Here is a 112841-nt window from a genome sequence, read left to right as displayed (position 1 = left end):
GCGGCGCGGTCGTCGGCCCGGGTGGTGGCCAGTACCTGGCCCGGACGCGATCCCGCCGACACCGACCTGCACTGGGCGCAGCAGGCCGCCGGTTTCCTCCCGGACCTCGACCACGTCATCTGGGACGCCGATGACTCGCCGCTGGTCTACACCGATCTGCTCGACATCGACGATCTGCTGGACGAACCGACCATCGGCGTGATGGACCGTGCCCGGGTGCTGCATCATCTGCCGGGGCTGGCCGAGCGGGGCAGCCGGCTGCATCTGACCGGTATCGGTGGCGACCATGTGGCGTGGTGTTCCGAGGCCTACTACCACCGGTTGCTGCGGACGCGTCCGCTCTTCGCCCTGCGCCAGCTGCGCGGGTTCCGGGCTCTGTGGGAGTGGCCGCTCGGCGGCACCGTGCGAGCACTGGCCGATTCCCGGCCGTACGGGAAGTGGCTGGCCGACGCCGGTCGCCGGCTGCGCGGCGCCCCGCCGCCGTCCGTCGCCGGCAGTCTCGGCTGGGGCATGGCCCCCCGGCTGTTCGACTGGGTGAGCCCGGAAGCGGAACGGATGGCGGGGGAGGCGCTGCGCGCGGCGGCCGGGCAGGCCACGCCCCTGCACCGGGACCGTGGGCTGCACACCGACCTGGAACAGATCCGTTCCTGCACCCGCATCATCCGGCAGTGGGACCGGATGGCTGCCCGGGCCGGGGTTCCCATGGCCTCGCCCTTCTTCGACGACCGGGTGATCGAGGCCTGTCTCGCGGTCCGCCCCGGTGAGCGCGTGACGCCCTGGCGCTACAAACCCCTGCTGGCCGCCGCCATGCAGGGCGTCGTACCCGAGGTGTGCCTGCGGCGCGGCAACAAGGCCGAGGCCTCGATGGACGCCTCGAACGGGCTACGGGAACACCGCGGCGACCTGATGGCGCTCTGGGAGGACTCCCGGCTGGAACAACTCGGCCTGGTGGACGGCGACGCCCTGCGCCGGCTGGCCCGGCGCCCCTCCGCGCCCGGACTGCGCGACGCGATCCTGTACTCGACCATCGCCTGCGAAGTCTGGCTGCGCAGCCTCGCCCGTACCACCGGGCCCCGCACCACCGACAACGCGGTCTCGCCCGCCTCTTGACGCATGTCCTCACCGGGCTTCGGCAGAAAGGCTCTCACCATGGCACTGCGGTTCGGCGCCGAGGTCTCCACGGCGGAGACCGACTACGGCACAGTACTTCTCGATGAGCGCAGCGGGGACTACTGGGAGCTCAATCCCACCGGCACGCTGGTGGTCAAGACCCTGCTGGGCGGTGGCGAGGAAGGGGACGCCGTCGACGCGCTGGTCGCGCGGTTCGACATCGACCGGGCACAGGCGACTCAGGACGTTGCGGCCCTGGTGCAGGAACTGCGGGCATCCGGACTGGCCGCATGACGACCCCGAGCGCACTGGACCGGCCGGCCGGCGTCCCGTTCACCCGACGGCTCGCCGCCCGTAGCGTCCTGCTCCCCGCCCTCGCCCTGTCCCTCCTGCCGCCGCGCCGGCTACGCGCGGTCCTCTCCCTCGCCCGCCGCGGCGCCACACCCGCCTCCGCCGCACAGGCCGCGGCGGCACGTGACGCGATGTGCGCGGCGAGCCTGCGCTGCGCCGGTCCGCGCGGCTGTCTGCCGCGCTCGCTGGGCGCCGCCCTGCTCTGCCGGCTCCGTGGCACCTGGCCCACGTGGTGCACCGGGGTGCGGGTGGTGCCCCCGTTCACCGCGCACGCCTGGATCGAGGCGGAGGGCCGCCCGGTCGCCGAAGGGCTACCGGACGGCTACTTCACCCGCCTGATGGTCGTCGCCCCGGTGAGCCGGACGGACCCGTGACCGGAACCAGCGGGGAGGTGCCGACCTCGCCGGGCGAGGCGCGGTCCTCGCCCGGCGGCGACCGGTCCACGCGGGCCGCGGTGGTCACCCTGTTCCGGCTCACCGCAGGTCACCGGTCCTCGATCGCCATCGCGACCGCGCTCACCATGGTCGGCTCCGGCCTCGGCCTCGCCCAGCCGCTCGTCGCCAAGCACATCGTGGACCGGAGCGGCCAAGGCCCGCTCGCATGGCCGCTGTTGCTGCTGCTCACCGTGCTCTTCGGGGCCGAGGCCGCGACCGGAGCAGTGGGACGCTTCCTGCTGGAACGCACCGGGGAGGGCGTGGTGCGCGCCCTGCGCCACGGCCTGGTGGCGCGGCTGCTGCGTCTGGAGATGAGGGAGTACGACCGGCACCGCAGCGGTGATCTGATCTCCCGGGTCACCGCCGACACCACCCTGCTGCGGGAAGTGGTGGCCCAGGCGCTGTCGGACCTGGTGTCCGGGGCGCTCGTCGGGGCGGGCGCGCTGGCGCTCATGGTGTGGCTCGACCCGCTGCTGCTGCTTCTGATCGCGGTGACCATCGCCGCCGCGGCGGGGGTCGTAGCCTCGCTGTTGAAGGGCATCCGGGCGGCCTCGGAACGCATGCAGAACTCCGTCGGCGCGATCTGCGCCGACCTGGAGCGTGCCCTCGGCGCCCTGCCGATGGTCCGGGTGCACCGTGCCGAGGACCGCGAGGCGCGGCGCATCGGGGAGCGGGTCGAATCGGCGTACAGCGCGGGCGTGCGGACCGCGAAACTGGCGTCGATGATGAGCCCGGCGGTCGAGCTCGCCGTCCAGGGTTCGTTCCTGCTCGTCCTGGTCATCGGCGGCCTGCGGGTGAACGGCCGGGCCAACTCGCTCGGCGACCTGGTCGCCTTTCTGCTGTACGCGTCCTATCTGGTCCTGCCGCTGTCCTCGGCGTTCCGGGCGGTGGGCCTGATCCAACGGGGCATGGGGGCGTACCAGCGGATCGAGCAGGTGCTGGCCCTGCCCACGGAGCCCAATGAGCCCGAGGGACACGGGCAATCCGCGGAGTCCGCCGAGCCCGCGAAGTCCGCGAAGTCCACGAAGTCCGCGAAGCCCATGATGCGGGAGACGCCGGCCGTTGTGGGCCATCCACCCCGACGGGCGGAGGCATCCGGCAGGAACGAGCGCTCGGGGAGGGGCGGGGCACCGGCACTCGCCCTGCGTGACGTCCACTTCGGCTACGACGCGGAACGCCCGGTGCTGCGCGGCGCCTCCTTCGACGTCCCCCACCGCCGGCAGGTGGCCCTGGTCGGCCGGTCCGGGGCGGGCAAGAGCACCCTCTTCGCGCTGGTGGCCAGATTCTACGAACCGGACGCCGGAACCCTGCTGTTCGGCGGACGGCCGGCCACCGAACTCGGCCGTGCGGAGTGCCGGGCCCGCATCGCCGTCGTCGACCAGAACACGCACGTCGTGCACGGCACTCTGCGGGACAACCTTACCTACGCCGACCCCGGTGCCGACGAGCACCAGGTCCAGCGCGTCATCGAACTCACCCAGCTGGAAGAGGTGGTGGCACGACTGCCCGGAGGCCTGTCCGGCGCACTCGGCGAACGCGGCAACACGCTGTCGGGTGGCGAACGACAACGGGTCGCTCTGGCGCGTGCCCTGCTCGCCCGGCCTTCCCTGCTCCTGCTCGACGAGCCGACCGCGCATCTGGACGCCCTCAACGAGGCCGCTCTGACCCGGGTGATGAAGGACGTCGCCCAGGAGTGCGCGGTGCTGGTGATCGCGCACCGGCTCTCCACGGTCCAGCACGCCGACCGCATCGTCGTGCTCGAAGACGGCCGTACCGTCGCCTCCGGGCACCATGAGGAACTCCTCACCACCAGCCCCGTCTACCGCCGCCTGGCCGCCGGCCAGATGCTGCGCGCGGCCGCCACGACGCCGCCCGCCGTGGCCGTACGCCCTGCCCCGCCCGGTCCGCAGTGATGGGGCCCCACCCCTCGCGCACGTCCGGCGTCATGACGTCAGGGACAGGCGCCTCCGCCGGTGCCGGGAGCCTCGACACGGGGGCTGCCGATCGCCGGCATCTGGCCCGCCGTCCATGTCTGGCAGGGCATCCGGTGAAGAGGGGCAGGTGGCTATGCGGCGGGCCGCGTGGTTCCGCACGATCCGGCAGGGGCCGCATCGAGGACGACCAGCCATCGCCGGTGGACAGTCACACCGGGGCCGACAGGTCCATGAGCGCGAGTTCGTCTTGGATGCGGGAGCCCTCGGGCAGCCGCCGCTGCACCACGGCCAGGGTGTTGAACAGCTGGATGAGCGCGGCGAGGGCGTCCAGGCCCTCGGTGGGGTTGCCCGTCGGGTGGGCGGCGCGCCCTGGAAGCCGACGCGGTACTGCACCTGGGCGGTCAGCGGGGAGGCCGCGGCGCGTAGAGACTTGTCCGCCTTGCTCTACTCGCCTTACCAATGGCCCCACAAGTAGCTCAACGACTTGCTCTACCAGCGGCTGGCATTATTCACGCGTCATGGTTCTGGCTCATATTGCGTGAACCGGCCACGGTGGGTCATGCGACGCCGTTCAAAGACTGTTGTTCACGTGCACGTCGGTGGCGAGAAAATCTCGCGCTGCGGAAATGACCCGGTGGATGTGCTGCTGTTCCGGAGGCTGATCGTTCAACATATCGATTCTTCTCGCCAGATCAACGATGGGTTGCAGCGCGGCGGGGTAGCCGAGTTCGGCCGCAGCTTCCTGGTAGATCAGTTTGGCTCCGTGTAGGGGATCGAGCTGGTGCGCAACGATCTGACCCGCCCACCAACGGGCTGCGGCCCACCGCGCCTTGGTCAGATCTTCCGAGGCCAGCGGCAGCAGACCCAATTCTTCCAGCACAAGGTCGAAGAGCCCGCGGGCCTGGTGGGGGTACTCACCGCGCGCGAGCCCAGCCAGCAGGGGAAGCGAGGGAGCCTCAACGTCGGCCGTCAGGGCGTCCAGGCCCAGCTGGACCAGATAGGCGTCCGAGGGACGCTGCCAGGGCGCCATCAGCAGGTCTGCAGCGGCCATGCGCATCAAGCTGATCGCCACTACTGAGTCCACGCTGTGCCTCGCCACCTCACCATCGTTCCATGAACGACGGCGAGCACGCCGACACCTGCCCGGAGCGCCTGGCACGATGCCAAGCCGGCCGCGGGCGCGGCCTCGAACGGCCCCGCCCACCTGCCCGTTGACCAGTGGGGAAATCTGGGCACCAAGAGGCTCTTCCCGGCGGCTACGGCCGCGCGATCACCCGGGCTGCCGAACAGGGCGGCCTGGAGGCCCGGATCACCGGCCACTCCGGCCGACGCGGGTGGTCACCACCGGCCGCAAGCGCGGCGAGTGCGCCGGGAAACTGCGTGCCCAAGGCGGCTGGTCCCCCAACAGCGCCGGATCAAAAGGAGGGTGGTCGCGTTCGACCCGGAGAAGGCAGTCCGTGTGGCTGCCGCCTACGGCGCGGCTGAAGGAACTGGAGCAGTCGGGGCCCCGGCAGGGGAGCGGCAGGAGCCAGGCATCGGGCTCGGCCGGTCAATCCGGGCCGGCTGCACCAACCCGGACCGTTGAAATGCCAGGGGCGCGAGCCGGGCCTGGCATCGCCACCCGCTACGAGCAGGCCGCCGCCATCTACCTGGCCGGACTTCACCTCGCCGGTATCTTCCGCCCGATGGTCCGGATGAGCACGCGCGCCCGAATCGACGATGCAGTGGCGGAGCGAAATGCGCTCTGCCGGGGCAAAACCGATCCCCCGAAGGCCGGCTCACCTCCGCCTGATCGTTCCGGGAGGAGTTACTGACGGCGAGGCGTCGGTCGGTGGGGGAGTGGGCGGATGACTTGGGGTGGCCGGCTGCACTTCGAGGGGGACCACGAGGTCGGTTCCGGAGGCGATCTGGTAGATGCGGATGGTGTACCTGCCTGCGGCGGCGTCCTCCGGGATGGAGGCGGTGAACTTGATGGAACCGTCGTCTGCTGCGGTAGTGGCGTCGGCGAACAGCGTGGAGCGGTATTGCACGGTCCGGTGCGGTGCGAAGCCGGTGCCGGTCACCGTGACCGTCCGGCCGGGTGTGGCCGGGTCGGGGCTGGCGTGCGCGCTCACAGGGCCGCTCTGCTTCTCTTTCTCGTACCGAAGCTCGGCATGGGCCTGGCGGCCGGACGTGGCGCCCACAGCGGTGACGCGATAGGTGCCACCGGGTTCCGCGAGCCCCCACCCGTCTCCCACGCGGCCGACCGCGACTCCTGAGCTGTTTGCCCGCTCGTGGGCGTAGCTGCCGCTGTGCCCCCAGGGGCCCAGGTAGATATCGACGGTTTCCCCCGGCTGGAAGCCGGAAGCCGTGGCTGTGGTGGGCTGGCCGGCTTTGAGGGTGGAAGGGTTGAGGGTCAGCTGGGGTGTGGTGTGAGGCGTGGTGGCGTCGGCCGGGAGGACCCGCAACCGCGCCGACGCCTTCCGCCCGGAACGTGTCCCCTGTGCCCGGAGGGTGTAGGAGCCCGGCTTGTCCGGCTGGTGGAACCGGGTCGCGATTTCCCCGGACCGTCCCGCGGTGAACGTCCCGATGCTGCCACTCGACGGGCCGGTCCAGGTGAGAGCGACCGGCTCGCCCGGCTCCATCCCGCCTGCCTTCGCTGTGCAGGAGCCGCCCGCCTTCAATGCCGAGGTGGACAAACTGAGCCACGCGGCGGGACTGGGCGGCGACGTCGCCGTCGGGGAGGGGACGTCGACGTGCTGGACCTCGGAGGACTCGGGCAGGCTGAGCTTGTTGAGGGTTGCGGTGAGCTCCGCCGGTGTGGAGACGAACTGGACCTTGGGGGCTTTCGTGGCCTCGGCCAGCTGGGCGAGCGGCTGCTGTTCCTTCCGTGGGACCTTGTAGCCGACAAACCGGAAGTCCAGCTGCACTTCGCTGTCCCTGGCCCGCCGGCCGACTGCCTGCTTGAGCGCGGATTGATCCGCCGTGCAGGCGTCGATGCCGTGCGAGGTCACCACGATGATCCGGTTCCGCTTCCTCCCGCGGAACGGGTAGTAGCCGGAGAAGTCGTCGATCCCGGCGAGGAGCCCGCTCTCCAGGGTGGGCTTCCCGGACGCCGACAGCGCGTGCACGGACGTGTTGATCGTCTGCGCATGCCCCGTGCCCGGACCCACGACCGACGCGGTGTTCCCCTGGTCGCCGCAGCTGCCACCGAAGCGGCGCAAGGACAGGGAGTCTTCGTCGGCGGAGTTCTGCGCGGCCGAGCCGACGGCGTCCGCGGTATCGGGAAAGTCCGTGTCGTTCTTGGCCAGTGAGGTGTCGACGAGGAAGGCGGTCCGGTAGTCCGGGACGGCCCTGAGGACCAGGAAGGCGGCGACTCCGGTCAGCAGCGTGACAACGGCACCCCCGATCAGCAGCACACGAGGCCATCGCCTGTGCCCCGGCGGGGAGCTGCCCCTCATGAGGGCTCGGCCAGCTTTCCGCGAAGGGTGGCGAGGAGCTTGTTCATGCCGTTCACCTCGTCGTTGTAGTGTGCGGCGGCACGCTGGAACACTTTCCTCCGCGGATCCAGCGGCGTGCCGGCCCGCGCGGTGCTGAGCAGCTGGGAGGCTGCGTCAACGACCTGCTTCTGTTTCTCCCGCAGCCGGACCGCCCTGTCGTGCACGTTTCGGGCATCCGCGCTCTTGGTCCGCCCGGTCAGGTCGTCGAACTCCGGGCCGGTGCCGTTGACCGCTTGCCGAGCCCGCCGCAGAGTGCTGTCGGCGGCGTCCAGACGGCCGTCCTCGGTCGCCCGGACGGCCGTGTTGACCTGGGTGACTGTGGCGTTGAGCGTGCTGACGATGCGTTGGGCTCCCTTGAGGACCGGTTCCACGTTGGAGAACCAGTCAAGGGTCCTGGCGAGGTCGGGCGCGTTCTTCACGTACACCGGCGGCGGGGCTTTGGCGGCCGTGGCCATCCGGTCGAGCGTGCGGTGCTGCCCCTCCGGTACCTGGTAACCGATCACCCGGAATTGCAGGGACAGTCCGGCCGCACCGACCCGCTCGCGAACCTCCTTCTCGACGAAGGAGACGTCGTCCTCGCACGCGTCGACACCGTGCCGCGTCACCACGATGATCCGGTTGGCCTGGCGAGCCTTGCGATCGAACGGCTGGGAGAAGTCCTCGACGGCCTGGACGATTCCGCGCAACAGCGTCGGCTTGCCGTCCGCCCGGACCCGGCCCGCTGCCTGGGTGATCCTCTGCTGGTTGCCGACGTCGAAGCCGACCACCTGCGACGTGTTGTCGGAGGCACCGCACTCGCCGCCGAAGGTGCGCAGGGCGAGCGCGTCATGATCGCCCGAGTTCCCGGCCGCCTTACGCAGCGACGTGGAGATCGCCGCGATGCCCTTGGGGTCGGGGCCGTCCGCCGTGTCGATCAGGAACTGGGTGCGGTAATTCGGCGCGAGCTTCGGTGAAAACCAGTCGAAGTAGAGCCAGCCTGCCCCCACACCCAGGACGGAGACGAGCAGCACGACCAACGGAATGCGCACGAGGGGAGGCATCTCGACTCTGGTGTCCCCGGTGGTGATGTCGCCGGAGTTGTTGCCGCCGATGAAGACGGACCGCTTGCCGGACCGCCGCCGCTTGCGGAACAGCGGCCTCATCGTGGCGTTTCGTTCCGGGCGTCGCCCGTTGACAGCGGACCGTCGTTGTCGCCGCCGATCGCGATGGCCCGCTCTCCGGAGGCGGTGGGAGCGGCCCCGGGCATTCCCTGCGGCGGTGGGGTCGAGTCGCCGGGCGGCCTGGGGCCGGACGGAACATGCACGTCGCCGGTGGTGACGGCACCGGTGTTGTTGCCGTGGATGGCCACCGCGCGGGCCCCGGACGCCTGCACGGTGGGCTGCCCGCCCGGGCCCGGGGTGACGCCTGCGCTGCTGGCGTAGCCGTAGCCCCACATGGCCGCCAGCGCGGCCAGCGCCGCTCCTGCCCCGCACGCCACCGTCCACCGCACAGCCGGGTCCTGCGTCACCGGCAGCAGCAGTGCTCCGGAGATCCCCGTGCCCGCCGTGAAAGCAACTGCGGTCACGGTGACCGCCACCAGCCATCTACCGAACCGATCCACCGTCCACCCCCCGATTCCGACCGGCTCATGCCCCTGTCCACGATGGCACCGGCAGGCCCCATGTGTACGGCTTTTGACTCTTCATCAGGAAATTGCCGAACCGTCGGACCGCCGGACGGTGGCTACGCGGCGGTGCCGGAGGAGAAACGGCGGCACCGTCGGGCAGGAAGGGGCGTCGTCGTGACGGCTGAAAGGCCAGCTGTCGACTACTCGTTGATGACCTCAAGCAGGTCGTCCGCCTCTTCCTGGCCGATGTTCTGCTGCTGGAGCAGTTGAGCGACCACGGCCCTCGCGATGGGCTTGCTGTGCGCGCACGTGTCCATGATCGCCGCATCCACCAGCCCCTCGATGCGCAGGGCCACCGCGGTGTCGGCCACCATCTGCCATGCCGCCTGGGACGCGTGCTCCTGCCTCTCCTCGGCCGTGATCTGGGCGCTGGTGGTCGGGTACACGGGCGCGGTATGCCGGGCGACCGCAGCCGCGTGCTTCAGCGCCGCGGGCACCACGTGCAGGATGAGCTCGTGCAGGAGGCCGTCGTACAGGCCGGTGCCGTTGCGGTTGATCTCCAAGGTGATCGTGATCTGGGTGTCCGGCTGAACCCAGTCGACGCGGGTGTTCTGAAGCCGGGTCGCCTCTGTTGTGACGTCGACCAGCACCATGAGCCGAATGTTCCGGTCTGCCAGGACGGTTTGGATGGTGGTGTTGTGGACCGCGACGGCCCGGATGAATTGCTCGGCGCGGCCCTGCAGATGGGCCGGCGCGTGGTCCCTCATGATCAGCACAGCTTCCCCCGTTGGCTGAGCGGGCCACGGTTGGCCCGCGGTATCTACGAAGTTAGGGGGGCAACGAACCGGTTGGGGAGCACTTGGGGTAATTCTGAGCAAGCGCAGAGATGTGGCTGAGGCAGGGGGGCGTACGCCGCCAGGGGGACACCACAAGCAGGACGATGCCCACAAGGTCGATGTGCGTGCTCATCTCGTGCCCCACCGCCCCTCTCGGCTGCGGCCTCGGCGGGCATTACTCGCGGCGGGGGTTCACCACGAGGGCGTTCGTCTCGTAGGTGTGCTCGCTGGAGAGCCTCGGGCAGGGCACGGAGGCTTTCCAGCATGCGATCAGGAGTATGCGGTGTATCAGGGCAGGCAGCGGCCCTCAGTTCCCGCGGCGCACCCGGGCCGCCTTGCGGGCCTCGGCGAGCTTGCGGGCCTCGCTGGCCTTGCGGGACTTGCCGCCGGTGCCACGGGAGGCGTCCTTGCTGGTACCGAGGCCGCGGAAGGGGGTGTTGGTGTTCTTGGGCCGGGGTGCGGCGGGCCCGCCGTCGAGCGGGGTGCCGGAGGGAGCCTTGGCCCCGGTGATCCGGCTCAGCTCCGCCTCCCCCGAGCGCACCTTGGTGATCGTCGGCTCGATGCCGGCCCCGGCCATCAGCTGGCTCATCTCGCGTCGCTGGCCCGGCAGCACCAGGGTGACGACGCTGCCGGACTCACCGGCCCGGGCAGTGCGGCCCGCGCGGTGCACATAGTCCTTGGGGTCGGTGGGCGGGTCGACGTTGACCACAAGATCGAGGTCGTCGACGTGCAGGCCACGGGCCGCGACATTGGTCGCCACCAGAACGGTGATGTGGCCGTTCTTGAACTGTGCAAGGGTCCGTGTGCGCTGCGGCTGGGACTTGCCGCTGTGCAGGGCCGCGGCGTGCACGCCGCTGGCCCGCAGATGCCGGGTGAGCTGGTCGACCGCGTGCTTGGTGTCCAGGAACAGCAGTACGCGGCCGTCGCGGGCGGCGATCTCCGTGGTGACGGCGTACCGGTCCGGGCCGTGGACGACCAGCACATGGTGGTCCATCGTGGTGACCGAGTCCGCGGACGGGTCAACCTCGTGGACGGTCGGGTCGTGGAGGTAGCGGCGGACCAGGTGGTCGACGTCCTGGTCCAGGGTGGCCGAGAACAGCATCCGTTGGCCGTCGGGGTGCACCTGGTCGAGGGCCTCGGTGACTTGCGGCAGGAAGCCCATGTCGCACATCTGATCGGCCTCGTCGAGGACGGTGATCCGTACCCGTCCCAGGTGGCAGGCCCTGCGCTCGATCAGGTCGTGCAGGCGGCCAGGGGTGGCGACGACGACCTCGGCCCCGTCGCGCAGCGCAGTGGCCTGCCGGCCGATCGACATGCCGCCGACGACCGTGGCCATCCGCAGCCGGAGCGCGTCGGCATACGGCGCGAGCGCGTCGGTCACCTGTTGGGCCAGCTCCCGGGTAGGCACCAGGATCAGAGCGAGGGGCTGCTTCGGCTCCGCGCGCCGTCCGGCCGTCCGTGCGAGCAGCGGCAGGCCGAAGGCGAGCGTCTTGCCCGACCCCGTGCGCCCGCGCCCCAGGACGTCGCGTCCCGCGAGGGCGTCGGGGAGCGTGGCTGCCTGGATCGGGAAGGGCTTGCGCACGCCGAGCTCGGTGAGCGTTCGCAGGACCTCGGCGGGCAGTTCCAGGTCGGCGAAGGAGGCGACCGGGGACACCGTCGGGGTGAGGGTCACTGGCCGGGCGATGTCGCCGTGCGAGGTACCGAGGCGGTCCGGGTGGTTCATGAAGAGCCTTCCGCAGGGGGAACGTACCGAGGAAGGCCCGGCAGGAATGAGCAGCCAACGAACAAGGGAACCGGACGGACGAAATCGTCGGCCGTCACGGCCGTCCAAACGTTTGAGGTTAACACAACGTGACAGTTCGGCCCGGCGCTGTGGCGCTGATCGCATCGCCTGTGGAGCTGACGCGATACTGACTGACCGAGGGCCACTTCCGACGCGTCTAGACATATATGTGGGCACGCCGGTCAGCGTGCGGTCGACGGCTTCATGGTCAAGTGGGCTTGGCGATCAGGGCAGTTGGGGCAGCAGCCGACCAAAGGCGTCGACGAGTTCCTGGCTCGCTTCCTGAATGATCTCCGCGCGGACGTCCATGCCGGGAGCTGATCCGGCGCTCAGGACTCCATAGAGCGGAAGTGCCTCGTCAGACGGCCTTGACGACGGTGCCGGCGCGTTCGAGCGCGGTGACCTTGTCGGTGGGTGCTGTGGTGTCGGTGACGAGGGTGTGCAGGACTGTGGAGGGGGCGACGTACGCGTAGGCGGTGTGGCCGAGCTTGCTGGCGTCGGCTGCGACGATGATGCGGCGCGCGGCAGCGATGCCGGCCTTCTTCACGGCCGCGTCATCGAGGTCGTAGGCGGTCAGGCCCTCGGCTGCGCTCAGACCACAGCAGCCCATGACGGCAGTGTCGAAGCGGAGTGCCGCCAGGGAGGCGAGGGTGAGGGGGCCGGTGAGAGCTCCCTCGGCGGCCCGGGGTTGCCCGCCGGGCACCATCAGTGTGGCCGGGCTCGGCCCCTCGCCGAGTGCATGGATGGCCTGCAAGGACAGGGGCATCACGGTGACCGGCCGTCGGCGCAGCAGGTGGGCGATCTCCAGGCAGGTGGTGCCGCTGTCGAGGAGGACGGTCTCGCCGTCCGCGATGAGCGAGGACACCTCGGTCGCGATACGGCGCTTGGCGTCGACGGCCTTGTGAGCACGCAGCGCGAAGGGCGGCTCCTCGCCCCGGAGCAGCAGGGTGCGGGCCCCGCCACGGACTCGCTCAAGGACGCCTTGTGCGGCCAGCGCGTCGAGGTCGCGCCGGATCGTCATCTCGGAGGCGCCGGTCAGTTGGACGAGTTCCTGGACCGTGATCCTGCCCGCCTCTCTGACGGCCTGCGCGATCATCCCGTGTCGGTCTGCGTTGCTCATACCGCGATTGAACACGTCGCGAAACGAACAATCAATGTGTGCGAAGCGACAGTGTTCAACCACTCAAGATGTTCGTTACGGTGCCGGTCATGAATCATTCGCTTCGACCTGCCCGAGTAGCGACCTTTGTCTACTTCATCCTTTGCGGCACCACGATGGGCACCTGGGTGGTGCACATCCCCACCATCGAGGAGCGCGTCGGCATCAGCCACGCCATGCTCGGGGGACTCCTGGTGCTGCTGGGCGTGGGCGCCTTCATCGGCATGCAGGCGGCCGGGCGTCTGACCGACCGGCTCGGAGCGCGCATCGTCGTCCCCGCCACCGGCGTGCTGTGCAGCGCGGCCCTGGCGCTGCCCGGCCTTGCCCGCGATCCGTGGACACTGGCAAGTTCCCTCCTGGTCTTCGGATTCTGCAACGGTTGCCTGGACGTGAGCATGAACGCCCACGCCGTACACGTAGAGAAGGCGTACGGCCGTCCCGTCATGTCGGCCTTCCATGCCACGTTCTCGGTCGGCGGTGTCCTCGCCTCGATCGTCGGAGCGGCCACGGCGAGCGCCGGCCTGAGCCCGGCCGCAGGCATGGCCGCCATGGGAGCCCTGGGCATCGTGGTCGCCCTGGTGTCGGCAGGCTCCCTGCTGCCGGCCGCACCCATCGCTGCCGACACGGACTTGGTGGGGGAGGCCGAGCAAGCGCCCGCCGCCGAGCGCCGCGGAACCAGTCGGCGCATCTGGCTCCTCGCCGCCCTGGCTCTGATGGTCATGCTGTGCGAGGGAGCCGCCAACGACTGGAGCGCGCTGCACCTGAAGGACATCCTGGGTGCGCCCGCCAGCACTGCCGCCTTCGCGTACGGCACCTTCGCGGCGACCATGACCATCGGCCGGCTCCTCGCCGACCGCCTCGTCGCCCGGTGCGGGTCCATGGCCATCCTGCGCTACGGCGCGGCCACGGCCACCGTCGGGATCACGATCGTGGCCCTCTCCCCGTGGATGTGGGCCGCGTTCGCCGGCTGGGCGCTGTTCGGCCTCGGGTTGTCCGGCTGTGTCCCGCAGTTGTTCAGCGCGGCCGGGCACGCCGACCCCTCCGCCGCAGGGGCCAACGTCTCCCGCGTCGCCGGGCTCGGCTACGTCGGCATGCTCGCCGGCCCCGCCGTCATCGGCTGGCTGACCCACCTCGTCGCCCTTAATCACGCCTTCGTACTGCTGACCCTGCTGTGTGCGATCACCGCAGGGGCCGCCGGGCTCCTGCGCACGGGATCCGGCCGCACGCGTGAGATGGCAGCAAGCAGCCACTGAACGCCCCTCGGGATCCGGAGGAACCCACCACCATGTCCACCGACCGGACTCTCGTGCTGTTCGACCCAACGCCCCTTTTGCGGCCCAGGGGGTCAGCCGGTCAGGGCGGCGAGGGTGTCGTCCAAGTCGGTGGCCCTGGGCTGGTTGTGAGGGAGTTTGGCCAGGATCTTGGCCATGCCGCAGGTGTTGGTGAGGGCGGAGAAGACCAGGCCGCCGGCGACGCCAGCGGAGAGCCAGCGGGCTGCACTCCAGCGTTGTCCGGCGATCAGGCCGGCCAGGACGAGGGACCCGGCAGCGAGGCGGACCTGGCGGTCCATTGCCCAGGGGGTGCGGGTGCCGGCGGGCCGGTGGGTGTCGTGACCGAGCTGCGTCCAGGCGGTGGTGCCGCCGGTGAGGGTGGCGGCGGTGATGCCGTGGTCGGCCAGACGTCGGCCGGCTTGGGCGGAACGGGCGCCGGAGGCACACACGATGAGGAGGTCGCCGCGGTCGGCGGCGGTCCTCAGGGCGGGGAGAGCGGTACCGAGGTGGTCAAGGGGGATGTTGTGGGCGCCGGGCAGGTGGCCGGAGGCGTATTCGCCGGGGGTGCGCACGTCGATGACGGTCAGCTCGTGCAGGCGGGCGTTGGCCTGGTCGGCGGTGAGGGTGGTGGGGGATGCCACGGGGGATTTTCCTTAGCTTGGTTGGGGTTACCCCTTCGGTAGGATACCCGCGGGGGTATCTCGAAGGAGTGTGGGTTGTGGAACTGGCGATGGCGGCTGAGGAACTGAAGACGGTGGTCAACCGGCTGCGCCGGGCGCAGGGTCAGATCGCCGGTGTGATCAAGATGATCGAGGAGGGGCGGGACTGCGAGGACGTGGTCACTCAGCTCGCGGCGGCGTCCCGTGCTTTGGACAAGGCGGGTTTCGCGATCATCGCCACCGGTCTGCAGCACTGCCTGACCGATGCGGACATGGCCGCTTCCGGTGACCGGGAGCAGATGCGTACCCGGTTGGAGAAGCTGTTCCTTTCTCTGGCCTGAGCCGTGGTGCCGCGGCACCCGATTCCCCGCCTGGTTTTGTCAGGTGAGGGCGTCGATGAGCATGAAGGCTGCCATGACCAGCAGTACGACGGCGAAGGTGCGTTGCAGCAGGGTGCCGGTGACTTTGGCGGCCAGGCGTTTGCCGTCCCAGGCGCCGAGGATCGCCGTCCCGGTGAAGGGGCCGATGACTGCCCAGTTGACGCCGAGGGTGGTGGCGCCGCGGGTGGCCAGGGCGGCCAGCGAGTTCGCTGAGATGACCAGCAGGCTGGTGCCGACGGCGGCCTGCATCTCGAATGCCAGCACGGTGACCAGGGCCGGGACGGCGAGGAATCCTCCACCGACGCCGAGCAGTCCGGTCAGCGCGCCCAGTCCCGCGCCGGTGCCGGCGGCCTTGGCGGGCCTTGCCTCGCCGGCCGCCGGGCCGGTGGCGGTGCGGCTGGGACGCAGCATCTTGACGGCGGCGAGTGCGGCGATGGCCGCGAACGCGGCGGTCAGTAGCGGCTGGGGCAGGCGTGATGCCGCGGCTCCGGCTGCGGCGGCGGGCAGGAGTCCGGCTGCCGCGAACAGGGCGCCGGCTTTCCAGCGGACGTTGCCGGTGCGGGCGTGGGCGTACAGGGCGGTGAGCGAGGTGGCGGTGACGATGACCAGGCTGGCGGTGGTGGCGGCGGCCGGGGTGAAGCCGAGCAGGTAGATCAGCGCCGGGACGGCCAGAACGCTGCCGCCTCCGCCGAGCGCGCCGAGCGCGAGCCCGACCACCGTCCCTGCGATCAGGGCCAGGATCAGCGCACTCACGCTATGACACCGCGGCTGCCGCCCCGACCGATGACCGGCAGGCCCTCACGCGCCCAGGCGGTCATGCCGCCGGTGACGTCCGTGGCCCGAACGCCGCGGCCGGCCAGCAGCCTGGTGGCCTGCTGGGAACGGTGACCGGAGCGGCAGATTGCCACCACCGGCTTGCCCTGCGCGGCTGCCGGGAGCGACGCCCCGGCCACCAGACGGGAAAGGGGCAGGTGCAGGGCGCCGGGCGCGTGCCCGGCGTTCCACTCCGGTGTTTCGCGGACGTCCACCAGAACGGCGGCGCCCTCGCTGGTCTGCTGATGGGCCTGCCGGGGCGTGAGGCGGCCGGGGCCGCGGCGAAAAGGCGAGAACATCGTTTGATCACTTTCGTGCAGGTAGCGCGGAAGGGCTGTCAGTCGGTGCCGTCGGGGCGGGCGAGGGGCAGTCCCGCCTCGGTGGCGGCATCGAAGCTGTCGTCGACGGCGACCACGTCGCGGCCGGCGGCATCCAGCAGGGAGGCGGCGATCGCCGCGCGCATCCCGCCGGCGCAGTGCACCCACACCGTCCCGGGCGGCACCTTGCCGATGCGGCCGTGCAGTTCGTGGATCGGGATGTGGACCGAGCCGTGGAGGTAGCCGCCGGCACGCTCCGAGTTCCGGCGCACGTCCAGGACGACCACGTCGTCGCGGCGCTTACGGGCATCGGCGAGGTCGGCGAAGCGGGCGCGGGGGAAGGAGGCGAGCTGCTCGCCCTCACGGATCCAGCCGGCCGGGCCGCCGGTGGCGGCGGCGGCCGGGCGGTCGATGCCCACCCGCGCCAGCTCCCGCTGCGCGTCGGTGATCTGCTCCGGATGGTCGGCGAGCAGGGTGACGGGCTTGCCCCACGGGATCAGCCAGGCCAAGTAGGTGGCGAGCTTGCCCTCGCCCTCGAAGTTGAACGAGCCGGCCACATGCCCCTCGGCGAAGGCCATGCGGCTGCGCAGGTCCACCACCCACTCACCCGCGGCCAGCCGGGAGGCGATCTCCTCGGCGTCCGCACGCCTCGGCGGGGTGAGGTCGACCGGTGCGGGGCCCTCGGCGTTGGCCGGGCCCATGTGCGCGTAGTAGGCGGGCACGTCGTCCAGTCCGGCGAGCACCTGGGCGACGAAGGTGTCCACGTCCAGGGTCAGCGCGTCGTTGGTCCTGCGCTCCTTGCCGATCGTGGTCGCGTCCCCCTCGGCCTGGGACGAGGAGCAGAAGCTGCCGAACCCGTGGGTGGGCAGCACCGGCACCTCGTCGTCCAGCTCGTCGGCCAGCCGGTGGGCCGATGCGTGCTGGGCGCGGGCCAGCTGCTCGGTCAGCCGCGGCTCGACCAGATCGGGACGGCCCACGGTGCCGATGAGCAGCGACCCGCCGGTGAACGCAGCCACACCGCGCCCTTGCTCGGTCAGGGCGTAGGAGGTGTGGTGCGGGGTGTGGCCGGGAGTGGCGATCGCGCGGAGCACCAGGCCCTCGTCGACCGTCACGGTGTCGCCGTCGGCAACCGGGGTGCGGGCGAACGACACGTGCGCCTCGGCCGGCACCAGGTACTGGGCGCCGGTGACGCGGGCCAGCTCCAGGCCGCCGGTGACGTAGTCGTTGTGGACATGAGTCTCGGCCACGAAAGCGATGCGCACTCCGCGGCGAGCCGCTGCGGCAATGACCTGGTCGATGTCCCGCGGCGGGTCTATGGCCACCGCGGCGTCGGGTCCGCCGGCCAGGTAACTGCGGTTGCCCAGGCCCTCGAACTCCAGGGTGTCGACGAAGAACACGGCTCACGACTCCTTTCGAACACTGTACCCCGGGGGGTATCTGACACTCACCCTAACAGCTATACCCTGGGGGGTATTCCAGAGATGAAAAGGTGCCCCGCTCAAGGCATCGCCTGACCCCTGCGGGTACCCGCCGGGGTATAGAGAAATCAGTCGTTCCGCGCCGTCCAGGAGGGTCCGCGTCCTACGACCGCACCGTCCGCCTCGACGCCGACTTCGCCACCGCCGTCACCGCCGTACGCGAAGCCCTGGCTGATCAGGGCTGCAACGTCGTCCGCCGTGACGGCGACACCACGCTCGTCCAGGCCCTCGACCCGGGCACCATGGTCACCTTCACCGGCCTGCCCGCCCTGGAGCCGGTCGCCACTGAGGCCATGACCCGGCTGGACGCCGCCTTGGCTCAACGGACAGACACCGCAGTTCTGCCTCATGCGTTTCTCGGACGCCTGATCCGGCGATGTGAGGCGACATGGACGTCGATGAACACGTGCAGTGCCTCTATCGGCGTGGTGTGGCCACTGGTGTCCGAGCTACTGTCTGGTTTCTTCGTCAGGGGTGTCTTCAGTCAGGGCGGCCATGCGAGCCTTGTACTCGGCCGGTGGGATCTGCCCGAGGACGGCCAAGCGTTCCAGTTCGGTGGCTTTGGCATCATGCGCGATCTTGCGGCTCTGTTCGGCTTGCTCTCTGCTGTACTTAACGGCCTTGGCGCGCCGCCTGGAGCGGCTTCGCTGTAACTCCTCGGCGATCATTCGCCCGGTTTCTTCGAAGTAGCTGTCGTGCCGGCCTGACCACATCTGACCCCCTGTTTCCGGTCTGGTCACCCGTTAGATCTTGAAGTTCCAAGTCCTATAGTCGATGGTGCACTTGAGGGCCGTCGTGGCGGCACCGCCGCAGCCCTTGGGGGTCGATCTTGGCGACCTTGGCAGTGAAACTTCCGCTACCGCCCTGGGGGCTGAGGTGTTCGGCTGCCGCTGCGTAGCCGGCGGTACCGCTATCCATGCTGCCGACAGCGACACCAGTTGCCTTGGCGCTCCGGGCACCCGCGGAACTGGCTGCCGGAATTGCCACTATCGATGTGGCGACGGCGGTGGTGACAGCCATTTTGACGGCCTCCACACCGCGGTGGGCGATCCGCGGCACAAGGAGCGGATGCCGCCGAACGTGCCGATCGTGCCTCGCTGCTGGGGGAGTTGGCCCGGCACACCGGCTGATCTGGACTACTTCACCCACGCCCGTGGCAAGCAGGCCCGCTCCCCGCAGCCCAGCGCGATGTGATCGCCTGCCTGATCGGGCTCTCCACGAACCTCGGGCTGCACGTGATGGCAGCGTCCTGCGGCAACTCCTACGAAGTGCTCGCCTGGACCGTGGAGTGGTACATCCGCGAGGAGTGGCTGGAGAGCACGGAGCGGCTGCTGGCCCAGGCAGTTGCCGGTCGGGGTAAGAGGTGTCCGGGCATCACCGTCAGACAGGACGTGCTGAGTGGTGAAATCCGCGAGGTCGTGCTCGAAGCGAGTGGGAACGCCCAGTTGATGGTGGTCGGAGCCGGGAGGCGCGGTGGCTTTTCCAGGATGCTGCTGGGCTCGGTGAGCCAGGCGCTGCTGCACCACGCGCACTGCCCGGTCGCCGGCTTCCGCGGACCGGCGTGAGCAGTGCCGTGTAGGCGGCCGACGAGTGCTCAGGCGAAGACCACACTGGAGGCCACCGGGATGGACAGCGAACCCGCGCGGTGCGGGATGCCGGTCGCGGGGTCCACGTCCAGCCATGTGACGTCGCCTGAGCGCTCGTTGGCGGCGTACAGGCGGGTGCCGGATGGGTGCAGGGCCAGATCGCGCGGCCATCGCCCTCCGCACGGCACCGACGCGACCGGCTCCGCGTGCTCGCCGGCCGCGTCGAGGGCCAGGACGGTGATGGTGTCGGTGCCTCGTACCGCCGCCCATAGGTGGCGGCCGTCGGGTGAGACGACTGGCGCCGAGGGGGAGACGGCCTTGTCGGTGCCGTTCGGGAACAGCGGCGTCGTCCTCACCGGTTCGAGCACGCCGCCGACAGCGTCCCAGCGGCACACGATGACGCTCGGCTTGAGCTCTCCGAGAACGTACGCGTGGCTTCCGGACGGGTGGAAGGCGAGGTGGCGCGGACCGGTGCCGGGCCGCAATGACGTCTCTGCGTTCAGCGTCAGCGTGCCCGCCTGCGGGTCCAAGGAGAAGATGCTCACCTTGTCGGTGCCGAGGTCGACACTGAGCACCCACCGTCCCGAGGGATCGGGCAGCACCTGGTGTGCATGCGGGCCCGACTGGCGGGCACGATCCGGTCCGCTGCCCTCGAAGTGCCGCACGTCGCTCGCGGTCCCCGGGCTGCCGTCGGGGCGGAGGGGCAACACGGTGACGCTGCCGGAGCCGTAGTTGGCGGTCAGCAGGTGTCCGCGAACCACGCTGAGATGGGTGGGTGCCTCCCCTTGCACGGCCATCGGGACGCCGATCTGGCGGGGCTCCGGACCGGTGATGTCGTAGGCGACGACCGCCCCCTGTGCCGTCTCGGAGACGGCGTAGAGGACCGCGCCGGCCTCGGCGTGATCGACAGTCAGGTAGGACGGGTCCGGTACGGCATCGATGACGCCGATCTCGGTCAGCGCTCCCGTTGCCGGTTCCACGGCGGCCACCACGATGCCGCGGCCGCCCGATGACGTGAACGAGCCGATGAAGGCTCGGTCCGTGCGCTTGTCACCCACAGCGTCCTCCACCCTTGCGCGCGTAGCCCGACGCTAACAGGGTCGTCTTCGCCGCGGGGTCGGGCGATGCGGGCGTGCGTGCGGGTTCAGCTAGATGGCCTCGGTGACCTCTGACCCGCGTGACACCCCTGTCCCGGCACCGGCCGGGGGCCATCGTCCGGTCGGGTCGCGAGCGGGCTCGGACCTTGCGACAGTGGCAGGAGTGAACGGCTGATGCCGAATGCCGGAGCCGATTCGGCTGGCTCACCGTTGTCGCGGACAACGGCGAGCCGGAAGGAAGGACAGGCCGATGAAGGCGTTCGTGATGAGGGAAATCGGGCGGGTGGGCTTCATGGAGAAGCCGCTTCCCGAGCCGGGGCCGGGCGACGCCGTTGTCAAGACGACCAGTGCCCTGATCTGCACCTCGGATTCCCACACCGTTCAAGGCGGTATCGGCCCCAGGGAGGACCTGACGCTGGGGCATGAAGCGGTGGGCACTGTCCACGCCGTGGGCAGCGAGGTGAAAGACTTCCGGCCCGGCGACCGGGTACTGGTCGGCGCCATCACCCCCGACTGGGGTGACCTGGCCTCCCAGAACGGATTCCCGTCCCAGTCGGGCGAACCGCTCGGAGGATTCAAGTTCGCCAACCGCAAGGACGGGGTCTTCGCCGACTATTTCCACGTCAACGACGCCGACGCCAATCTGGCCAAGATCCCCGATGACATCAGCGACGACGTGGCGGTCTACTGCGCCGACATGCTGTCCACCGGCTTCATGGGAGCAGAGAAGGGGAACATCCCGATCGGCGGGACCGTGGCCGTCCTCGCCCAGGGACCGGTGGGCCTGATGGCCACGGCGGGGGCCAGGCTCCGCGGTGCCGGCCGGGTCGTCGGGGTCGAATCGGTCGCCAGTCGCCAGAAACTGGCGCGAGAGTACGGCGCCGATGAGATCGTGGACTTCACCAGCGAGGACGTCATCGAGCGGATCCACGAGCTGACCGGGGGCGAAGGGGTCGACACAGCCATCGAGGCCTTGGGCGCGGACATCACCTTCCAGACCGCCGTGAAGATCACCAAGCCGGGCGGCACCATCTCCAACATCGGCTACTTCGGCGAGGGCGAGTTCGTCCGCATCCCCCGCGTCGAATGGGGCGTCGGCATGTCGGACCAGACGATCGCGACCGGGCTCTGCCCCGGCGGCCGGCTTCGCATGGAACGGCTGCTGCGCGTGCTGGAGGCGAAGCGCCTCGACCCCACGCACATGACCACCCACACGTTCCGTTTCGACGACATGGAGCGGGCTTTCGAGGTCTCGGACCAGAAGCTCGAAGACGTCGTGAAGGTGCTGATCACCTTCTAGGTGCGGTCCTTCCGGTTCTGCTCAGCGCGCCGGCCGGTACGTTCGGTGCTGCGGAAGCGAGGAGCCATGCACGACCCCGACCCTCCGTTCCGCCCGGTCCGCAGGCGGGAGGGCTACTTGCCGCTGGAGGACCTTGGCCTGATCGGGGACGGTTCGACGGCTGCGCTGGTCGGCCTGGACGGCTCGATTCCGTGGATGTGCCTTCCCCGGTTCGACTCCGAGCCCCTGTTCTGCGCCCTGCTGGATCACGCCGGAGGCGGGCACTTCACCCTCACGCCGGAGGGCCTGGTGGAGGCTCGGCAGCGCTATGAGCCCGACACCGGCGTGCTGATGACCGAGTTGCGCAGTGCGACCGGTCTGGTACGGATCACCGACGCGCTGACCGTGCGGCCCGGCGCCGACCTCAGCGACGACGCGCCGGCCGGGCGGCGTGAAATCGTCCGGTCGGCCGTCGTCCTGTCCGGGCACGTCCGCCTGCGGGTGGACCTTGAGCCCCGCAGCGGCGGTACGACGCAGGCGCTGTTCAGCGGCCTGGAATTGAGGCCTTCGCGCCGGCCGGACCTGCGCCTGCACCTGCGCTCCAACCGTCCCCTGACCGGCCTGCACAGCATCCACGACCTGAAACAGGGCGAACGCCTCGACCTCGTGCTGTCCTGGGGCCGTTTCCACCGCCACCACCGGTTCCAGCCCGACGCGATGCTGACAGACACCGCCGACGCGTGGCGACGCTGGATGAAGCACTTCGACTACTCCGGTCCCCAGGAGGCACTGGTCCGGCGTGCCGCCATCACCTTGAAGCTGTGCGACGACTGGGCCAACGGCGCCGTCGTCGCGGCGCCCACCTCCTCCCTGCCCGCACCGGTCGGGGGAATCCGCAATTGGGACTACCGCTACGCCTGGATCCGGGACGCCGCCTACGCCGTGTTCGCCATGCGGCGCATCGGCTTCACCGGCGAGGCGGACGCCTTCCTCGGCTGGGTCCTCGACGCCGTCGAGCAGAGCCGCAGCCCCCGGATCATGTACGACCTCGACGGCGGCCGCGTACCTGACGAGATCGAGGACACCGAATTGGAGGGGTACCGCCGCTCCGCCCCGGTGCGGTGGGGTAACGGCGCGGCCGACCAGCGTCAGCACGACATCTACGGCGAGATCCTGGACTGCGCCGACCAGTGGCTGCGCACCGACCAGTGGCTGCGCGAAAGCCGCCAGATGCAGCCCGACCTGTGGGCGGGGCTGGCGGGGCTGGCCGACACCGCGGAGCAGGCGTGGCGCCAGCCGGACCAGGGGATCTGGGAGGTGCGGAGCGACGGCCGGGTGTTCACGTACTCGGCCGGAATGTGCCAGGTGGCCCTGGACCGGGCCGCGGCCATCGGCGAGCGGCTCGGCCTGCCCGGGCCGCTCACAGCCTGGCGTGCATCGGCCGACCGACTGCGCCGCCTGATCCTTGAGAATTCCTGGGACGAGGACACGCAGACGCTGAGCGCACACCTGGACGGCGGCGGCGTGCTGGACGCGAGTCTGCTCGCACTCCCACTGCGCCACGTGGTGCCGGCCGACCACCCGCGGATGGCGGCGACCACCACGGCCGTCGCCGAGCGTCTGTCGGCCGGTGACGGACTGCTCTACCGCTACCGGCACGAGGAGTCCCCCGACGGCCTGCCCGGCGATGAGGGCGCCTTCGTGCTGTGCAGCTTCTGGCTGGCCGACAACCTGACCGCCCAGGGCCGGATCGACGAGGCCGAGAAGGTATACGCCTCGCTGTGTGGCCGTACGAGCCCGCTCGGGCTGCTGCCCGAACAGATCGACCCCACCTCTGGAGAATTCATGGGCAACTTCCCCCAGGCGTTCAGCCATATCGGGCTCATCGCCAGCGGCGTGAACCTCGCCCGAGCGAAGGCAGGTGCTCGGAGATGATCAGTCGGCTCGCCGTCTTCGGCGCGACAGGCGACCTCACCGCTCGCTACCTGCTGCCCGCCCTGGCCGCTCTTCGGGCCGCGGGGCACATCGACGACGGCTTCCAGATGACCGGAGCGAGCAGGGAGGACTGGGACACCGACCACTTCCGCGGGTGGTGCACCGACCAGCTCGACCGCCACGGCGGCTCCTGTCCCGCCGATGCCCAAAAGGGCGTCGCGGCCTCGGCCCGCTACCGGCAGGCCGACGTCACCAACGCCGCGGACGTCGCCGCGGTCGTCGCCGGCGACGAACCGATCGCCGTGTACCTCGCCCTCCCCCCGGCGCTCTTCCCGCACATGGTCACCGCCCTGCACGAAGCGGGCCTGCCGCCGGGCAGCCGGATCGTGCTGGAGAAGCCGTTCGGCGAGGACCTGGCGAGCGCGCGCGAGCTGAACCGGCTGCTCGCCGGTCTCGTGCCCGAACAGGCGGTGTTCCGGGTCGACCACTTCCTCGCCATGACGACCGTCCAGAACGTGCTCGGAAGCCGACTCGCCAACCGGGTGCTGGAGCCCATCTGGAACAGCACCCACATCGCGGAAGTGGAGATCGTCTGGGACGAGACCCTGGCTCTGGAAGGCCGGGCCGGCTACTACGACGGCGTCGGCGCGCTGAAGGACATGGTGCAGAACCACCTGCTGCAGCTGCTGTGCCTGGTGGCCATGGAACCTCCGATCACCCTCGGCGAGCGTGACCTGCGCGACCGGAAGGTCGACGTGCTGCGGTCCGTCCGGCTCTTCACCGACTACGACGTCGTGCACCGCACGCGCCGCGCGCGCTACCTGTCCGGCCGGATCGGCGGCCACCCCCTTCCCGCATATGTCGACGAGGAGGGCGTGGAGCCCGGACGGCGCACGGAGACCTTCGCCGAGGTCGAACTGGAACTGGACAGCTGGCGCTGGTCCGGGACGACGTTCCGGTTGCGCAGCGGCAAGGCGCTCGGCCAGGACCGCAAGGAGGTCGCGGTGCGTTTCCGTTCCGTGCCCCACCTGCCCTTCGGCCATGAGGGAGAGGCCCTGCCCAACGTGCTGCGCTTCGGACTGGAGCCGGAAGGGATGACCCTCGACATGACGGGCATCGGCGCACACGCCCAGGCCCTCACCCAGCTCTCGCTGACCGCACGGATGGAACCACCCGACCTGCCCGCCTACGGCCGGCTCCTGCTGGACGTCATGAAGGGTGATCCGGCCCTGTCGATCCGTGGCGACGAGGCCGAGGAGGCATGGCGGGTCCTGACACCCGTCCTGAGCGCATGGGAGGACAACCTCGTCCCGCTGGAGGAGTATCCGGCCGGTTCCGACGGACCGCCTCCCCGGCCGCACGAGGGCGCTCAGCGGCGGCGCAGCGACATGCTGCATCCTGAAGCGCTGCCGGACGATGGGCCGCACTGAGCGTCGATCCCCGTGCGTCGTGGTCACGGGCGTCGAAGGGATCGGCAAGACCACGGTGGCCCGGCTGTTGGCGCAGCGGCTGGGCGTTCCCTTCGCGGACGGCGACGACTTTCACTCCCCGGCCGACATCGCCAAGATGTCGGCCGGCACGCCGCTCGACGACGCCGATCGCCGGCCCTGGCTGCAGTCCATCGGCCGCTGGTTGCACGAGCACGACGTGGCGGGCACCGGTGCGGTGGTCGCATGCTCCGCACTCAAGCGACGCTACCGGGACACCCTGCAAGCAGCCTGCCCGAGGGCCTTCTTCCTGCATCTGACGGCCGACCGCGACGTGCTGGCGGACCGGCTCCGAAGGCGCCACGGCCACTTCATGCCGGGCTCGCTCCTCGACTCGCAGCTCGCCACGCTCGAACCCCTCGAACCGGACGAGCGAGGAGCCGAGCTCAACGCGACGCCGACTCCCGACACCGTCGCCGACCTGGCCACAGACTTGCTGGCGCGGCAGCTGTAGCGTCGGCTCCGACAAGGCGAGTTCGAGTGCGCGTGCAGTCCACGATGAGGCCGACGTCGGGCGGCAAAGAGCCGCACGGTCGCCCGATCTCGGCGCACCGGCCGGGCGGTACGGCTGCGCCGTCCACCGGCCGGCTCACTCCTCACCGTGACGGATCACGACGACCGGACAGGCAGCTTGCTGAGTGCAGTGCTGGGCCACCGAACCCAACAGCATCCCTGAAAAGCCCCCGAGACCCCGGCTGCCGACCACGAGCAAGGACGCACCATGGGCCGCGTCGAGCAACACGCTGGCGGCAGTGCCGTAGCGCACAATGGCACGTACCTCCACCGGCGGATGGGATCCGACGGTTTCCTCAACGGCTTCCGTGAGTTCTCTGCGTGCCTGGCTCTCCAAAGCCGCTTGATCACCGCTCGACGGAGGCATCCAGCCGAGCGAGCCGTGAAACTGTGGAAGGTCCCAGGCAGTCACCGCCTCCACCACACCATCAGTGAGCTCCGCCTGACGCACAGCCCAGCGAAGGGCTTGCTTCGACGAGCCCGAACCGTCCACCCCGACCACGATGCGGCCTGTCTCCTCGCGCTCTTCAGCCATGCTTCCTCCTCGACTCGACGGTGGTGACAACCGCACAGGGTCCGCAGTCCGCCGTCACCCGGCTTGGCCTCCAGCCTCATGCCGACCGCCCCGTGTGCACAGTCCGATTGGTCCAGGCGGGGGCCCGGCCCGTCCGCGGTTCCGCGACGCGCGGGGACGACAGGCGACGGCAGGGCCGGCCGGCGCGCGAGAGGCGGAGGACGGGATGCGGAGGCGAAGACGGAGGGCCGAGAAAACGACGACAGAGCGAGCAGACCGCTCCCGCCCGTCAGAACGTAAGGCCTCTTCCTCCGACTCCCCGGGGTGTGCCGCGGCCGGCTTGCCCGGGAGTACCGGGTGAGTGCCCCGGCACGGACCCGGACGGGTCGACAGCAGCATCACAGTCCCACCTCGGTCCCTCTCCGGAGCCGCCCAAAGAGCCGACCGGACCACTCCGTGCCCGGCTGTCTCACGCGCAGCCTGCTTCGGCCAGCCATGGCAATGACCAGCTTGCACGACCCCGCAGGCCGCCCTCCGCATGGCCGCCAAGCAGCCCGGCAGCGGCCCCAACGGACGACCAGGACGCTCGCGCGGGTGCGTCCTGCGCGGCCGAAGGTTCCGGATGATTCAGAACCGAGCTCCACCACGCAGGGCCTGTGGGGCGCTGGCGCCCGCCAGCCAGTCCCGGCGATCACTGGCAATCACCGCTTCAGGACAGTCATCGAGCAAAAAGCGCTCGTGAGGGGCGTCTCACACCGACGCCCCTCCGCGCTTGCCGGGCGATCGCGGGCCGAACGGGTGACGATGGAAACGACCCCATCCGACCCCATTGTCTCTGGAAGGGTGATCCGGAATGGCCTCTCCCTCAGATCCCACCTCAGACGCCGGTGCTCCGCGCCCGGCAGGCACCGAGCCCCAAGGCGCCTCCGCCGCCGAAACCCTGGGGGCCCTGGCGAACGCCGGCTGGCAGATCGCTCTCACCGCGGGCGTGGCTGCCGTCGCCCTGGGCGTGGTGGTTCTTGTCTGGCCGAAGGGGACACTGCAGGTCATCGGTGTGTTCTTCGGTATCTACCTACTGCTCGTCGGGGCCTTCCAACTGGCCGCCGCGTTCGGCGCGCACGTTCCCGCGCATCTTCGGGCACTGCACTTCCTCGCGGGAGCGGTCTCCGTCCTGCTCGGACTGATCTGCTTCCGTGGCACCCTGCAGTCGATCCTGCTGCTCGCTCTGTGGATCGGCTTCGGCTGGCTGTTGCGCGGCGTCATGGTGACGGCCACCGCGGTCTCCGCCCCGGCGATGCCGGCGCGGGGCTGGATGGTGTTCTCGGGAATCATCGGCATGGTGGCGGGCATGGTGCTGATCGTTGCGCCGTTCGCCTCGATCGCCGCGCTCACCCTGGTGACGGGCATCATGGCCATAGTCCTCGGGGTGGTCGAGGTCTTCCACGCCATCAGAATGCGGGTCGAGGTCGGCCGTCTCCTTCCCGGCACTGCGCCCAAGCGGCGCCCCCTGTTCCATCACACGCCACATCCCCAACACTGATCACGACAGCGGCTCCGAGGCCCCACCTGTGCAGTGTCCGCCACCCTGCGTTCGGCGATCGCAGAGCACAGCCCCCGAGAGCACGGGCCCTGCTGGACGGCATCGTTCTCAAACGCCTGGTGCAGACACCCCCCGGACCTCGTGTTGTCCAGCGGCAGCAGCGCCTGCTCGATGACAGAAGAACGGCCCGATGGGGCTGCCGTCGCTTACCCGCATGGTGCCGCACCGGCCTGGGATTCACGCTTCGTCGCGATGCAGGAGGTGGCCGTCTGTGAGCCGCCAGTAGTGCTGGTGGTCAGTCAATTGCCAGGTTTCGTCGGCAGAGGTTGCCTGCGCGATCCATTCGTGGAGTTGCGGGAGGGCACGCGCGCGTAGAAGAGCACGGGTGGCAGCACGATCAGTGGCATCGACCGGGTGGACGTCTATGCGGAAGCCGACCATGTCCGGAGGGATGGCACGCCCGTAGTTACGGGGGTGCGGAGCGACCCATGCCGCTCCCAGGACGATGGACCCGCTGTCATGCCCCGTGAGGAACCGCAGGTCCGTTACGCGGCTCATGTAAGGGCCGAGACATCCGCTGACGTCGGTGGTGGTCAGGGGCCAGGCACGGTTCCGGGGCAGTCTTCGATTTCGTGCGGACATGGCAAGCAGAATGGCAGAGGGCCACTGCCGGGTCTCGCGGGTTTGTTCGGCGGCCTGCTCCAGCAGCCGCCCCGTGTGCAGTCCGCGTAGCGCGTCGCGGTCTCCTCGCCGAGTCCGCAGACCTCGGGGAGCTGCAACGGATCAGGGACCCGGGCCAGTGCCTCTTCCAGCTGCCGGTCGACGCGGAGCCGTTCCAGGGTTGCATGGGAATGGCTGCATCAGAATTTTCTCCAACTCCTCGATGCAAAAAGTCTGGGGGACCTCTCCCGAACGGCCCTCGACGCGGCTCCTGGCTGACCGACTACCGCCGTCTCCACCACCGATACGAGCGCGAACGGGGCAACTACCTGGCCGTCCTCGGGCTGGCAGCCGCACCTCCAGGCGCAGCCGCTGCCTGAGCGGGGTCCGGCCGGATTGCTCATCCGGGGTCGATCGGTGCCGTCCGTAGGTTGTCGAGTGGTTGTGGCGACGTGGGGAAATTGGTTGGTCCACTTGGCCCCAACCGATGTGGGGGCGGCGTCTACTGCACGCCGGCGTGTTTCCATGCCGTCTGGGAGGTTTTCATATGACTGCCGAAGGTCGACAGCAGGACCGTGACCGGCTCGCGGGTGCGTCGCGCCGAGGTGTTTTGGCTGCGGCTGCTCTGGCTCCGATGCTGGTCGGGGCACCGTCACCGGCTCGTGCTCTGTCTACCGGCACAGCCGAGGTGGACAGTCGCAGGCTGGTCAAGCCGGTTCCTACTGCTCTGTCGCATTGGAAGAGCGTGGCCAGGACGTTGGGCCGGGTGGGCGATATGAAGCGGAAGGTGATGTATCACACGGCCTTCCCGCGCCGGGACCTGCGGGTGCACTCCCGTCACGTCGCCGTCAAACCGGCTCTTGCCCTCGGCTCGCACGTGTCCTTTGTCCGTTACGCCGACAAGAGCACGTTGGTGATGGGCGATGTGGTGGTTACCGAGCACGAACTTCAGCCGTTCACCGATGCTCTCCACAAGCACAAGATCGGGCTGACCGCGATCCACAAGCATCTCCTTTCCCAGAGTCCCCACATCTGGTGGGTCCATGTCCATGCGCACGGTCACCACCCCCTGGCCATGGCCCGCGGTCTGCGCGCAGCGTTCCATCACACCGGCACCCCGCCCCCGTTGCCGCAGACCCAGCGACAGCCCGTCGCGCTGGACACCGCCGGCATCGATGCCGCGCTGGGTGCCAGGGGTTCCGTCGACGACGGCATCTACAAGTGCATCTTCGTCCGCCGCGAGACCATCACCGACGGCAATCTGGTACTTCCTCCGGGCCTGGGATCGACCAGCGCGTTCAACTTCCAGCCGCTCGGCGACGGTCGGGCCGCGATCAGTGGCGACTGCGCCATGATCGCCGAAGAAGTCCAGCATGTTCTTGCAGCCTTGCGACGTGCCGGGGCCGAGCTCGTTGAGCTGCACAACCACGGCCTCACGGACGAACCTCGCTTGTTCTTCGTCCACTTCTGGGCCGTCGGCGACGGCGTCAAACTCGCCCGAGCGCTGCGCCCAGCGGTGAAGGCAACCAACGTCGTGCCGGCCGGCTGACCACGGTGCGGGCAGCAGCCCGATCTCCGGGGAACGTGTCTGCACGTCCCAGGTCATCGGATGGCGAGCATGAGAACTGTTGTGGGTGCGGTGCTCGCGGAGGTGTCACGGCGATGAACTCTTGGGAGTCGGAGCGGACGACTACCTCTCCAAGCACTTCTGTGTAAGCGAGTTGGTCGCCCGGATCCGAGCCGTCACGCGACGGCCCCACCCCCACGTGCACGTATCGGCGCTGCGCCGCAATCTGGGCGATCCCGCCTGGGTCGCCACCGTCTGCGGCAGTCGGCTTCCGGCTCACCGTTCCTGGCGGCAGCGAATACGCCTGAATGCCCACGGCGGACGCCTGGTTCGGTGGCCACAGCGAGAACGCGCTGCTGGACCGGCCGTTCGCCAAGCCGAAGGAGCTGTCATTCGAGCCCGCGATCGCGATGGTCACGGTCGGCGAGACCGCTGAGCGTGCGATCAGGGCCCTTGGCGTGCAGCACGGGCAGAGGCTGCTGATCCACGTACTGGCGGCAGCGTCGGCACCGTCGCCGAGCGTTGTTTCCGCTTCCGAGTCGATGGTGGGCGGGTCATTGGGTGATGGCTGTGATGGTGCCGGTTCCGCCTGCGCGTTGGTTGGCTGCGTGGGCTTCTTGGTAGGTGAAGTACTGGCGGAGAGTGCCGTCGGGAAGGTTCAGCTGGTACAGGATGACTGGCTGGGGGGAGGGTGTTGCCCCGCCGCAGTTGCAGGCCATGTGTCGAGTCCTTCCGGTAGGTGCGGTTGGGTGTTCAGTCCAGCCAACGGGAGGCGATTCCCGTGAGGTAGGAGAGGGTCAGAGCTGTTGCCGGAGCCTGGAACCAGGGGGAATCTTGGAACAGGTACGCGGAAGCGGTGGCGATGGCTGCTGTCCAGGTTGCGGTGCACCAGCTGCAGTTGACCAGGTCGGCGGGTTTGGAGTCGTCGCCGAATCGGTTGGCGGCCCAGATTCTGAGCCCGGCGGCCAGTGAGTCCTTGGTGACGAATCGGGTGATGCGGCAGGTGGCCCCGAGGGCCATGAGGAACGCTGCGACGTTCACGGGGGAGTCCCTTACCCTCTGGTGAGAACTGGAGCGGGCCGTTTCTGGCCTGGCGGACCGGGGACGCCCCTTGGGACAGCTCGTCCGTCGCGAACGTCGATCACGGCCGCCCCGTCGGGCGGGGCCGGGTGGGTCACATGGGCGGGATACAGGGCAGCCGGCTGTTGGTGGAATGGAGCCTGGTACTGCTGATCACCGTCGCATCGTTCGAGCCGGCATTGGGGACGTACGCATTGCCGTTGGGAGCTACCGCCACCCCGAACGGAGCGGTGACCGGCAGGAATGGTGAGCACCGTCGCCAAGAGCGGCGTCGGTGGCTGGAGGGTCGAGAGTGCGGCAACGACTCGGCTGGCATCAGCCTGTACCAAAGACCGCACTTGAGGGAGAAAAGCGAGCATCTGTGCCCGCAGTAACTGGGGGAGGTTGGTGGTCATGGAGACCCCTTCGCTCGCGATGAGTTGGGGGCTTGCTTGCCCTCGGCTGAGGAACGCCAGAGGAAAACCCGGCATTGCCGTATCACGTCTCCGGAGGACGCATGCGGGGCACGGGGGCGAAACACGTGCCATGGGTTGCCGATCGCCGGGAGGGAATGGGCAGCCCACCGGTTCGAGTCCAGTAATCCATCCAGACGAATACCCATGCAACGTGGTTGACGCGCATTCACTCGAATAGCCCAGTGACTCGATGGGTTGCTGTGCCCGGCCGTGCACGAGTCGTTCAGGGCCCGTCCTCAGTCGTGATCAAGCCCGGGGGCGGGGTGCCAACCCGGTAGGACTGCGGTATGAGGGGCTACGCGGATAGGCGGAGCAATGCCGTGACGCACACGCAGTACAGGAGCACGCATGCGTGCGAGCATCAGTCCATGTGGTCACGGCCGCATTCGGGGACGAGCTGCGCTCCGAGCCGGGCTCACCTCGTCAGGCAACCGACTGGGAAGCAGCCCGCGCTCTCGGGTATGGCGGGCCGAACTGTTCGGCACACCAGGGGTGGTCAAGCAGTTCATCGACGCACCGGAGGCAGCCGAGAGGGATGCCCGCGAAGCGGCGGCGCTGAAGCTTGCTTTCCGGGTTGGCCCGCCCATGGTTCCATGCTTCTCGGCGCTGATCCGGACCAACGCCTCCTGGCTCTTGGGTACTTGGAGCAACAACCGCACCGCGCGGAAGGGGTCGTCAGGCCGGTGAGGTCGCTGCGTCCTGTCGCCGACAACGTTCTGCAACACCCTTCAGTAACGAGTGATCGTGGTGGGCCCGGAGGTGGTCCCGATCGCGATGTGCGGTCGCTGCCTGGGCTCGGCCCAGGCCAGGATCCGGCGCATGGCCTCCGCGGGCGTGGAGACACAACCAGCCGTTGCCGCTCGCCCGTTGACGTGCAGAAAGATGCCCGCGCCCCGGCCGCGTACCGGCTTGTTGTAGTTGAAGCCGATGACGAGCGCGTGCGCGTACGGGGTGCCGTAGTCGGCGAGGTGCTCGGACTCGGTGGCGCGGCAGTCGGCGGGCAGCGGCTCGGCCCAGCGGTTGTAGGCACGTGAGCGGTTGTCCTGGCACCACCAGGAGTGCCGGTTCACCCGGCGGTACGGCATCGAGGTCCCGCTCGGCGCGGCCTTGATCCCGAAGCCGTAGGGAAGGTCGTACAGACCGGTGGGAGTGGTGTCGGTGCCCTGTCTGCGCTCGCCGCCCTCGACCAGACCCTTCGCCCCGAACCGGGCGGGCGCGGTGCCGGCCACGACCCACGTGCCGCCCCGCCGGTCCCACCAGGTCAGCGTCCCCGTCGTGGCGCCGCCGCGGGGCGCGACGGCGGTGATCAGCTGGCTGCCTCCGCCTGCGTCGGCCAGCCGGTCCGGCAGCGGCGGACCACTGACGTCCGAGGTCAGGGTGAACAGGACGGCAGAGAGCGCGATACCGGCAGGTAGGACGGCCACGGCAGCTCCCGAAGGGAGAGGGACGGTGTTGCTCAGAAGTTACTGGGCGGCAGCGGAAGAGGCAGCCCGGCAGGCCGTCGATGCTGTGTGCGATGTGGTCCGTCTTGGTGAAGTACGCGCTCAGCGAGGCGTCCGCGGCGTCTAATGATCTGTGTGCTGCCCCTGCGAGCTCTCGGGCTGCCGTATCCACGCGGCCAGTAGCCGAAGCGCCTCTTCGGAGCTGGAGCCTGCCTCGGCGGTGTAGACACTCAGCCGCTGGTCCGGGTCGGCGGGCAGGGTGAGGGACTCGTAATTGAGGGTGAGCGGGCCGACGATCGGGTGGTGGAAGTGTTTGCTGCCATGCGTGTGCCGATACACGTTCTGGTCGGCCCACCAGCGGCGGAAGTCCTCATCCGCGATCGAGAGTTCGCCGACGAGTTCGGCCAGCAGCGGATCGTGGGGATGACGTCCGGCGTCGCGCCGGAGCGAGGCGACGATGTCCTGGGCGTGGGTGTCCCAGTGGGCGTACAGCGAGCGGGCGGTCTCGTCGCAGAACATGAACCGCACCAGGTTCCGCTCGCGGTGCGGCAGCGCGTCGAAGTCGGTGAGCAGCGCACGTGCCATCTGGTTGGACGCAAGTACGTCCAGTCGCCGCCCCAGTACCAGGGCGGGGGTGTGCTCGAGGATCCGGAGCAGGTCGCGCAGGCCCGGGCGGACCGGCTGCGGACGCGTCGCCGTGCGGCGGGGCCTGCCTGCGGCGGGCTTGGCGAGCTGGAACAGATGGGTGCGTTCGACGGGATTGAGACGTAGCGCGCGGGAGATGGCGTCCAGCACGGTCTCGGAGACGTTCAGTCGGCGTCCGCGTTCCAGGCGTATGTAGTAGTCGACGCTCACGCCCGCCAGTTGCGCGATCTCTTCGCGGCGCAGCCCTGGCACTCGTCGAGAGCCGCCGTCGTCGGACAGGCCCGCCTGGCGCGGGGTGATCCGTGCTCGCCGAGAGCGGAGGAACTCACCGAGAGCTGTGTTGCGGTCCATGCCGTTCACGATAGGGCCCAAGATCGCCCCGACGGCCCGCGAGAGGGGGACTGGCAGTCCCCCGGTCCGGCTGTCCCCGGGGCGAAGCGGACCCCCCGGAAGTCGATCAGCAGCCGATTCCGGTGCTGAAGTGGAACGTGTCGGACCGACCGGGCCCAACCACCCCCCCGGTCGGCCTCTGTTCGCATCGCACGGCATCGCACGGCATCGCACGAAGGGAACTCCTGTGTCGGACTCCAAGACATTCCTGATCACCGGCGTCAGCACCGGCCTGGGCCGCGCACTCGCGCGCGCGGCGTTGGCCGCGGGCCACCGGGTGGTGGGCACGGTGCGCACGCCCGCCGACGCACGGGCCTTTGAGGCGCTCGCCGGCGACGCGCACGCCCGCATCCTGGACGTGACCGACCATGACGCGGTGGACACGGTCGTGGAGGAGACCGAGCGCGACCTGGGCCCGGTCGACGTACTCGTCGCCAACGCCGGGTACGGCCATGACGGCCTCTTCGAGGAGTCGTCGATGGATGACCTCCGCCGTCAGTTCGAGGTGAACGTCTACGGAACCGTGGCGGTGATCAAGGCCGTGCTGCCGCACATGCGCAAGCGCCGTTCGGGCCACATCATCGCCGTCACCTCGATGGGCGGGCTGATCACCATGCCGGGCCTCAGCTTTTACCACGGCAGCAAGTTCGCGGTGGAGGGCATCCTCGAAACGCTCGGCAAGGAGGTCGCCGATTTCGGCATCCATGTCACCGCTGTCGAGCCGGGCAGTTTCCGGACCGACTGGGCCGGCCGCTCGATGATCCGCGCACCTCGTGTGATCGCCGACTACGACGAGTTGTTCGAGCCGCTGCGCGCCCGGCGCATCCACGGCAGCGGGCGCCAGCCGGGTGACCCGGACAAGGCCGCGGCCGCGGTGCTGCGCATCGTGGCGGCCGACCAGCCGCCGAGGCGCCTGCTGCTCGGCACCGACGCGCTTCGGCTCGTCCAGGCCGGACGCGACGCCTTCGAGCGCGACATGCTGGCATGGGCCGAGCTGTCGGCCTCCACCGACTTCGACGACGTCAGCCGGTCCGCCTGACGTCACTCGCTGTCGGGCCCCAGCGCGGGGCCTCGAAGGCGACCGTCATCACCACGCTGGCCCGCTCTACCGTCTTCCTCACGTTTCCGCCGGGCTGCCGGGGCTCGGGAAGCGACGGTAGTCGGGCGCGAGGAGGCCCACTGCCCGCCGTACGGGCACCTCGGCCGCGTCGTCCCAGGCGCCGTTTGTCATGCGGGCACCCCGGCCTCGTCCATGACGACGACCATCTCACCTGGGGGCAGGGCCGGGTTGGCGCCCGCGCTGCAGGCCAGTTCGGGCAGGGTGAGGGCCTCGAGGAGCCGCGGGAGTGGCAGGCGCGGGTCGTTGGCCGCTGCCTGCCGTGTCCAGACGTCCGGGTCGTGGCTGAGCCGCTCGATCAGATCGGGGCCGGCGGCGGGGTCGCGGACAGCCAGCTGTCGGTAGATCCCCTTCGGATGGTCCGCGTAGCGGGCGGCGAGCCCCTCGCGGGGGAAGCGGGGGTGGCCGGTCGCCATCCAGGCGGAGAACGTCCCGCCGAGCCGTGCGTACACGCTCATCAGTACCTCCTCCGGGGTGTCGGGGTGGTACACGGCCAGGTGGGTGCGCACGAGGTCGTCCGCGTCCTCGGCCAGGAGCCGCAGGAGATCGGGTGGCAGATGGGGGCTGCGGGCCGCGGCGCGGCGCAGCAGCGGATGGGCGGAGGTCGCGGCCCGGTGCAGCACGTCCTGGTCGGCGATGCCGGCCGCCACCCAGTCCACGTCACCCCGTGCGTACGGGGCCACGGTGAAGTCGATCGCGGTGCGTCGGGCTTCGGTCAGCTCGGGCCTAAGCGAGACGGCGAGCCGCACCTCGTCGTCGGGGTCGACGGCAAGACGGTCCACGAGGTCGGCCGGCAGGGACGGATTGGCGGCAAGTTCGACCAGGTGGGTGCCCTCGGCGAGGAACCGCTCGGCGTCCGCGCGGTCGAGAAGCCCCCGGCGCAGCGCCTCGGGCAGGGCGGCGGGGTCCCGGAGCAGTGCCGCCGTGAGACCTGCATCGTGCGGACACGCGCACAGCGCGGCCGACCGCCGTACCTCAGGGTCGGGGTCGTTGAGCAGCGTGACGCGCCCATCCGCCGCCAGTTCGTCCCAGACACGCAGGGCGGCATGTCGTGCGGCCGGATCGGGATGCCGGACCAGGGAGGCGAGGAAGGACGGCGCCAAGTGGCGCGAGTTCAACAGTGCGCTCCGTACGGACGCTTCGGGGTCTTCGAGGAGACGCCTGCACACGGCGTCCGGCAGCGGACGGACCTTCGTCCGGTGATCGTGGCTCCACTCGGGTCCGTGCGCGACGGCGGCCCGTACCTTGGGCGAGGGGTCGTTCGCGAGCCGTGCCCGCTGCTCGGGCTCCGCCTGGCCGCTCAGCGCGAACTCGACCCGCGCGTCCAGGACCGGGTGGGTGAGGACAGCCGCCACGGCCGGCTCGGGCAGCCCCGGCCGGTGCAGGGCCTGGAAGGGCGGGCCGTGGCCCCCGCCGTCGAAGGCGATCAGCCGCAGCAGCAGCGGTGTGGGAAGAGCCGGGTTGGCGGCGACTCCGTCCAGCGCGGAGGAGTAGAAGGCGACCATGTCTCAGCTCCCCCGACCCGTCGCTTGGCACGTAGCCCCTTCGGATGCCCACAACGGCATCGGCCCTTCGGGTCACTACGCCGCCATCCTGCCACGGACCGGGCTGCCTCCGCACATGATCACCAAGCCCCCGCACCAGCTCAGGTGCACCTGCTCCGCACTGACATTCCTGCGCTCTCCGGCACGGCAGCGATGCTCGAACCCACCGAGAAATGCTCTCGCTTGAGACCTAGGCAGCCATCGGGTAAGGCCGCGGAATCCGCCCCCGCAGGTGTGCCTGGATGGATAGCGTCGTCGACATGAGCACACGTCGATCCTCTGCGGCCGAGCCATGGCCGGGCTGGATGCCGAGCCGGGCAGCCCAGGCCGCATACGGCGAGCACTTGGTCCGCATCGCCGAGCTGATCCCGTTCCTGTTGTACATGTACGTCCTCGACCGCCAGAGGCTTGCCGCTGCGCATGGTGCCCGGCGTCAGGACCTGATCGACTCCAGCGCGCACGGCGTGGCGTTGGAATGCCGGGATGATCTGCTGGAGACCGCGGCTGTCCTGGACGCGCTCGCGTTGTGTCACGGCTCGGGTGGCTATCTCCCGCGGCCGTACCAGGAGGTGGAGGGGGAGCGGCCCACCCGGGACACGCAGCTGCGTACGGACGCCTCCGACGTCGCCGATGAGGTTGTTCGCCATGATCGGAACCACGGCACAAGCAAGACCGGCGACGTTCCACCCGGTCTCGAGGACGGCTGCACCGACACCCAGCGGGAGGCAGTCCGCGCATACGTACGGCGCGAGTGGCTGGCGACCCAGCAGGAATGCGTCGGCCACTGAGCCGCGCCGGGACAAAGGCCACGCGAAGGTGTGGGCGATCAAGGCTCGCGGGTGCCGTCCCGGCACTGCGTGGATCAGCCAGGACTCAGGACCTGGTCGCCGGCACGTCAGCGGAGGCTTCTCCCGGCCCGGACACAGGTCCGTTCCAGCTGCTGACCAGCGCTGCACTGGGACGATGGCACGCCGGAAGAGAAGTACGGGGAGGCCGGGGCGAGCGGGCTGGCCCTTGCGCCCGATCTGGTGGCGGCCTCCGACCATCGGCCGCTCGCCCTTGCCACGGGGTCCCCGGGCGACGTCTTCTGTTTCGAAAATCGGGACGGGGAAGGCACCCTGTGATCACCATCCCCCACATGGAAGGCACCTGTGATCACCCTCCCCCTGAGCGCGGACGCGCTGGCGGCCACCCGGTTCGCGGTCTCGCCTCTGATGCACGTTGGTGCGGTGCTGCACCCGTGTCGGACGAACGCGGTGCCCCACGGCTCCTTACCGAGCCGGGAAGTCACCGATGTACTACAGCAGAAGCGGCTGCACCTGCTTGCCGCGGTACGGAAAGTGGTACACGCCTTCGCTCCGGTCTTCTACGCTCCGGTCTTCCTGACGCCCCCGCCGCCCGCGGGCCGCCCCCCGGATCCGCACGAGGATCTCCACCGCGTCGCCACCGCCCCCAGTCACCTCGTGGCTCGGCAGATCAACCGGCTGCTCGGCGCGGAGCCGCAGCAGACCCCCGCCGCCTCGGCCGCGCTGCGCATCCTGCGGGACGCCGTGGACCGCGGCGAGCGGGACTTCGCCGACCAACTCGCCTGCGAAATGGACGCGTTCTGGGCCGGGCACCTCGCCCGGCAGTGGTCGGCGGTCGCCGCCCACGCCGAGGAGGACATCACCCTTCGGACCAGGCTCCTCGCGGACTACGGCATGGGCAGCGCACTGGAATCGCTGCACGAGGCATTCTGCTACGGCGATGGTTCCCTCCGCCTGCTCGACCGGCTCACCGCCGAGGTGCCTGGGGGCACACACCTTGTGCTCTTCCCCTCGCCGCTGGCACACAACTGGCTGCTCAGCGTCGACCCCCGCGGGGAACGCCCCGTCTACCTCATCTACCCCACACACCCCCAAGCCGCGTCAGCCCGACCCAACACGGAAGCAGAACAGGCGCTGAGCGAGGTAGTCGGCCCTACCCGCTGCGCCCTGCTGGCCGACCTCGACGTGCCGCGCACCACCACTCAGCTCGCCGCACTCCACCACCTCAGCCCCTCGACCGTCTCCTACCACCTCGCCCGACTCCACCGGGCCGGACTGGTCACCCGCGCCCGGATCCGCAACTCCGTGTACTACCAGCGCAGCCACGAGCCGTCCGGGACCTTGTAGGCGAAACCGCCCTTAGGTAGCCGCCGTCGGCCCGGACCCTGCCCATGCTCCGGTGCGAGAGGCGGCGATGTGGTCGAGGAACTGGTTGTCGCGGTGGAATCGGCACGGAGGCGGCGGTGACGATCAGGGCCAGCAGCAGGCCGGGCATGCCGGTTGCCGGATGGCGCTTGCAGCCCTTGAACTCCTCGCTACATCCATGCCCTGCTGGGTCTCCGCGACGCTCTTTGGAGGCCTTCACGCTCTGCGCGTCCACCACGGCCACCGACAGGGCCGTGGCCCGGCCCCGTGCCCGAATGGTGTGCACCCAGGCGCAAGGGGACCAGCTCCGTCCCACCCACTGCGGGTCTTCCGGATCATCGCCGCGTATCGCGTCTCTCACTGATCATTCGAATCTCCTCGAATCACCTTTTGCCTCGCTGTACCGAGGGCTTGAATCATCGTGCTGCACGGGCCGTACTCCCCTCACCTCGGGGCATGGACGGGCCAGCCAGCACTCGAACAACATCACGTGCAGCACACCCCTATCCGTCACATAGCCGAAGCAGCGGGCCCCCGGCGGCCGGTGAGTGAACAGTCTGAGGCGTTGCGTTCCACAGCTCATCGCCGGGCTCGCCACCAGGGCACGCCCGCATCTCGGCCCTGCGCACACAGAACAGCGGCGCAGGGATGATCACACGGAGAGTCTGACATGCGAATGCGTACGTTCGGCCTTGCCTTGACCACGGGCATCGTGACTTGCGTTGGCGTACTCGGTACCGGTTCAGCGCAAGCCAACAACAATTCCCCGGCGGAGACAGCCCACGCGAGCAGCGTGGGAACGGCGGCAGACGCCCCTCACACTGCTTCCTCCATGCAGAGCATCCCGCACAGCACCAAGTTCGGGAAGAAGATCTACATCGTCGGAAAGTCCCCAGGCTGTCGCATTATGGCCTTTGTCGGAGCGAACAAGGATCGCGCCTCGGGGTTCTTGAAGGTCACCTGTGACCAGAAGACGAAGTCCACTATCGCCGGCGCCTTGTCCCTCAACAACCAGAAGTTCAAGGACGTGCGGCTGCGGGCCAACGGCAAGACGATGACCACCGATTGGATCAGCCTCAAGAACCCCAAGGGCACTCAGAAATTCTGCATGATGGGATGGTGGATGCACCCCCTGTACCCGGAGCCCCAGAACCGCAGCGAAGCCAAAGCCTGCGTTAAGTACTGACTCGGCCGCCCAGGGCTGTCCGGTCGGTCGTACGTGCCTCACCGGACCTGCCTTGGCGCTGAAACCGCACTCCTACGGCACCGCAGTCAGGCGGGTGCAACAACCTCCGAACGCGGAGGGTGTACCAGCGGCCGATGTGCTTGTTGCACCCGCCGAGGCTGCGGAGTCACAGGTCGGCGCCCGTGTCGGCCTGAAGAGCTGACGACTTCACTGTCGCTACGGCTGAGAGTCGGGTCATGCCCTCGTTGCGGCAGCACAGCGAACCTCATTGAAGTGAGAGCAACAGCAGGGATCTGATGAATCGAAGGGGATTCAGCATGCGCATGCTCCAGGCACCTCGCGCACTCCTTGTGAGTGCCGTCACCGTGAGCATTCTCGGCACTGCAGGAACCATCACCCACACAGCCATTGCCGCGGACCACGGCCCCACCGCAAAGAAGAAGACCTGCAAGGTCTCCGCATACACCGACCGCGTCGACCGGAAGACCGAGAAGTTCGGCAGCGGCGCGATCAATTGCAACTTCAAGCCGGCCTACACCAAGCTCACCGTGACCCTCTACAAGGGCAAGAAGAGGATGGCGTCGGCGGAGTGCAGTAGCCACACGAGGGCTTGCTACGTCGCCACCAAGGCCGTCGAGGACGATGCGAAGGTTCAGAAGTGGATCACCAGGGCCACCGGCTCGTGGGGCAAGGGAAAGAGCACGGCTGTGTGGAGCAAGCCGCTCTCCGGTTGAGACGGCCCAAAACCCTGTGATCACCCACGCCTGAGTGGGGCCGAATCCTTGAAGCAGGCCCCTTCTTGCCGGGTGGTGCTGCCCTTGCAGATCAGCACCGCCCGGCCTGACAGCGAGTAATGGGCCTTCTTCGCCAAGGCTCTGTAGCTGAACTCCTTACCTCCCGCAGAGTCGTTCCCGCCGCGCCGACCTGGCGACGGCACCGTGACAATCCAAGGACGGATCACATGAAGTCCAAGCTCGCCCTCACCGCAGCCACCGCCGTCCTCAGTGCAGGAAGCCTGGCCGGCGTGGCTCTGACCGCCACTGGCGCACCCGCTGCTGCCGCCACCGCCACTACGGCAGTTCAGGCGAAGAAGACCTGCCACGGAGGACCGGGAACCTGTGTCCTGAAGAAGAGTCACCCTCGCAAGGGCACGGTGACGGTAAAGGTAGACGTCTTCGGAAAGAAGAAGCCCGGCCCGCTCTACGGTTGGGATCTCCGCAAGGGCAACACGATTCTCTGCACAGGCGAAGTGCGAGAGTACTGGAAGACGAAGACCAAGAAGTGCAAGAAGATCCCCAAAGGAACCATCACGCTGAACGTGCCGCACCGCAAGGGTGCAGCTGCAAGCATGTCCTGGTGACCCAAGGCATAGCTCCTACCCATCAACCAGGTCCGTAGAAGCCCCTGGCAGCGACATCCCGCCAGGGCCTGGCCGCCAAGGTTGCCCCCCCGGCCTTGGACGCCGTTTCACTTCAAAAAGGCCCATGAGTGGGTGCGGGAACAACACGATCCGCCTGACGGACGTGTCGTGGGATTTCTTCCACGACGAGGAGAAGCCCACCTGCCTGAGCATCTGTTCCACCTTCGATCTGGATCCCGTCGACACCTGACCTGGACAGGGCAGTTCGGGTGGAACAGCCGGTTGTTGGCCCCCGGTGTGTCGTTGAGGACGAACCGGGGGAGTCCGCCTTCCAGCGGCGCGACGAGCACGCCACGCGCCCGTGCTGCTTCCAGTGAGGCCGTACGCCGCGCCGACGGCGACATCGCCCAGCTGCGACGGCGCCATCGTCGAGGTGCAGGCTGCAGCCGATGCCGAGCGTGCAGTCGAGAAATGTGCCATCGGCTTCATCGGCGAGCTGACTTCTGCGGGCGGCTCGTCCATCTGAGGTCGCTGGGCGATTCATCGCATGCGGACCTGGCCGCTGACACGCAGAACGCCTCGAACGGTCGCACCGGCCAGCCGACGATGGGAAATGGGCGATGGTGGAAGCTGGGTCGGCGAGGCCCCCGAGACCCTGGTCCAGAGGGATTCTGTGCGGCGTCCTTTTCGGGGGGCTGGCCTCGGTGGTCTCGATCGCCACTATCGGAAGGGTGTGGCCTGCGTGTGACGTCGGCCTCAACGCAGCGGCCAGCAGGATGACTTTGCTGTTTCTCGCCCCTCTCATATGGATCGATCCACAGCCGCTCCACCGGGTCGGCGGGGCGGGAAGCCTGCTTCGAGGCAAGAAGCGGTCGCAGCCGTCGGATGACTCTGCAAGGTCTGTTGCGAAAGTGGGTCGTCTGTCAGACCTGCCTGGGATGCTCTGAGCATGGAGATGACAGTGCAGCTGACGATCGACTGTTCCGATCCGCAGAGATTGGTGACCTTCTGGGCCGAGGCCCTGGGCTACGTGCCTGAGCCTCCGCCGGGCGGGCACGCCACGTGGCGTGCTTACTGGGCGGCGATGGGGGTACCCGAGGCAGAGTTGCCGGCCGGTGCCGGGGACATCCCGGAGTCGATCATCGACCCCGAGGGACGTGGACCGAGGGTGTGGTTCCAGCAGGTTCCGGAGCCGAAGGTGGCCAAGAACCGGTGGCACTTCGACCTGAAGGTCGGTGGGGGCCGTGACGTCCCACTGGACGTCCGCACACAGCGGGTCAAGGCTACGGTGGAACGGCTGGTCGAAGCTGGTGCCACCGCGCTGCGGATCAAGGATGAGCCAGACATGGGGTTCTACGCCGCCGCCATGCAGGACCCCGAGGGCAACGAATTCGACGTCGTCTGAGGGCCGTTGCGACGGTGCTGGTCACAGCCACTGGTTCACGGCTGCGACCAGCACCGTCGCCTCGTAGCGGACGGCGAGTTTGATGCCCTATGGATGTCAAGCAGCAGTTGGTGGGGGTGGCACTGTGCTTCGGGGCGGGACGGTCGTCTGGTAGATCTCTCGTGCGACGTAGCGTTTGAGGCAGCGGATGGCTTCGCGACGTGTCTTTCCCTCGCTGGTGCGCCGCTCCACGTCGTCACGGGTGCGGGTGTCCCAGCGCAGGCGGGCCAGGACGATGGTGTGGAGAGCGGAGTTGGCTTGGCGGTCCCGCCGCGGTTGAGTCTGCGGCGCTTGACGGACGGGGTGTGGATCGTAGAGCGCAAGCTTCCGGGGAGAGTCGGTCGGGAGGGGATGCCGGCGGAGGGCCGGCCGGGGTCAGGTGAGGATGAGCGGGCGCAGGGTGCGGTGGGCGATGCGCAGGCCGTCTTTGACCTTCCGCACGTCGCCGCTCCAGACCGGGGCCTCGTGCTCAACGGAGAGCACGCCCGTGAAGCCACCCTCGTAGAGTGTGTCGACGATGCGCCGCCAGTCGATGTCGCCGAGGCCGGGGATGCGGTGCCGCCACCAACCGTTGGCCCACGGGGTGTCCTGCTCCAGACTGTCGGCGACACTCCGCCAGTCGGTGTCGCTGAGACCGGGGATGCGGTGCGGCCACCAGCTGTTGTCCCACGGGTCGTCGCGCTCGACACTCTTGCCGAAGACACCGTGGCGGTTGCGGCGCACCGGGTCGGGCTGGGTGTCCTTGGCCTGCGCGTGCGGGATGTGGTCGATGTACGGGCGGAGCGCTTCGACGAGGTCGATGCCCTGCCAGATCAGGTGCGGGTCAGGTGACCTTGTCCAGGGTCGGTGGTGGGCGATGTCAGGCACAGCGCGGGCGGCGTCGTGGAATGAGGGGTATGTCTGGGCCGCCGCCGTCGCGCCCGGCTGCGTGACCTCGCGGATGCAGCCGGCGAGGACGGTGGCGTCGCGCGGCAGGTGGTCGGTGGACCTGCGGATGCTGACGGCCAAGGTCTTCCGGGCTCACGGTTCGGACAAGGATGCCGGGCAGGGCGTCAGCCAGTTGTCTGAGCCCTTCCGATGGCTGCCCTCATGCGGTGGTGAAGTGCCCCTGCAGCGAGGGGTTTTCATGGAGGGGCGCCGGACTCCGTTGATGGGAATCCGGCGCCTGAGTCCTCCTCAGTGGGGTTCGGCTGGGCGGCAACCGAACGCCCAGGTCAGAGACCTGTCAGCCGGTCAGCTCAGCTGGCGACCGCCTGCGGTTGCGGAGGCGTACTGCGATGGCGCCGCCGGCCAGCGCGACTGCCACCACTGCCGCGCCGAATTGTACGGGAGCCGGGGACGGAGATGACGGTGGTGACGCCGGACCGAACCCGCCGGCCAGCCCCTTGCGGTCATACGCGGATCCCGGCAGCTTGTCCGCGTAGCGCTCGTGTACCAGTTTCTGGTAGGCGGCGAGCGTCACCGCTCGCTTGCCTCCCAACCCCGACGTCGCTTCCCGGTTGAGGGGCTCGACGATGTCGTTCTTCAGGCGGTACCAGGCGTGGATCTGCGGCTCGGTGAAGACCTTCGAGCCGCCCGTGGCCTGTTTGCCGTAGGTGACATCGCTGTCGCCGTCGCGCACGCCCGACAGGTGCCATCTGCCGCTGCCGTTGGCGCCGCCGCCCTTGGGTGTGGAGGAGAGCAGAACCGTGGCCTTGTGACCGCTGGCGTCGTTCGCCCGGGACACCAGGTACGACAGGCGTGCCACGTTGCCCGCGGTGGGCTTCGTCCTCCCGGCGACGAATTCGGGTGCGAGCTCGTACAGCGCGACCGGGTCCTTCAAGCTCAACGTCTGCTGGTCGTCACGTGCCCCGGGCGCCATCGGCGCCGTCGCACCCATGCCGCCGTCGGCGCCGGCGTTCGCCGTTGTACCGAGGAATCGGGAAACGGTGGTGTGCACCTGCCGAGACTGGAGCACCTGCCGTGCGGCCTCGTAGTCGGGAATGCCGCTCGGGCTATCGGCCGCCTGAGCCTGGCCGCATAAGGCGGTGGAGAGCAGGGTCGCCGCCGCGCCCAGGGAAAGGGCGAGACGAGTAGCACTTCCTTGAAGAGAAAATGTCTTGCTGCGCATTGCTGCCCGCCTTACTTGTGTATCCCGATGCGGGAATGGGTCCATTGGAACGTCGAGTTGTTGACGTAGTCGTTGTAATTCCACCATGTGTAGGTCTGCGTGGTCTGCCACGGGTCACCGACTGCGATCATTTGGGATGACGGGTCGTAGCCGTAGATGACGTTCATGTGGCCGCCCCCGGAATTCCATCCGATACGCACGGCGAAGGGGCGTTTGCCGTCGATCTCCTTGCCCACCTCCGAGAAGGAGGCATTGCGGTTGAGGCCGTATCCCGTATTGCGCAGGCCGATGTTGGCCAGCCCGTTGGCCACGTCGTCGAGCGTGGCGGGCTGGTTGTCGCAGCTGAGGTTGCTGTTCCGGGCCGCAAGCCGGCAGAACTCCTGCTGGTTGTACTGGTGGTAACCCCAGTACTTGGCGATGGTCAGACCGCTGGCATCCCAGCACCACTGGTCCTGAACCTGCTTCTGCATGTCTATGGCGAGGGCCGCGCGCCGACTGGACTTGGGGTGCCGGGACGAGCAGACCGGCAGATTGTTGGTGTTTCCTTTGATGAACGCGTTTGCTATGTAGAAGGATCCGGAGTCCGACCAGATCCAGCGAGGATCGTTCTCCACGGCCTCGCCCTGGACGCGGCAGGACATCGAGATCTTGCTGCCGATCGCGGCCTGACCGACGATGCGGGCGGAAAGGCTGGGCGAGGACCTTTCGTTGATGCTGCGGTAGCTGCCCTGGCCGCCGGTCACGGTACCGGTGACGGAACCGGCCTTGGCTTTGCCACCGCTAAGCAGGAGCCCGGCAGTGATCGCGAACAACGCGATCACCGTTAATGTTCTCCAGAGAGTTTTGAAGCGGGGAAGACGCATAGACGGACTCTTTCGATGTGTGGGGGATTGCGTTGCCCAGGCCAGGGGCGCGGTAGGTGCTGGCGCACTGCCGAGTCCTCACCGGCGCAGCCCGTGCGGAGCCGGCCGGTTCGCGTTTCGCGGAGTGCGGTCTGGACCTACCTGTCGGTACTTTCGGCGTGCGCGCTCTGTTACCGATTAATTTCGCTGCGCATGTCCACTGCCGCGCATGTAGGTGAGCGGCAGCGAACGCCAGCGGCGCCTCCCTGGCCGTTGCACTCGGAATGCGCAGAGGAATTAGTACAGCATCTTCACCGGCCGTACAAATGACGCTGCGTCAACTCGTTCAATCTACTGGTAAGTAGTGGGGAAAAATCGCCGGGTCACATAGGTCTCAAGAGCCTGCGACGGCCCAACGGATTGCCGGGGCCTGGACGCGTTTGCGTAATTCGCGACGTCGCAGCGAGTGTGGCGTCTCGATACTGACAGTCACCGGCCGGTTGTCTGCTTCTCGACGGATTGCCGCTGCTGCTGACGGCCGGCACAGGCTCAGAAGCGAGCTCCGGTCCGCCAACTGTGCGGTAATAAGAACTCTCCGTACAAACACAGGACTTGGCCTGGTCACCGGCAAATTGCCTATTACGATGAGCGCCAACCGCTCGTCGTTCAGGCGTTGTTCGCCGTCAAGGAGAAGGGCTGCCCATGGGCAAGCACGCACGAAGGCGTCACAGCCACTTACGCGCCCGGGTCGCCGGCACCACTGGGACACGGGCCGTCGTTCTGGGCGCCGGAGTCGCACCGGCCGTCGCCGCCGAAAAGAGCACCGACAGACCCATGACCACGGCGGCGTCCTTGGATGCGGCGCAAGCGGCGGGCCAACTGACGCTGGCCGTCCCAGCCGGGCGCTACCGCGTGGGCACGGTCGCCCTCCACCTGCGCGACTCGTCACGGCATGGATCCGTGGGTGCCCGGACAGCAGCGCGAGTTGATGGTCTCGCTGTGGTGCCCGGCCACGCACACCGGCCACTATCCCGCCGCCCTCCGCCCGAACAGCCAGCAGGTGCTGCCGGGAGGGGTGGCCCTCCCCACCACTGCCGGCCACACCGGTGCCCCGGTCGACCACCGGGCCGGCAAGCTGTCGGTGCTGCTGTACTCACCCGGGTTGCACGGGAGCCGAGGCCAGGGCCACTGCACTGGTTCAGGGCCTGGCAAGCCGCGGCTACTTGGTCGTCCACATCGACCACACCCACGACTCCAGCGATGTGGTGTTCCCCGACGGCGGCACGAGGTGAGCACCATGCCGCCAGGTTCCCACTCGTCCCCAAGCCGTGAGCACGAAACGCATCGGCATGTTCGGCGCTTCCCTCGCCGGAGGAGCGGTGCCCTCGGCCATGCACGCGGACTCCAGGATCGACGCGGGCGCCAACCTGGATGGCCAGCTCTTCGGATCGGAGATCATCCAGCCGCTCAACCGCCCCTTCCTGCTGTTCAGTTCCGAACACCACAACCCCAACACCGATGGAAGCTGGGCACGGTTCTGGAAGCACCTGCACGGAGAGGGGCTCGACCTGAAACTGCGCGGCTCCGGGCACCACTCCTTCGTTGACAACCAGGTCTTCTTCCCCCAAGCGCCAGGCGCGCGTTCGGGCTGTCTCCGCCCCAACTGCCGCAGATAACCGGCACGATCGACCCCAAACCCTCCATCGAGTCCCAACGCACCTACCTCGCGGCCTTCTTCGGCAAGCACCTGCGCCACCGGCACAGCCACCTGCTCGACGGCCCCTCGCACCGTTACGCAGAGGTCGACTTCATCCGCTGAACCGATCGAATGCCACCGCCGATCACTGCACGGCGCCGCGGCATGTTCACCGCCCTACGCGGCGGAGGGACGGTTCCCCACGACACCTCACGCATGAGGAGAATCATGGCCAGAGCGGCCCGGTATCTCGCAGCCCTTGTGCTGCTCGTCTTCGCCCTGATCCTTCCCGAGGCTCTCCAGCCCACTGCCGGTGCCGAGACAGCTCCGCTGCCGTACCCCACTCGCTCCGACTACCGCATCAAAGGCATCCAGCCGGACTTCTGGTCCAACAAGGACGAGATCTCCGGCAACAACGCCGGCGGCGTGTCCATGAACCTCGTCTGGGCGGCCTGGGAGCCGAACGCGAAGACGGCACCGTGCGCTGCCGGTGAGCAGGACTTCGACGGTCGCTGCTTCACCATCCGGCCCGAGGTCGACTCGGCCATCAAGGAGTGGACCGACCGGGGCCTGGTGGTCACCGCCATCGTCTACGGCACACCCGACTGGGCCCGCCAGGGCCGCCCCTGCGACCCCGCGCCCGGCTACGAACTTTTCTGCGTACCCAACAACCCCGCAGACTTCGGACGGTTCGCCGGGATGCTGGCCCAGCGATACGACGGCCTGCACGGGCACGGACGGATCGCCGACTTCGTGATCAACAACGAGGTCAACACCAACACCTGGTTCAACATCGGCTGCGGCCGAGGCAAGCCCTGCGACACCACACAATGGCTCGACCAGATCGCCGCCAACTACAACGCCGCCTATGACCGCATCACCACTCAGCAGCCCACCGCCAAGGTGCTGACCTCACTGGACCACCGCTTCGGTACGGCCTACGACCGTTCCTCCGACAACGACGCGGTGCTGTCCGGCATGACCGTCCTCAAAGGCCTGGCCGCCCGGGCAGGATCGCGCCACTGGCGGGTCGCCTACCATCCCTACGCACCGGACCTGTTCAAGCCCACCTTCTCCGCCGACGACTTCCCCAAGGTCACCTACGGCAACATCGGCGTGCTGGTGGGCTGGCTCCGCCAGCAGTTCCCCCGGACCCCCTCCGCCTGGACGGTCCAGCTCACCGAGAGCGGCATCAACTCAGGGGACCAGTCCAACGAGTCACCACAGGCCACAGCCATGTGCGACGCCTTCCGCAATGTGCTCGGCACGCCGGACATCGAGAGCTACATCTACCACCGGATGCAGGACGACCCCGGCGAGGGCGGCCTCAAGCTCGGCCTGCGCAGACAGGACGGCTCCGCCAAACCTGCCTGGTCCACCTGGGCGCTGGCCAACCGCAACGACCTGCCCACACCCCAGCTCTCCTGCGGCTTCGAGCACCTGCCCTACACCCTGCTGCGCCGCGGCTACCGGCCCGACCGAGGACACATCGCCTCCTCCCGGCTGCTGCCACCCGGCTTCACCCAGGAGCAGACCTGGAAGCTGCTGCGCCACCACGCTCTTGAGACGGCCATGCTCTACGAGTGCAAGGTGGGCGGACACACCTTGCTGACCCGCGACCCCAGTTGCGAAGGCCAGTTCCCCATGGGCCCAGTCGGCTACATCCACACCAGCCAGGTGAGCGGATCCGTCCCCCTCTACCGCTGCTACCTCCCCTCCAACGGAGACCACCTCGTCTCCAGCGCCGCCGACTGCGAAGGCCACACCAGGGAGGCCGTGCTCGGCTACGCGTTCCCCTGAGCCCTCTCAGTAGGCCTGGGCCAGGCCGGCGGTCCTCCGTGGTTCGCAGGGGACAGGCTCGGACGGGCCCATGATCGGCCGTATGCCGTGGCGTACACCACTGCCGTGAACACGGCCCGCTCGTCACACGGAGCGGTCCCACCACCTTGCGGACGAGCAGTGAACGACGCCAGCAACGGGGCGGCCGGCTCCCAGAGTTGATCAGGAACCCGACGCTTTGAGGAATCAGCCCCACGACCGGCATCATGCCGCACGGACATCAAGGCATGTGAGACAACATCTAAGCCGTGGTGGGTGCGGCCAACCTGGCGGCCTGCTCGATCTTCGCGCAGTAGGCTGCACGGGCTTCCTCGTCGATCTGCTTCTCGTGTTCGGCGCGCAACCCGGTCCGGCCGTCGAGGCCCTCGCGCAGGATATCGGCGTGCCCGGCATGCCGGATGGACTCGCCGAGGACATGGACCATGATGGCGAACAGGTTCGTGTCGGCATGAGGCTCCGGCCACCACGGCACGTGGCCGGGGGCGTCGAGGGGAAGCTCGTTGATCGTCGCGTCCGAGTGTTCCCACGTGCGCAGGTAGAACCCGATGATCTGATCGCGGGTCTCGTCCTCGGTCGCCCACAGATCGCTGCCGTTGGAGTCCTGCCACCGGGGCAGCGGTTCCGGGGAAGGGCGGTCGAAGACCTCGCCGAAGTACCTGGCCTCGACGGTGGCCACGTGTTTGACCAGGCCGAGGAGGTTGGTCCCGGTCGCTGTCAAAGGTCGGCGGGCGTCGTATTCGGACAAGCCGTCGAGTTTCCAGAGCAGCGCCTTGCGGTCCCGCCGCAGTCTCCCGTGCAGGTTGTCCTTCGCGAATTCATCGATCATGCGGCATGAGCCTGCCATGGGCCGATCGTGGTCTCAAGATCCCCTACGTGGTCCGCAACGACCGGCAGAGCCGATGCCTGGCCATGGCCGCCGCCCTGACCTGCTACTGGAAGGTCGTGGGCCCGTAGGCCAAGTAGTAGGCGATCTCCTCAGGCCGGGCAAGGCTGCGTCGGGCCAGCACCCACCGGTGAGGGGTGGGCCTGGCACCGTCGAAGAAGCTGATGGTCGGCAGCCTCGCACTCGCCCAGTCATAGACCCGGCGGCCTTTGGCGCCGTCGCCGCAGGAGAGCCGCTGCCAGACATCCTCCGGGGCCTCGGCAGGCGCAGGTGCTGGTGCTGGTGTTCATCGGTATCGCTCCGTGCAAGGAGTCCCTGGCCTGGTCCGGCGTGCTGTCAGGCCATCCAGAAGAAGACGGCGGTCATCCGCTTGTCTTCCAGCGTGCTGCCCCAGTAGCCGGTAGCGCTGTGGAGCATGTTGGCGGTGTAGAGCAGCAGCCGATTGTGGCGGTGCGGTACGCGTACGTCCTCGGTGAAGGAGTCGGGCGGGACGAAGCGCGTGCCGAGGGCGTCGACCAGGTTGTTGTGTGGCGCGGTCACCGTGTTTCCGCCGAGTCGGCCGCCTGGCAGGTTCTGGCGGTAGAAGCTCGTTCCGCAGTCCTTGGGCACCTGGGGGTTGAGGTAGAGCACAGCGGCGTAGCGGCACAGCGATCGCGAATCGGTGTGGGGCCGTGGCTCGCACTCGTCCTTGCCGACGACCTGGATGCAGTTGTGATTGTGGGTGCCGCCTCCAGGGGCTGTCTGTTGCCACAGCTGACGGGCGCCGGTGGCCTTCATGACGAGTCTTTCGACGTGGGCCAGTTCGGCTGGTTCGAGCCCGGGCATCGTGCGCAGACCGGGCCAGCTCTCGGGCTTGTGCGGATAGCCTTCGACCCAGTTGTCCTTGGTGAGGCAGCGCTCCCGGACGGCTTCGATGTCGGGCAGTGCGTTGTCCAGGACCCAGTAGTCCCGGCCGGGTGTGGGTTTTCGGTAGGGGAGGACGGGGAGCGACGGGGTGTTTGGGGGGTGTGGGGGCATGCCGCTGACCATACGGTCGGTTTGTGTCAGGGCTCTCCCGCGAAGGGGTCAATCTTCCGTCAACTCAGGGAGCCCCCGGGTGTCTGGTGTCGCCAAGCCTGTCGCGCAGGTCCCGACCGCGCAGGCCCCCATCGGCTGCCCCGCCTCGGCCAAAAGGCGAGGGTCGCGCCGAAGATCTGGGTCGATGGTGCTGCGGCCGGCGGTACCTTCCACCACAACTCCGTGCGGCTCGCCGACGACGGCCGGCGAGCGCGGCGCGGGGCAGGGCCCTTACGGCTCCGGGCCGGGGCCCTTACGGCTCCAGGCCGGACTGCTTCACGGGCGCCGCGCCCTCCCGAACGGTCTGAAATGCCAGCCGTAGGCAGCCTGCGAGCGCTGGCTGTTCGATGAAGAGCGTGGTGGTGGAGCCCGCGCCGGCCACCGGGTCGGGCATGTCGCACAGGACGAGGGAGCCGTCGTGGTGCAGCGTGTCGAGCATGAGGCGGCGTGCGGGGTCCGCGTCGGCAGGTGTCGCGGGGCGCACGGTGTATCCACGAAGGTAGAGGTCACCCTGGCAATATATGAAAACGATTTTCAGGGAGCTGCTTCGCTCCCGCGTTCACGGCATGTCCGGCAGCCCGGGGCCGGTGCAGTGCACGTCCGCCTTCGGCGTCGTGCCGTGGACGAGATAGGCAGCCGCGGCGTCGTCCACGCAGGCGTTGCCCCGGCTGGCGAACACGCCGTGCGAGTAGTCGTTGTCGAGCGTGACCAGGCGCGAGCCGGGCAGTAGCCGGCGCAGTCGGCGGGCGCCCTCGATGGGGGTGACGGGGTCGTGCGCGGAGGCCACCAGCAGTACGGGTGGGGACTCGGGGCTGCCGAGCGGGGTGCGGTGGGCAGGCTTGTGGTGCCAGTAGGCGCAGGCGGATGCCTCCATGCCGGTCAGGACCGGCTGCGGGTCGAGCCGGCGGGTGCGGTGGATGTCCGCCAGGATCCGGTGAGGTGTGGGGGCGGGGGAGTCGGCGCACTTGACGACGCGGTTCGCTGCTTCGTAGTTGCGCGAGTCCGGGCTGTCGAAGGCGGTGGTGGGACGGAGCCTGTCGGGGCGTCCGTCGTGCAGGTAGGCGCGCAGGCCATCGGCCAGGCCGGCCCAGCGTTCGGTGCGGCCCAGTGCGCGGTAGACGGTGCGGTCGAACTCGGCGGGTCCGAAGCCGTCCACGGGGTGCCTGGTGAGTGCGTGGCGCACGCGCAGGTAAGTCCGGCGCGTGGCGGCTGCGTTCTCGCCGAGGCCGAAGCGTTCCGCGTGGGCGGCGGTCCAAGTGAAGAAGGTGTCGCGCTGCCGCAGCAGTGCGCGGCTCTGGGTGACGTCGAAGTCGTACCAGTCCCACGGGCCCACGACACTGTCGAGCACCATGCGACCCACGCGGTGCGGGAAGCGTGCGGCGTACGCGGCGCCGAGGTAGCTGCCGTAGGAGACGCCGAGGAAGCTCGTCCGGCGTTCGCCGAGTGCGGCGCGGATGGCGTCCATGTCCCGCGCGGTCTGTTCGGTGGACAGGTGGGACAGCGTGTCGCCGGCGCCCGCGGCGCAGTCGTCGGCCATGTTTCGTAGCGAGGTGAGGTAGTTCTTCTCCGCCGGCCTGCCTACGGGTACGGGGTTCGTGCCCGGGCCGGTGAAGAGGCCGCCCATCCGGCCGCAGTTCACGGGGGCGCTCTGTCCGACGCCACGGGGGTCGAAGCCGATGACGTCGTACGCCCGTCGCACGCTCTCCGGGAGCTTGGCCCGCTTCGTCACCGCGTAGGAGAGTCCGGAGCCGCCCGGTCCTCCCGGGTTCACCAGCAGGATGCCGCGCCGCTCGGCGCGGGAGCCCGATGAGCGTATCCGTGAGACGGCCACCTCGATGTGCGGTCCCCGCGGATGGTTCCAGTCGAGCGGGACCCGCAGCCGCCCGCACTCGACATGTTCCGGGGCCGGCGGGTTCGGCAGGGAGTCAGGGCATGTGCCGAAGCGTAGCGGGGGCGTCGGGGTGGCGGCCTGGATCGGGCCGACGGGGGCGAGGGTAGCGGCAGTCAGCAACGCGCACAGCACGGCGGTGCGACGTAGGGGAGGGGTCACGGGGCCTTCCAAGGGACTCGGCGAACAAGGGGGCGGCAAAAACCTGCCCCCAAGATGACAATGAAAATGATTATCGTTAACGTGTGCCTCGGGCAAACCCGCTCCCCTCCTCTGGAGGGGCACTCGGCTGCCCCGTACCCGAAGTCCAAGCCCGGAAGGGGAGTTGTGGCTCATCTGCTGGTGGTCGAGAGCTGGGTCGGAGCGATGAGCCGACTGCTGCCGCGGGCGATACGGGAGGGCGGGCACACGTTCACCTTCCTCACCCGCGACCTGCACCACTATCTGCGCTCCGCACCCGAGGGGACGGCGCACCCGCTGCTCGGGGCCCGCAACGTCATCACCGCCGAGACCAACGACACCGAAGCCCTGCTGTCCGAAGTCGAGCGGCTGCATGCGGTGTGGGGGTTCGACGGAGTGATCACGTCCTGCGACTACTACCTGCCGACCGTGGCGCGGATCGCCGGGCGGCTCGGTCTGCCGGGCCCCGGGCCCGAAGCGGTCGAGATCGCCTGCCGTAAGGACGCCACCCGCCGTGTGCTCGCCGATGCCGGAGTGCCCGGCCCGCGCTTCGCCGTACACGAGGAGTGGCCCGACATCGCGCGCGCCGCCCGGGAGATCGGTTACCCACTGGTGGCCAAGCCCGTCGACCTGTGCGCCGGCATGTACGTACGGCGGGTGGATGACGAGGCGCAACTCGCCGACGTCTACCGGACGTTGGCGGACGTCCCGGTCAATGCGCGCGGACAGCGGCGTGCGCCCGTGGTCCTGCTCGAAGCGCTGCTGGACGGTCCCGAGGTGAGTGTCGAGACCGTCTCGTGTGCAGGAACGGTCCACGTGGTCGGCGTGACCGACAAGAGCATCGGCGGGGCGCCCGCGTTCATCGAGACCGGCCATATGTTCCCCGCAGCCCTGACGGCCGCCGACGCCGAGGCCGCCGAACAGACCGCGCTGCACGCCCTGAAGGCACTCGGGCTCGTCGAGGGCGTCGTGGCGCACACCGAGATCAAGCTGACCGCCGACGGGCCGCGCGTGGTCGAGGTCAACCCGCGTCCCGCGGGTAACCGCATCACCGAACTGATCCGCCACGTCACCGGCATCGACCTCGCGGCGGCCTTCGTGGAGGTCGCGCTGGGCCGCCCACCCGAGTTGCGGCCCACGGACACCGGACTGCGCAGCGCCGCCATCGGATTTCTGGTGCCGCAGGCCGCCGGCACGCTCGAAGCGCTGGACGGCGGCGAACTGCAGGACGCACCCGGCGTGCTGGAGGTGCAGCTCGCCGACCCCGGCAAGGTGGTGAAGGCGGCAGGCAGCAACAACGAGTACCTCGGGCACATCATGGCCGGTGACGCCGACGGGCCAGGGGCCCGCGACCGCGTCGAGGCCCTGCTGGCCGGGCTGCGCGCGGGGCTGGTGATCCGATGACCGCCGTCATCGGCGCGGCCGGCGCGGTGGCGTACGAGACGTGCCGGACGTACGCCGACCTCGTGGACCGCGTCCGCGCGGGCGGGCTGGGCCCCGACCCGGCTACCCAGCGGATCACCGTGGCCTTCACCACCCGGCAGGCCGTACGCCACGACGGGCGCGGCACCGGTTACCGCAACGAAGTGCTCAGCCTGCGCCTGGCCGAGGCCGTCGGCTCCTGTGCGGTCGAGCCCGGCACACTGCCCGACAGCGCGCTCGACGACTGTGTGGGCGCGGATGTGGCCCGACTCCTGGAGCATCCGCTGCTGCCGGTGCGAGTGGCCGCTCTGGACGCCTATCTGATGCACGCCACCCCGCACGGCCCGGAGAGCGGGGCGCGTCCCTTCCCGCTGCCCGCCGGATCGTCGCTGGAGAAGTCCCGGGCGCGCGCGGAGGCGGTCGCCGAGCTGATCGATCTGCCGCCCGGGGCCACCGTGCTGGTGATCGGAGTCGTCAACTCCCTTCTGGAGGCGCTGCGTGCACGCGGCCTCCAGTACGTCCCGTGCGATCTCAAGGGCGGCGTCACCGAGTGGGGCGAGCCGGTCGTCACCGATGCGCTCGCGGCGGCCGACCGCTGCGATGCGCTGCTCGTCTCCGGAATGACGCTGGGCAACGGCACCTTCGAACCGCTTCGACGGCACGCGCAGCAGCACGACAAGCAACTGGTGATGTTCGCGCAGACCGGCAGCGCCGTGCTGCCCCGCTTCCTCGGCCAGGGCGTGAGCGCGGTGTGCGCCGAGCCGTACCCCTTCTTCTGGCTCGACGGCGGCGCCGGAGTCGTCCACCGCTACAGGGGGCCGCACGGCAACTCCTGTCAGGGAGGCCACATATGACCGCGACCGCGGTCCGCCCCACCGCTCGCCCGGAGCTGCTCGCCCTGCTCGGCCGTACGCCACTGGTGCGCATCACCGCTGATCTACCGGACCCCCACCCCGGGTTCTGGGCCAAGCTCGAAGGGCTCGCAGCCGGCGGCATGAAGGCCCGGGCTGCCGTGTCGATGCTCAGGGGCGCCCGCGAGCGCGGCGAACTGCGTCCCGGCGCACCGGTGGTGGAGTCTACCTCCGGCACCCTCGGCATCGGCCTGGCCTTCGCCGGGCAGGCCCTCGGCCACCCGGTCGTGCTGGTCGGCGACCGGGAACTCGAGCCGTCCATGCGGCAGTTGCTGTGTGCCCACGGCGTTCGCCTCGAACTCGTCAACCGCCCGGCCCCCGAGGGCGGCTGGCAGGCCGCCCGCCTCGCCCGGCTGCGCGAGCTGCTCGCCGTGCTGCCCGACGCCTACTGGCCCGACCAGTACAACAACCCCGACAACACCGCCGGTTACGCCTCACTGGCCGCCGAACTCACGGCCCAGCTCGACCACCTCGACGTCCTGGTGTGCAGCGTCGGCACCGGCGGCCACAGCGCGGGGGTCATCGCTCCCCTGCGGCGGCAGTGGCCCGCCCTGCGCCTCATCGGCGTCGACGCCACCGGTTCCACGATCTTCGGGCAGCCCGCCCGCCCCCGGCTGATGCGCGGACTGGGCAGCAGCATCCACCCGCGCAACGTCGCCTACGACGCTTTTGACGAGGTCCACTGGGTCGGCCCGGCCGAGGCAATGGACAGCTGCCGGCGGCTTGCCCGGGGCAGCTTCGTCAGCGGCGGCTGGAGCACCGGTGCGGTCGCCCGCGTCGCCGCCTGGGCGGCCCGCGTCCACCCCGGGGCGGAGGTCGCCACCGTCTTCCCCGACGGCCCGCACCGCTACCTCGGCACCGTCTACGACGACGACTTCACCGCCGCGCACGGCCTCGCCCCGTCCGCCGCGGCCGCCCGGCCCGTCGAGATACCGCACCCCCGTGCGGCCGAGGCCGCCGGGTGGGTCCGCTGTACCCGCATCACCGACCCGCTCCGGGCCCCCGAATCCCTGCATCCTTCGGAAGAGAGACTGTGAAGGCCACCCAGCGCACCGTACGCCTCGACCTCGCCGAGCCGTTGCGCATCTCCCGCTCCACCATGGCCGCCCGCGACGCCGTGTGGCTGACCGTCGAACACGACGGGCTGCGCGGCCACGGCGAGGCCGTCACCAGCGTCTACTACGGCCTCGACGCCGACACCCTCGAACGGCTCCTCGCGGCCGTCGCCACCGACCTCCGGCGCTTCCGCGAGCCCGAAAGCGCGCTCGACGCCCTGCGGGCGGGCGAACTGGCGGGAGAGGACACCCCGCCAGCCGTCACCGCCGCCGTCGAGTCCGCGCTCCTCGATCTCGCCGGCAAACACGCCGGCAGCCCCGTCCACCGGCTCCTCGGCGCCGCCACCGCCCCGGTGGCCGCCACGGCCCGCACCATCGGCATCACCTCGCCGGTGCGGGCCGCGACCGAGGCGCGATGCCTCACGGCGAGCGGCTTCGCGGTCATCAAGGTCAAGGCCGGGGCGCCCGACCCCGAGGAAGATGTGGAGCGGGTGCGCGTCATCCGTGACGCCGCGCCCCGGGCCAGGCTGCTCCTCGATCCCAACGGTGCCTGGACCACGGTCCAGGCCGACGCCCTGCTGCCCCGGTTCGCGGAACTCGGAGTCGAGGCCGTCGAACAGCCCCTCGCACCCGGCGATCCGGAGGCGCTCGGCGCGCTCGCCGCACGCTCACCACTGCCGGTCATCGCCGACGAGGACGCCGTGAGCCTGGATGACGTCCGCCGCCTTGCCGGACGCGTGCACGGTGTCAACGTCAAGCTCGCCAAGTGCGGCGGTGTCCACGCGGCCCTGCGCATCGCAGCAGCGATCGACGGCAGCGGGACCGCGCTGATGCTCGGCTGCCTCACCGCCAGCAGCCTCGGCCTCGCCCCCGCCGTCCACCTGGCCGACCGCGCCCGCTGGGCCGACCTCGACGGACACCTGCTGCTCGCTCACGACCCGTGGGCCGGGATCGGCGGCACGGACGGCTTCGTACGGGCAAGTGGTCTGCCCGGTCTGGGCGTCCGGCGCAGCCCGGGGGAGGAGGCGGCGTGAAGATCTGGCACGAGATGCGTCGATTTCCTCTGGCCGTCCGCCTCCTGCTGGCCAACCAGCTCGGTGTCAACACCGGCTTCTACCTCCTCATCCCCTACCTCGCCACCCACCTCAGCCAGAACCTGGGCATGTCGGCGGCCGTCGTGGGGATCGTCCTCGGTGTCCGCAACCTCAGCCAGCAGGGCCTGTTCCTCATCGGCGGTTCCGCCTCCGACCGGCTCGGCGCGCGCGGCGTCATCATCGCCGGCTGCGCCCTGCGCACCGTAGGGTTCGCGCTGTTCGCGCTGGGCGACGGGCTGGCCGTACTGCTCGCCGCCTCCGTGCTCAGCGGGCTCGCCGGCGCCCTGTTCAACCCCGCCGTGCGTGCCTACCTCGCACAGGAGGCGGGGGAGCGCAAGGCCGAGGCATTCGCCCTGTTCAACGTCTTCGCCACCACCGGCGCGTTGATCGGTCCGCTGCTGGGCAGCGCACTGCTGCTCGTGGACTTCCGCACGTCCGCGCTCACCGCCGCCGGCATCTTCGCCGTCCTCACCGTCGCCCAGGCCGTCGTCCTGCCCGCGCGCAAGGTGGAGCCGAGCGAGGGCGGCGTCCTCGCCGACTGGCGCGAGGTCCTCGGCAACCGCGCCTTCCTGGCCTTCGCGCTCGCCATGGTCGGCATGTTCACCCTGCAGAACCAGCTCTACCTGCTGCTGCCCGACGGAGCCCGGCGGACCACCGGCTGGGACGGCGCGGCGGGCCTCGTCTTCCTCGTCGGCACCGTCACCAACCTCACCCTGCAACTGCGCATCACACGCGCCCTCAAAGGCCGTGCTTCCAGGGCGCGTTGGATCACCGTCGGGCTCGTGGTGATGGCGCTGTCCTTCCTGCCGCCGGCCCTGGTGGCAGGCGGGTCCGGCACCCCGGACGGCACCGCCGACGCGGTGCTGCGCACGCTGCCCGTCCTGCTCGGTGCCCTCCTGCTCTACCTCGGCGTCATGATCGCCCAGCCCTTCGTGCTGGAGCTCATCCCCGGATTCGGCCGCACGGAGCTGACCGGCACCTACTACGGGATCTTCTACGTGGTCTCCGGCATCGCCGCCGCGGCCGGAAACACCGCCGTCGGCTGGGCCATGGACACCGGGGAACGCGGCGCCCCCTGGCTGCCCTGGGCGTGCTGCGCCCTGTTCGGTCTCGCCTCCGCGTGCGGCGTGGCCTGGCTGCACCGGCGCAACGCGCTGCCGACGACGCCGAAACCGGCCCTGACGGTGGCGGCCTGAGGAAGGAGACGCCATGACCCGCACCGCCACCGAGGACATGCACAACCTGCTCACCGACCACCCCGCGCTGTACGAGGCCCGTTTCCCCGACGCCGACCGGCTGGCCGGCCGCTGGACGGAGGACTGCCTGCGGCGGTACGGCGCCGGCCCGCGGGTGCTGGACATGGGCTGCGGCACCGGCCGTGACGCCGCCCACCTGCACGGCAGCGGCCGGACGGTGACCGGCGCCGACCTCTCCGAGGCGATGCTCACCCACGCCCGCACCCACCACCCCGGGCCCGTGTACGTCCGTGCCGACCTGCACGGATTCGACCTGGGCCACAGCGCGTTCGACGCGGTCGTCTGCCTGGACAGCTCCTTGCTGTACTGCCACACCGACGCACAGCTCGACGGTTTTCTGGCCTCCTGCCGTCGCGCGCTGACCCCGGGCGGCCTGCTCGTCGCGGAGATGCGTAACGGCGCCTACTTCCTGGGCCGTACCGACCTGCTCGACACCCCCACCGTCCACGAGTTCACCTGGCACGGCACCGCCTACCGGTCCACCACCACGCTCACCGTGGACCGCACCGCCCAACTCCTGCGCCGAAGCCGCGTATGGACCGCGGACGACGGGTCCCTGCCCGTCGAACAGCGCTCCGCATGGCGGCTGCTCTTCCCGCTGGAACTCCGCCGTCTCCTGGCGGCGCACGGCTTCGAGGTCCTCGACCTGCACGACGGTCCGGGCCCGCGGACCGAGCCGCCCTGGCGAGAAGGCATGGCCCCGGGAGAGACGACGGACGCCGACCGGCTGCACGTCGTCGCCCGGCTCATCGAGCAGGCACAGTGACCCATCCACACCACGAGGACACCCGCATGAACGAAGAAACCGCCCGCCACCTCGGCTTCCCTGCCGAACAGCCCTTCCCGGGCCTGCGCCGCCGCGGCTTCCTCGCCGCCACGGGCGCCGCCTCGCTCGGCGCACTCGCGCTCACCGGCTGCGGCGGCCCCGGCCCCGACGACGGCACGGGCAAGGGCGACGGCCGGCCCCGACGGGGCGGACGGCTACGCGCCGCCTTCGCCGGAGGTGGCGCGAGCGAGACCCTCGACCCTCACCTGGCCAACCTCTTCGCCGATGCCGCCCGTGCCAAGGCGCTCTTCGACAAGCTCGCCGACTACGGCGCCGACCTGTCCGCGCAACCCCGCCTCGCCGAGAGGTGGCAGGCGAACAAGACCCTGGACCGCTGGCAGGTCACCCTGCGCAAGGCCACCTTCCACCACGGCAAGCCGGTCACCGCCCAGGACGTCCTGTACAGCTACCGCCGGATCGCCGACCCGAAAAAGGGGTTCCGCGCCAAGGCGTCCCTGGAACCCATCGACCTCGACGCGAGCCGCGCCACCGGCAAGCGGAGCATCGAGTTCGTCCTCAAGCGCCCCACCGCCGAATTCCCCAACATCCTGGCCGCATTCGGCGCGTACATCGTCCCCGAGAACACGACCGCGTTCGACAAGAATCCGATCGGCTCCGGCCCCTTCCGCTTCGTTTCCTTCACCCCCGGCCGCTCGGCCGTCTTCCGCCGCTACGACGACTACTGGGAGGGCGCCCCGCACCTCGACGAGATCGAATTCGTCGTCGCCAACGAGGAGTCCGCACGCGTCAACGCACTCCTCGGCGGACAGGTCGAGTACGCCCACGAACTCGACCCGACCACCGCCCGCGCGCACGAAGGCAAGGGCCGGATCGAGATCGTCCGGCTGCGCAACAGCGCCATGCAGGGCTTCGCGATGAAGACCGACCGGGCCCCGTTCGACGACAAGCGGGTGCGCCAGGCGTTCTTCCTCATCACCGACCGCAAGGAGCTCGTCGCCGGCGCCCTGTCCGGCGCCGGCGAGATCGGCAACGACCTGTTCGGCAAGGGCTACCAGTACTACGCCGACGGCCTCCCCCAGCGCGAGCAGGACCTGGGCCGTGCCCGTGCCCTGCTGAAGCAGGCCGGCGCCGAGAAGCTCACGGTCACCCTCGACACCTCGGCCGTCGCCGCCGGATTCACCGAGGCCGCCAGCATCTTCCGCGACCAGGCAGCCAAGGCGGGCGTCACCATCAACGTCAAGACGGGCAGCAAGGACACGTACTGGAGCGACATCCTCGACTCCGGCACCCTGTGCTGCTACCGCTCCGGAGCCATGCCCATCGAGGCCCACCTCTCCCAACGGCTGCTGACCGACTCCACCACCAACGCCACCAAGTGGCACCACAAGGACTTCGACGCCCTCTACCAGCAGGCGCAGTCCACCCCCGACACCAAGGCCCGGGCAGCCGTCTACGCGCGCATGCAGCGCCGCCTGTACACCGAAGGCGGCTTCCTGATCTGGGGCTTCGCCGACTGGATCCTGGGAACGGCACACACGGTGAAGGGGGTTGACCGGAAGGCGCCCGCCAACACGCTCGACTGGGCCCGGTTCGACAAGGTGTGGCTGGCGTGACGGGACTGCGCTCCTTCGTCGCCCGGCGGCTGCTCCTCGGAGTCGCACAGACCGGGGCCGTGGTGCTGCTGGTCTTCGCGCTCACCGAGGCGCTGCCGGGCGACGCCGCCGTCGCCCTCTCCGGCGACCAGCCCGACCCCGCCCGTATCGCGGCCCTCCGCGAGGCCATGCACCTCGACCGGCCGGCGTACGAGCGGCTGGCCGAGTGGGCTGCGGGCCTGCTGCACGGGGACTTCGGCACCTCCGTGACCTCCGGACGGCCGGTCAGCCAGTTCCTGGCCGACGGCTTCGGGCCCACCCTGCTGATGGCCGCCCTCACCGTGGCACTGCTCGTCCCGGCCGGCTTCGGCCTGGGCGTACTGGCCGCCCGCCACGAAGGGCGACTCGTCGACCGGCTGATCAGTTCGCTGACGCTCGCGGTCTACGCGGTGCCCGAATTCGCCCTCGGTGTGCTGCTGGTGACCGTCTTCGCCCTCCGCCTGGGCTGGCTCCCACCCACCGCGGTCGGCTACGGCACCGACCTGCTCGCGCACCCCGCAGCGCTGCTCCTGCCCGTCCTCGTACTGCTCTCCCGCCCCGTGTGCTCGCTGGCCCGCCTGGTCCGCGCCGGCATGGTCGACGCCCTGGCCGCGCCGTACGCGGTGCATGCCCGCCGCTACGGCGTAGGCGGCGCCCGCGTCCGCTACGCCCACGCCCTGCCCAACGCCCTCGCCCCGGCCGTCCAGCAACTCGCACGCACCATCGACTGGCTGCTGTGTGGCGTCATCGTCGTGGAGGCCCTCTTCGTGATCCCCGGACTCGGTACCGTCCTGCTCAATGCCGTCGCCGAACGCGACGTACCGGTGGTGCAGGGCCTCGCCGTGGTGTTCGGCGTCCTGACCGTCGTGCTCAACCTCTGCGCCGACCTGATCGCCCACCGACTCGCGCCCCGGGCGGGGGTGGCCGCGTGACCCACGCGCCGTCCACGCGAGTATCCGGTTCCTGCGCCGTCGTACGGCCGCGCCGCGCGGGCCGCTACGCCCTCGGGCTCGCCGTCATCTCCGTACCCCTCGTCCTCGCCGTCCTGGGACCGGTGTTCGCGGGTGATCCGGGCACGCGGGCCGCGTCCTTCACCCTCGGCGACGGACACTGGCTCGGCACCGACTTCGTGGGCCGTGACGCGTGGCGTCAGGTCCTGCTCGGCGGCCGGCCGGTGGTGCTGACCGCGCTCGCCGCGACGGCCCTGGCCTACCTCGTGGCGCTGCCCCTGGGCCTCAGCGCCGCGCTCACCCACCGCCGCTGGCTGGAGGAGACACTGATGCGGCCGCTGGACGTGGTGCTGGCGGTGCCGTCCCTGCTGCTGATCCTTCTGGTGGCATCCGTGCTCACACCGGGTGCCGTCGGGCTCGCCCTGCTCGTCGCGTTGGTCAACGTCCCGGACGCGGCGCGGATCGTGCGCGCGGCCGCCGCCGAGGCCGCGGCGCGCCCCGCGGTGGAGGCGCTGCGCATGCAGGGCGAGACGTGGTGGCGCACGGCCGTCGGTTATGTCGGCCGCTCGATACTGCGCACCCTGACCGCCGACGCCGGCACCCGGCTCACCGGCGTGCTGTACCTCGTGGCCACTGCTGCGTTCCTGGGCGTCGGCGTCGCGCCGGACGCCGCCGACTGGGCGGTGATGGTGGACCGCAACCGCACCGGACTGTTCGTGCAGCCCTGGGCCGTGGTGGTGCCCGCGCTGCTGATCGTCGCGCTGACCACGGGCAGCAACCTGCTCTGCGACGCGGCACTCCACAAGCCCGGCCGGCGCCGGGGAGAGAGGGGACCACGGCCGTGACCGCACGGAACGATACGACCGCACCGACGGGCGCAGGCACCGGTGCCGGGCCGGCCCCCGTCGCGGAGATCCGTGACCTGCGTGTGGAGATCGACGGGCGGGTGATCGTGGACGGTGTGCAGTTGCGGGCTCTGCCGGGCAAGGTGACGGCGCTGGTCGGAGCCTCCGGCAGCGGAAAGACCACCACGGGCCTCGCCCTGCTCGGCGCGTACCCCTCGGGTGCCCGGGTCACCGGCGACGTCCGCGTGGCGGCGGACGGCCCGGTCGGCTACGTGCCCCAGCATCCGGCGTCCGTGCTCAACCCCGCCCGCCGGGTCTCGGCGCTGCTGATCGACATCGCCCGCACCCAGGTGCGCGAGCTGCCCCGCAGCCGGCGCCGGGCGGCCGTCCGCGAACGCATCCTGCGGGCTCTGTCGGACGCCCAGCTCGCGAACGGCGAGGCGCTGTTGTCGCGCCATCCGCACCAGCTGTCCGGCGGCCAGCAGCAGCGCGTCGTGCTCGCGCAGGCGCTGCTGCTCGGTGCCCGCGTCATCGTCGCCGACGAACCCACCACCGGCCAGGACGCGCTGACCAAGAGCCGCATCGTCGACCAGCTGGCAGCGCTGGCGGCCCGCGGCATCGCGGTCGTGCTGCTCAGCCACGACCTCGATGTGGTGCGCGCACTCGCCGACGAGGTCCTCGTCATGCGGGCGGGCCGGGTCGTGGAATCGGGCCCGGTCCAGCGGCTGTGGCTCGCACCGCGTCATGAGTGGACCCGACAACTGCTCGGTGCCCGGCCGATGCCGACCGGGCACCAGCCTGCTCCGGACACCGGACAGGCCGTCCTGCACCTGCGCCATCTCACCGCGCGCCACCGCGGCGGCACCCTCGGTGCCACTGTGGTGCTGCGAACCCCGGAACTCGCCCTGCACCCTGGTGAGTCGCTGGCCGTCGTCGGCCGTTCAGGCAGCGGTAAGACCACCCTCGCCCGCTGTCTGGCCGGCCTCCACCGCGACCACGACGGCCAGGTCCATCTCGACGGCACCCCACTGCCGCGCAGCGTACGGCAGCGCAGCCGCGCCCAGTTGGCGGCTGTGCAGTACGTCTTCCAGGACGCGCGGGCCGCCTTCGACGAGCACCGCCCCGTCCTTGACCAGGTCGCCCGCACCGCGGTGCGTCTGCGCGGCACCGACCGTCGGTCAGCCGCTCAGGAGGCCCTGACGACACTGACCCGCCTCGGCCTCCGGTCCGAAACGACCCACCGCCTCCCCGCGGAGCTCTCCGGCGGCGAACTCCAGCGGGCGGCCCTGGCACGCGCCCTGGTGGCCCGGCCCCGGGTGCTGATCTGCGACGAGATCACCTCCGGTCTCGACCCGGTCACGCGCCGCGGCATCCTCGACGCCCTCGCGGATCTGCTCCGCGACCGTTCGGCCATGTCCCTCATGCTGATCACCCACGACCTGGAGACCGCACGTCTGGCCCACCGCATCGCCGTACTGGACGCGGGCGAGCTGGTCGAACAGGGCCCGGCCCACCGGATACTGACCGAGCCGCGACACCCGTTCACCGTCTCACTCATGGCGACGAAGGCGTGCCTGGCGGCGGAGACTGCCCCGCCGGGAGCCTGGTGAAGTCCACCGGCGAGGTCACGCGCATCGACAATCAGGCGGCGTCCGGCAGTGCCAGCCATTCCTGCCAGGACAGGTCCCGGCCGACGAAGCATGGACGCTCGAAGGGCCACTCGTCAGTGATCCACCGCGGCACCAAGGCGTCGAGGGCGTGCTCGAGCGCGGTTCCCACGCGGTCGTCCACGACCCACCAGGAAATCTCCGCGTCGAAACCCACCTTGCGCGCCGGATCGATGTAGACGCAGCCGAGCAGGGCGGTGCCGGCGTCGTCGAACAGGGCGTAGTTGAAGGACTCGTGCGCCGCAATCTCCCTCTCGTGCCGCTCCAGGTCCTCCTGGTCCTGTTCGTACGTCATCGTGGCGGGCGGCCAGCCCCACGCCTGACCGTAGATCGCCCACAGGCGCTCTCGCGACCCCATCACCGCGGGGTAGTCGAGGTCGGTGTCGGCGCCCCGGATCGGCCTCAGATGGAACCCGCCGGGCACATCGACGCGGACGGGATGGAGGAAATTCTTCGGTAGCCAGGTCATGGGAGCGGACGGTAGCCCAGCCCCGAGGGAGGGGCACGTGGATTTCCGGCTCCAGCAGCGCCGTGCCCAAGCGCGTGCTCGCCACCCACGATGCGCTTCCGTCAGGCGGCGTCGGACCGATGGCAATCAGGTCAGGGCGCCCCGTCGGAATGCGGGAGACGTCTCAGCACCAGGCGGATGTCTCCGTGCAGCGCGGCGCACGACCCAGGGCCACCGGATGAGGGGGTCGGTCGGGCCGATGGCTGACGACCGAGGGGAAACCATCAACTTCAAGCTCAGTCACTCCAGTCCCTCTAATATCGGCGCGTGGATGTGAAGAGAGGCTGGCAAGAGTGAGCGAGGAGTTGACGGGGTTGCTGCGGCAGCTTCGTGACCTGGCCGGACGGAGTCTGCGCGAGCTCGCCCGTGACATCAACGTCAGCAGTTCCTCGCTGTCGCGCTACTTTTCCGGCCAGGCCGTTCCGCCGTGGCCGACGGTGGTGGCGCTCTGCAAGGCAGCCGGTCGTGACCCCAGGGCACTGCGTGAGGTGTGGGAGCGGGCCAAGGACAGGCCGCAGCCAAGCCAGGCAAGCGCGGCTGCCCCTCCGCCGGCGCGCAATGACCTGCCGCACGACATCACCGCCTTCACCGGGCGCCGGGCGGAGTTGGACGCCCTCCTCGGTGCCGCGCGGAAAACTTCGGTGGTGGCGATCGACGGCATGGGCGGGGTGGGTAAATCCGCGCTGGCCGTACATGCCGCGCATTTGCTGACCGTTGACTTCCCCGGTGGTCAGCTGTACCTGGACCTGCACGGGTTCACTCCGGGCCGGGAGCGGGTCGAGCCGGCGGAGGCGCTGCGCGTGCTGCTGGCCGCGCTGGGGTTGCCGCCCGGCAGGATTCCCGACGGGGTCGCCGAGCGGGCCGCGCTGTGGCGCTCGGAGTTGGCGACGCGGCGCGCGATCGTGCTGCTGGACAACGCCGCCGACGCCGATCACGTGCGCGACCTGCTCCCCGGCGCCGGTCAGAGCTTCGTGGTGATCACCAGCCGCCGGCGGATGGTGGAGTTGGACGGCGTTCAGCCAATCTCGCTGGACGTTCTGCCGATTGAAGAGGCGGCGGAGCTGTTCCTTGCCTCCGCGGGCGGGGACCGGCCCGGTGACGTCGGCGAGGTGCTGCGCCGATGCGGGAACCTGCCGTTGGCCATCCGGGTGGCTGCCGCGCGGCTGCGGCACCGGCCCGCGTGGACGCTCGACACCTTGGTGGAGCGGCTGCGCGAGGGGGAGTTGGCGGTGTCGGACGTGTTCGAGATGTCGCTGCGGCAGCTCGATCCCGCCCAGCGGCGGATGTTCCGGCTGCTCGGCCTGGTACCGGGCGACGACATCGACGCGTACGGTGCGGCCGCGCTGGCCGGGATCCCGCTGGCCAACGCCCGTTCCCTGCTGGAGGACTTGGTCGACGTCCACCTGGTGCAGGAGCCGGCGGCGGGGCGCTACCGGATGCACGACCTGCTGCGGCAGGCCGCCCGCTCCGACGACGCCGCGGCCGACCCGGTACCGGCGATCGCCCGGCTGGGCGACTACTACCTGAGCGGCATGCTGGCCGTGAAGAAGCTGGTCGAGGTCCTCATCCCGCTGCCGGTCATCGTCACCCAGCCGCCCCCCGCGCTTCCCGACCTGTCCGTCTACGACACGGCCGTGGACTGGATGGAAACCGAGTGGGCCAACCTCACCGCGGCTTTCTCGCTCGCCGTGGAGCTGGGCATCGACGCGCCGGCGGTCGGGCTCGGGCAGCTCGCCCTGCTCTCCGAAGCACGGCGTGGCGGAGTGGCACGGCTGATCAGGGGGCTCGAGGCCAGCATGCCCGCCGCGGAAAGGCTCGGCGACCGCCGCATGCTCGCCTCGCACCGGTACCTGCTGGGCGCCGCGATGATGCGCGTCGGCCTCATGAAGGAGGCGGCGCCGCGACTTGAGGCGGCCCGCGTGCTGATGGCCGCGGAGCGCGACCTCGACGGCGAGGCTCTTTCCCTGATGAAGCTGGGGGAGGCCCGGATGTACACCGGCGACGCTGAGGGTGGCATCGCCGTCATGCGCGAGGCCGCCGCGCTGCCGCTGGCCCGTGGGTCCGCTGTTCGCCTGCGTGTGTGTACCGCCATCGGAACCGCTCTGGTGCAGCTGGGGAAGTACCACGAGGCCCACGAGATCGCCGCGGAGAGGATCGAGGCCGCCCGTGGGCTGGACCGGCAGACCGAGCGCATGTGCCTGGACGTGCTCGGCTGGGCGGCACTCGGCCTGGGCGACGCCGAGGCCGCCCTGGACTTCGCCGAGCAGTCCGCCGAGATCAATCGGACGACCCGGCACGCTGTGTTCGAGGCGATCAGCCTGACGGACGTCGCCGTCGCTCTGCACCACCTCGGCCGCGTCGAGGAGGCGGCCGCCAGGCACGCCGAGGCCGTACGGATCCTCGAACGCGTCGGTGAGCCGCACTGGAGGGCGCGCAGCCACCTCTCCTACGCGGAGTCCTGCCTGACCACGGGCCACCGGGACGCCGCGGCACGGCACTTGCGGGCGGCACTGGAGATCGCCACCGCGAACGGCATCGACTACCTGGTGCCGGAGGCGCGTTCCACCCTGGCCCGGGTCTGCTGAGCCCGTCCCGGGTGGGGAGCGGGTGTCCCGTCCCGTCCCGGGACACCCGGGCAACAGCCGTCCGCCGGCGTAACAGCACAGGTCAGCATGGTCTCGGTGGAACATCCGGCGTCCCGGAAGGCGCGGCATGGCTTGTCCCGGACAGGCCGCCGCGTCGAGGCTCTTCGCCATGCACACGACGTCTTCTCTCCTCACCGAGCTGGACGCGCTTCCCGCCCGCTGGGAAGTGGGCGGGACGCTCGCCGCGCCCGTTGAGGCGGTCGCCGCGCTCTTGCTCGCCGTCGCCGGGGGGCGGGTGGGCGATGACAACCTGCTGGTGCTGGCCAGGGCTGCGGCGGCACGACAGGGGGCGATGACCGTCGTGGCCGGGCCCGGCGCCGGTGCCTACCGCGCCGAGCTCGCCGGGGCCGTGGAGCCGGTGGAGATCCAGGTGGACCCTGCCCGTTCCATGATGGCGGTGCAGAGCTGGTACGCCGGGGTGCACGCCGCCTCCGCCTGCCCCGCAGGCACCCGGGTGACCCATCGCGTCCACCGGGTCCTGCCTGACCATCCGGGCTTCGCCGACGGAATCGCCGAAATCGGCCTGCGCGCACGCATGTCCCGCGACCTGCAACAGGTGCTGGAGGTGATTGCCGACCGCCTCGGCTGCCGGCAATCCACTCTCCCCACCAGGGCCGGGTCATCCGAGGGCGAGAACCCCTAGGACGAGGCGGCCTGAGCCCTCCAGACACGCCGGGCGCCGACAAGAACCGCGTCCCACCACCCGTCCGTTCAAGGAAATCCGTTCATTCAAAGGAGCACACCACCATGTCCACCACCCTCACCGACCGGCACAACGGCTTCTCCGAAACAGGACTGCGCAGAATCCGCGACGTGCTGGCCCGACATGTCGACTCCGGGAAGATCCCCGGCGTGGTCGCACTGTTCAGCCGGGGTGACCAGACCCATGTCGAAACGATCGGGACGATGCGCCACGATGGTGGCGCGCCGATGCGCCGGGACACGATCTTCCGGATGGCCTCGACGTCCAAGCCGCTGTCGATCGCGGCGGCCATGGTCCTGCTCGACGAGTGCCGGTTCCGCCTCGACGACCCGGTGGAGACGTGGCTGCCGGAGCTCGCCGACCGGCAGGTGCTGAAGCGGATCGACGGCCCGCTGGACGAGACCGTGCCGGCGCGGCGGCCGATCACCGTACGGGACGTGCTGACCTCCACGTTCGGGCTCGGCATGGATATGACGGTGCTGGGCACTCCGATCATGAACGCGGTCTTCGAGCAGGGGCTCACGCCCAATCTGCCGACGCCGATGCCCGAGCCGGACGAGTGGATGCGCCGCCTGGGCACGCTTCCGCTGATGCACCAGCCCGGCGAACGCTGGCAGTACCAGATCAGCAGCGACCTGGTCGGCGTGCTGGTCGCCAGGGTCTCCGGCCAGTCCTTCGAGTCGTTCCTGCGCGAGCGCATCTTCGAGCCGCTGGGCATGAAGGACACCGGTTTCCATGTGCCCGCCGACAAGATCGACCGGCTGCCGACCCTGTACGCCCCCGACCCGCAGACCGGAGAGTTCACCGTGTGGGACGAGGCCGAGGGGGGCCGGTGGAGCTCGCCTCCGGCGTTCCCCGGCGGCGGCGGTGGGCTGGTCTCCACCGCCGACGACTACCACGCCTACTTCCGGATGCTGCTGAACGGCGGGATGCACCGGGGCGAACGGATACTCTCCCGGGCCGCCGTCGAGCTGATGACCACCAACCGCCTCACGCCCGAGCAACTGGCCGCGCGCGAGACCCTGGCCCGCGACCACGTCCATGTGTCGTTCGGCCAGGGGCAGCACGGCGGCTGGGGCTTCGGGATGGCGGTGCGCACCTACCGCGGCGACTACGCGCCCGTCGGCCAGTTCGGCTGGGACGGCGGAAGCGGCACCTCGACCTACGCCGACCCGGCCAACCAGCTCACCGGAATCCTGCTCACCCAGGTCGGGGCGTCCGTCCCGGATCCGGTACATCTCATGCTCGACTTCTGGACCACGCTCTACCAGGCGATCGACGACTGAGAGCTCCCCTCGGCGATCCCGGCCTGAGCAATCCAGACACCCCGGGCGCGAAGAAGACGCTGCTTTCCATCCGATCTGGCGGAGTGTCGGTCGAACGTGAGTGTCCTCGGGCAGCTGCAGCGGCGGCCGGCGGGATACGGAGACCTGACGGCGAGAAGCAACACCATCGGCTCGGGGTTCACCGGTGTCGGCTGTCCGCCTCCGCCTGGATCAGCATCCGCTTGAGCAGGGTGCTGAGCGCGTCCTGATCTGCCGGGCCGAGCGGGGCGACCATCGAGTCCTCCGCCTGCCCGCGCCGCTCCATCGCGGCCAGCCAGCGGGTGCGCCCCGCCTCGGTGAGCTCCACGTCCACCCGGCGACGGTCCTGACTGCTGCGCACCCGCCGCACCAGCCCTGACTGTTCCAGGGTGTCCAGACGGCCCGTCATGCCGGCAGGGGAGAGCATGAGTTCTGCCGCCAGCTCGGAGGGGGTGGCCCGCCCAGGGGCCTCGCGCGCGCCGAGCCGGTGCAGCGTGGCGAACTCGAACTCCTGCAGGCCAACCTCGGCCAGGGCGCGGTCTTTGGCCTGGCCGACATGCTTGGCCAGGAGCTGTATACGGGTGATGATCCCCTCCACCCGCGCGTCGAAGGGGGCCTTGCCGCGCCAGCGTGCGAGGTGCACGTCGACGGAGTCGTCCCCTTCTGCGGGCTGCTCCCGGCCCTGACTCTCGGTGTCCATGCCCCCAGTATGCTACGTCACCTTATATTTAGGTGACGAAAGATTAGCTGGCGAAATACTATGCGGGCATGACGCAACCCATGCGCCGACTGCTGGTCGGCCGTACCTGCGCGGCGCTGGCCACCGCGCTGATACCCACCACGCTCACGCTCGCGCTGCTTCGAGGACACGCCGCGGGCTCGACGGGTTCGGCAGGGGATCTGGGCCTGGTGCTGGCCTGCGAACTGCTGCCCATGCTGGTGCTGTTGCCGGTCGCCGGCGTGCTGGCGGACCGCTTCCCGCCACAGCGGGTCGTGCTCGCTGCCGATCTGCTCAGGGGCGCGGCGCAGACCGCGATCGGCGCGGAGCTGCTCTGCGGCCTGGTCCGGGTGCCCGACCTCGCCGTGCTCGCCGCGGTCACCGGCGCCGCGGTCGCCTTCGGCACCCCAGCGGTCCGCACCCTGGTCGCGGCGACCGTCGACGCCGACCAGCGGCTGCGGCTGAACTCGCGGCTGGACGTCGCCACCGGCCTGGCCCAGACCGCCGGCCCTGCTACGGCGGGCGGCATGATGCTGATGCTCGGCGCCGGCTGGTCCTCGCTACTGACCGGCGCGCTCTTCATCGGCTCTGCGACCACCCTGGGCGGCCTGCACACCCGCCGGGCCACCAGGCCGGCCGACGGCGGCCACCCGGGGTTCCGGGCGCAGTTGCGCGAAGGCTGGACCGAGACCCGGCGCCACCGCTGGTTCCTCACCAATGTGCTGGGCCATGGAGTATGGCATCTGGCGGCGGGCTTCCTGCTCACCCTGGGACCGCTGATCGCTGTCCGGAGCATGGGCGGTGACGGCGCGTGGGTCCTGGTGACCCAGCTGGGGACCGTCGGCATGCTGGTCGGTGCTTTTGCCGCAGGACGGCTGCCGATGCGCCGCCCGCTGGTCGGCGTGGCCGTGGGCGCGGCCGTCTTGGCGCTGCCGCTGGCGGCCTTCGGGCTGGGACTGGCGCTGCCCTGGGCGGCGTCTGCGTACTTCCTGGCGATGTTCGGGCTAGGAGTGCTCAGCCCGCTGTGGGAGACCGCCATCCAGCGCCGCATCCCGCCGGAGGTGCTCGGGCGGGTGGGCTCCTTCGACGCGCTGATCTCGTTTGCCGCCCGCCCGTTGGGCCTGGCCGTGGCCGTTCCGGTTGCCACCCTCCTCGGCACCTCGGCACCACTGCTGGCAGGCGCGGTGCTCGTGGCAGCGGCGAACCTGGCCGTGCTGCTGTTGCCCGAGGCATGGGAGCACCCGGAGCCGGTCACGACACGGGGCGATGCCAGGCGCGTACCTGGGGCCGCGGCTGGCCGGGGTCAGTCGGAAGCTGGCTCCAAGGCAGCGGACGGCAGGTAGCCGGAGGATTGCAGACCCGGTGCCGGCCCGTGCCGTTGCCTGACTGGCTGTCGTCGTTCCCATCTTGAGGGGCACGGCGGGGGTCCCGACGGGGTGATCGTGGCAACTGCCGCGCATAAGAACAGGGCCTCTTGGCAGCTCGACGGGTATCTACGCCAACGAGCTGTCCAGGAGGTCCTGTTGCCGCGGTTGTACGGCAAGGTGGGAGCGGGGTCCACTTCGGTCGCTCTCGCAGGTGACTGCCTGGCGCACAGGTTCGTGAACGCCGGCGACCACGGGGCCACGCCAACGCCGCTACCCGACCGACATGTCGGCGGCGCCGGTGATGAAGCGGCCCTGGGCCTGATCTGCTCGATCTTTGCGCGGCTCACGTCATGAGCCACGCCAGCCCGCCGGGGAAGTGGAGGCACCGGCTTTGCTCCGGCGGGACCGTCCTGCGGCCGCCCCCTGTGCCGGCCGCAGGCCGGTTCGACAGTTACCCATCGCGTGCGCGGCGCTGAACCTCTCGAACATCTCGGCTTCGTCGGAATCCCAGCCTGAGCCCGACAGCTGACGACGTCGTGGACGGCCGATGGAGCGCACACGACAAGCTCCGCACAGCTTTGCCACCGTGCCACTGCCCCGCCCGGTTCCGGTTTCCTTCGCCGCAGCCCTATGCCCGTATATCGGGATCGGGCAGGCTGACGATATGAACCTGGTCGAACACGCGAACGCACGTCTCGCTGATTGGCCGGCGCTCTCGCAGGGTCGTGCGCGTTGCGGGGCACGGCATTGCTTATGCGCCGGCACCCAGGAAATCGTCCACTTCCATGGCGGCAACGAGGCGGACGTACATTTGACCTACGGCATGATCGACAGGCTGCGCCCGGCGCTGCAGAAGTCGAGCGCCCTCAAGCTGCCCACAGCATCCGGCTGGGTCACGGTCCGACTCGAAGCGGGTTCCGACATCGACCTGCTCGCCACACTCGTCAGCGCCGCACTGCTCGCGGCGGGGAGCCGATCGGGACCGGCCGGAGCGGTGCGAGCGGACCCCTGCCCGCGGGAATCCGCGGAAGCGCCCCCGCTCCGTCCGGCCTGTAGGTCACCACGGCCCATGTGGCGGCGTCGAGCGGGCAGTGCCCCGAGTGGCATTGCAGAGGCAGAGTAGGAGGAGCGCTTCGTACTCCGCCGTAAGACGACGTACGCCTACAGCAGTCTCGCGGTGGCCGCTCTCGTACGACTGGGGCGGTGCTCAGCGTGAGGTCGGCGAGTAGGTGAGTATGCCGATACCGAATGGGACGTGTGGCGGTGCCGGGCCTGCCTCATCCGCCCGATGTGAGGCGGCAAGGGCCAGCCGCTCCACCGGACCGGTTCGATACGACAGAGCGGTTGTTTCGGCTTGTCGTCCACCTGCGGTGGAGGTGGACGATGTTGCCGAACCAGATGGGCAGCACGCGTGGTTGGGGGACCTGACAGTCCGTCGGTTGGCAGAACCTCCGGGTAACGGGCCGGTACGCCGGCCGCCGCAGGCCCATCGCAGCGGCAGGCGAGAGCGGCTTGCACGACCGCCGTAGTGCCCCGGGGCAGCAGGAAATTTCACCGATGGGTTGCCTGGCCGGGCGCCGCGCTTTGGGTGCCCGACCAGGCGCTGCCTCAGTTACAGATACGCGCGGGTGATCAGCTCAATCGCGTGACCCGCGGGATCCTTGAAGTACACCCCGCGACCGCCGTGCTCGTTGTTGATCTCGCCTGAGCGCTGCATCTGCGGATCGGCCCAGTGCTCGATGCCGCGATCGCACAGTCGCTGGTATGCCCGATCGAAGAGCTCGTCGTCGAGCAGGAACGCGTAGTGCTGCATCTGGATTTCCACCGGCGGCTCGGCGAACTGCAGTAGCACGCCGTCGTGGAGCTGGACGTTGGTGAACGGGCCCCAGGACGGTGCTTCCGAAAGTTGCAACAGCTCGCGGAAGAATCGAGCTGACTCGCTGCGGTCCTTGGCGGCGATAATGGTGTGATTGAAAGTGGCGGGCATTCGGTTGACCTCGCTGTTGTTCGACACGAATAACGGACTCGTAGTGCACGAGCACTGGGAGGTCCGCGTGCCGAACTGATGGGGTGCCCTCTGCGCACCCGCTGTGCGATCAGCCCCCCACCGGGTGGCCCATCCGTGTGTGGCGTAGCGCCGGTCCGGTGTTCACGTCGGGGACTCTACTTGATCTTGTTCGCTGCGACAACGGTGCGCGATCGGCTGCTTGTTGGCTCGTCACGCAGCCTGGATCGGGTATGCGGTCCGCTGAGGGATGGGTGGGCTTTCGGGCCAGGCCACGTTCGCCCGGCAGCCCTGGCAGGCCGCGGCCGCAGCGCCGGCGCACCGGCAGGGCCGCTTCCTATCCGTCACCTTCTTCCCGGCCGTCTTCGAAGACGAAGAGCGGTTTGGTGCCGTGTGCGGGTGCTTCGGCGAGCGAGACGGCTTCAGCGAAGCGTTCGAGCGGGAACGGCTGGCCCCGGGGGATGCTCAGCACCTCATCGGCGACGAGACCGCGAACCCGGCACAGCGCGCGCAGCGCATCCTCGGGCGAGGCAGTGCCGAACCAGCGGTTCAGCCAGAAGCCACGGACTGCTTTGGTCTCGTAGATGACAGAGCGAGCCTGCAACGGGATCGTCAGCGCCGCAGGGTCGGTCTGCCGATGGGTCGAGAGTGCGCCGTAGACCACGACCTCCCCTCCCGGAGCCAATGCCTGGGACACCTGGGCACCCACGGGGCCCGCGACACAGTCGACGGCCTTCCGCACGCCGACCGGCCCCGCTATCTCAGCCACACGCTGCAACAGGTCCTCGTCCTCAGTGCAAATGACCTCGTCACCACCAAACGCTTTGATCTCCTCGACGGCATCGCGTCGCCGCACGACGTTGATCGTGCGCATACCCAGGTGCCTGGACAGTTGAATGACGAGCCGGCCGACGGTGGAGCCCGCGGCCGTCTGCAACAGCCATTCACCCGGCTGTACGTCGAGTTCGTGCGTCACGAGGAGCAGAGCGGTCAACGGGTTGACGGCGAGTTGGCAGGCGCTGGAGTCGCTCAGATGGTCGGAGACCGGCAGAAGCCTGCGCTTGTCAGCAACGAGGTATTCCTGCCAGGTGCCGGCCACCGGGGGCCCAGGCACCGCCGGGACCGCAGCGGCCACCACGCGCTCACCGACTTTCAGTCCCTCGGTTTCCGGGCCCAGGCCCGCGATACGGCCAACGCATTCCATGTGGCCCCCGACAGCGGGAAACTTGGGGGAGAAGCCGTAGCGGCCGCGTAGCACGTGCAGATCACTGGCGTGAATCGGAGTCGCCTTCACACGGATCAGCGCCTGACCGGCTTTCGGCGTGGGAACAGGCCGGGATTCCAGCCGCAGGACATCGGTGGGCTCGCCGGCCTCTACGGCGACGAGCGCGCGCATGGATCGAGGCATGAGTGGCCTTTCGTCTCTCAGCGCCCGAGGGATTCCGCGGGAGCCCCGGACAAGAGCGATGCGGGTGCCGGTCTTCCCGTCGGCGCCCAGGCTGTCATCGACGTCGGCGGGCCCCTCCAGGCCCGCACCCACTCACTCGGAGCGGTCACCTGAGCTCGCTGGGTTCGTGCGGCTCGTAGGGATCAGGAGCGCTCGCCGCAGCGCACCGCTCCGAGTTCGGATCTGCATCCGTCACTCCACGCTACGCCCCGCCCCGGGGTGATTCCCGGCGGCGGACCATGCGCCCCCAGGACCGACCTACGCCCTTGCCCTTGCATTGGCGGCGCTCCGGAGCGGCACTTAGCGTGGAGAGGAGCGGCGGTTCGCAGACAAGGTCCACATGGCTCGGTGGGCCCGCGCGGCTGGACCGCTCTCGATGTGAAGGACCGGGGATGGCATCTGTTTCCTTCCTGCTCCTGGCCGTGATCCTCACCGCCCTGGCTTTCGACTTCACCAACGGATTCCATGACACCGCCAACTCGATGGCCACCTCCATCGCGACCGGTGCGCTGAGCCCGAGGGTGGCCGTCGCCGTCGCCGGTGTGCTGAATCTGGCCGGCGCCTTCCTCTCCACCGAAGTGGCCAAGACGATCTCGGGGGGCATCGTCAACGACGGTCAGGTGTCCCTGGTGATGATCTTTGCCGGGCTGATCGGGGCCATCCTGTGGAACCTGGTCACCTGGCTCCTCGGACTTCCCTCCAGCTCTTCCCACGCCCTGTTCGGCGGGCTGATCGGAGCGGTGTGGGTGGGGGCCGGGGGATCGGCCGTGCGCTTCGGCGCGATCATCGAGAAGATCGTGATCCCGGCGGTGGCCTCGCCGGTGGTGGCCTGCGTGGTGGCGGTGCTGGCGACCTACCTCGCCTATGTGATCACCCGCAGGACCGCGACCCGGGCCGTCGAGAAGGGCTTCCGCGCGGGGCAGATCGGATCGGCGTCCCTGGTGGCCCTGGCTCATGGCACCAACGACGCGCAGAAGACGATGGGCGTCATCACCCTCGCGCTCATCGCGGGCGGGGTGCTGGACCACGGCGCGGGGCCGCCGTGGTGGGTGGTGCTGAGCGCGGGCCTGGCGATCTCCCTGGGGACGTACGCGGGCGGCTGGCGCATCATCCGGACCATGGGCAAGGGACTGACCGACGTCCAGCCCCCGCAGGGCTTCGCCGCCGAGACCAGCGCGACCGCGGTGATCCTCGCCTCGTCGCACATGGGGTTCGCGCTGTCGACCACCCAGGTGTGCACGGGCAGCATCCTCGGCGCCGGCCTGGGCCGCAAGCTGGCACAGGTGCGCTGGGGAGTCGCCGGACGGATCGCGGTGTCGTGGCTGCTCACCCTGCCGGCCGCAGCTGTGGTGGGGGGCGTGGCGGCGTGGGTGGCCGGCCAGGGCACTCTGGGTGTGGCCCTGGTGGCCGGCGTTGCCCTGGCCGCCGCCGCGGGCTTCTACATGCTCTCGCGTCGCCGTCCGGTGAGCCCCGAGAACGTCAACGAGGTGCCGGCAAGCGTTGCGGAGTCCACCGTCGGGTCGGCCGCCTGAGGTGGCTCGACCAGGCTGGGGCGTCGTCGAGGAAGGGGCCGCGGGATGGACATCGACTGGGGCGCTCTGGCCGGGGTCTTCGGCGTCAGCCTCGGGATCACCGTGGTGGTCGTCGTGATGTTCGCGCTCGGCCTGGCCGCGTGGGCCCGTGCCGGACACGAGGAGCCCGCTCCCGACGTATCCCGAGGCCGGCACCAGAAAGTGGCAGCTGTTACGGCCGTGCTGTGCTTCGCCGCGTGCCTCGCGGTCGCGGCCTACGGGATCGACCTGATCGTTCCCGGCTGACCCACCCTGCCGAAGAGTCGCCGACTGCCCTGCCGTCCGTGTGCTGGTCACCGTGCGCTGGCCGTCCGCGTACCGGGCGGGTATCCACCAAAACGACCTGGCAGCTCTGGCATTGGCCACCCGGGCGGCGACATCACCCCGCGCCCGGAGGGCACTTCACCGGCGGAAGCGCGACGGCCTGTGCACCATCACGGCGCGGCGAACGGTCAGGGCCGAACAGCCGAACAACATGCCCCGCGCTCATCGATGCCGCGCGCTTGACCATGGTCACTGGCGGGGTTCTCTCCGTCAGCTGGAGATGGCTTCGAGCAGGTCGCCGACCTTGGGGTCGGGCAGTGTCCGTGCGACGTCGGCCTGTGTGACGATGCCGACCAGCGCGTTGTCCTCGATGACCGGCAGGCGGCGCACCTTGTGCCGGCTCATGGTCCGCAGGATGGCTTCGGCTTCATCATCGGCGTCGACGGTCACCACTTCTCCCTGGGCGAGGTCGCCGGCCTTCACCTTGGCGGGATCCTTGCCCGCGCCGAGGACTTTCACGACGATGTCGCGGTCGGTGAGCATGCCCTCGAGCCGCTCGTCGGTGCCGCGCACGGGGAGGGCCCCGACACCAAGTTCGGTCATCTCCTTCGCGGCTTCCAGGACGGTCTCGTCGGCTCCGACGCAGGTGGCGTCCGGGGTCATGATCGCGCGTGCGGTCGTCGCGGCGGACTCCTCCTTGGTGGCGCCTTCTTCGGTGGTGGTTGCCGGTGCGGCGAGTACGCCTTCGCCGCGGCGCAGGACGGCGTAGCCGACCCCTATGCCGATGGCGACGGGCCATTCGAGCACTTCTGTGGCGCCGAGGACGCCGAGGCCCAGGTAGAGCGGGAGGCCCTTCTTGGCGGGCAGGACCCGCCGGGCTACGGCGATGGGCGCCATGACGGCGTCCAGAACGCCGCTCGCCACCTGGGTGGACGAGGGCATGGTCAGGGTGACCGTGCGCTTCGCTGCCGACGGTGGCGGGGTGGCCTTGGGAGGGGGCTCGGCCGGGCGCCCACCTGGGGTGTCGGTTGCGGCGCCGGGCGGAGGGGGCGTTCGGGGTGTGGAGGTCACGAGTATCGCCTCGCCTGTTCGATCATGAACGTATGGACCCCTTATCGATAGGTCTACCCCGTATCGCCCCCTTCATGGGCTTCGGTGAGACTGCCTCTGAAGGTTCCTTCACACCGGCTGATGCGAGGAGGCATGCTTCATGGCGCCGGAGCGTGCCTCGGCCTTCGGAATGCCGCCCGTCCTGAGTTCGGTCGTCTCCGCCGTTGCCTCGCAAGCGACATCCGGCGTCCGGGCTGTCTGGGGAGTGGCGGAAGGACTCCTGGGGGGTCCTGAGCGTGAGGTGTGGTGGTCGTCCGAGCGCTGTTACATCGCTGTCTTCGGTGTCCACGGCGCGGGGGGCGAGGCCGTGGCCCGGCGTGTGGAGCGGGCGGTGGAGGAGCATCCGGGGGTGCTGTGGGCGCGGGTGAACGTGCCCATGGAACGGGTCATCATTGCGGTTGGCTCGCCTGCTCCCGACGCGCATGAGCTGGTCGCGCTGGTGGAGCAGGCCGAAGGCGACCATGCCGCGGATGCGGAAGCGTTCGACGAGTGGCAACCGGAACCGCATCACCCGGCGGAGGGGCCGCCTTTCCCCGCGGTGCCGGCACTGGTGGCGGACACGCTGGGGCTGGTTCTGGTGACGTTCCGGCGGCTCGCTCCGTGGTTCGGCCTGCCGCCGGAGATCGCCGGTGGCATCGATGCCGTTCGCTACCATCCGCGCCTTCGTCACCTGGTCGAGGACATCAGCCCGACTGACCAGGCCGACTCGCTGCTCCCGGTGATCGGCGCGCTGGTGCAGGGCGTGGCCACGGGCGGTGGCGGGCTCGCCCTGGATGTGCTGCAACGTCTGGCGGTGTGGCGGGAGGCGAGCGTCGAACGCGCCACGTGGCGCGAGCGCGAAGCCACGCTGGTCCGGGGGCCGGAAGAAGCCTCGGCCGCCGCGGTCACGACCGGCCGGGCCGGCCCACCGCCCCAGGACGGCGCCGACCGGTATGCGGAGCGGTCGATGGCTGCGGGCATCGCCGCCGGTGTGGCCGCCTTGCCGTTCGCCGGGATCCGCAAGGCGATCGCGGTCGGTGTGGCCTCGGTGCCGAAGTCACCCGGCGCGGGGCGTGAGGGCTTCGCCACGGCTCTGGGGCGGCACCTGGCACTGCGCGGTGTCGTGACGATGGACCGTACCGCGCTGCGGCGCCTGGGACAGGTGGACACCATCCTCCTGGAGGAAGAAGCTCTTCGCGGGGACCGGTACGAGCCGGTGGACCTGGAACTGCTGGAAGGCGCTGATCCCGAGCAGGTCTCCGAGCGGCTGTTCTCGCTCTTCGACTCCGATACGCCGCTGGCGGTCAGTCGCGCGGGCGGCTGGGTGCTGGGCCCGCTGGACGAGCTGAAACTGAAAGGGCGGACCGGTCGCAAGGCGGCGAAGCGGCTGAGGCGGGGCGGCAGCGAGAAGATCCTCGGGCTGGCCCGGGGCCATAAACTCCAGGCGGTGGCGGGACTGGGCACCCAGTCGGCCCCGGGAGCCGAGGCCGTCGCCGCGGCGGCACGACGGGCCGGCGCACGGGTGGTGGTGGCGTCCGACCGGGACGCCCCCGGCTTCACCTTCGCCGATGCCGTTGTGCCCGCGGGCGATCGCCTGGCCGACTCGGTCCGTGGCCTCCAGGCCGACGGCGCGGTCGTTCTGCTGGTCGCCGCCGATCGCCGCGCGTTGGGCGCGGCCGACTGCGCGATCGGCGTGCACCGCGAGGACGAGCACACGCCCTGGGGCGCCCACATTCTGGTGGGAACGGACCTTGAGGCAGCGGGCCTGATCGTCGACGCCGTGGGGGTGGCTGCCGTGGTCGACCGCGACAGCCACTACGTGGCCGCGGGCGGCAGCGGCATCGGCGCTGTCGCCGCCCTGCAGGGGCCGGCCCGGCGCGCGACCGCGCGGGTGCTCGCGGTGAGCAACACGGCCGGGGCGGTGGCATTCTGCATCGGCGCCTGGCGCGCCCGGCAGCTCCTGAGCCGCCCCCTCACCCCGCCCGTGACCCGGATCCCCTGGCACCTCATGCCCGTCGACCGCGTCATGGAGCGGCTGCGCACCCGCCCCGAGGGCCTTTCCGCGCAGGACGCAACCGCTCGCGGCGCCGAGGCGCACACAGGGGAGCCAACGAAGCTGACCCTGCCGCACGCCTTCATCGAAGAGCTCTCCAACCCGCTGACCCCGATCCTCGCCGCCGGCGCCGCTCTCGCTGCGGCGGTCGGGTCCCGGACCGACGCCGGCCTGGTCGCCGCCATCACCGGCGTGTCCGCACTCGTCGGCGGCTTCCAGCGGGTGAATACCGAGCGCGCACTTTCCGAGCTCTTCGCCCGGTCGGCCATCGGTGCCTGCGTGCGGCGCGAGGGACGGGAGAAGCTGGTCACCTCGGGCGATCTGGTCCCCGGCGACATCGTCTGTCTGGGGCCCGAGGACGTCGTGCCCGCGGACTGCCGTCTGCTGGAGGCGGAAGGCTTCGAGGTCGACGAGTCCTCCCTCACGGGGGAATCCCTGGCCGTGAGCAAGGATCCCGCACCGGTGGTCGCCGCACACCTCACCGGACGCCGCTCGATGCTCTACGAGGGCACGACCGTCTCCGCCGGCCGGGCCGTCGCCGTCGTCGTGGCGACCGGCTTGGCCACGGAAGCAGGACGCAGTCTCGCCACCGCCCGCCAGGCCGCACCGGCAACCGGCGTGGAGGCCCGGCTTTCCTCACTCACCCACGCCAGCATGCCCATCGCCCTGGGGTCCGCCGGCGCGGTCGCCCTCTCCGGGCTCCTGCACGGCCGCCCCCTGACCGACAATCTGGCCTCGGCGGTCAACCTGGCCGTCGCCTCCGTACCCGAGGGCCTGCCCTTCCTCGTCAACGCCGCCCAGCTCGCCGCCGCGCGCCGCCTGGCCGACCGCGGCGCCCTCGTACGCAATCCCCGCACCATCGAGGCGCTGGGCCGCGCCGACGTCCTCTGCTTCGACAAGACCGGCACCCTGACCGAAGGAACCCTGGAGCTCTCCGGCGTCAGCGACGGCGAGCACACCCTCGCCCTCGACCGGCTCGACACCCCCCGCAAGGAAGTCCTCGCCGCGGCACTGCGGGCCACGCCGCCCGCCCGCCAGTCGGAACCGATGGCTCACCGGACCGACCGGGCGATCGCCGACGGCGCTCACCGGGCAAAGATCACCACCCGCACCGGCGCGCCCCGTTGGCGACGCACCGACGCCCTTGCCTTCGAGCCGGCCAGGGCGTACCACGCCACCGTCGGCCACACCGGCCGCGGTGCCCTGCTCAGCGTCAAGGGAGCACCCGAAAACGTCATCAGCCGATGCACCGGGCGCCGGAAGCCGGGCGGGCCGGTGACCCTCGACGCTTCAGCCAGGCGCGCCCTGGCTGAAGCGGCCGAGGAACTCGCTGCAGCCGGCCAACGGGTCCTGGCCGTGGCGGAACGCAGCATGAAGACCGGCGAGGACCTCACCGACGAAGCCGTACAGGGCCTCGAGTTCCTCGGGTTCCTCACGCTGGGCGACCCGGTACGCGACAGCGCCGCGCCCGCGACGGCACGCCTGCGCGAGGCCGGTGTGCACACCGTGATGCTCACCGGCGACCACCCGGCCACCGCCGACGCCATCGCCTCCGCCATCAGCGAGAAGGGCGCAGAGCCCAAGGTGTGCACCGGGACGGAGATCGACGTACTCGACGACGACGCGCTGGACGAACTGCTGCCCACCGTTGATGTCATCGCTCGCTGCAGCCCCAGCCACAAGGTCAGGATCGTCCAGGCCTACCAGCGCATCGGCCGAGTCGTGGCCATGACCGGCGACGGAGCCAACGACGCTCCCGCCATCCGACTCGCCGACGTCGGCATCGCGCTCGGGCGCCGCGGCACCCCCGCCGCGACCGCGGCCGCGGATCTGGTCGTCACCGACGACCGGCTGGAGACCATCGTCTCCGCCCTCATGGAAGGCAGGGCCATGTGGACCACCGTCCGCGCGGCCCTCGCCATCCTCATCGGCGGGAACCTCGGCGAGGTCACCTTCAGCGTCCTTGCCTCCGCACTCACCGGCACCACCCCGCTGAACGCACGCCAGATCATGCTCGTGAACCTCCTCACCGACCTCGCCCCCTCCCTCGCCATCGCGGTCCGCGAGCCGTCCGGCCAGACCGGCGAGCGCCTCCTCGCCGAAGGCCCCCACCGCTCCCTGGGCACCGCCCTCACTCGAGAGATGCTGCTGCGAGGCGTCATCACCGCCCTCGGCGCCGGACTGGCCTGGACCGTGGCCCGCCTCACGGGCCGCGGCCGGCGCGCGTCGACCGTCGCCCTCGCCGCAGTCGTCGGCACCCAACTCGCCCAGACCCTCACCGCCGGCGGCACCGACCGCAACGTCCTGGTGGCCGGACTCGGCTCCGCGGCCGTCCTCGCCGCCATCATCCAGACCCCCGGTATCAGCCAGTTCTTCGGCTGCACCCCGCTCGGGCCGGTCGCCTGGAGCATCGCCCTGGGCGCGATCATCACCGCCCCTCTCCTCGGCCACTTCCTCGCACCTGTGATCACCTCACGCCTCGTACCGGCCACCGGGAAGTGACCCACAGAAATCGGCAACGCAGTGACACACACCGTGCGGCGAAATCAGAGTGCGCCCGAGTCCTGCACCCGCCGGCTCCCATGCGTTCGGAGCAGTGAACTCCTCGGATCGGACGCATCGCGACCCGACAACGGCAGCTGCTACCGCCGGATGCGCACCTTCGACGTCAGCGAGCGGAGGGTGCGCATCGAACGCGACTCCTGGATCACGCTGGTGGCGCTGGCACCGGAATCAGTGCCGGCTAGTGGCCGCGCGCGCCGTTCTGTCTCAACGGCGAGCTCAGGCGCCAAGGTTGGCCAGCCAGCGCAGAGCGCTGAGGCTCGGGAGGAAGCAGTATTCGCCGCCACGGGTGATGACGAAGCGCTCGACGTCGTGAAGGCGACGCCGGACGGGGCGCTGGGGGATCGTGAAGATGCCCGAGCCGTCGTTGTCGCCCGTGAGCAGATCCTTTTCCACGCCGAGGCCGGTGAAGTTGCCGTCGTTGAACCATTGCGACTTCACGAACTCGAACTGGCGGTCGAGGTGCGCGTTGACGGCGATGAACACGATGCCGCGGTCGGCGCCGTCGTCGTCCAGGGTGCCGGCCGGCAGCGGTGGCCCGTAGCTGGTGCTCCGGCGAATCAGACGGTGGAGGTCGACGTCACCGATGATCTCCGAGTCACGCGGATTGGCACGCCTGGCGTGGGCACCGTGCGGGCAGACCGCGCCATGCGGATCGGATGCGTAGAGGAAGTCGTTGTTGCGCTGCTCGTCCGCCCCCAGGTCCGGGTCGTCGCGCTCAGGTGTCAGGATCAACGGGGCTCCGCTCGGCCAGCGGCCCACGATCTTCGCGGCGAGCAGCGACTCCTCTTCCGGGCTGCCGGCGTTCGCCTTGAGATACTGCCGAAAGGCGGCGACGCGCGTGTGCAGCTTTCGCCAGACCACGAACGTGCCGTTACGGCCCAGCACTTCCGGCTGCGGCATCGGCGGCAGGTTTCCGGTCTGGTCGGGATAGCCCAGCACGAACTCGCCGGCCTTGAGGGTGGGACCACCACCGGGTGGGTTCTCCGAGCCACTGCCTTCCACCGCGGGGTTGCTGATGCCGTCCTTGTAGCCGAAGCTGGTGCGCCCCGAGGCCAGCTGGTAGAGGTCTTGCCGATACACCACTTGCAGGCCCGGAAGCTGCGCGCGCGCCTGACGCGCCCGTTCGAGGACGACCGCCAGTGACTCCTGGTCGGCGGCGATGAGGGAAAGCACGATGTGCACCTGGCCGGTGCCGAAGGGCGGCTCCCAGTGTGCGGGTGCGCTCTCGCCGGTGTCGCCCAGGAACTCGGCCCGTGCCGCCATCCCCTGCCGGAACTCCTCGGGGAAGCTGTTCAGGGAGGTCTGCGGCACCTGGAGCGCTTCGAGCCCCCGGTAGGTCACCGCGACGTTGAGGAGCGCCGGCAGCGGCGGCTGCCACCAGTTGGCGGCGGAGTCGACCAGGCCGGCCAGGCGTCCCACCAGCTCACGGCCGGCGCCGGGATCGTCCACCCGCAGCAGGATGTAGGTGCCGACATACGGTGACGGCCGGGTACGCAGCACGATGCCCTGGATCTCATCCAGTTGCAGGGCTGAGCGTTCGGTCGTTGTCATGTCGTCCCCTCGGTCAGGCATCGGCCGATTTGTACCAATCACTGGTTCTACCGGAGCTCTCCGACACGGCATCTCGCGCGATCGACGAGTGCGCGGGCACGTGGGGTCGGTCGAAGCGCGAGGTTCTGCAACGCAAGCCGCAGGGCTCGGTCGGGGTCGCCGGCGGTCAGCCAGAACTCCGCGGCGTGATCGGCATAGGCTTCGGGGTGGCGCGCGATCAACTCGTCATAGCGCAGGGCTGCCCGGGCGTTCCAGACCCGTGCCTCCGCCGCCGCCCCCGACTGCTCCAGGGCATGGGCAAGCCAGTTCGCGTAATCGGGATCGTCGCTGGCGTGCGCAACCCGGCGAAGACGGTCGATGGCCAGTGTCGCCCTACCCTCGGCAGCATCCACGTGGGCAAGGTGCCCCTGCACCGGCACGTAGGACGGCAGCCGGCGGCCCGCCGACTCCAGCCATGCGCGCGCGCCGACCAGGTCGCCGTGGGCCAGCCACATGTGCCCGCACTGGAATTCAAGCATCGCGAGCGGGAAGGGACTGGTTCGGCGATAACCGCGTCTCGCTGCCAGGAACCACTTCTCGGCCTCGACCGTTTCGCCGCGCTCGGCGTGACAGCGGGCCAGAGCGCCGAGGGTATTGAGGTCAGCCCGTCTCGACAGCGCCTGTCGATGGAGCACGAGTGCCTCGTCGTACCGTCCGACCGCCTGATACACAGCGGCGCGTTCCTCTTCCAGGCTTCGGCGATCGAGTCCCAGCGCAGCCGCGGCGTCGAGATCGGCCAGCGCCGCCGGGAACCGATGGAAGAGGGCCGCCGTCCTCGCCCGGGCCACGAGGGAGCGAGGATCCCGCGTGGCCTGGTCGACGTACGCCTCGGCAAGCGACGCAGCGCGCTCGGCCTCGTCGATGCGGCCCAGTACGTGCCCGCGCAGGGCGGTCAGCTCCACCCACTCGACCCACCCGTCAGTCGTCAGGCTTCCTCGTGCCGCTTGCCCCGCTAGGCCCTCGATCCGAGCGTCGAGGTTGCCGATGGCGATGACGCCTGCCGTCGTGTTCGGACCGCCCGCCGCGTCGAGTCGCACCGCGTTGCTCACCCGGCCGGTAGCTGTGGAGTTGCCGCTCATCAGCTTGCGGCGGCCGGTGGGACGAAAACAGGCTCAGGCGGGTTGAGGTTGGGCGGCGGCAGATACGGGAACTCACGGGAGGCCGGCGCGGTCGCCCGGTCGACGCCGTCGCTGACCCGTGGGCCGTGGAAGGCGTTGACCACAAGCGTGTACAGCGTGTCGATGACATCGTCGTTGAGCGACCGGCCGCCGCAGGTCGTGTGCTGCCGCCCCTCCAGCAGGGCGCGCTCGATCTCGAAGTAGCTGTTCTCGGAGTACGGCTTGGCGACATCCACGACCAGGAAGTCGGCGAGCAGGAGGTCGGTCAGCGGATGCGTTCCGTCCGGCTGCGTCGTCCAGTCCCGCTTGCCGTCGAGACCGTCGAAGAAGGCCAGGTTGGCGTTGAGCCGTGAGCGATAGGCGCTGACGTAGTGCGGATCAGGCCGGAACGGGTCTTCCCCGTTGTAGAGATCCCGCAGGTCCACGATCTTGTTCGCGGTGTCGACCCCGTTCTCCGACATGAGCACGTTCTTCACCTCGGGGCGGCCGAGCCGCTCGAGGCGTAGGGGGTAGGGGCCGGCGGTGACGGTCTCGGCCGCGATGGCGTAGACGGTGCCGGAGGCCGATCCGAGCAGCCCGGCGACGTCGAACTCGACGACGATGGTCAGAACATCGACATCCTGCAGCGTGTTGGTGCCCTTAGGGAGGAAGGCGAGCCGCCGCTCCGCCCGTGTCTCGACCTCCTTGCCGACGTCCATGAAGAAGGGGTCCAGCCGCAACCCGGCGTAGACGCGGACGCCACGGCCCTCGCCGCCGCGCTCGTCATTCACCTGGAACGCGACCGCCTCCCCGTTCGGGAGGACGCACGTTCCCCACTGCGCCACCTCTCCGTCGGCGCCCGACTCGACCGGTCCTGAGAAGGTGCAGGTGAACGCATACTCATCGGGGCCCACCTCGAAGAGCGATCCGGGGTGATCCGCCGTAATGGCTGCGGGACGAACGCGGAACCGGTAGCTGGCGGCGTCGGAGAAAAGAGCCCCGGGGCGGGCATTGGGAAAGACATCCATGACGAGGACGAGCCGATCGGTCCGCGAGGGGCCGGGAAAGGCGTAGAGGTCGGCGAGGTCGATGGCTGGATCGGCCTCGGCGCGGGTGCCGGAGAGATGGTCGGACATGACGGTGCGACCTTTGCTGGAGGGGCCCGGTGCGGCGGCGGCGCGCCGATGCCGCACCACCTGGGCGATGGTCCATGTCAGGGCTACGGCCCTAGTCGGCCACTGCATCCAGCAACGTGTTGAACGCCTCCGTGACCTTCTGCGCCTTGGCGGTGTCCTCGACCGTCAGGGTGGGATTGGAGGCGTACCACATGTCGGCCTCCACGATCTTCGGCGCCAACCAGTCGACGATGCCAGGATCGCTGGCCCCCGGGTAGCCCTCGACGACACCCTCGAACATCTCATCGAACCATGGCCCGGCGTTGGCGAAGATGTCAGCCATGTACGGCTTGAAGTCACCGTCATAGGTGACCGCACCTATGACCTGAGTGTCATTGTTGATGAACGTGACGCGGAAGTCATGGACCGTTCCGACGAGCTTCTCGTAGTGAAAGGCGTCGTCCTGGATCTTGGCGGCGTTCTGGCGGAACCTCTCAGCTCCGCCTGGCTTGGCATCCAGGAGAACGGTGATCTCCGCTACCTCCCCGACCCGCTTGCCAAGGCCGTCGGGCTGCCTGGACACGGTCGGCGCGGCGTCCGTTGGAGTCGCCGACGAATCGGACTTCTGCGTCGTCATGACTCCCTCTCCCTTTGATCTTTGATTGGCCGGGTTGCACCTGGTCTCCGCCCCAGGAGGCCGCCGATGCCCTCATGAACAGCTTTGTCCTGCTTTGGGGCGTCGGCAAGACGATCACGGTGGTCCCTCGCACCGGATTGATCGCATGCGGTCGAGCGAGCCGCATGGCTCGCCGAAGAGGACCAGAACCTACTTCACCATTCGATTACTCTCCGTGGCGGTGAACCCTCACGTCACATGGAGTCGGCCGGCTCCGTCAACATCAACAGCGCCGCGCCCGCCGCGCTCGCCACGTTGAGCCGCGCGTCGACCGCGGTCCGCGCCCTGCGGTAGTCGGGGTACGGATCAAGGACCAGTAAGTGTACGTAGCGTGGCCCGCACTGCCTCGGTGAACCGGCCGCCCGCGACCGACTTCCCGTCGCCGCGACGTGGAGGCGATGCGGTACGGGATTGGCCGTGGCCCAGCAGGGGGAGTCCGGCCAGGGTGGCGATGATGAGCACATCCTCCCGACGTACCGCGCCGGACCGAGTGTGCCCAGGCGCACAGCAATACCGGCGGATGCAGAGGCCAATCCCGGGGTCCTGGGATGAGACAGGCACAAGCCTCCTCCAGGCCCAGCCGTCACCCCATTCGGTCCACCAGAGCCGACCAACTCCCCAGTCCCCCCAGCACCACACCGTTACACGAAAGAAAAGGCGCGACGGCCCCGCAGAACCTTTCCCCGGCCCCCGGCCCCGGCCCCGGCACTCGGGATTCGGCAGGGCCGCTGCCCCATAGAGTGATCGGATGTTGAATCGACTTCGGGTCAGCGTGTTGCCGCCAGGGCCCCGGTGGCCTGCCCAGCTGCAGTTGTGGGTCGACGGCGAAGAAGTGGTTGCGGAGGCGGTTGGCGAGGGGCGCGGTCCGTTGGCGCACGAGGTCCTGCCTGCCGATGGTCACAGCCTGCTGTGGGCGACCGGTGCGGGGCGGAGCGTCGTGCTGGGAGAGCCCGAGTGCACGGGCGGATGTTGCGGTTATCTCTCCGTGTTCGTGCAAAGGCACGGGGACATCGTGGAATGGTCCGACTGGCAGGTCCCCCATGACGAGGTGCGGCCCCCAACGTTTCACTTCGACGCAGGTCAGTACGACGCCGAAGTAGCCCGAGCTTCGGCAGATCGATGGTGGCGGGTTGGCGTGGAGTCCTGATGTTGACCAGTCGTTCCGGCCGACGGCGACGCAACACGACAAGCTGAGCCGAACGGCTCCAGCCGCTGCCGGCCGTCTGTCGGGCGGAGGCCGCGAACCGGGGGCGGCGCCGCCGCGGGAGGCATGTCTCAACGCCACGTTGTTCCGGGCTGGTTACCTCTTCCGACGTCGAAGTCTCTGTCCTGAGCAGCATGGCGCCGTCTCCCGCGACGGGTCACGGCGCCGGCTCCACCCACACCCGGGCCCGAGGCGGTTTTCGCAGTCAGGTCTCAGCTGAAGCATCCGGCCGCCATCACCGATAGGCGGGGCTCGTGGAGGCCGGTGGCTGACTGAAGTTCTGCCGCTGCACGTCGCGCCAGCGCTTATATGCCGATGCGCCGGTGCCCGCGCTCTGCGTGTGCACGGGGAACCGGCGTGTGCACCTTCGTGAGTGCCGGGTTGGGCAGTTCGCAGGCGTCGTCGAGGCCGAGGCCGTACGTTTCCCATTCGGGGAACGGGTCGTGGGTGAGCCGTTCCCCGTCGGCCAGGAGGCAGTCGGTCAGGGCCGCTTGCAGTGCCTCGGTGCGCAACCCGGTGCCGGTGAAGACCAGTTCCTGGCCCTGGCGGTCGTCGGCATCACAAGCCCCGGAAGGCTCGAAGCGTGCGGCGGCCCCCGCTTGTGACCACCATCCCGTGACATTCGGACGGCTGGCCAGCCAGAAGCCCTTGGAACGGGTCGCTCCGTTGTCCCGGGGGAAGGAGAAGGTGGCGGGTCGCGTCAATGTTGATCTCGCTCATGTCATTGACGATGACCGCGACGCGCAGGCCCTCCCGGTTGCTGAGGATGTGCTGGAGCAGGGTGGTCTTGGAGTGGCCGTTGCGTTGCACACCAGGACGGCGACCCGCGGCGGCGACCCAGGGGCCGGGGTGTGCCCGGCCCCTGGTGGTCTCTGTCGACCGGCCGTCACAGACGTTTGGCCTCGCGCAGGCTGTTGGCGTAGAGGCCGGCGCCGTCGATGCGTGAGCTGCCGCCGGCGTCGCCGAACGTGGGGCCGTTGTTCCTCTCCCGGCTGGAGAGGAACCGGGGGTGGCCGTCGGTGTCGAGCCCGAGGTAGATGCCCATGTGGTCCAGGCGGGGCCCGTTCTGCCGGTCGGTGTCGAAGAAGACGAGGTCGCCGGGTTGCAGGGTGTCCAGCTCCGAGGGGCGTGCGCCGCGGTGGGGGATCACCGGGACGCCGGGGCCCACCGAGGCGATCCCGTTGGTCGTGCGCGGCAGTCCGGGGCCCACGCGGTCGGTGCCCAGGAGGGCATAGCCGCCGCGGTAGCCGTAGACCAGCCGTACGTAGCCGGAGGAATCCACCGCGCCGTAACGGGACTTGTCGGGGAGGGCGTTCTTCCGGTCGGGGAACGTCCAGGGCCTGCCCAGGTAGTGGTAGAAGTCCGACGGCCTGCGGTGCGGGCCGCCTGCTGGTGAGCCGTGCGGATCGGGTGGGCCGAAGGTGGCGGGGCCGGCGTAGCGAAGCCCCTGCCGGTCCTTCTTCCGCGGCGCACCTTTGACGTACTCCATGGAGATGGCGAGCAGGTCAGGCCGTGTGCTGTGGTGGAATGCGGCGAACCAGTCGGTGAACCATTTCTCTTTCTCGGTGCCCGCTTTCCAGGGTTTGGGCATCAGCCGTACCCAGCTGTCGGTGACGATTTTCGCCTTGGTGGTATGCGGCTCGGTGAAGGTGCGGCTGGGCCCGGTCAGCACGGCGGTGCGCGCGCCGTCGGTCAAGGTGGCGGCCACACCTCCCGTCGCGTCGCGCACAACGGTCCTGGCCGGGCCGGACAGGCGGTCGTAGGTGTAGGAGGCGGCGCCGGCGTCGGGGTGGCTCGGCAGCGGGGCGGACGCCGCGGGGTCGGCGTGGCCGGCGGGGGTGCGGTGGAGTTGGTAGGTGAGCGCCGTGCTGGTGAGGGCGAGGACGGCCAGGGCGGCGAGGGACAGACGTTTGGTACGGGGGGAGGATGCGGCCATGGGGTGTGGGTGCTCTCTCTTGTCAGGAGCTGGGCAGAGCGCCGAGCAGCATCCCCGCGGCGAGGACCACATAGGCGCCGAGGGTGACGGTGGCGGTGGACATCAACGTGGCCTTCGGCGGCTGCCGGACCAGCTGGTAGGCGATAAGGCCGGGCACGATGAAGCCCAGGGTCTGGTGGGCGAACAGCGTCGGGAACTGGTTCTGCAGCACCAGGTACAGCGTCGCCTGCAGCAGGACGCCGCACATCACGACCGCCGCGAAGAGCCGCTTGCCGTAAAGGATCATCGTGTTCTGCATCACCCTGGTGCACAGGTACGTCAGCAGAGTGACGCCCGCGACCATCCCGGCCAGCCGCACGTCCTCGACGAGGGTGAGGGCGAGCCAGCCCGGGGTGATCATGCCGCCGGGTGAGAGGTTGGTCGCCAGATAGCAGATCAGGGAGAACAGCAGGCCGAGGGCGATGCCGACGGCGGCCATCTCCGGGGCGAGGGCGACGGGCGTCACAGGCCGGCTCCAGTGGGGGGTTCGGTCTCGGTCGGGGATGCGTCTGCGGCGGGGAGCCGCTCCAGCCGCTCCAGCAGGTGCTCACCCTGTCCGTGGATGTTGCCGATGGCGACGAGCGAGGCGTCACCGTCGATCTCGGCGAGCAGGGCGTCCAGCAGCTCGTCCGGGTCGCGGTGGTCGCCGCCGAGGTCGACCACCCGTCCCGCCCAGTGACCGGGAATGCCCTCACTTGCGCTCTTGGTGGGGTGGCCGATCAGGAAGACGGTCTGCGGGGCCAGGTCGGGCACGATCGCGCCCATCTGGCCGTTGCGCTCGACCCGGTCGGGGCGGCAGTTGATGACGACGTGCAGCGGGCGGTCGATGGCCCCGAGGCTCAGCAACTGGCCGACGTTCATCAGCGTCGACTCCGGGTCGTTGGCGGCGAAGACGTTGGCGAAGTTCAGCTGCCCGCCTCGTGGCGTGCGGTACTCCTGCACCGACAGCACGCCGGGGTCGGGCGGCGCGTCCCACATGCCCTGCAGTGCGGTCCGGCGGTCCACCCCGAGCAGCTCGGCCACGGCGAGGGCGATGGCGACGTTCTCCTTGAAGGTGTACCAGTTGAAGCCGCGCAGCTCCTCGTCGGTGACGGACTCGGGGTCGACAGCGATCAACTCGCAGTCGCGGGCGGCGGCTTCTTCGCGCAGGATGGGCAACCGGTCCCGTTCGGCGGTGACGCAGACTCCGCCGACCGGCATCGAACGGGACAGTGAGCGGGCGACGTCGTCGAGCGTGGGGCCCATCTCGGCGAGGTGGTCCTCGCGGACGTTGCACAGCACGCCGATGGTCGAGCGGATCAGCTTGGTCTGGTTGACCTCCTGGAGGGCGGGCATCACCGCCATGCACTCCATCACCAGGGCCTGCGGCTGGTAGCCCGCGGCCCGGCGCACGATACCGATCTGTTCGACAACGTTGGCAATGCCGAACTTCCGGTAGACGGGCTCCTCGGTGGCGTCCGGGTGGATGAAGCGGGCGGCGGTGCCGGTGGTCTTGGCGACCGTGACCAACCCCCCGCCGCGAAGCGCACCGGCGCACAGCCGGGTGATGGAGCTTTTGCCGCGGATGCCGTTGACGAGCACGCGGGTGGGTATCTGGGTCAGGTTCGCGAAGTGTCTGCGTTGCTCGATGATCCCGGCGACGAGCAGCCCGAGCGAGCAGACCAGGAAGACGCTGTAGAGGAAGACCATGTCCTTCGCTTGTCAGTTGTGGGGGGCGGAGTGGGGGTTTCGGCGGGGGTTCAGGAGCGCGGCGACGCGGCGACGTGCGAGGCGCCGGCGTCCGCCTTTGCTGCCGCCACGCGCTGCCGGATCAGCTCCAGGCTGCGGACGATCGATCCGACCTCGTCGTGATGGCGGGGGTAGAGCACGGTGGAGGTGTCGCCGGCGGCGAGGGCCGCGGCCGTGCGCTCCAGGGCCTGCAACGGCCGCAGCACCGTCAGGTGCAGCCAGCCCAGGCACAGCACCGCCGCGCTGAAGGCGAGCAGCGCCGCCAGTTCTGTCTGCCGCCGCGTCTCGTAGGAGGCGAGCGGCAGCCGGGACATCGGCTTGCGGGTGACGACGCGCCATCCGGGGCCCTTGACGGCGTGGGTGCCGCGCACCTCGGCCGCCGCGGTGAGTGCCGGTCCGTCGCCGGAGTCCTCGCCGGGCAGCGAGTCGAAGGCGAAGAAACTCTCGTTGGATCCGATGATCTTGCTGTCGGCGTCGACAAGCCAGGCGCGGCCGATGCCGGGGCGGGTAAGTACGCCGCTGAGCGCCTCGGGCCGGAATTCGGCGACCAGCGCCTGGCCGCCTCCCGAGTCCAGCGGGACCACGGCCACGGACAACGGGACCTTGCCGTCGTGGTTGAGCTGCACGATCGCCGGTGTGCCGTTCTTCACCTTCGCCAGAAGGGGTTTGCGGTCCATGCCGTACGGGGCGTCGCCGGCATACTCGGGAACCTGCCCGTCACGGTCGACGAGGTACAGGGAGCGCCATGTGCTGTGCCGGGGCAGCGCCGTGTCCAGGGCCTTGCCGATCTGCTGCGGCGTACCGTCCGTCAGGCGGGCCACCGAGGACAGGCCGGCGACACCCTCGCCGAGGATGCGCCGCACGCGGTCGGAGGCGTCGGCGGTACGTTCCTGCTGATTGTGTACGACAGGCGCGGGCACCGGCACCCGGCCTTCGCCCAGGGTGACCAGCGGCAGCGCACACGACCACGCCGTGACCAGCGCGGCGCACCACAGGGTCGCGTTGCGCATCGTACGGCGGCGGGTAGGTGCCCTCAGCATGTCGTCGCACCCGCTCGCGCCCGTCAACTGCAGTCTCAGGGACTCCAGGGAGTGGCTGATACGGGCCGCCTCGCCGGGTCCGTGCGCCGGCACCGGGCGTTGCAGATCGCCGCGGGCGAGGCGGCGGGCGGTCACATGCAGCCGCAACACGGGGCGTTGGACCCAGCGCCACAGCACCCAGGTGACGGCGAGGCAGATGGCGAGCAGCGCGGCCGCTGCGCACAGGCCCAGGAACCGGTCGCCGGCGACGGCGGTACCCTCAGGGACGCGGATGCTGGTGGCCAGGGTCAGTCCGAAGTCCTGGCCGTCCGGGCCCGCGGGCACCGGCGCGTAGCCGACGACGTCGTGGTGGGCGCTGCCGCGGCGCTCGGTGCGGCTGCCGCTGGCGCCGCTCTTGGCCTGCCCTGACTGGCTGGCGAGCTTGCGCAGGGCCGGGTCGTCGGCCTGGTCGCCGGCGGCGGCCAGGATCCGGCCGTCGGAGTCCATGACGAAGGTGGTGCGCCCCTCTTTCTGCTCCGGCAGGCGCAGGGAGCCGGAGGCGATCAGCAACTGCCGTTTCCCGCCCACTGCGTCCAGCAGCGCGAAGGACAGCAGCCGGGGCTGGCCAGAACCGAGGGTGACCAGGCGGGGCTGCAGAGCGTCCGCGCCGCCGCGCTGGGAGAGCCGGTTCAGCGGTACGTTCTCCCCGCGTGCGGCCAGTAGCCTGCCGCTGGCGGGATCCACGGCCGCGAGGCCGCGCCACTTGCCATGGGAACGGGAGAGCCTGCGTAGCGCCGAGTCGGGGGAGTGGACAGCGCCGATCCCGAGCAGGGCGGTGGCATCGCGCAGGTGGTGGGAGCTCTGGTCCAGCGAGGAGCCGAGCGATCCGGCGGCGTCGGCAGCCATGAGCTGCTGGGACTCGACGACGGCCTGCGAAACCGTGCTGTCGCTGGAGCGGCCCACGGTTAGGGCGGTGATCCCGGAAACGGCGAGTAGCAGCACCGTTATTGCGGCTATGGGGGGTCGGACGCCCCCCAGGAGGGGCATGTCTGCGCGCTTTCGCCGCACGCGCTTCGGTTGCGGATCGGCGGGTAAAGCTGCCGGCATAGGCGATCAACCTTCCTGAGCAATCCTTACTCCCTAATAGAGGGCGGGACATATCCGGGCGTTGAGACCGAAGGACAGGTGTCACAGTGACCCTCATCACTCATGCGAAGCGGGCCGTGCGCAAGCCGGGGAACCGGCGTCCCCTCGCGGTCGCCGCACTGCTCGCCCTGTGCGTGACGGCGACGCTCATCACCCTCGTGTTCCGAGCCGCGCACGGGCCCCCGGCCGCCGCGCCGACGATCGACCTGGAGGAGCACATCCGTGAGTACATCCGGCACTTCCCCTCCGACCACGAGTACCGGATCCCCGACGCCGCCGAACGCGCGCAGGTGAGCGAGGGCATCGCGGACATCGTCGACGGCAGACTCGACGCGGCGCGCAGACCGCTGTCCGAGGCCGGCTACACGGTGCGCACCGTGCGTCTGGCGGGCTCGCACCGGATGGTCGCCCAGGTCGCCGAAGCCACCGGACAGGGAGCGCAACCGCGCGGCTGGGGCGAGGTGTTCGTCGATCTCGGCCGGCGTGTGCAATGGAGCGCACAGGTGCCGCACCCGGTGTCGGACCAGCACACCGAACTGCTCGGCGCGGAGCTGTTCTCCCGGGCCCCCGGCGGAGTCCTGGTGCTGGCGGGCGCCAACCGCGACGCGGGCCGGGGCAATGCGGCAGATGTGGCACACCGTCAGGACTCCGTCTTCCACGCCGTGTGCGCCGCGCTGGCCGCCCGTCGGATCCCGGGCATTCAGGTGCACGGCTTCGCCGACGACAGTTCGCCGGGCAACGACGTGGTGGTGTCAGCGGGGCCGGGTGAGGTGGGCCCCGGGGTGCGCGAGGCGGCGCGCTCACTGTCCTCCGCCGGGTTCACGGTGTGCCGGGCGTGGGACCAGGACTGCGGCCGGCTGGAAGGCACCACCAACGTGCAGGCCGGCACGGCAGCAGCCGATCACGTCCCGTTCCTGCACATCGAGAACAGCCGCAGCGTCCGCGACTCCCGGACGGCGCGCTCACGGCTGGCCGCTGCGCTGGCCGAAGTGGCCAGGCAGCTGGCCAAGGGCGGGTTCACCGCCGCTTGAGAACTGGAGCGGCTCCAACGGTCAGCGGCCCGGGCGCGCCAGCCGGTGCAGGGCCTCCGCACAGGGCATGTGGTCGTGGACGTGGTTGAGGATGCGCGTCATCCGTGCGCGGTCCACCGTCGGCAAACCAGGGCTCCTCGCGGATCTCCCGGGCGCGGAACCGCTCTGCCTGCGCGCGTGCCGGGCCTCCCACTCGGCCCGCGAGCAGGAGCTTGCCGCCGAGACGCGGATGCCCCGAGGCGAGTCGCTCGGCGCATCCGCCCGGCCGGCGAGCGCGGTCCTCCTCGCGCACCCGGAGGCCGTCGTTGCCCGTAGCCCGCTGATCTCGGTGGTGGTCAGTCCCTCGAGGAATGTGCCGTTGCCTGAATTCGCGGCCGGCAGGCACGATGGCGCGCCCCGTGCACCGGCGAATTCGTTGCCGGTGCACGTCGCCGATCTGGGGGCGGGCCTCCTGGAGCTCGCGTCGCGCGACACGAGCGGATCCACGTCTCACGAGAGCTATGTGGTGAGCCGTTACGAACTCGGCGCACTGATCGCGAGGCGTGAAGGAGTGTCGGGTCCGCTTTCGGGCTGGGTTTGCATGGTGCCCTCACCCTGCCCGGGCGGCGTGGGGCCAAGGCCCCTCGTTGCTCACTTCGCGGATTGCGTGCCGCTACTCGTCCCGTCCGTGCGGTTGACTGTGTTCAGTCTGCGCCTCAGATGGGTCCGTTCGGGTTCGGTACCGGCCAAGTCGAGTGCTTCGCGGTAGGCCGCGGCGGCTTCGGGCAACCGGCCGAGCTGGTGCAGCAGGTCCGCCCGGGCGGCGGGGTAGGGGTGGTAGTGGCGCAGGGCCGGGTCGCCGGCCAGTTCGTCGAGCAGGGCCAGGCCTGCCTGTGGGCCGTCGCGCATCGCCACCGCCACCGCCCGGTTCAGCGCGACGACGGGGGACGGTGTGAGTGTGAGCAGTACGTCGTAGAGCGCTACGAGCTGTGGCCAGTCGGTGGTTGCGAGGCCGGTGGCCTCGTCGTGGAGGGCGGCGATGGCGGCCTGCACCCCATACGGGCCGGGTGGCCCGCCACTCAGCGCGCAGACCACCAAGCCGCTTCCCTCCTCGATCATCGTGTGGTCCCAGCGGCCGCGGTCCTGGTCGTCGAGCAGCACGAGCTCGCCGTCCGGACCGGTCCGGGCCTCGCGTCGTGCGTGGATCAGCAGCATGAGCGCGAGCAGTCCGGCGACTTCCCGCTCGGCGGGCATCAACCGGCGTAGTATCCGCGCCAGCCGGATGGCCTCGCCCGCGAGGTCGAGGCGCTGCAACTGCGGGCCCGAGCTGGCCGCGTAGCCCTCCGTGAAGATCGAATAGATGACCTGGAGCACACCGGGCAGACGCTCCGGCAGCTCGTCACCTCCAGGCAGGCGGAACGGGATGCGCGCCTCGCGGATCTTCCTCTTCGCCCGCACGATCCGTTGGGCCATCGTCGCGGTGGGGACGAGGAAGGCCCGTGCGACCTCGGGTGTGGTGAGTCCGGCCAGGCAGCGCAGGGTGAGCGCCGTGCGGTCCTCGGCGGCGAGGGCGGGGTGGGTGCAGGTGAAGAACATCTGCAGGCGTTCGTCGGGCACGTCACCGTCGGCGTGGGCGGGTGGGACGGGGTCGCTCCTGTCCGCCTCTACCTGGAGGACGGCGAGGCGGGCGGCGTATGCCTGGTCCCGTCGTAGGCGGTCGACGGCCTTGCGCCGCGCGGTGGTCAGCAGCCAGGCACCAGGCCTGGCCGGGACGCCCTCGACCGGCCAGTGCACCAGTGCCGCCTCGACGGCCTCGGAGGCGACGTCCTCAGCCAGGTCGAGATCGCCGAAGCGGCGGACGAGGGAGGCCAGCAGCCGACCACGCTCTTCACGGAACACCGACTCCACGGACGAGTGGACAGGCGACTGGTGGGGTGACCCGACAGGCATGGCGGGACCGGTGGCTCCCTCGTCCTCCACTGTCAGGCCCCGAACTCGGCGATCGGGCGGACCACGACCGACCCGCTGCCGCGCGCGCCGGGACAGCGGGCGGCCCAGTCGAGCGCGACGTCCAGGTCCGGCACGTCGATCACATAGAAGCCGCCGAGAACCTCGCGGGTCTCGGCGAACGGCCCGTCGGTGACGGTCCGCTTGCCGTCCTGGCCGACCCGCACGGTCGTGGCGGTGACCAGGTCGGCCAGCGACTCCCCGGAAACCCGGACGCCCGCATCCTTCAGTTCCTTGTCGTAGATCATCCAGTCCTCGACGCTGCACTCGGCGGCCGTGCCGTTCTCGTCGATCGCACCAGCGTTGATCAGCAGCATGTACTTCATCGTCCGACTCCTGTCAGGCTCTGTTGTTTCCTCGCACGGTGGGTCGCCGTACACCCTCACGACGAACGGGACGCGGTCGGATCGACACCTCCCCGAAGAATTCTCCGGACCGAACTCGGTAGCCATGTCCCTCGTTGGCTCCAGACAGCCACATGTCACTTGGCGGCAGGACGTGGGAACTGTCGATCACCGCCCGCGACAGGTCCAGACGGCCTTTGGCCCGCAGCTCGCCCAGCTGCACCTCCTGCAGACGCTGCCACACACCGGCGTTGTTCCCGTCCCGCCGGCCGCCGCTGACCGTCGGGTGACGATGGCAGCAACGGCTCGATTCTCGACCACAACTCATCGTCAACCAGCCACGGTTGAGGATTCCGCTTGCCCATACCCAAGCAACCGACGCATCCGCCCGAACGGCACGGCTACAAGTGTTGCGTGAAGAGCTCTAAGTGACCGTGAGCACGATCTTGCCCTGGATGTGCCCCCGGGCGGCGCGCTCGTGCGCCGCTTGGGCATCCGCGAGCGCAAACGTGCTGTCGATCGCGACGCGCAGCGTGCCCGCGGCGAGCAGGCGTAGCAGTTCGGTGAGCTGCGCGCCGCTCGAACGGACCTGCGCGCTCGAGACCGTGACGCCCAGCTTTGCGGTCCCTTCTTCGTCGAAACCGCCGGGAAACACCGGGAACAGCGCGCCGCCATACTTGAGGGTGGGCAGGAAGCGCCTGGTGTCGGGACCCCCGACGGTGTCCAGGACGAGATCGACGTCACGGGCGGCTTCCTCGGGCCGGTCCTTGGTGTAGTCGATGAACTCGTCGGCGCCGAGCCCGCGCAGGAACGTCTCGTGAGCGCCGGAGGCCACGGCGATGACGCGGGCTCCCTTCCACTTGGCCAGCTGGAGCGCGAGGTGCCCCACACCACCTGCAGCGCCGTTGATGAGCACCGTGGTCTCGCTGTCGAGTGCCGTCGGGCGGTGCTGGGCCTCTTGGAACGGTGAGGGGTGGTCGTGCCCGAGCTCGATCAGGAACTGCCATGCCGTCAACCCCGACATGGCCAGGCCGGCGGCCTGGATGTGGTCGATGGAGACCGGCTTGAGTGCGAGGTCCGCTGCCGGTGCGGTGACGTACTCGGCGTACGCGCCGGCTTGGAGAACGGTGGGGAAACGCAGAAGGCCGACCACCTCGTCTCCGGCCGCGAAGCCGTGGACATCGGATGCGACGTCTGCCACGACGCCTGAGACGTCCGTCCCCGGAATCAGGGGGAGATCGAACGCGGGCTTGACCTCGGGAGGTACGTCAGGCATTCCCTCACGCGCGTACCAGTCAGGAGGATTGAGGCCGACCGCGTGCACGCGGACGAGCACCTCGCCCGGCCCCGGCTGGGGGACCGGCACCTCCTCAAGACGCAGCACCTCCGGGCCGCCGAAGCCGTGCAGTCGGATCGCCCTCATCGTGTGTGTGGACATCTATCTCTCCTGCCCGCGCCGCGGGATAGACTTATTCGGATCAGTGATCCATGTATCCGGGTCACTGATCCGAATATATGGACCACTGATCCGGATAGTCAAGAGGGACATGATGAGGGCCGACGCCAGGAAGAACCGCGACCACCTGCTCGTCGTTGCGGGCGCCGCCATCGCCGAGCAGGGCGTCGACGTGTCCCTGCGCGACATCGCGCGCAGGGCCGATGTCGGACTCGCGACGCTGCTACGGCATTTCCCGACACGCGAGGCACTGCTCGATGCCCTGCTCCGCACGAGCTTCGACGAACTGACGGCAAAGGCAGTCGAACTCGAGACGTCGAGCTCGCCCGAAGACGCTCTACTGTCATGGCTGCGCGACTGCGTCGCGTGGACAACCGAGTACCGAGGCGTCACCGAGCTGATGGCAGCGGCGATCGAGGACACCGAATCCGCACTCCACGCTTCGTGCGTCACCCTGCGCGCAGCCGGCACGCGACTCCTCACCCGCGCCCAGGCCGCGGGCAAGGCCCGAAGCGACATTGCCGGCACCGATCTGTTCGCACTGGTAGCAGCACTGGCATGGCTCGGCGATCAACCCGCGTTCGCGCCACGCGCCGATCGTCTCTTCGAGGTCGTCGCGAGCGCGATTCTGACGAATGCGTAAGGCGCCGGTGCCGAGGGCGAACATCGCCCTCATACTCGGACCCGTGGCTGACATGGCCCCACGGTGTCGTTCGCGCTCTCCGCACTGCTCGTACGGTCGCCAGGGCCAGCTGCTCGCCCGGATCTCCGAGGGTCACGCCGACGCCCTCCCACAGATCCGCGCTGGTGAGCCGCAGGCGTCGGGCTGGCCGGCCCCACGGCCGGCGCCCGCACGGACAGGCCGCAGCTGACGTTCCAGCAGATCGCCGTGGTGGTCACGTGGACGTATGGGTGAAGCGGCCGGACGGCGCCGACTACGACGCTCCGCACATGGCCAGCGCGGTTCGCGCCAGCCCGCGCAGCCATGCGTGGGCCTGGTCGGTGTCGTAGCGCTGATGCCACGACAGGTATATCGGTGCCGACGGCAGTTCGAGCGGCAGGGGGAGCACGACCAGGCCGAGGTCGGCGACCGCTGACCGCGTGGTGGCTTCGGGGACGCTGATCAGGAGATCGGAGCCGCGCGCGAACTCCAGCGCGGCCGCTTCCGTGGGCGCGGTCGCCACCACGCGGCGGGTGAGGCCGAGCCGCGCGAGGGCATCGTCGAGGGCATTGCTGAGGTTTCCACGTCGCGAGACGGTGACGTGCTCAGCGGCGGCGTACCGCTTTGCGGTGACGGTCCTGACGCGGGTGAGGGGGTGCCCGTGCCTGACGACGATGACGAGGCGGCTCTCGCCCACGTTCTCGGCACGGATGTCCGGTGCGCTCGGGCGGTTGGCGTTCGCCTCCAGGTCGACTTCACCGCGCCGCAACTCGGGGGTGTCGAGGCTCGATTCCGCGACGAAGCGCAATCGCACGCCCGGCGCCTGTTCGCGCACGGCCGCGAGCAGTGCGGGGCCGCTCAGGGCGACCAGGGAATCGTGCCAGCGGAGTGTGAAAGTGCGCTCCAACGTTGCCAGATCGAGTTCACGGCTCGGTGCCAGCACCCCCTGGACCTGGTGCAGCAGCTCGTGCACCTGTTCCCGGACGGCGATCGCATAGGGCGTCGGGGTCATCGTGCGGCCGGTGCGCACCAGGATCTGATCCCCGGTCGTGCGCCGGATCCGGCCCAGACTCCGGCTCATCGCGGGGGCGGTGACGTGCAGGCGCGCGGCCGCCCCGGCCACGCTTCCCTCCTCCAGCAGCGCGTCGAGCGCGGCGAGCAGGTTCAAATCCAATTGCATGCGAGTAATCCTAGCCGTGCTTTACATGCATTTGAAGTTAATCAAGGGTCTCTATACCTTCGAGACCAGAGCGCTGAACAGAGCGCACAGTCCGGCTCGAACGGCCTCATCACCTCCTACTCACAAGGGAGTTCACCATGTCCGAAACGCTTCAGACCACTGACGTCGCCGCCTCCGACGCCGACCTGCTCGACCGGACCGCGATCGCCGTGCGCGCGGCCGGTTCGGCGCTGCGCGAGCGCTTCGGCGAGGTGGTCCGCTACCAGACCCGCGAAGAGCTGATGCGCGCGCTCGCCGCCAACGACGACACGGCCCTCGACATCCTGCGCCCCCGCCTCACGCGCCTGCGCCCGGACGCCGGCTGGGTGGAGGACGAGCTGGACGGCGGGGCGCTGCCGCCCGGCGAATGGTGGGTCGTGGATCCGGCCGAAGGCAACGTCAACCACCTGCACGCCCTGCCGGAGTGGGCGGTGACCGCCACCCTCGTGCGGGAGAACCAGCCGGTGCTCACCGCGGTCCACCTGCCGTTGACCGGCGAGACCTACACCGCGCTCACCGGCGCGGGCGCCTACCTCGACGGCCGGCCGCTGCACGTCTCCCGGACCGCGGACCTCGGCCTGAGCATCGTGGCCACCAGCCAGGCCCGGCCGGACGAGGACGAGAAGGTCGTGCGGCGCGTCGGCTCCTCGATCACCGCGATGCTCTTCGACGCGCTCGTCGTCCGCACCGCCGTGCCCGCGACCCTGCACCTGCTGAACGTGGCCGCCGGCCGGATCGACGCCTTCTGGCAGTTCGCCGGTGCCCGCGCGGACCTGCTGCCCGGGGCGCTGCTCGTCACCGAGGCCGGCGGACAGATATCCGACGCCGAGGGCCAGCCCTGGACCCCGCAGAGCGAGAGCTTCCTGGCCGCCGCGCCCGGCGTCCACGCCGAGGCCGTCGCCACGCTCTCACGCTGACCGCGCACCACAACCTGCACCCACGAAAGGACCAGATCATCATGACCACGATCGCAATTCTCGGAAACGGCCGCGTCGGCGGCAGCCTGGCCACAGCCCTGATCCGGGCAGGGCATGAGGTGACCGTGGCGGACCGCGCGCCGGGCGCCGCCGCTGACGCCGCCCGGACAGCCCGGATCGTCATCAACGCCACCCCGGGCGCCGGCTCGCTGGACCGGCTCGTCGCCCTGCGCGAGGAACTGCGCGGCAAGATCCTCGTCGACGTCTCCAACGCCACCGTCGACGGACCGGACGGACTGCCCGCCGACCTGATCTACCCCGGCTCAAGCCTCGCCGAGCAACTCCAGGAAGCTCTCCCCGAAACGAGCGTCGTCAAGACACTCAACACCATGCTCTTCCCGGTGATGACCGCGCCGGCCACGCTCACCCAGGCGCCCGACGCCTTCCTCTCCGGCGAGGACCCGCAGGCCAAGCAGACCGTCCGCGAACTGCTCACCGACCTCGGCTGGCACAAGGAGTGGATCACCGACCTCGGCGGAATCCAGACCGCCCGCGCCACCGAGGCCGCGATCCTCTTCGTCCCGCACGTGATTCGGTCCAGCGGATTCGCGCCCTTCGCGCTCTCGATCGCCCGCTGATCCGCACACAGTGCACCGCCCCCGGTGGGCCCGTTCCAGAACGTATACGACAGCGCAGCCAGGGCCGGCGATTCGGCGCCGGACGGCGACCCGTAACCACCCTTCCCGGGGCCGTCGGCCTCGCACCGAGGCATCGGCCCTCTCCCGGCGGACGCGCTCGCGGAACTGGTCGCGGATCTGCCCGCCGATACCCGCGGCGGCCGCCGGCACCGGCCTCACACTCGCCGGTCCAAGAGCGCGTGCGTGCGTATGGCGCTGGCGCCGTGTGTGGGGGTAAAGACGCTCTGTCCGAGCGTCGATGCCGCGCGCCAGGGCGGTGACGGCAACGCGAGGCGATGGCTGTTCCGGTCGGCTCAGGTGTGGAGATGGCTGGATTCGCCGTTGTGGTCGAGGATGCACAGGATCTCGGCGGGACTGCGGTCGCTGCGGATGGCGTGCGGAGTCATGGTGGAGAACGAGGCGGCCTGACCGGCCTCGACGCGGATGACGCGTTCGCCGAGATACAGGACGACGGTGCCGGACAGCACGGTGAACCAGTCTCTGCCGGGATGGACACCCAAGTCGTCGAGGGTGACGCCGCCCGCCTGGTCGGTGATGCGCATCTTGGCGACGGTCAGCCCCTGGGGGCCGTTGTCCTTGGTGAGGAGCCAGGTGGTCAGGCCGCGGGTCTCGTCACGGTCGGGCCGGATGACGACGTCGGAGTCATCGGGGGATTCGACGAGTTCGTCGAGAGACTTTCCCAGCGCCCCGGAGATAGCGGTGAGTTGGTCGAGGCTGATGCGGCGATGCCCGGTCTCGATGCGGCTGAGCTGCGACGGGCTGATGCCCGCACGTTGGGCCAAATTGTCCAGTGACCAGCCGCGCGCCTTGCGCAGGGACCGGATCCGCATCCGGACGGCGGTGTCCAATGTCGATTCTTGCTCCACCGGCAAGACTCTATGCCGGAGCGACAATGATCGCTTTACCGTCGACGCATGAACACCCACCACAACACTCACGGCCATATCGGACATGAGCGGGCGAGCGGCTCCGACATCGCGATGGCGCAGCTGCTGGAACTGGACGCCGAAGTCCTGGCGCCCTGGCTCGCAGAGCTGACCGGCTGGCTCGCCGATCTCACGCACCCCGCCCCGGCCCGGATCCTGGATCTTGGCAGCGGCCCCGGCACCGGCAGCCTCGCCCTCGCCCACCGGTTCGGCTCGGCACAGGTGACGGCGGTGGACATCTCTCCGCAGATGCTGCACCGCCTGCACAAGCAGGCAGTCGCACATGGGGTTACCGGCCGGATCAGAACGCTGGAGGCGGACCTCGACGAGCCCTGGGCCGAGATCGGTGAGGGCGGGCCGTACGACCTGATCTGGGCCGCCGCGTTCCTGCACCACGTGGCTGACCCCGCCCGCACGCTGGCCCAGGCGTTCGGGCATGTGCGGCCGGGCGGGTTCCTCGCGGTCACCGAGATGGACTTCTTCCCCCGTTTCTTGCCCGAGGACATCGGTATCGGCCGGCCCGGCCTGGAGGCCCGCCTGCACGCCGCTACGAACACCCAGCCGCCCCACGAATGGACCGGCGAGCTGACGGACGCCGGATTCACCCTCGAAGAGCGGCGCCCCTTCGACATCCGTCTCGACCGCGCACAAGCGGGGCCGGCCCTGAACGACTACGCCCAGACATGTCTGGCCAAGCTCCGCTCGCACGCCACCGACGCCCTGGACGCGGACGACCTTGACGCCTGGGATGCCCTGCTGGACGAAACGCAGCCGCACAGCATCGCCCGCCGTGACGACGTGACCGTGCGCACCACCCGCACCACCTGGATCGCCCGCCGCCCCTGAGCCGCGGGGCGAGCCACGCCAAGGCCCGGCGCGCCCGGTCTCTTCGGCCGCAAAACTTCAACTGCCTTGGCCGCTACAGCCTCGCCGCCCGCCCGCCACGGGAGGGCCTGCTCCCACTGCGTGACCCGTCGACCGTCCACCTCGACGAGGACGACGAGGGCACCGGCGACTGACGCGGCGTCAGGGCGCGTATCGGGTCGTGATCAATGACCATCGCAGTTCCCGGGGCGGGTGCCTGTCTGGGACACGGGGCCCGGCGAGCTGCGGCTGCGCCGTGTGGGCCTCCGGCTGCGGGCCCGCCGGCGTCATGATGCTCGGCGACAAGTCCCGCAAGCCGCAGAAGGAGGGCTGATCCTTTCAGCTTTCCCTTTGCGGGCATCCGCCGTGACCGAGGGCGCGGTGGGTGCCCTCGACGCGTTCTTCAGGGCGTGGGTGCGGTGAGATACCGCTGGACCGTGGGTCCGAGCCAGTCCACGATCTCGTCGCGGTCGAGCGCCACGCTCGCCGGGAACCGCAGCACGTAGCGCGTCAGCGCGAGCCCCAGCACGGTCGAGGCGCACAGCGCCGCCCGCGTCGGCGCCTGCTCCGGATCGGGGCCCACCTGGCGGGCCAACGGGATCAACTGCTCGCGCAGCACACTCTGCATGCGATCGGCGGCGGCCGGATCGGTGGCTCCGACCCGCATCAGTGCGGTGAGCTCCCCGTTCCCCTCCCACAGGGTGAGGAAGTGGCTCACCAGCGTACGGCCGATCGCCTCGCGCGGTTCGACGGGCAGGTCGGGCAGTCTGGGGTCGATCGCGACGGCAGCGGCAAACAGGCCTGCCTTGCTGTCGTAGTAGCGCATCACCATCGACGGGTCGATCTTCGCGTCGCGCGCGATGGCCCGGATGGTCGCCTTCTCGTAGCCGTCCGCCGCGAACCGCTGGCGGGCCGCGGTGAGGATCGCGGCGCGCGCTGCGTCGGAACGCCGTACGGACTGCTGGTTCTCCGTGGTGCCGGTCATGCCTACGAATGTAGGCCAACGACTGTTGACAGTCCAGCGCCGCACCCCTACGTTTGCCAACACGCGTTGCCAACACATGTTGCCAACGTGCGTTGCCAACGCGTGTTGCGTAAATGGCGACACCCCTGAGCGGACAACCGACAGCGAGAGGACCTACCGAAATGGCCAAGCTCCAGAGTCTCGACCCGCGCACGCCGATGTTTGCGCAGTTCCAGGAGAAGACCGGGCCCATCGTCCTGGCCAACACCTTCGTCGTTCCGAAGGAGAGGTACGCGTCGTTCCTGCCTCTCTTCCGGCGGCAGGCCGAGTTCATGAAGGCTCAGCCGGGATTCGTCTCCCTGCAGATGCACAAGGGGACGGCGGACAGCCAGCTTCTGATGAACGTCGCGGTCTGGGAGTCGACCGAGGCGCTCGCCACGGCGTTCGGCAGCCCGGAGTTCCAGCGGATGGCGGCCGAGTTCCCCGACGACATCGTGTCGTACCCGCACATCTTCGAGCAGATCGACGTATGACGTGGCACCTGTAGCCGGGGGAGGCGGCCGGAGAAGCCGTGCCCTCCCCTGGGCATCCACGCCTCCCCGCCATGTCGCGGGGTCGCCAAGACCGCAGACCAAACCGCCACGCGCAGCCCGTCCCTGAAGGTCAGCCTGGACTACGACCGGATGGAAGTCTTTGAGCCGCACCACTACGCGTTCATGGTCAGCGAGCAGGGAGTTCGACGCCGCACTCGCCCGCATCCAGCACGGTGGAATCACCCACTACGGCGATCCCGCATGCCGAGGGATCGGACAGATCTACCGCAGTAAGCGCACCGAAGGCCGCAGGGGCACCTACTTCCACGACCCCGACGGGCATCTCATGGAGATCCTCACCCCGGGCAGCACCGGGTCGTGAGGCCGACGGCGGCCCAGCGGAACACGGCTGCGCTGATGGTGGCGGGATCGCGTTCGTAGCCGCGGGCGAGGTGGCGAAGCGCGATCAGGCACGCCAGTGCCCGTCATCTTGCACGTCATCGGCCGCCCCCACTACGCCCGCCGCTGAACCCTGACCCATCCCAGGCTGAACATCGAAGGAGAAACACCATGTCGCTGAAGAACGTCAACACCGTCCTGGCCACCGCCTGCGCCCTGTTCGTCCTCTACCTCGGGCTGTCCTTCATCCTGGCCCCGGAGGCGTCCACTCAAGGCGTTGGCCTACCGAACTGGCCCGCTGGCAACGGCGACGGCTTCCTCATCATGAAGGGCACCCGCGAATTGGCGATGGGCCTGGTCATCGGCATCCTGCTGGTGACGGGCCACCGCCGCGCCCTGGGCTGGGTTCTGCTGATGGAGGCCGTCGCCCCGTTCGGCGACATGATCAACGTCTTGGCCCACCACGGCTCCGCCGCCGCCGCGTTCGGCATCCACGGCCTGACCTCTGCGCTGATCGCGATCACCGGCCTGCTGACCCTCCGCGAGACCAGCAAAGCCCATCAGGCCCCCGCCCCAGCGCGCGCCGCGCAGCCCGCCTGACAGCTGTAAATCCCGAAGGGGTGGCCCGGCCACGGGGCTGGGCCACCCCTCATCTGGCTGACCCTCGAGCGGTTACCCGCCTACGCGCCCGAGCTCAACCCGATCGAACTGCTGTGGTCGTCGCTCAAGAAGCGCGAACTCGCCAACCTCGCCGGCGAGCACCTTGCCGATGTCGCCGACGCCACTGAACGAGGCATCCATCGCGCTCGACGAGCCCGCGTGCTGCCTCAACGTCGCTCCAGGGTCGCGGCCGGGTACGCACTTGCCGGGGAGACAGCGGCCGGTGCGGACCGGGTCACGACCACACGAACGGGCACGGCGCCCGCCCGGTATACCCCAGGGTGGGCGCCGTCGTTGAACGGCGGTGCCATCGATCGAGATCACCGCCCGGAGGGGCTCGAATGGACCCATTCGGTAGGGGTAATCATTCGGCGGGCCAAAATTGCACTAGGTAACACTCAACTCCGCTGGGAACATCCACCTGAGCCAAGCGATACACGGCCTTCCGTCCCGTGCAGTATGCCCGACATTTCCACAGTCCAGGTCGCTTCAGTTCGACATAGTTTCCGGAATTTCCCATCAACTCACATACGGCGAGTTCTCCAGTAGGACATTCGATCTCCCCACCGCCTTCGACTTCCCAGTCACCTTCAGCGGCCTCTGGAGTCGAAGTCCACACTTCTGCGGTCAGCTTGGCGGTGTGAGTATGTCCGCCGCTCTTGAAGTCGATCCGTCGCTCATGGAGGGAAATGAAGTCATCCGACTCCGAATCTTCCGGGAAAGGTTTTGGGACGAGGCCGTCGTCTGCCTCCTGAAGGGCGAAATAATAGAACGCGACTTCAACTTCCAGTTCCTGTCGGCTGCGAAGCCTGGCCACAAGTGCCCCCTCTATATCGCTCCTGCGGGAGCATAACCAAAAATCCCCGACGGAGGCGTGCTGTGGCTCAGAGATACAGGGCGGTGCGGTATCGGGCTGAGGCGTTGACTCGGCGCTCGTTCGGTCAGCGGAGCCGCTTAACAACAGGGCTTGGCCGCTCGCACGAGGGGTCAGGCCGATCGGTCGCCTGCCAGGACGCTCCCACGGCTCGTTTGAATCTCGAGCACGCCCTCAGTGAGAGGTTTCGTACTGGGCGCGTTTTGAGCCCTGATCAATCTGCGGGATTCGCCCTCGGGGCGGGGCCTGGACCAGTAGACCTTCTTGCGTGACGCGAGTGCAACTGACGGACGAGGAGTGGGAATTCATCGGGCCGTACCTGCCGATCGGCCAGTACGGCCCGTACCCCGAGCGGCTGCGGCAGCAGTTCGAGGGTGTGATCTGGCGGTTCAAGACCGGCGGGCAGTGGCGGTAAATGCCGCAGGAGTTCGACGCCTGCTCGACCGTTCACAACCGCTTCCGGCAGTGGCGTGACGCGGGCGTGTTCAAGGCTCTGCTGGAGAGCATGATCGCGGAAGCCGCGAAGCGGGGTGATGTGGACCTGTCCCTGGTCAGCATCGACTCCACGACCGCGCGCGCTCACCACGACGCTGCCGGGATGCACCTGGGCAAGGACGTCCTAACCGCCCTGGAGCAGGCTGCCGACGAGGCGGAGAAGGGCAGGTCAAAAGGGGCAGCCTCGAAGAACGAAACGGGCAGGACGCCGGGACCTGTCCCGAACGGGAGGAGCGGCGACGCATCCACCGTCGGCGAAAACTCCGGCTGAAGGCTGCTCTCCTGGGACGCTCCAGGGGCGGGCAGACCAGCAAGATCCACCTCGCCGCCGACCGGAAATGCCGCCCACTGATATTCGCCCTGACCGCCGGACAGGCCGCGGACAGCACACAGTTCATCCCCGTCCTCAAGAAGATGCGGGTGCGGGGACCTGCCGGCCGAACCCGCACCCGGCCCGACGCGGCTGCCGGGGACAAGGCCTACTCGTCCCGCGGCAACCGCGCCTACCTGCGAAAATGCCACATCAAGGCGGTCATCCCAGAGAAGAAGGATCAAGCTGCCCACCGGAATAAGAAGGGCAGCAAAGGCGGCAGGCCCGTCAGCCATGACGCCGAGCTCTACAAGGAACGCAACACCGTCGAGCGCGCGAGCAACAGGATGAAGACAGGGCGAGGCATCGCTACGCGCTATGACAGGGCCCCGGAGAGCTACCTCGCGGGCCTCCACCTCCGCGCCGCGGTGATCTGGATCAAGGACCTCACACGAGCCGCCCTTTGAACGCAACCCAAAATCTCCCCTGGGACGGCGGACATCACTCGACGTCGTGGGTGACAGTCCCGCGGGCTTCCAGGTTCCAGGTGATGACCCGTCGGGGGTAGACGCGGATGATGTCCCTGCTGAAGTGATCGGGTGCCACAGGCGGCACGTCGACCGTCAGCACCTCGGCCCGGCCCCTGATCTCGACGCCGCGCCCCCATCCGCCCGCGACCGGGTCATCGGCCGGGGCCATGTCGTCCACCAGCACGGAGACACCGGGGCGGACCTGCACATTGCGGTACTTCCGGCTGCGGGCCATGGCTGGCCCGCCGATGTCGATGCTGCCGTCGTCGTTGAGTCGAAAGCCCACCGGGCGGACCTGCGGACAGCCGTCGGGACCGATGGTGGCCAAGCGGGCCAGCGGCTGGGAAGTGAGGTACTCGTGCTCCCTCTTGGTGAAGATCATGTGGCCGACCCTAGAAGCTCAAACGTGGTTGAGGTCAAGGTTGATGAGGCCGGATACAGCGTGCGAAGGTGCAGGAGCCGTCCTTGGGTGAGTTCGGATTGATCGTCAGAACAGTCCGTCAAGGACCTCACACGGCTCCCTCGATCACAACCAAATACGTGCCCTAGTCCGTGGCGGCGGGTTCCGACAGGACGCCCGGACGCGCACTGGCGGTCGGCTGTTGTTCGTCGTTCCGCTCCAGCGCCGCGAGGGTGAGGGTCACGGTGACCGATCCGACCGCCAGGACTGTCATCGCCGTGGCCGGGGAAGTCAGTTGGGCCAGCATCCCTGCGAGGACCGCGCTCACACCCTGCAGGGTGGACATGCCGACGAAGTGCAGGCCGAGGGCTTGGCCCGCGAGGTCGTCGGGGGTGAGGGACATCAGGCGTTCCTGCAGGACCAGGCTTGCGCCGAAGCCGACGGAGGCGACGACGGCAGCCATGGCCGACAGCGCCACTCCCGGTTGTAGAACGAAGAACAGGTACGGCGTCGCCAGCAGCAGGCGCAGCGGGACCGCGAGACGGTGGCGCACCGCGGGCGGTACCAGGCGGCCTACCGCCACGTCGCCCAGGAACATGCCCAGCGCCCCGCACGCGAACAGTGTCCCGGCGGCTGCGGGGGCGTAGGAGACGTAGAGCGATTCGCACCCGACCACCAGGCCGTTGGGGATCCACAGGCCCAGGTACGTCAGGCGGCGGGGGCGCGAGGACCATAGGAGGGCGTTGGTGCGCCGGGTCGCCGAGACGGACGGGGGGCCGGAGGAGCGCGGCGGGCGGGCCGTGAGGCCCAGGCGAGTGACGAGGGCCGACATCACGTACAGCGCCGCCGCCAGGAGCAGGCACGTCTTCGCGGTCAGGAGCGCCAGCAGCGCGCCGCCCGTCGCGAAGCCTGCCACCTGCATCAGCCCCCAGAGCATGTTGAACACGGAACGGCCCAGGACATAGCCGTCCTTGGACAGGATTTCGTTCAACAACCCGGCGCGGACTCCTCCACCCAGGGACGCGATCAGGCCTTGCGCCAGTACGACGGCGAAGACCGCCGCGACCGGCAGGCCGGGCAGTGCCAGCAGCGCCATGCCGGCTGCGAAGGCGAGGGCGAGGCCGGAGAGGATCGCGCGTGGGGGTAGGCGGTCGGCGCCCGATAGCAGGAACGTGGCCCCCAGCAACTGCGCCAGCTGCGGGCCGAACATGCTCACCGCCGACAGGAGCGGGGAGCCGGTGGCCCGGAAGACCAGCGTGCCAAGGGCCAGGCCGCCGATCGTCTGGGCTGCGGCGAAAGCGGCGAAGGAGACCAGGAACGGGGTGAACTCCGGGGTGCGGAACAGGGTTCGGTAGCTGCGCATGCGTCGGAGTCTCGGAGCGGTTCGGGGCCGTGTTTACTGTTTCGCCGACACGCGAAAGGTCGTACGTATGGGCTTATGGCAGATCGACACCGACACCCTCGCCCGGAGCCGGTTCGTGCTCTCGCCGTTCGCCGAGACCTTCGCGAGCCTGAAGCTGCTGCACGCGGGGACCGGCTCCCATCCGGGCGAGGAGGCTTGGCTGCGCGCGCACCTGCCTGGCTACCGTGCGCGCCTCGCGGCCGACCCGGTGACCGCGCTGCTCGTACGGGCGGCATTCGGCACGTCCTGGATCGCCGACTTCTTCTGCCCCACCTCGTGCGTCGGGGAAAGTTTCGAGGAGACCGTGGCCCGGGTGCGGGCGGCCGGGGCCGGGGAGGTGCGCGCCAACCTCCGTGTGTCTCTCCGGGGCCCGCTCCCCGCTGCCCTGGAGCGGGACGACCTGCCCGACCGGGCGACCGCGCTCCTGACGTACGTCTGGCAGGAGACGGTCCGGCCGTATTGGGAGCGTCGGCGGCGCGTCCTGGAGGCCGATGTGGTCGCGCGGACCGCGCGCGTGAGCCAGGGAGGCTGGGCCGCCGTGCTGGACTCGCTACGACCGGGAACCCGATGGCTCGGGGCGAGCCGGTTCCAGGTCAACCTGTACGCCTATCCGCCCCGGGAGGTCGCCGCCGGGGCCGAGTTGCTGTTCATGCCGGTGACGCCGAGGGCCGGGTGGGTGTCGTGGGAGGGACGGGAGCGGTACGCCGTCGTCTACCCGTGCCTTGGGGTGCTCGCCGAGGACCACGACCGGCGGCCCGTTCCGGCCGGGCTCGGGGCGCTCATCGGGACTGCACGGGCCGGACTGCTGGTGCTGCTCGGGACTCCGATGAGTACGACCCAGCTGGTCGCGGTGACTGGGCAGGTGCTGGGGTCTGTGGGGCGGCATCTGCGGGTGCTTTTGGACGCGGGGCTGGTGGAGCGGTGTCGTGCCGGGCGGTCGGTGCTGTACGTGCGGACGGCGTCCGGGGAGGTGCTTGTGAAGGCGTCGGGGGTCGGTGCCGGTGACCAGGGTGTGGAACCGGGGGTCCACTAGTAGGGCTTTGTTAGGTGGTGTCGTAGGGCTGCCAGGGGGTGGGTTGGTGGCAGGTGGGGCACGTGCCTGTCCAGGTGGCCAGGAGGTGTTGGAGGAGGTCCAGGGCCTGGTAGAGGGTCAGGCCCTGGCAGGGGCTTTTGGGTTCCTCCGTTGTTCGGTCAGGAAGAGGTGGGCGGCGGTGACGAGGGTGACGTGTCGGTGCCAGCCGGCGAAGGAGCGGCCTTCGAAGTGGTCCAATCCCAATACCGTTTTCAGCTCTCGGTAGTCGTGCTCGATGCGCCACCGTAACTTCGCGATGCGGACGAGGTCGCGGGCGGGGATATCGGCTGGCAGGTTCGAGATCCAGTACTGAACAGGCTCGTTTGCGTCCTCGGGCCACTGGGCGATCAGCCAGCTCAGCGGGATCGTGCCGTCCGCGGCAGGCTTTGGCCGACGCCCGGCAAGACGGACCCGCACCAGCACGAAGTGCGAGCTCATCGCTGCTTTGGAACCCTTGCGCCAGGTCAGGGCCCGTCCCTGGCCTCGCCCTGCGGCCAGCACGTGGTCGCGCAAGGACACCGGCCGGGTGCGGTATCGCGGCAGGGGCCTGGGCCCCAGTCCGCTGTATGCAGGCTGG

At 69.7% G+C, this 112841-nt stretch carries 103 protein-coding genes and 11 pseudogenes (1 of these 114 running past the window's edge); 57 read left to right on the top strand and 57 right to left on the bottom strand.

The window, feature by feature from the left end; genetic code table 11:
* The 4 genes in view from ACZ7MX_RS00570 to ACZ7MX_RS00555 are tightly spaced (at most 39 nt apart) and all read left to right on the top strand, a layout consistent with a single transcriptional unit that may run on beyond the window.
* Positions 1–1110, top strand: the 3' portion of a protein-coding gene (locus ACZ7MX_RS00570; RefSeq protein ID WP_472127919.1) for a lasso peptide isopeptide bond-forming cyclase. It extends 768 nt beyond the left edge of the window; only the last 1110 of its 1878 coding nucleotides appear in the window; its start codon lies off the left edge, out of view; the stop codon is at positions 1108–1110.
* A gap of 39 nt (positions 1111–1149) precedes the next feature.
* Entirely contained in the window at positions 1150–1404 is a 255-nt protein-coding gene (locus ACZ7MX_RS00565) for a lasso peptide biosynthesis PqqD family chaperone (protein ID WP_472127917.1), read from the top strand.
* Positions 1401–1835, top strand: coding sequence for a lasso peptide biosynthesis B2 protein (locus ACZ7MX_RS00560; protein ID WP_472127916.1), 435 nt, complete (start codon positions 1401–1403; stop codon positions 1833–1835). Before ACZ7MX_RS00565 ends, ACZ7MX_RS00560 begins: the two co-directional genes overlap by 4 nt.
* Positions 1832–3808, top strand: coding sequence for an ABC transporter ATP-binding protein (locus ACZ7MX_RS00555; protein ID WP_472127914.1), 1977 nt, complete (start codon positions 1832–1834; stop codon positions 3806–3808). Before ACZ7MX_RS00560 ends, ACZ7MX_RS00555 begins: the two co-directional genes overlap by 4 nt.
* Before the next feature lie 268 nt (positions 3809–4076).
* Here the strand turns inward: ACZ7MX_RS00555 and ACZ7MX_RS00550 are convergent.
* The 8 genes and pseudogenes from ACZ7MX_RS00550 to ACZ7MX_RS00515 all read right to left on the bottom strand — a co-directional run.
* A pseudogene (locus tag ACZ7MX_RS00550) lies at positions 4077–4240 on the bottom strand (amidohydrolase); the annotation flags it as partial.
* Positions 4241–4400: 160 nt separating this feature from the next.
* Positions 4401–4901, bottom strand: coding sequence for a hypothetical protein (locus ACZ7MX_RS00545; RefSeq protein ID WP_472127912.1), 501 nt, complete (start codon positions 4899–4901; stop codon positions 4401–4403).
* A 706-nt stretch (positions 4902–5607) separates the two neighbouring features.
* Positions 5608–7227, bottom strand: a complete 1620-nt coding sequence (locus tag ACZ7MX_RS00540) for a vWA domain-containing protein (protein ID WP_472127910.1) — start codon at positions 7225–7227, stop codon at positions 5608–5610.
* 38 nt (positions 7228–7265) lie between these two features.
* Positions 7266–8450: a hypothetical protein gene (locus tag ACZ7MX_RS00535; protein ID WP_472127908.1), complete on the bottom strand. Its 1185-nt coding sequence runs from the start codon at positions 8448–8450 to the stop codon at positions 7266–7268.
* The gene (locus ACZ7MX_RS00530; RefSeq protein WP_472127907.1) at positions 8447–8872 is read right to left on the bottom strand and encodes a hypothetical protein; all 426 of its coding nucleotides are present in this window, start codon (positions 8870–8872) and stop codon (positions 8447–8449) included. Before ACZ7MX_RS00530 ends, ACZ7MX_RS00535 begins: the two co-directional genes overlap by 4 nt.
* Before the next feature lie 242 nt (positions 8873–9114).
* Positions 9115–9681: a hypothetical protein gene (locus ACZ7MX_RS00525; RefSeq protein ID WP_472127905.1), complete on the bottom strand. Its 567-nt coding sequence runs from the start codon at positions 9679–9681 to the stop codon at positions 9115–9117.
* Positions 9682–10057: 376 nt separating this feature from the next.
* Positions 10058–11473, bottom strand: a complete 1416-nt coding sequence (locus ACZ7MX_RS00520; protein ID WP_472127903.1) for a DEAD/DEAH box helicase — start codon at positions 11471–11473, stop codon at positions 10058–10060.
* A gap of 418 nt (positions 11474–11891) precedes the next feature.
* Complete coding sequence (locus ACZ7MX_RS00515) at positions 11892–12653, bottom strand: DeoR/GlpR family DNA-binding transcription regulator (protein ID WP_472127902.1); 762 nt, start codon at positions 12651–12653, stop codon at positions 11892–11894.
* An 89-nt stretch (positions 12654–12742) separates the two neighbouring features.
* On the opposite strand from ACZ7MX_RS00515, the gene ACZ7MX_RS00510 reads away from it, so the two are divergent.
* Complete coding sequence (locus ACZ7MX_RS00510) at positions 12743–13945, top strand: MFS transporter (RefSeq protein WP_472127900.1); 1203 nt, start codon at positions 12743–12745, stop codon at positions 13943–13945.
* A gap of 92 nt (positions 13946–14037) precedes the next feature.
* Here ACZ7MX_RS00510 and ACZ7MX_RS00505 read toward each other — a convergent pair whose 3' ends face one another.
* Positions 14038–14604 (bottom strand): rhodanese-like domain-containing protein, encoded by a 567-nt coding sequence (locus tag ACZ7MX_RS00505; protein ID WP_472127898.1) that lies wholly within the window; start codon positions 14602–14604, stop codon positions 14038–14040.
* 77 nt (positions 14605–14681) lie between these two features.
* Here ACZ7MX_RS00505 and ACZ7MX_RS00500 point away from each other — a divergent pair, with 77 nt between their 5' ends.
* Positions 14682–14963, top strand: a complete 282-nt coding sequence (locus ACZ7MX_RS00500; RefSeq protein ID WP_010358257.1) for a metal-sensitive transcriptional regulator — start codon at positions 14682–14684, stop codon at positions 14961–14963.
* Between the two features lie 39 nt (positions 14964–15002).
* Here ACZ7MX_RS00500 and ACZ7MX_RS00495 read toward each other — a convergent pair whose 3' ends face one another.
* From ACZ7MX_RS00495 to ACZ7MX_RS00485, 3 genes are read right to left on the bottom strand one after another with little or no spacing between them, the layout of a single operon-like run.
* The gene (locus ACZ7MX_RS00495; protein ID WP_472127896.1) at positions 15003–15755 is read right to left on the bottom strand and encodes a sulfite exporter TauE/SafE family protein; all 753 of its coding nucleotides are present in this window, start codon (positions 15753–15755) and stop codon (positions 15003–15005) included.
* On the bottom strand, positions 15752–16114 hold the full coding sequence (locus ACZ7MX_RS00490) for a rhodanese-like domain-containing protein (RefSeq protein ID WP_472127894.1): 363 nt from the start codon (positions 16112–16114) through the stop codon (positions 15752–15754). Before ACZ7MX_RS00490 ends, ACZ7MX_RS00495 begins: the two co-directional genes overlap by 4 nt.
* 38 nt (positions 16115–16152) lie before the next feature.
* Positions 16153–17529 (bottom strand): MBL fold metallo-hydrolase, encoded by a 1377-nt coding sequence (locus tag ACZ7MX_RS00485; RefSeq protein ID WP_472127893.1) that lies wholly within the window; start codon positions 17527–17529, stop codon positions 16153–16155.
* Between the two features lie 140 nt (positions 17530–17669).
* Here ACZ7MX_RS00485 and ACZ7MX_RS00480 point away from each other — a divergent pair.
* Positions 17670–17930: pseudogene (locus ACZ7MX_RS00480) on the top strand (hypothetical protein); the annotation flags it as partial.
* 129 nt (positions 17931–18059) lie between these two features.
* Here ACZ7MX_RS00480 and ACZ7MX_RS00475 read toward each other — a convergent pair.
* A complete protein-coding gene (locus tag ACZ7MX_RS00475) occupies positions 18060–18350 on the bottom strand; it encodes a hypothetical protein (protein ID WP_472129311.1) in 291 nt (96 codons plus the stop codon).
* A 328-nt stretch (positions 18351–18678) separates the two neighbouring features.
* On the opposite strand from ACZ7MX_RS00475, the gene ACZ7MX_RS00470 reads away from it, so the two are divergent.
* Both ACZ7MX_RS00470 and ACZ7MX_RS00465 read left to right on the top strand, forming a co-directional pair.
* A complete protein-coding gene (locus ACZ7MX_RS00470) occupies positions 18679–18804 on the top strand; it encodes a hypothetical protein (RefSeq protein WP_472127891.1) in 126 nt (41 codons plus the stop codon).
* The gene (locus ACZ7MX_RS00465; RefSeq protein ID WP_472127889.1) at positions 18801–19175 is read left to right on the top strand and encodes a universal stress protein; all 375 of its coding nucleotides are present in this window, start codon (positions 18801–18803) and stop codon (positions 19173–19175) included. Before ACZ7MX_RS00470 ends, ACZ7MX_RS00465 begins: the two co-directional genes overlap by 4 nt.
* 29 nt (positions 19176–19204) lie before the next feature.
* On the opposite strand, the gene ACZ7MX_RS00460 is transcribed toward ACZ7MX_RS00465, so the two are convergent.
* A complete protein-coding gene (locus tag ACZ7MX_RS00460; protein ID WP_472127887.1) occupies positions 19205–20254 on the bottom strand; it encodes a lactonase family protein in 1050 nt (349 codons plus the stop codon).
* A 289-nt stretch (positions 20255–20543) separates the two neighbouring features.
* On the opposite strand from ACZ7MX_RS00460, the gene ACZ7MX_RS00455 reads away from it, so the two are divergent.
* The 4 genes from ACZ7MX_RS00455 (at position 20544) to ACZ7MX_RS00440 (ending at position 25448) form a co-directional block, all read left to right on the top strand.
* Positions 20544–21593, top strand: coding sequence for an NAD(P)-dependent alcohol dehydrogenase (locus ACZ7MX_RS00455; RefSeq protein WP_472127885.1), 1050 nt, complete (start codon positions 20544–20546; stop codon positions 21591–21593).
* Positions 21594–21659: 66 nt separating this feature from the next.
* On the top strand, positions 21660–23507 hold the full coding sequence (locus ACZ7MX_RS00450) for a glycoside hydrolase family 15 protein (RefSeq protein ID WP_472127883.1): 1848 nt from the start codon (positions 21660–21662) through the stop codon (positions 23505–23507).
* Positions 23504–24937 carry a glucose-6-phosphate dehydrogenase gene (locus ACZ7MX_RS00445; RefSeq protein ID WP_472127882.1) on the top strand — a complete coding sequence of 478 codons (1434 nt, stop codon included), beginning with the start codon at positions 23504–23506 and terminating at the stop codon, positions 24935–24937. The genes ACZ7MX_RS00450 and ACZ7MX_RS00445 overlap by 4 nt, the downstream gene beginning before the upstream one ends.
* Before the next feature lie 55 nt (positions 24938–24992).
* On the top strand, positions 24993–25448 hold the full coding sequence (locus tag ACZ7MX_RS00440; RefSeq protein WP_472129229.1) for a gluconokinase: 456 nt from the start codon (positions 24993–24995) through the stop codon (positions 25446–25448).
* 135 nt (positions 25449–25583) lie between these two features.
* On the opposite strand, the gene ACZ7MX_RS00435 is transcribed toward ACZ7MX_RS00440, so the two are convergent.
* Complete coding sequence (locus ACZ7MX_RS00435; protein WP_472127880.1) at positions 25584–26042, bottom strand: universal stress protein; 459 nt, start codon at positions 26040–26042, stop codon at positions 25584–25586.
* 832 nt (positions 26043–26874) lie between these two features.
* Between ACZ7MX_RS00435 and ACZ7MX_RS00430 the strand changes: the two genes are divergently transcribed.
* The gene (locus tag ACZ7MX_RS00430; protein ID WP_472127878.1) at positions 26875–27561 is read left to right on the top strand and encodes an HdeD family acid-resistance protein; all 687 of its coding nucleotides are present in this window, start codon (positions 26875–26877) and stop codon (positions 27559–27561) included.
* A gap of 237 nt (positions 27562–27798) precedes the next feature.
* Here the strand turns inward: ACZ7MX_RS00430 and ACZ7MX_RS00425 are convergent, their stop codons facing one another.
* Positions 27799–28203, bottom strand: coding sequence for a hypothetical protein (locus ACZ7MX_RS00425; protein WP_472127876.1), 405 nt, complete (start codon positions 28201–28203; stop codon positions 27799–27801).
* Between the two features lie 652 nt (positions 28204–28855).
* Between ACZ7MX_RS00425 and ACZ7MX_RS00420 the strand changes: the two genes are divergently transcribed.
* Positions 28856–29770 (top strand): DUF1259 domain-containing protein, encoded by a 915-nt coding sequence (locus ACZ7MX_RS00420; RefSeq protein WP_472129227.1) that lies wholly within the window; start codon positions 28856–28858, stop codon positions 29768–29770.
* A gap of 572 nt (positions 29771–30342) precedes the next feature.
* Here ACZ7MX_RS00420 and ACZ7MX_RS00415 read toward each other — a convergent pair.
* From ACZ7MX_RS00415 to ACZ7MX_RS00400, 4 genes are all read right to left on the bottom strand, one after another.
* Positions 30343–30507, bottom strand: a complete 165-nt coding sequence (locus tag ACZ7MX_RS00415) for a DUF7196 family protein (RefSeq protein ID WP_472127874.1) — start codon at positions 30505–30507, stop codon at positions 30343–30345.
* Positions 30508–30541: 34 nt separating this feature from the next.
* Positions 30542–30829 carry a hypothetical protein gene (locus ACZ7MX_RS00410; protein ID WP_472127872.1) on the bottom strand — a complete coding sequence of 96 codons (288 nt, stop codon included), beginning with the start codon at positions 30827–30829 and terminating at the stop codon, positions 30542–30544.
* Between the two features lie 1222 nt (positions 30830–32051).
* Positions 32052–32726, bottom strand: coding sequence for a L,D-transpeptidase family protein (locus tag ACZ7MX_RS00405; protein ID WP_472129226.1), 675 nt, complete (start codon positions 32724–32726; stop codon positions 32052–32054).
* A 162-nt stretch (positions 32727–32888) separates the two neighbouring features.
* On the bottom strand, positions 32889–33761 hold the full coding sequence (locus tag ACZ7MX_RS00400) for a helix-turn-helix transcriptional regulator (protein ID WP_472127871.1): 873 nt from the start codon (positions 33759–33761) through the stop codon (positions 32889–32891).
* 226 nt (positions 33762–33987) lie between these two features.
* On the opposite strand from ACZ7MX_RS00400, the gene ACZ7MX_RS00395 reads away from it, so the two are divergent.
* On the top strand, positions 33988–34839 hold the full coding sequence (locus tag ACZ7MX_RS00395) for an oxidoreductase (RefSeq protein WP_472127870.1): 852 nt from the start codon (positions 33988–33990) through the stop codon (positions 34837–34839).
* A 188-nt stretch (positions 34840–35027) separates the two neighbouring features.
* Here ACZ7MX_RS00395 and ACZ7MX_RS00390 read toward each other — a convergent pair whose 3' ends face one another.
* Positions 35028–36422: a Mucin-2 gene (locus ACZ7MX_RS00390; protein WP_472127869.1), complete on the bottom strand. Its 1395-nt coding sequence runs from the start codon at positions 36420–36422 to the stop codon at positions 35028–35030.
* A gap of 299 nt (positions 36423–36721) precedes the next feature.
* On the opposite strand from ACZ7MX_RS00390, the gene ACZ7MX_RS00385 reads away from it, so the two are divergent.
* From ACZ7MX_RS00385 to ACZ7MX_RS00350, 8 genes and pseudogenes are all read left to right on the top strand, one after another.
* On the top strand, positions 36722–37249 hold the full coding sequence (locus ACZ7MX_RS00385) for an FHA domain-containing protein (protein ID WP_472127867.1): 528 nt from the start codon (positions 36722–36724) through the stop codon (positions 37247–37249).
* A gap of 186 nt (positions 37250–37435) precedes the next feature.
* A pseudogene (locus ACZ7MX_RS00380) lies at positions 37436–37549 on the top strand (phytanoyl-CoA dioxygenase); the annotation flags it as partial.
* A 63-nt stretch (positions 37550–37612) separates the two neighbouring features.
* Positions 37613–38614 carry an ArsR/SmtB family transcription factor gene (locus tag ACZ7MX_RS00375; protein WP_472127865.1) on the top strand — a complete coding sequence of 334 codons (1002 nt, stop codon included), beginning with the start codon at positions 37613–37615 and terminating at the stop codon, positions 38612–38614.
* A 688-nt stretch (positions 38615–39302) separates the two neighbouring features.
* Complete coding sequence (locus ACZ7MX_RS00370; RefSeq protein WP_472127863.1) at positions 39303–39818, top strand: hypothetical protein; 516 nt, start codon at positions 39303–39305, stop codon at positions 39816–39818.
* A gap of 317 nt (positions 39819–40135) precedes the next feature.
* Positions 40136–40552, top strand: coding sequence for a hypothetical protein (locus ACZ7MX_RS00365; protein WP_472127862.1), 417 nt, complete (start codon positions 40136–40138; stop codon positions 40550–40552).
* A gap of 227 nt (positions 40553–40779) precedes the next feature.
* Positions 40780–41178 (top strand): hypothetical protein, encoded by a 399-nt coding sequence (locus tag ACZ7MX_RS00360; protein WP_472127860.1) that lies wholly within the window; start codon positions 40780–40782, stop codon positions 41176–41178.
* A gap of 124 nt (positions 41179–41302) precedes the next feature.
* Positions 41303–41428 carry a hypothetical protein gene (locus ACZ7MX_RS00355; protein ID WP_472127859.1) on the top strand — a complete coding sequence of 42 codons (126 nt, stop codon included), beginning with the start codon at positions 41303–41305 and terminating at the stop codon, positions 41426–41428.
* Positions 41429–41539: 111 nt separating this feature from the next.
* Entirely contained in the window at positions 41540–41704 is a 165-nt protein-coding gene (locus ACZ7MX_RS00350) for a hypothetical protein (protein WP_472127857.1), read from the top strand.
* Between the two features lie 286 nt (positions 41705–41990).
* On the opposite strand, the pseudogene ACZ7MX_RS00345 reads toward ACZ7MX_RS00350, so the two are convergent.
* Positions 41991–42074: pseudogene (locus ACZ7MX_RS00345) on the bottom strand (IS5/IS1182 family transposase); the annotation flags it as partial.
* Between the two features lie 53 nt (positions 42075–42127).
* On the opposite strand from ACZ7MX_RS00345, the gene ACZ7MX_RS00340 reads away from it, so the two are divergent.
* Complete coding sequence (locus ACZ7MX_RS00340; protein WP_472127856.1) at positions 42128–42583, top strand: VOC family protein; 456 nt, start codon at positions 42128–42130, stop codon at positions 42581–42583.
* Between the two features lie 96 nt (positions 42584–42679).
* Here ACZ7MX_RS00340 and ACZ7MX_RS00335 read toward each other — a convergent pair.
* The 4 genes and pseudogenes from ACZ7MX_RS00335 to ACZ7MX_RS00320 form a co-directional block, all read right to left on the bottom strand.
* Positions 42680–42912 (bottom strand): annotated as a pseudogene (locus tag ACZ7MX_RS00335) (IS110 family transposase); the annotation flags it as partial.
* An 85-nt stretch (positions 42913–42997) separates the two neighbouring features.
* Complete coding sequence (locus ACZ7MX_RS00330; protein WP_472127854.1) at positions 42998–43630, bottom strand: sugar phosphate isomerase/epimerase family protein; 633 nt, start codon at positions 43628–43630, stop codon at positions 42998–43000.
* A gap of 217 nt (positions 43631–43847) precedes the next feature.
* On the bottom strand, positions 43848–44732 hold the full coding sequence (locus ACZ7MX_RS00325) for a hypothetical protein (protein WP_472127852.1): 885 nt from the start codon (positions 44730–44732) through the stop codon (positions 43848–43850).
* Between the two features lie 11 nt (positions 44733–44743).
* Entirely contained in the window at positions 44744–45553 is an 810-nt protein-coding gene (locus ACZ7MX_RS00320; RefSeq protein WP_472127850.1) for a papain-like cysteine protease family protein, read from the bottom strand.
* Between the two features lie 1349 nt (positions 45554–46902).
* Between ACZ7MX_RS00320 and ACZ7MX_RS00315 the strand changes: the two genes are divergently transcribed.
* On the top strand, positions 46903–47250 hold the full coding sequence (locus tag ACZ7MX_RS00315; protein ID WP_472127848.1) for a hypothetical protein: 348 nt from the start codon (positions 46903–46905) through the stop codon (positions 47248–47250).
* A 248-nt stretch (positions 47251–47498) separates the two neighbouring features.
* Positions 47499–49070 (top strand): DUF5722 domain-containing protein, encoded by a 1572-nt coding sequence (locus ACZ7MX_RS00310; protein ID WP_472127846.1) that lies wholly within the window; start codon positions 47499–47501, stop codon positions 49068–49070.
* 280 nt (positions 49071–49350) lie between these two features.
* Here the strand turns inward: ACZ7MX_RS00310 and ACZ7MX_RS00305 are convergent, their stop codons facing one another.
* A complete protein-coding gene (locus ACZ7MX_RS00305) occupies positions 49351–49935 on the bottom strand; it encodes a DinB family protein (protein ID WP_472127845.1) in 585 nt (194 codons plus the stop codon).
* 5 nt (positions 49936–49940) lie between these two features.
* On the opposite strand from ACZ7MX_RS00305, the gene ACZ7MX_RS00300 reads away from it, so the two are divergent.
* The gene (locus ACZ7MX_RS00300; protein ID WP_472127843.1) at positions 49941–50063 is read left to right on the top strand and encodes a hypothetical protein; all 123 of its coding nucleotides are present in this window, start codon (positions 49941–49943) and stop codon (positions 50061–50063) included.
* Here ACZ7MX_RS00300 and ACZ7MX_RS00295 read toward each other — a convergent pair.
* The 4 genes and pseudogenes from ACZ7MX_RS00295 to ACZ7MX_RS00280 form a co-directional block, all read right to left on the bottom strand.
* A pseudogene (locus tag ACZ7MX_RS00295) lies at positions 50054–50254 on the bottom strand (IS701 family transposase); the annotation flags it as partial. The gene ACZ7MX_RS00300 and the pseudogene ACZ7MX_RS00295 sit on opposite strands and share 10 nt — an antisense overlap.
* A gap of 74 nt (positions 50255–50328) precedes the next feature.
* Positions 50329–51009, bottom strand: coding sequence for a DUF6445 family protein (locus ACZ7MX_RS00290; protein ID WP_472127841.1), 681 nt, complete (start codon positions 51007–51009; stop codon positions 50329–50331).
* Positions 51010–51301: 292 nt separating this feature from the next.
* Entirely contained in the window at positions 51302–51532 is a 231-nt protein-coding gene (locus ACZ7MX_RS00285; protein ID WP_472127839.1) for a hypothetical protein, read from the bottom strand.
* Between the two features lie 75 nt (positions 51533–51607).
* A complete protein-coding gene (locus tag ACZ7MX_RS00280; RefSeq protein ID WP_472127838.1) occupies positions 51608–53098 on the bottom strand; it encodes an alpha/beta hydrolase in 1491 nt (496 codons plus the stop codon).
* Between the two features lie 165 nt (positions 53099–53263).
* Here ACZ7MX_RS00280 and ACZ7MX_RS00275 point away from each other — a divergent pair, with 165 nt between their 5' ends.
* Genes ACZ7MX_RS00275 through ACZ7MX_RS00230 form a run of 10 tightly spaced genes read left to right on the top strand, consistent with a single transcriptional unit; the run spans position 53264 to position 64677 of the window.
* Positions 53264–54520 (top strand): ATP-grasp domain-containing protein, encoded by a 1257-nt coding sequence (locus ACZ7MX_RS00275; RefSeq protein ID WP_472127836.1) that lies wholly within the window; start codon positions 53264–53266, stop codon positions 54518–54520.
* On the top strand, positions 54517–55392 hold the full coding sequence (locus ACZ7MX_RS00270) for a Rossmann-like domain-containing protein (RefSeq protein ID WP_472127835.1): 876 nt from the start codon (positions 54517–54519) through the stop codon (positions 55390–55392). Before ACZ7MX_RS00275 ends, ACZ7MX_RS00270 begins: the two co-directional genes overlap by 4 nt.
* Positions 55389–56486, top strand: coding sequence for a PLP-dependent cysteine synthase family protein (locus ACZ7MX_RS00265; protein ID WP_472127833.1), 1098 nt, complete (start codon positions 55389–55391; stop codon positions 56484–56486). Before ACZ7MX_RS00270 ends, ACZ7MX_RS00265 begins: the two co-directional genes overlap by 4 nt.
* Positions 56483–57538 carry a dipeptide epimerase gene (locus tag ACZ7MX_RS00260; RefSeq protein WP_472127831.1) on the top strand — a complete coding sequence of 352 codons (1056 nt, stop codon included), beginning with the start codon at positions 56483–56485 and terminating at the stop codon, positions 57536–57538. The genes ACZ7MX_RS00265 and ACZ7MX_RS00260 overlap by 4 nt, the downstream gene beginning before the upstream one ends.
* Positions 57535–58794: an MFS transporter gene (locus ACZ7MX_RS00255; RefSeq protein WP_472127829.1), complete on the top strand. Its 1260-nt coding sequence runs from the start codon at positions 57535–57537 to the stop codon at positions 58792–58794. The genes ACZ7MX_RS00260 and ACZ7MX_RS00255 overlap by 4 nt, the downstream gene beginning before the upstream one ends.
* A gap of 13 nt (positions 58795–58807) precedes the next feature.
* Positions 58808–59620: a class I SAM-dependent DNA methyltransferase gene (locus tag ACZ7MX_RS00250; protein ID WP_472127827.1), complete on the top strand. Its 813-nt coding sequence runs from the start codon at positions 58808–58810 to the stop codon at positions 59618–59620.
* 26 nt (positions 59621–59646) lie between these two features.
* Positions 59647–61254, top strand: a complete 1608-nt coding sequence (locus ACZ7MX_RS00245; RefSeq protein WP_472127825.1) for an ABC transporter substrate-binding protein — start codon at positions 59647–59649, stop codon at positions 61252–61254.
* Entirely contained in the window at positions 61251–62204 is a 954-nt protein-coding gene (locus ACZ7MX_RS00240) for an ABC transporter permease (RefSeq protein WP_472127824.1), read from the top strand. Before ACZ7MX_RS00245 ends, ACZ7MX_RS00240 begins: the two co-directional genes overlap by 4 nt.
* Positions 62201–63067 (top strand): ABC transporter permease, encoded by an 867-nt coding sequence (locus ACZ7MX_RS00235; RefSeq protein WP_472127822.1) that lies wholly within the window; start codon positions 62201–62203, stop codon positions 63065–63067. The genes ACZ7MX_RS00240 and ACZ7MX_RS00235 overlap by 4 nt, the downstream gene beginning before the upstream one ends.
* Positions 63064–64677: an ABC transporter ATP-binding protein gene (locus ACZ7MX_RS00230; protein WP_472127820.1), complete on the top strand. Its 1614-nt coding sequence runs from the start codon at positions 63064–63066 to the stop codon at positions 64675–64677. The genes ACZ7MX_RS00235 and ACZ7MX_RS00230 overlap by 4 nt, the downstream gene beginning before the upstream one ends.
* A gap of 31 nt (positions 64678–64708) precedes the next feature.
* Here the strand turns inward: ACZ7MX_RS00230 and ACZ7MX_RS00225 are convergent, their stop codons facing one another.
* Positions 64709–65203: a GNAT family N-acetyltransferase gene (locus ACZ7MX_RS00225; protein WP_472127819.1), complete on the bottom strand. Its 495-nt coding sequence runs from the start codon at positions 65201–65203 to the stop codon at positions 64709–64711.
* 332 nt (positions 65204–65535) lie between these two features.
* Here ACZ7MX_RS00225 and ACZ7MX_RS00220 point away from each other — a divergent pair, with 332 nt between their 5' ends.
* The 3 genes from ACZ7MX_RS00220 (at position 65536) to ACZ7MX_RS00210 (ending at position 69876) form a co-directional block, all read left to right on the top strand.
* Complete coding sequence (locus tag ACZ7MX_RS00220; RefSeq protein ID WP_472127818.1) at positions 65536–67827, top strand: ATP-binding protein; 2292 nt, start codon at positions 65536–65538, stop codon at positions 67825–67827.
* A 169-nt stretch (positions 67828–67996) separates the two neighbouring features.
* The gene (locus ACZ7MX_RS00215) at positions 67997–68530 is read left to right on the top strand and encodes a hypothetical protein (protein ID WP_472127816.1); all 534 of its coding nucleotides are present in this window, start codon (positions 67997–67999) and stop codon (positions 68528–68530) included.
* A 104-nt stretch (positions 68531–68634) separates the two neighbouring features.
* The gene (locus ACZ7MX_RS00210; protein ID WP_472127814.1) at positions 68635–69876 is read left to right on the top strand and encodes a serine hydrolase domain-containing protein; all 1242 of its coding nucleotides are present in this window, start codon (positions 68635–68637) and stop codon (positions 69874–69876) included.
* A gap of 178 nt (positions 69877–70054) precedes the next feature.
* Here the strand turns inward: ACZ7MX_RS00210 and ACZ7MX_RS00205 are convergent, their stop codons facing one another.
* Positions 70055–70594 carry a MarR family winged helix-turn-helix transcriptional regulator gene (locus tag ACZ7MX_RS00205; RefSeq protein ID WP_472127812.1) on the bottom strand — a complete coding sequence of 180 codons (540 nt, stop codon included), beginning with the start codon at positions 70592–70594 and terminating at the stop codon, positions 70055–70057.
* A gap of 68 nt (positions 70595–70662) precedes the next feature.
* Between ACZ7MX_RS00205 and ACZ7MX_RS00200 the strand changes: the two genes are divergently transcribed.
* Entirely contained in the window at positions 70663–71955 is a 1293-nt protein-coding gene (locus ACZ7MX_RS00200; RefSeq protein WP_472127810.1) for an MFS transporter, read from the top strand.
* A 571-nt stretch (positions 71956–72526) separates the two neighbouring features.
* Entirely contained in the window at positions 72527–73102 is a 576-nt protein-coding gene (locus ACZ7MX_RS00195) for a luciferase domain-containing protein (protein ID WP_472127808.1), read from the top strand.
* Between the two features lie 489 nt (positions 73103–73591).
* Here ACZ7MX_RS00195 and ACZ7MX_RS00190 read toward each other — a convergent pair whose 3' ends face one another.
* Positions 73592–73966 (bottom strand): VOC family protein, encoded by a 375-nt coding sequence (locus ACZ7MX_RS00190; protein WP_472129224.1) that lies wholly within the window; start codon positions 73964–73966, stop codon positions 73592–73594.
* Positions 73967–74321: 355 nt separating this feature from the next.
* A complete protein-coding gene (locus ACZ7MX_RS00185; RefSeq protein ID WP_472127806.1) occupies positions 74322–75380 on the bottom strand; it encodes a zinc-dependent alcohol dehydrogenase family protein in 1059 nt (352 codons plus the stop codon).
* 443 nt (positions 75381–75823) lie between these two features.
* Here ACZ7MX_RS00185 and ACZ7MX_RS00180 point away from each other — a divergent pair, with 443 nt between their 5' ends.
* Entirely contained in the window at positions 75824–76963 is a 1140-nt protein-coding gene (locus ACZ7MX_RS00180; protein ID WP_472127804.1) for an inorganic phosphate transporter, read from the top strand.
* Positions 76964–77008: 45 nt separating this feature from the next.
* On the top strand, positions 77009–77248 hold the full coding sequence (locus tag ACZ7MX_RS00175) for a hypothetical protein (RefSeq protein WP_030410760.1): 240 nt from the start codon (positions 77009–77011) through the stop codon (positions 77246–77248).
* A gap of 288 nt (positions 77249–77536) precedes the next feature.
* On the opposite strand, the gene ACZ7MX_RS00170 is transcribed toward ACZ7MX_RS00175, so the two are convergent.
* Complete coding sequence (locus ACZ7MX_RS00170; protein WP_472129222.1) at positions 77537–77929, bottom strand: CBS domain-containing protein; 393 nt, start codon at positions 77927–77929, stop codon at positions 77537–77539.
* A gap of 754 nt (positions 77930–78683) precedes the next feature.
* On the opposite strand from ACZ7MX_RS00170, the gene ACZ7MX_RS00165 reads away from it, so the two are divergent.
* Positions 78684–82910 carry a cation-translocating P-type ATPase gene (locus tag ACZ7MX_RS00165; protein ID WP_472127802.1) on the top strand — a complete coding sequence of 1409 codons (4227 nt, stop codon included), beginning with the start codon at positions 78684–78686 and terminating at the stop codon, positions 82908–82910.
* A 279-nt stretch (positions 82911–83189) separates the two neighbouring features.
* Here the strand turns inward: ACZ7MX_RS00165 and ACZ7MX_RS00160 are convergent, their stop codons facing one another.
* From ACZ7MX_RS00160 to ACZ7MX_RS00115, 10 genes and pseudogenes are all read right to left on the bottom strand, one after another.
* Positions 83190–84524, bottom strand: a complete 1335-nt coding sequence (locus ACZ7MX_RS00160) for a Dyp-type peroxidase (RefSeq protein ID WP_472127801.1) — start codon at positions 84522–84524, stop codon at positions 83190–83192.
* 47 nt (positions 84525–84571) lie between these two features.
* Positions 84572–85642 carry a tetratricopeptide repeat protein gene (locus ACZ7MX_RS00155; protein WP_472127799.1) on the bottom strand — a complete coding sequence of 357 codons (1071 nt, stop codon included), beginning with the start codon at positions 85640–85642 and terminating at the stop codon, positions 84572–84574.
* Positions 85642–86796, bottom strand: coding sequence for a DUF4331 family protein (locus tag ACZ7MX_RS00150; RefSeq protein ID WP_472127797.1), 1155 nt, complete (start codon positions 86794–86796; stop codon positions 85642–85644). Before ACZ7MX_RS00150 ends, ACZ7MX_RS00155 begins: the two co-directional genes overlap by 1 nt.
* A gap of 91 nt (positions 86797–86887) precedes the next feature.
* Positions 86888–87412: a hypothetical protein gene (locus tag ACZ7MX_RS00145; RefSeq protein ID WP_030410754.1), complete on the bottom strand. Its 525-nt coding sequence runs from the start codon at positions 87410–87412 to the stop codon at positions 86888–86890.
* A 1548-nt stretch (positions 87413–88960) separates the two neighbouring features.
* A pseudogene (locus ACZ7MX_RS00140) lies at positions 88961–89326 on the bottom strand (GTP-binding protein); the annotation flags it as partial.
* Positions 89327–89351: 25 nt separating this feature from the next.
* Positions 89352–89465: pseudogene (locus ACZ7MX_RS00135) on the bottom strand (GTP-binding protein); the annotation flags it as partial.
* A 76-nt stretch (positions 89466–89541) separates the two neighbouring features.
* Positions 89542–90591 carry an NlpC/P60 family protein gene (locus tag ACZ7MX_RS00130; RefSeq protein ID WP_472127795.1) on the bottom strand — a complete coding sequence of 350 codons (1050 nt, stop codon included), beginning with the start codon at positions 90589–90591 and terminating at the stop codon, positions 89542–89544.
* 22 nt (positions 90592–90613) lie between these two features.
* On the bottom strand, positions 90614–91096 hold the full coding sequence (locus ACZ7MX_RS00125) for a poly-gamma-glutamate biosynthesis protein PgsC/CapC (protein ID WP_351532004.1): 483 nt from the start codon (positions 91094–91096) through the stop codon (positions 90614–90616).
* Positions 91093–92319 (bottom strand): poly-gamma-glutamate synthase PgsB, encoded by a 1227-nt coding sequence (gene pgsB, locus ACZ7MX_RS00120; protein ID WP_472127792.1) that lies wholly within the window; start codon positions 92317–92319, stop codon positions 91093–91095. The genes ACZ7MX_RS00125 and pgsB overlap by 4 nt, the downstream gene beginning before the upstream one ends.
* Before the next feature lie 50 nt (positions 92320–92369).
* On the bottom strand, positions 92370–94379 hold the full coding sequence (locus tag ACZ7MX_RS00115; protein ID WP_472127790.1) for a HAMP domain-containing protein: 2010 nt from the start codon (positions 94377–94379) through the stop codon (positions 92370–92372).
* A gap of 191 nt (positions 94380–94570) precedes the next feature.
* Between ACZ7MX_RS00115 and ACZ7MX_RS00110 the strand changes: the two genes are divergently transcribed.
* Positions 94571–95554 carry a hypothetical protein gene (locus ACZ7MX_RS00110; RefSeq protein ID WP_472127789.1) on the top strand — a complete coding sequence of 328 codons (984 nt, stop codon included), beginning with the start codon at positions 94571–94573 and terminating at the stop codon, positions 95552–95554.
* Positions 95555–96184: 630 nt separating this feature from the next.
* On the opposite strand, the gene ACZ7MX_RS00105 is transcribed toward ACZ7MX_RS00110, so the two are convergent.
* From ACZ7MX_RS00105 to ACZ7MX_RS00090, 4 genes and pseudogenes are all read right to left on the bottom strand, one after another.
* On the bottom strand, positions 96185–97483 hold the full coding sequence (locus ACZ7MX_RS00105; RefSeq protein ID WP_472127787.1) for an RNA polymerase sigma factor: 1299 nt from the start codon (positions 97481–97483) through the stop codon (positions 96185–96187).
* 32 nt (positions 97484–97515) lie between these two features.
* On the bottom strand, positions 97516–97866 hold the full coding sequence (locus tag ACZ7MX_RS00100) for a YciI family protein (RefSeq protein WP_472127785.1): 351 nt from the start codon (positions 97864–97866) through the stop codon (positions 97516–97518).
* A gap of 169 nt (positions 97867–98035) precedes the next feature.
* A pseudogene (locus ACZ7MX_RS00095) lies at positions 98036–98249 on the bottom strand (hypothetical protein); the annotation flags it as partial.
* 59 nt (positions 98250–98308) lie between these two features.
* A complete protein-coding gene (locus tag ACZ7MX_RS00090) occupies positions 98309–99322 on the bottom strand; it encodes an NADP-dependent oxidoreductase (RefSeq protein ID WP_472127783.1) in 1014 nt (337 codons plus the stop codon).
* Positions 99323–99434: 112 nt separating this feature from the next.
* Between ACZ7MX_RS00090 and ACZ7MX_RS00085 the strand changes: the two genes are divergently transcribed.
* Positions 99435–99983: a TetR/AcrR family transcriptional regulator gene (locus ACZ7MX_RS00085; protein ID WP_472129220.1), complete on the top strand. Its 549-nt coding sequence runs from the start codon at positions 99435–99437 to the stop codon at positions 99981–99983.
* Positions 99984–100275: 292 nt separating this feature from the next.
* On the opposite strand, the gene ACZ7MX_RS00080 is transcribed toward ACZ7MX_RS00085, so the two are convergent.
* On the bottom strand, positions 100276–101181 hold the full coding sequence (locus ACZ7MX_RS00080) for a LysR family transcriptional regulator (protein ID WP_472127781.1): 906 nt from the start codon (positions 101179–101181) through the stop codon (positions 100276–100278).
* A gap of 137 nt (positions 101182–101318) precedes the next feature.
* Between ACZ7MX_RS00080 and ACZ7MX_RS00075 the strand changes: the two genes are divergently transcribed.
* Both ACZ7MX_RS00075 and ACZ7MX_RS00070 read left to right on the top strand, forming a co-directional pair.
* Positions 101319–102137, top strand: a complete 819-nt coding sequence (locus ACZ7MX_RS00075; protein WP_472127779.1) for a 3'(2'),5'-bisphosphate nucleotidase CysQ — start codon at positions 101319–101321, stop codon at positions 102135–102137.
* Between the two features lie 41 nt (positions 102138–102178).
* A complete protein-coding gene (locus tag ACZ7MX_RS00070) occupies positions 102179–102775 on the top strand; it encodes an NADPH-dependent F420 reductase (RefSeq protein ID WP_472127778.1) in 597 nt (198 codons plus the stop codon).
* Positions 102776–103128: 353 nt separating this feature from the next.
* Here ACZ7MX_RS00070 and ACZ7MX_RS00065 read toward each other — a convergent pair whose 3' ends face one another.
* Positions 103129–103665 carry a helix-turn-helix domain-containing protein gene (locus ACZ7MX_RS00065; protein WP_472129218.1) on the bottom strand — a complete coding sequence of 179 codons (537 nt, stop codon included), beginning with the start codon at positions 103663–103665 and terminating at the stop codon, positions 103129–103131.
* A gap of 84 nt (positions 103666–103749) precedes the next feature.
* Here ACZ7MX_RS00065 and ACZ7MX_RS00060 point away from each other — a divergent pair, with 84 nt between their 5' ends.
* Positions 103750–104607, top strand: a complete 858-nt coding sequence (locus ACZ7MX_RS00060) for a class I SAM-dependent methyltransferase (RefSeq protein WP_472127776.1) — start codon at positions 103750–103752, stop codon at positions 104605–104607.
* Positions 104608–105028: 421 nt separating this feature from the next.
* Here ACZ7MX_RS00060 and ACZ7MX_RS00055 read toward each other — a convergent pair whose 3' ends face one another.
* The gene (locus ACZ7MX_RS00055; RefSeq protein WP_472127774.1) at positions 105029–105610 is read right to left on the bottom strand and encodes a TetR/AcrR family transcriptional regulator; all 582 of its coding nucleotides are present in this window, start codon (positions 105608–105610) and stop codon (positions 105029–105031) included.
* 161 nt (positions 105611–105771) lie between these two features.
* On the opposite strand from ACZ7MX_RS00055, the gene ACZ7MX_RS00050 reads away from it, so the two are divergent.
* From ACZ7MX_RS00050 to ACZ7MX_RS00035, 4 genes and pseudogenes are all read left to right on the top strand, one after another.
* Positions 105772–106122 (top strand): antibiotic biosynthesis monooxygenase family protein, encoded by a 351-nt coding sequence (locus ACZ7MX_RS00050; RefSeq protein ID WP_472127772.1) that lies wholly within the window; start codon positions 105772–105774, stop codon positions 106120–106122.
* Positions 106123–106282: 160 nt separating this feature from the next.
* The gene (locus ACZ7MX_RS00045; protein ID WP_472127770.1) at positions 106283–106504 is read left to right on the top strand and encodes a VOC family protein; all 222 of its coding nucleotides are present in this window, start codon (positions 106283–106285) and stop codon (positions 106502–106504) included.
* A 188-nt stretch (positions 106505–106692) separates the two neighbouring features.
* A complete protein-coding gene (locus tag ACZ7MX_RS00040) occupies positions 106693–107121 on the top strand; it encodes a DUF4267 domain-containing protein (RefSeq protein ID WP_472127768.1) in 429 nt (142 codons plus the stop codon).
* Positions 107122–107130: 9 nt separating this feature from the next.
* Positions 107131–107223, top strand: a pseudogene (locus ACZ7MX_RS00035) (hypothetical protein); the annotation flags it as partial.
* 322 nt (positions 107224–107545) lie between these two features.
* On the opposite strand, the gene ACZ7MX_RS00030 reads toward ACZ7MX_RS00035, so the two are convergent.
* Positions 107546–107998, bottom strand: a complete 453-nt coding sequence (locus ACZ7MX_RS00030) for a hypothetical protein (RefSeq protein ID WP_472127766.1) — start codon at positions 107996–107998, stop codon at positions 107546–107548.
* 325 nt (positions 107999–108323) lie between these two features.
* Here ACZ7MX_RS00030 and ACZ7MX_RS00025 point away from each other — a divergent pair.
* Positions 108324–109327, top strand: a pseudogene (locus tag ACZ7MX_RS00025) (IS5 family transposase).
* Between the two features lie 34 nt (positions 109328–109361).
* On the opposite strand, the gene ACZ7MX_RS00020 reads toward ACZ7MX_RS00025, so the two are convergent.
* Positions 109362–109772 carry a PPOX class F420-dependent oxidoreductase gene (locus ACZ7MX_RS00020; protein WP_472127764.1) on the bottom strand — a complete coding sequence of 137 codons (411 nt, stop codon included), beginning with the start codon at positions 109770–109772 and terminating at the stop codon, positions 109362–109364.
* A gap of 163 nt (positions 109773–109935) precedes the next feature.
* Entirely contained in the window at positions 109936–111153 is a 1218-nt protein-coding gene (locus tag ACZ7MX_RS00015; protein WP_472127762.1) for an MFS transporter, read from the bottom strand.
* A 67-nt stretch (positions 111154–111220) separates the two neighbouring features.
* Between ACZ7MX_RS00015 and ACZ7MX_RS00010 the strand changes: the two genes are divergently transcribed.
* Positions 111221–112225, top strand: coding sequence for a winged helix-turn-helix domain-containing protein (locus ACZ7MX_RS00010; RefSeq protein ID WP_472127760.1), 1005 nt, complete (start codon positions 111221–111223; stop codon positions 112223–112225).
* A gap of 117 nt (positions 112226–112342) precedes the next feature.
* Here ACZ7MX_RS00010 and ACZ7MX_RS00005 read toward each other — a convergent pair.
* Positions 112343–112841: transposase (locus ACZ7MX_RS00005; protein WP_472127758.1), on the bottom strand; the 499-nt coding region annotated here is incomplete at its 5' end.

The organism is Streptomyces sp. NPDC107765 (assembly GCF_055657085.1).
This window is presented reverse-complemented; position numbering and strand designations above follow the sequence as displayed.

Coding starts and splice junctions, on each gene's coding strand:
- ACZ7MX_RS00565 (WP_472127917.1), top strand. CDS start 1,150: ATGGCACTGCGGTTCGGCGCCGAGGTCTCCACGGCGGAGACCGACTAC.
- ACZ7MX_RS00560 (WP_472127916.1), top strand. CDS start 1,401: ATGACGACCCCGAGCGCACTGGACCGGCCGGCCGGCGTCCCGTTCACC.
- ACZ7MX_RS00535 (WP_472127908.1), bottom strand. CDS start 8,450: ATGAGGCCGCTGTTCCGCAAGCGGCGGCGGTCCGGCAAGCGGTCCGTC.
- ACZ7MX_RS00525 (WP_472127905.1), bottom strand. CDS start 9,681: ATGAGGGACCACGCGCCGGCCCATCTGCAGGGCCGCGCCGAGCAATTC.
- ACZ7MX_RS00520 (WP_472127903.1), bottom strand. CDS start 11,473: ATGAACCACCCGGACCGCCTCGGTACCTCGCACGGCGACATCGCCCGG.
- ACZ7MX_RS00515 (WP_472127902.1), bottom strand. CDS start 12,653: ATGAGCAACGCAGACCGACACGGGATGATCGCGCAGGCCGTCAGAGAG.
- ACZ7MX_RS00510 (WP_472127900.1), top strand. CDS start 12,743: ATGAATCATTCGCTTCGACCTGCCCGAGTAGCGACCTTTGTCTACTTC.
- ACZ7MX_RS00490 (WP_472127894.1), bottom strand. CDS start 16,114: ATGTTCTCGCCTTTTCGCCGCGGCCCCGGCCGCCTCACGCCCCGGCAG.
- ACZ7MX_RS00470 (WP_472127891.1), top strand. CDS start 18,679: ATGCCGCCGAACGTGCCGATCGTGCCTCGCTGCTGGGGGAGTTGGCCC.
- ACZ7MX_RS00455 (WP_472127885.1), top strand. CDS start 20,544: ATGAAGGCGTTCGTGATGAGGGAAATCGGGCGGGTGGGCTTCATGGAG.
- ACZ7MX_RS00450 (WP_472127883.1), top strand. CDS start 21,660: ATGCACGACCCCGACCCTCCGTTCCGCCCGGTCCGCAGGCGGGAGGGC.
- ACZ7MX_RS00445 (WP_472127882.1), top strand. CDS start 23,504: ATGATCAGTCGGCTCGCCGTCTTCGGCGCGACAGGCGACCTCACCGCT.
- ACZ7MX_RS00435 (WP_472127880.1), bottom strand. CDS start 26,042: ATGGCTGAAGAGCGCGAGGAGACAGGCCGCATCGTGGTCGGGGTGGAC.
- ACZ7MX_RS00430 (WP_472127878.1), top strand. CDS start 26,875: ATGGCCTCTCCCTCAGATCCCACCTCAGACGCCGGTGCTCCGCGCCCG.
- ACZ7MX_RS00425 (WP_472127876.1), bottom strand. CDS start 28,203: ATGTCCGCACGAAATCGAAGACTGCCCCGGAACCGTGCCTGGCCCCTG.
- ACZ7MX_RS00420 (WP_472129227.1), top strand. CDS start 28,856: ATGCTGGTCGGGGCACCGTCACCGGCTCGTGCTCTGTCTACCGGCACA.
- ACZ7MX_RS00415 (WP_472127874.1), bottom strand. CDS start 30,507: ATGGCCTGCAACTGCGGCGGGGCAACACCCTCCCCCCAGCCAGTCATC.
- ACZ7MX_RS00400 (WP_472127871.1), bottom strand. CDS start 33,761: ATGGACCGCAACACAGCTCTCGGTGAGTTCCTCCGCTCTCGGCGAGCA.
- ACZ7MX_RS00390 (WP_472127869.1), bottom strand. CDS start 36,422: ATGGTCGCCTTCTACTCCTCCGCGCTGGACGGAGTCGCCGCCAACCCG.
- ACZ7MX_RS00385 (WP_472127867.1), top strand. CDS start 36,722: ATGAGCACACGTCGATCCTCTGCGGCCGAGCCATGGCCGGGCTGGATG.
- ACZ7MX_RS00370 (WP_472127863.1), top strand. CDS start 39,303: ATGCGAATGCGTACGTTCGGCCTTGCCTTGACCACGGGCATCGTGACT.
- ACZ7MX_RS00365 (WP_472127862.1), top strand. CDS start 40,136: ATGCGCATGCTCCAGGCACCTCGCGCACTCCTTGTGAGTGCCGTCACC.
- ACZ7MX_RS00360 (WP_472127860.1), top strand. CDS start 40,780: ATGAAGTCCAAGCTCGCCCTCACCGCAGCCACCGCCGTCCTCAGTGCA.
- ACZ7MX_RS00355 (WP_472127859.1), top strand. CDS start 41,303: ATGAGTGGGTGCGGGAACAACACGATCCGCCTGACGGACGTGTCGTGG.
- ACZ7MX_RS00340 (WP_472127856.1), top strand. CDS start 42,128: ATGGAGATGACAGTGCAGCTGACGATCGACTGTTCCGATCCGCAGAGA.
- ACZ7MX_RS00325 (WP_472127852.1), bottom strand. CDS start 44,732: ATGCGCAGCAAGACATTTTCTCTTCAAGGAAGTGCTACTCGTCTCGCC.
- ACZ7MX_RS00310 (WP_472127846.1), top strand. CDS start 47,499: ATGGCCAGAGCGGCCCGGTATCTCGCAGCCCTTGTGCTGCTCGTCTTC.
- ACZ7MX_RS00305 (WP_472127845.1), bottom strand. CDS start 49,935: ATGATCGATGAATTCGCGAAGGACAACCTGCACGGGAGACTGCGGCGG.
- ACZ7MX_RS00300 (WP_472127843.1), top strand. CDS start 49,941: ATGAGCCTGCCATGGGCCGATCGTGGTCTCAAGATCCCCTACGTGGTC.
- ACZ7MX_RS00290 (WP_472127841.1), bottom strand. CDS start 51,009: ATGCCCCCACACCCCCCAAACACCCCGTCGCTCCCCGTCCTCCCCTAC.
- ACZ7MX_RS00270 (WP_472127835.1), top strand. CDS start 54,517: ATGACCGCCGTCATCGGCGCGGCCGGCGCGGTGGCGTACGAGACGTGC.
- ACZ7MX_RS00265 (WP_472127833.1), top strand. CDS start 55,389: ATGACCGCGACCGCGGTCCGCCCCACCGCTCGCCCGGAGCTGCTCGCC.
- ACZ7MX_RS00250 (WP_472127827.1), top strand. CDS start 58,808: ATGACCCGCACCGCCACCGAGGACATGCACAACCTGCTCACCGACCAC.
- ACZ7MX_RS00245 (WP_472127825.1), top strand. CDS start 59,647: ATGAACGAAGAAACCGCCCGCCACCTCGGCTTCCCTGCCGAACAGCCC.
- ACZ7MX_RS00225 (WP_472127819.1), bottom strand. CDS start 65,203: ATGACCTGGCTACCGAAGAATTTCCTCCATCCCGTCCGCGTCGATGTG.
- ACZ7MX_RS00215 (WP_472127816.1), top strand. CDS start 67,997: ATGCACACGACGTCTTCTCTCCTCACCGAGCTGGACGCGCTTCCCGCC.
- ACZ7MX_RS00210 (WP_472127814.1), top strand. CDS start 68,635: ATGTCCACCACCCTCACCGACCGGCACAACGGCTTCTCCGAAACAGGA.
- ACZ7MX_RS00205 (WP_472127812.1), bottom strand. CDS start 70,594: ATGGACACCGAGAGTCAGGGCCGGGAGCAGCCCGCAGAAGGGGACGAC.
- ACZ7MX_RS00200 (WP_472127810.1), top strand. CDS start 70,663: ATGACGCAACCCATGCGCCGACTGCTGGTCGGCCGTACCTGCGCGGCG.
- ACZ7MX_RS00195 (WP_472127808.1), top strand. CDS start 72,527: ATGGAGCGCACACGACAAGCTCCGCACAGCTTTGCCACCGTGCCACTG.
- ACZ7MX_RS00190 (WP_472129224.1), bottom strand. CDS start 73,966: ATGCCCGCCACTTTCAATCACACCATTATCGCCGCCAAGGACCGCAGC.
- ACZ7MX_RS00185 (WP_472127806.1), bottom strand. CDS start 75,380: ATGCGCGCGCTCGTCGCCGTAGAGGCCGGCGAGCCCACCGATGTCCTG.
- ACZ7MX_RS00180 (WP_472127804.1), top strand. CDS start 75,824: ATGGCATCTGTTTCCTTCCTGCTCCTGGCCGTGATCCTCACCGCCCTG.
- ACZ7MX_RS00175 (WP_030410760.1), top strand. CDS start 77,009: ATGGACATCGACTGGGGCGCTCTGGCCGGGGTCTTCGGCGTCAGCCTC.
- ACZ7MX_RS00170 (WP_472129222.1), bottom strand. CDS start 77,929: ATGACCCCGGACGCCACCTGCGTCGGAGCCGACGAGACCGTCCTGGAA.
- ACZ7MX_RS00160 (WP_472127801.1), bottom strand. CDS start 84,524: ATGACAACGACCGAACGCTCAGCCCTGCAACTGGATGAGATCCAGGGC.
- ACZ7MX_RS00155 (WP_472127799.1), bottom strand. CDS start 85,642: ATGAGCGGCAACTCCACAGCTACCGGCCGGGTGAGCAACGCGGTGCGA.
- ACZ7MX_RS00150 (WP_472127797.1), bottom strand. CDS start 86,796: ATGTCCGACCATCTCTCCGGCACCCGCGCCGAGGCCGATCCAGCCATC.
- ACZ7MX_RS00145 (WP_030410754.1), bottom strand. CDS start 87,412: ATGACGACGCAGAAGTCCGATTCGTCGGCGACTCCAACGGACGCCGCG.
- ACZ7MX_RS00130 (WP_472127795.1), bottom strand. CDS start 90,591: ATGGCCGCATCCTCCCCCCGTACCAAACGTCTGTCCCTCGCCGCCCTG.
- pgsB (WP_472127792.1), bottom strand. CDS start 92,319: ATGGTCTTCCTCTACAGCGTCTTCCTGGTCTGCTCGCTCGGGCTGCTC.
- ACZ7MX_RS00105 (WP_472127787.1), bottom strand. CDS start 97,483: ATGCCTGTCGGGTCACCCCACCAGTCGCCTGTCCACTCGTCCGTGGAG.
- ACZ7MX_RS00100 (WP_472127785.1), bottom strand. CDS start 97,866: ATGAAGTACATGCTGCTGATCAACGCTGGTGCGATCGACGAGAACGGC.
- ACZ7MX_RS00090 (WP_472127783.1), bottom strand. CDS start 99,322: ATGTCCACACACACGATGAGGGCGATCCGACTGCACGGCTTCGGCGGC.
- ACZ7MX_RS00085 (WP_472129220.1), top strand. CDS start 99,435: ATGAGGGCCGACGCCAGGAAGAACCGCGACCACCTGCTCGTCGTTGCG.
- ACZ7MX_RS00080 (WP_472127781.1), bottom strand. CDS start 101,181: ATGCAATTGGATTTGAACCTGCTCGCCGCGCTCGACGCGCTGCTGGAG.
- ACZ7MX_RS00075 (WP_472127779.1), top strand. CDS start 101,319: ATGTCCGAAACGCTTCAGACCACTGACGTCGCCGCCTCCGACGCCGAC.
- ACZ7MX_RS00070 (WP_472127778.1), top strand. CDS start 102,179: ATGACCACGATCGCAATTCTCGGAAACGGCCGCGTCGGCGGCAGCCTG.
- ACZ7MX_RS00065 (WP_472129218.1), bottom strand. CDS start 103,665: ATGCGGATCCGGTCCCTGCGCAAGGCGCGCGGCTGGTCACTGGACAAT.
- ACZ7MX_RS00060 (WP_472127776.1), top strand. CDS start 103,750: ATGAACACCCACCACAACACTCACGGCCATATCGGACATGAGCGGGCG.
- ACZ7MX_RS00055 (WP_472127774.1), bottom strand. CDS start 105,610: ATGACCGGCACCACGGAGAACCAGCAGTCCGTACGGCGTTCCGACGCA.
- ACZ7MX_RS00050 (WP_472127772.1), top strand. CDS start 105,772: ATGGCCAAGCTCCAGAGTCTCGACCCGCGCACGCCGATGTTTGCGCAG.
- ACZ7MX_RS00040 (WP_472127768.1), top strand. CDS start 106,693: ATGTCGCTGAAGAACGTCAACACCGTCCTGGCCACCGCCTGCGCCCTG.
- ACZ7MX_RS00020 (WP_472127764.1), bottom strand. CDS start 109,772: ATGATCTTCACCAAGAGGGAGCACGAGTACCTCACTTCCCAGCCGCTG.
- ACZ7MX_RS00015 (WP_472127762.1), bottom strand. CDS start 111,153: ATGCGCAGCTACCGAACCCTGTTCCGCACCCCGGAGTTCACCCCGTTC.
- ACZ7MX_RS00010 (WP_472127760.1), top strand. CDS start 111,221: ATGGGCTTATGGCAGATCGACACCGACACCCTCGCCCGGAGCCGGTTC.